We start from the raw sequence: 115,343 nt of genomic DNA on the forward strand, positions 1-115,343 counted from the left end.
TTTTAGATAAATTAAGCTTAAGTAATTCGTTTGACGCGATTGCCGATCCGCAACAAGTTACTTTGGGAAAGCCTGCACCTGACATTTTTCTAGCTGCTGCTTCAGCCATTAACGTTAAGGTAACAGATTGTATCGGGATTGAAGATTCAATTGCCGGTATTCAAGCAATTAACTCAGCTGGTGCCTTTTCCATTGGAATTGGAAGCCAAGCTGAGTTAAGTCAGGCCAAATTCATTGTGCCTAATACCGCTGAACTAACTTTTGCTAAAATGGTTACTGCTTATCAAAATAACTAATATTAACAGTTTTTTTAAATTGAGCTGCCCCGAATATTTTCGGGGTTTTATTATGACTAAATTAGCTACACAAGCTAAAGATTTATGTATGAGTTGCTTCATTTATTTTCATTTCTTAAAGGTATAAAAGTAATTACTTATTAGAAATGAGATAATAATTCTAGGGATGAACAAGATGAGAACGGTAAAAACTAGAAAACAAGGAAATGCAGTAATGTTGTCTATTCCAAAAAGTTTTGGAGTTAAAGAAGGGATAACTACTATTCCTCGTTTAACTGATAATGGCATTTTCTATGAATTCGTTGATAATGATAATTTCTTTGATTTTAACGCTGATATCCTTAAAGAGTTAGTCAGCCAGAACTATTCAGGTCAAGAATTGATTGATAAATTTTTGGAAAAGAAAAAAGCAATACCACAAGCTTTTGATAAGCTATCTGAAGAAGGCGCCAAAGAGCCAATTATGACTCAAGAGGAGTTTGAAAAAGAAATTGGTTTATAACATAAGACTGACTAATCAAGTAAAAAAATTGCTAAAAAGCTTAAAGACAAAAGACTAAAGCAAAAATTAAGCAATGTAATTTATCAGCAAATTGCCATAGATCCACATGTAGAAGTGAGTAAAACCGGAGATCTTACCGGTATTCGTACAATCGAGTTTAAATATGCAAAGACTAGCTATCGAGTTGCTTATAAAATCTTAGAAGATGAAACAGTTGTGATAGTATTACTGGCTGGTTCTCATGAAGGATTCTATCAAAAATTGAAGAATTTAATTTAAAGAGCGTTATCGCTCTTTTTGTTTGAATTAATAAAATTGGGTAAGCACCATGCTAATTTCGTCACTGTTTTTTACATTTATTTTTATACAAGCCGCTCCCCCCCACTCTATCAACCAATCATCATTGCTACCCAGCTTAAAGGCCATTAAAGTTAATCAGCAGTTTGTGGCAAAATTAACTAATTAGCTAATTTTTCATTGCTACCGTAATTAATTGACAAATTTTTTCTTATGAGAGTTTGGATTATAAAATCTTAAATAAGCGAACTAAGAGTATCCATTTTTTGGTTAAACTATACCAAGTTTTTTACTTAAAAAGTTCAATTTTAGGTAAATTTTTTGCTAAATTTAAAACAGCTTTCTTAAGTAAAAACTTGATATAGCAGCATTTATTTCCATGACAATTAAATTTCTTAACTGCAAACTTAGATTAATTAATTATACGTAGATAGAACTTTTTTGAAACAAATTTTGAGTAAAAAAAGCCCCTTGAAAAAAATAAAAAATTTTTTTGCTAAAATTTAACCTATATCGTTTAAAAAATAATCGTATACTTGTAATACTTTTATTTTGCTAATAAATAACAACTTAATCTAATATAAAAAAACAAAAATCACGAAACCTAAGTTTCGTGATTTTTAATTTGCTTTGATTTTTACAACAATTTAATAATCGAATAATAACAATAAAGCTTGCCAAGTTAAGCATTATATAACATATAAGGTGCTGGTGAGAACATTGTATCCGCTTCATACAAAATTTTGCGCATATCTAGCTGACGCAGGATCGCCATGCCCTCTGTAACACCTTTTTCAGCATTTTCTTCATCAAAATGTAAAAAGATAGTTAAAAAAGTCCTAGTTGAATAGTCGGCAATTTTTTTCGCGTCTAAGGATAGCTTTGCATGCTTGAAATAAATCTTGCTCAAGCCAGCTGTCACAAAGGTAATCCCAGCAGAAATTTCAGACTGACTGGCTTTTAAATTGGAAAACCAATTATTCTCTTCTAGCCAGTCCAGTAACAGATTTTCCCAAGCATCAGAAAATTCATGGCTCGACAAAACTTCAGAAATAATCAAACTCATGTTGGTATTAGTAATCCCAAAACTACATGCCATGTAGATAAACGCATATACCATTGATCCCATCTGATAGCCATCATGCACAAACTTATTTAAATGCCCACCAACGACGTTTAAGAACTGCTTAATAACGTCATCATTTAGGTCACGCTTATAAGGATAATATGCCTGCAACAATGATTTGGAAATACCAGCTTCATTAGCAATCATTTGCGTTGATACGCCGCTTACGCCATAAACCTTGAACAGTCTGTAGGCAACTTCTAATATTTGTCTTCTTTGCTCTAAATTTCTCTTTCTAGTCATTTGAGTCCCTCTATAACATTTTACTTTAGCACTTATCTATTACTTATGATAACACTAACTTTATCTACTTGTTAGAAATAAGCCTATGCATGAATATGATTATAGCATATTTATTTTATTTATTAATGATTATTAATTATAAATTTAAATACTTTTTGTACTAATTTTTGCTTTAATATAAGCATTTTTAAGTAATTATGCAAGTGAATACTTCGTAATAATGTCCAAGAATATCTTTAATATAAAGTGTAAAATTAAAAGCTAAATATTTTACTTTATGCACCTTCGAGACGTAAACTTGCTTTTATCAAATTTGAAAAACAAAAAATCACTTGAAAGGATCGATAAAAATGAAAAGAGCAAGTTTAAAAAATGGAATGGTTAAAGTAATCTGTGGCGCAGCATTATCAGTTATTGCAATCGGATATTACCAAAATGTGCAGCAGCCTCAAACAGTTCAAGCTGCATCTGTAAGTCAAGTTAGTGTCAGCAACTGGCAAGAACTGGCAACAGCTTTGAGTAACAAATCTGTCAGCAAAATTACTTTAACTAGTTCAATCAGTGGACCTCAAGAAGAAAACCCGACTTGGATTACTGTTAACGGGAATAAAGAAATTAATGGTAGTGGCAATTCAATCAACCTTAACGAACACTACCTACTTGGCGATGATAGTACTGCGACAATCACTTTGAAGAATTTAACAATTGTTGGTTCCAAAACTGATGACCTATCAATGGGCTTTTTTAAGCAGATTAATCTGGTCGATACTAAAGCTGAAGATCTGGCATTTTCATCATCTGTGAGTCTTTCTGGCACGACTAGCGTCAGTTATCAAGCATCCGGTGTGCCATTTAGAAGCGCACTCAAAGTCGCCGATAATGCCCACGTAACAGTCAACGATAAGCCAACCGGTGGCAGTGGCCATGATTACTTCTTCAACAATCGCTTAACTATTGGTGATGATGCATCATTAAATCTTGATGTAGACGGTGTTGCCCGCATTTTTGACAAAACTGATGACTATAAGAGCCCACAAGTTAAGGCTGGTAACAACTCTGACATCGAAATTACTGCCAGCAATAATCTCGATCCAGACACTCTGCCACAATTCACCCATACAAAATACGTTGTCAACTTTACTTTAGGCAAGGGAACTGGATTAAAGGTTAACGAAGATTTCAAGGATAATAGCCTATCAGCAGTTAAAATTAAGGCGCAAAGTCCTAAATTGGTTAAACTGAGCAGTGCCAAGACTGACAGTACCAGCAAACCTGCACAAAATGATGATGACGACACTTTTGACATTGAAATACCAGCTGGTGCTGATAAAGTCATCCCTAGCCGCGACACGGACGTTTATGACGCTCAAGGTCAATTAGTCTCTGGCATGTATGTTGAAGGCGGACAACCTGTCGCTGTTACTGGCAAAACCACTATCAATGGCCAGGAATTCTACGAAACTGCCGACGACGGTGACGAAAAGATGTATCTTAAGGCAGAAGACATTGACGGCATTAGCCGCAAGAGTAACTGTAACGCAGCTTACTACAATAAATCAGGTCGTAAATTAAATAAAGCCAAAATTAGTAAAGGTACTCGCGTTAGAAGCTATGGCAAACCTGTAACTATTAACGGTAAAAAGTACTACTGGATCGCTGCTAACCAATATGTCAGAGCAAGTGACTTTGATTAGTTGTCGTATAGAAATTATTTTGCATCACAAAAAAGCACTTAGTCACGTTGACTAAGTGCTTTTTGCTATTTTTGTTATTCAATTTTTGTAAAAACTTCACAAACTACTTTAGTATCTTCCGTAAAGTCGCCAAAGCCCTCTGCCTGACACTCTTTAGTAAAGAAATTCCAGTGTTCTTTACGCCAAGTTTCATAATCACGATTGCCTTCACCTTCATGATAGGCATGCTCTTGAGAAACTTGCTTAAAAGGTATCACTTCGACAACCCTATTTTGTATCACGCAGACTGGCTGCCCGGACCCATCTAGAATAATAGAGTACTGACCAACTGGAGCTACTGGTTCTCGCTCATCATAGATACTGGTCGTGGCTGTTTTAATACCACGATTGACCAAATCAGCTAATTGATTTGCCATTTCAACATTGTCGCCAAAGGCATACGCCTCGTCCAATTTATTTGAATCAATTCCGCGTTGCTGACAAAAATCGTGCCAATACTTATTAAGTTCTTTATTCATGCTTTAACTCTTTCAAATAGGCCACTTCAGTTTTGATTTCAAAGCCTGCATTTTGATAAGCACAAATTGCTGGCAAATTATCCCTATCAACATCCAAAACAAACTCTTGGACACCTTTTACTTGTAATAGACTCATTGCTTGCTTAATCATAAACGTTGCAAATCCTTGTCCACGGTATGCTGGTGCAACACATAAACCAAAGAAATACGCATAATCACCTAAATCAACGCAGCAATAACCAACAATTTCTTTTTGATAAATCAAATTGAAACTCAGACAACTTTCGTCCGCCAAACTTTGCCTGATATATTGCATAGAAGTAGAAAAACTTTCATTAAATGCTGCAGAATGCATCAGTGCTACTTGCTCAATATCCGATTCAGACATTGTTTTAATCGTAAGACTATCAACTAATTTATCCGATATAGCAATTTCAGTAGGCTTTAAAGTTCTCATATGATATTCCCTATCAACGATTTCTAAAGCATTTTTCGTCAAAAAGGCTGGATTTTTTTGTAAAAAACTCATTTCTGATACAAAGTTATAATCAGAATATCTATATTTAGCCAGAATCTGATAAGTCTGTTCAAGCAGTCGCTTCGCAATACCTTGTTTGCGAAACTCAGGAGCAACTTCTACATGCAAATCTACCTCACTGTCAGGTTCTTCATCTGCATAAATCATAACCAAGCCAACTAACTGGTCAGCTTCATAAGCTAAAACAAAAGTTGGCATATCCGGAAAATAATTATATTGGTTACTTAGATAGGGATCTGAATAGGTCTGGTCAGCTTCATGAATTTGCTTAATTAATTGGCCAGCTGCTGCTTGTTCACACTCACTTAACGTCACTTTATTAACTAATTTCACTTTTTCTGCTTAAAACTCCTCATTAAATCAGCCGCATTCTGCTTAGCTGCCTCAGTTACATCACTACCAGCCATCATTTCAGCAATAGCAGTAATCGTTTCTTCCTGTGTTAGCGGACCAATTTGGGTGTAAGTTGCACCATCTTTGACCTGCTTAGCTACCAAATATTTTTGATCTCCTGCTGCAGCCACTTGAGGTGAGTGAGTGATCGCAATTACTTGCTTATGTTCACCAATTGAATGCAGTTTTTGGCCAATCGCAGCTGATACTCGACCCGAGACACCAGTATCAATCTCGTCAAAAATCATGGTGCCAACTGGTTCTACCTGACTAAAAATTGCCTTCAAAGCCAGGATCAGTCTTGATTGTTCACCACCAGAAACAATTTTAACTAGTGGCATTAATTCTTCACCCGGATTTGGAGCAATTAAGAAAACAATATTATCAGTTCCTTTATTGGTAAAACTATCAGCCTTAGTAATCTCTATCTCAAACCGTGCTTTAGACATATATAAGTCAGCTAGCTCATGCTTGATCTTTTCTTCAAGTGACCGTGCCACTTTTTCTCGAATTTGATGTAACTCATTAGCTTCTTTAGTCAAACGTTGCTCAAGAGCAGTAACTTGTTTTTGTAGTTCTTCTTCATCTAGGCCACCAGTTGCAAACTGACTCAGTTCTTGTTGGACTTGCTCATAAAATTTAAAAACATCTGCTAAAGTTGGACCATATTTTTTCTTTAGCGAATTAAGAGTATCTAACCGATTAGCAACATACTGATATCTTTCTTCATCAAAATCCATTTCATCAAGAATATTCGATAATTCACTGCGAGCATCAGTTAGCGCATAAACACCATCATCAATTGTCTTAGTAATTTCTTTAAACTTACTACCATAAGTAGCTAGTTCTCCGGCGGCTATTTGTGCATCCCCGATTAAAGTTTCAATTCCATGCTCATCATCGTCATATAGCTGCAACAAATAATTAGCCGTATCAACGATCTTTTGATAATTATTTAGCTCGTTGTATTCTTCTTCAAGCTGCTCATCTTCATTATCATCACTTAAAGCAGCTGCAGTTAGCTCATCATTTTGAAATTGCAAAATATCTTGCTTTTGAGCTAACTCCTGTGCATCTTTACGCAAATGACTCAGTTTAGACTTGCTTTCTTGCCAAGCAGCAAAATCAGTCTGATATTGTTCAAGCTTACTTTTAAAGTCTGCAGGTGCATAATTATCAACCAAATCAATTTGCCGATCCTGATCCATTAGAATTTGTTGATCGTTTTGACCATGAATATCAACCAAATATTGACCCAATTCACGTAAAACGTTAATTGTTGTCAATTGACCATTAATTCGCACAACATTGCGGCCTTTAACAGCTAATTCACGACTAATGACCAGTTGACCATCCGAATCGGGTAACCCATATTTTTCGCAAAGCTCGCCAATTCGCTTAGAACCATTACTAATTTCAAACAAGCCGCTAACAACAGCCTTCTTTTCGCCGCTGCGCACCATTTCTTTTTGGCCACGTCCACCCATTAATAATGAAACAGCATCAATGATGATAGACTTTCCGGCACCAGTTTCACCAATTAGTACCGTCATATTTTCTTGAAAGCGAACCTTCAATGATTTAATGATTGCAAAATTCTTGATGTCCAGTTCAACTAACATTTTTTAACCCCTAAAGTTCACTTATTGCCTGAGCTACCAATGCTTGCGGCGTACCTTGCCAAAGATTCTGTCCGCCATGGTCTAGCCTTTTTTGTAAATGAATTAAAAACTCAATATTACCTTTGCCACCTTTAATTGGTGAATAATCAACAGCTAACACGTTAAAACCAATGGCCAACGCCTGATTAATCGTATGTTCGATAACTTGGCAGTGAACATCATGATCATGGACAATGCCATGCTTACCAACGTTTTCTGGTCCGGCTTCAAATTGCGGCTTTATTAAGCAAACAGCATCACAGTTATCTTGTAAAATTTCATACATTGGCGGCATAATCAAATCCAATGAAATAAAAGAAACATCTGTCATCGCAAAGTCTGGCAATCCTTGAGTAAAATCACTTGGCTTGCTAAATCGAAAGTTTTGCTTTTCCATCACTACAACCCGGTTGTCGTCACGTAATTGCCAAGCAAGTTGATTGTAACCAACATCCAAGGCATAGACTAACTTTGCACCATTTTGTAAAGCAACATCGGTAAAGCCACCAGTAGAAGCACCAATATCTAAACAAGTTTTATCTTGCAAATTAATTTGAAATGATTTTAAAGCTTTCTCAAGCTTAAAACCGCCACGCGAAACATATTTTTTACCATCGTCCTTGATATAAAACTGTTCATCTGCTGGAAAACTGGTGCCACTTTTATCAATTCGTTGGTGATCATGATCGCAAACTAGTCCGGCCATAATCGCACGTTGTGCTTGCGTACGTGAATGAAATAACCCTTTTTTAGTAAGCAGAACATCTGCCCGTTCTTTGCCCATTTATAGCACCTTCTGATATAAGTCAAGGAATCCCGCTAAAATCTCACCTGATAAACCTTGCAAATTCATCTTAGCTCGATCAATCAATTCGGTTAATTCCTGACGACTTTTTTCAACGCCAAGGATAGTCAAGGTATTATTCTTGCCTTCAGCTTCATCCTTATGGGTCGCTTTACCTGCCTCAGTGCTAGTCTGCACTACATCAACTAAATCATCATAAATTTGATACGACCGACCAAAACATTCAGCAAACGCAATTAATTTATCCTTACTTGCTACATCTGCCTTAGCATATTCAGCACCCATAGCAACACATGCTCTGATTAAGCACCCGGTTTTAAGCCACTCCATCCGATTAGCAAAAGCTAAATCATCTGCCACCTCAGCATTATTAGTTGAATCAATATCCAAATATTGACCACCAACCATGCCATTAGGACCTACTTCTTTAGTAATAATTTTGATAAGATCGATCGAATTACTCCCCTCAGCAATCCATTCAATCCCCATTGTAAGCAGCGCATCCCCAGCTAAGATCGCTTCCGCTTCACCCCATTTTTTATGGCTAGTTAAGCGTCCTCGACGATAGTCATCATTATCCATCGCTGGCAAATCATCATGAATTAGTGAATAAGTATGGATTAGCTCAATACCACTAGCAATTTCAATTTCACGTTCACCAATTTCATGATTTAGCGTGTTTAAAGTTGCCAAAAATAAAAGTGGTCTTAACCTTTTACCACCTGCCATGACTGAATAAGTCATAATCAGACTAACCTTAGCATCATCGATATTTAACGCCAAATGTTCATTTAAGTAGTCATCAATTACTGGGGTCCATTTTTTTCTAAATTCTTTAAACTTCATGATTATTCCTCTGGCGATGCCGCATTATTAGGATCCAATTGATGCTCCGTACCATCTTGATCAATCAATTTTGCCACCGTTTTTTCCGCATCAGTCAATTTTTGGTTCAAATCACGACTAAGTTTGACTCCTGTTTGAAACTCTGCTAACGCATCTTCAAGTGGAACGTTACCATTCTCCAAATTAGTAACAATTTTTTGTAAATCATTTAATTCTGTTTCGAAATTATTCTTCTTTGTCGTCATGTTTATTTCTCCTGATTGTGTTAATAACTGCTGTTGCCTGACCATCTTTAAAATGTAACTGAAGTTTATCAGCAACATTAACCTGTGTAACTGAAGTTACGGTAGTTTTTTGTACATTAGTGGCATAAATAAAACCGCGATCCATTGTCTTAAGCGGACTATAATCATCCAATTGTTGGCTAACTTGCGCTAACTGATGACGCTGATTATGTAGCAACGCCTGCATACTCGTCAGTAATTTTTGACTGTAAAAATTCTGTTGTTGCTGCATTTGCGCAATTCTTTGTCCAGGATTAACTGCCCGTAATTGCTGATGCAGCAACTGATAATTTTGGCGATCACGTTCAAGTTTATGTAACATGCTATTTTTCAAACGTGTCTGTAATAGATCAAGTGTTTGCACCTGTTCATCATACAACCTAGTTGGCTCACGCATAATCACTGAATTATTAATTCGATTAAGCTCATCACGACGTGCCTTAATCAGGTTTTGCATGCTTGCAAGCAAGCTGCTACGCAATTGCTGAATATTGGTTAATTCGTCAGTCAAATTTGGGGTAGCATATTCTGCCGCCGCAGTTGGAGTAGCGGCACGCACATCAGCAACCAAATCGCAAAGGGTTGTATCTGTTTCGTGACCAACTGAAGAGATAACCGGCATTGGCATCGCATAAACTTGTCGTACCACTGCTTCCTCATTAAATGGCCAAAGATCTTCTAAAGATCCACCTCCACGCCCAATGATCATAACATCGTACTTGTCCTTAGCTAACTTAATCTGCTGCATTGCGGCAATTAATGAATCCGCAGCACGCTCCCCTTGAACTTGCGCAGGAAACAAATCTACTTGAGCATGTGGAAAGCGGCGATTGGCAGTCACCAAAATATCATGGATAACTGCACCCGACGCACTAGTGACCACTGCAATACGATCAGGAAAGTGCGGCAATGGACGCTTGTGCTCTGTATTAAATAAGCCTTCTTTAGCCAGCTTTGCTTGCAGTTGCTGCAGCTGTTCATATAAAGCACCAAGACCAGCAGGCTCCATTGACTCCGCATAAAATTGATATGTACCTTGTGGCCCATAGACATTGACATATCCAGTTAGATAGACTTGCATTCCCTCTTCAGGCTTAAACTTTACCTTATCAAAATGCGAACGAAACATTACCACATTAATTTTCGCTTTTTCATCTTTCAATGAAAAATACTGGTGTGAATTACGCCGAAAACGAAAATTAGATAATTCACCTTGTAAAAAAACCTTGTGTAAGTATGGATCATTTTTAAATTTTTGCGTTATATAATAATTTAAATCCGTAACACTAAGATACTTATTATCGGCCATCTTTTCTCCTTGCTAATTTAACGACTTGCTCCATCAAAGACTCGACAGTTAGTGGGCCAATTCCTCCCGGAACTGGTGTAATGTAACTCGCCTTTGGTGCAACACTAGCAAAATCAACATCACCAACTACCTGTTTATCAAGACGATTAATCCCTACGTCAATGATCACCGCACCAGGTTTAATCATAGCGGCAGTGACTAGCTTAGCTTGTCCTGCTGCTGAAACAATAATATCTGCCCTCTTAGTATATTCAAAAAGGTTACTAGTCTGCAAGTGTAAAATTGAAACGGTTGCATCGCGTTCAAGCATTAATGCCGCCAATGGCTTACCGACAATACTGCTTCTACCAATAATTACCACATTTTTACCACGCAAATTAATTCGATAATGGTCTAATAGCGCTAGAATCCCATGTGCAGTAGCTGGCTCAACAAAATGATCTCCACGCCAAAGTCGTCCAACATTACTTGGCGTGAGGCAATCAACATCTTTAGCAGGATCAATTTGCTCTAATGCCTCATTTAAGTTTATTTGCTCAGGAACGGGCAACTGGATCATGATACCATCTACCTTGTCATCCCTATTTAATTTAGCAATTAGTGCTAAAAGCTCGACCTGACTAACATCTGCCTTTAATTGATAAACTTTTTGACCAATGCCAATTTCAGCTGCTCGTCTCTTTTTAGTTTTTAAATAAATCTTACTGCTCGGATCCTCACCGATATTAATTACACAAAAGCAGGGCCTTGTACCTTGCTTTCGCAATTTTTCTACTGTTAGCTTCAGCTTAACTGCTTTAAAATCAGCTAGCGCCTTACCATCAAGGATTTGCCCCAACTTAATTATTTCCTTTTCTATACTATAAAAATAGCCGGCTTTAACTAGCCGACTATTAGTTATTCTTCAACAAAATTTGCCAAAACTCCGTTAACAAACGGTTTCGTTTTAGGATCAGCAAATTCATCACATAAGTTTAATGCCTCGTTCACTGCTGCTCGCGGCTCAATCTGATCACTGTACTTAATCTCGTATAAGGCAACTTCTAAAATTGCTAGAGTGATTTGATTAACTCGATTAATCCGCCAATTTTTCTTCAGGTGACTAGCAATCTCACCCTTTAATTCATCACGTTTGGTAATTACTCCCGCAATGATCGTCTTTGAATACGCAGGCAACTCCTTCAAATCAAGTGTTGCAACTGTTTTAGCTTGAATATCCTCAGGAGTATCATTTAGCTCATTGTTAGCTAAATATACCGCCTGCATTGCAACTCTACGACTCTCGTGTTGATTCATTTTTACTCTTTTCATCAATGTCAGCAAACAGCTTTGATGTCCCACTTTCTTCTTGGACTTCGTCTTCTGGGAAAACTAACCCATTAACATGGACGTTGATTTCCTTAAAAGTCAAATCTGTCATTTGTTTTACTTGTGCTTGCAGAGAATTTTGTAAATCCATGGCAATTTTAGGAACATAGCCACCAGCCTCAATACTAATATAAATATCGGCAATCAAGTTATGCTCATCATCAAGTGTAACATTTACACCCTTACTACGACTTTCGCGTCCTAAAACACGATTAATCCCTGATTTAACACTGCCTTGCATCTTAGCGATCCCATCAACTTTTTCGGCAGCTATTCCCATAATAACTTCAAGCACACTAGGATCAATTTCGATTTCTTCACCGTTATTTTTATCATCTAAGACAATTTTTGAACTATCTGCCATTTTATTTACCTCTAAAAATTACTTATTTGCACGAGATACATAGCTACCATCAACAGTATTAATAGTTAAGACATCCCCTTCATTAATGAAGAAGGGCACATTAACCACTAAGCCAGTTTCCATTGTTGCAGGCTTACCGCCACCTGAAGATGTATCACCCTTAATATTGGGCTCAGTCTTAGCAACTGCTAAATCAACAGTATTAGGTAACTGAACCCCAAGAGTCTTGCCCTCATGCATAATTACACTAACATCCATATTTTCTTTTAAAAACTTAGCTTCATCAGTAATTTGCTCATTAGGAATTGAAAGCTGATCATATGTAGTTGTATCCATGAAAACATAACTAGCACCATCATTGTACAAGTATTGCATACCCTTAGTTTCAATTTCCGCAGTTTCTACCTTAGCAGTCGAACGAAAAGTATATTCCTGAACCGCACCAGTATTCAAACTCTTGAGCTTTGAACGAACAAAGGCACTACCCTTACCTGGCTTAACATGTTGAAATTCAACAATCCGCCACAAATCATTATTATATTGAATGGTTAGACCGTTCTTAAACTCGTTAACTGAAATCATCGTCATTTTATAAGTACCTCATCTTTATATTTTACCAATTTAGGCGTGATTTTACTATCAATAATATTTAATTTTATAAGAAAATCAACTCATCTTTAGGAAGGGTCGATAACGTTTCTGGAGTTTGATTATGGACTAGAATATCATCTTCAATTCTAACTCCACCTTTATTAGGCAAATAAATCCCTGGCTCAACAGTATGAACCATATTATTTACCAGCTCCTGCTTACCAAAAGGCAAGGCAGGCTGACACAGCTCATGAATCTCCAATCCAATTCCATGACCGATTCCGTGACCAAAATATTGGCCATAACCTTGTTCATTTATATAATCACGTGCAGCCTTGTCAACATCAGCACCGTGGTTGCCTGTTACCGCGGCTGCGATTCCGCGGCGCTGTGCTTCATGAACAATTTGATAAATCTGTTCAAGTTCAGGGTCAACTTGGCCAACAGCCACCGTGCGTGTAATATCAGCAGTATAGCCATGATAAAATGCCCCAAAATCAATTACAACCAGATCCCCTGATTCAATTTCTTTATCACTAGCAACACCATGAGCCCAAGAAGAGCGCACGCCCGAAGCAATAATTGTTTCAAATCCAGGACCATCGCCACCATTAACCTTGAACAGGTAATCTAATTTAGCACCAATCTCACGTTCAATTGCCCCTGGCTTAATCATTGATAAAATACCATTGAAACTATCCATTGAAATCTGAACCGCCTGTCTTAAAGTAGCCAGTTCTAGCTCGTCTTTGACATTGCGAACACGTTCAACCAGTTCCTGACACAGCTCTAATTCTATTTGTGGATTTAACGCTTGTAAATTGCTAAATTCGGTTGCAGAAACAAATTCCCCTTCAACTAAAACCTTGTGCAAATTTGCTTGTTTGAGTTCACGACTAATTTCTGCATCTTGGTCGCCTTGCTTCATGATAACCGTTAATTCACCCGGAGCTTGAGCCTTAATTTGACCAGCAAAACGAGAATCAGATAATAATATTCTATCGCCATTAGCAGTCAAAATTAATTGAGCTTCTTCACCAGTAAAATTGGTAAGATACCGATAATTTGCTTGATTAAAAATCAGCAAACCATCAGCACCTTTTTGTTTGATCAGCTCAACTACCGCAGAAATTCGGCGATTCAGCAGTGTTAACAGCTCTTCTTGTTCGTTCATTTCAAGCTCCTTTATCAAATAATAACTTTATTTTACCGCTAAATGCAGCCCAGTCCTAGTAATTTTAAATAATAAATATTATGAAACTAAAAACCACATAAAAAAAACGAGAAGCACGCGCTTTTCGTCTTTTTTTAAAAACTAAATTACTTAGCTTCTTCTTCGACTGGAATAACAGAAACTTGTCTTCTGTATTTATCCATCCGTTCAAACTTAACAACTCCATTTACTAAAGCAAATAAAGTGTCATCTCCACCTTGACCAACATTCTTGCCTGGGTGAATCTTAGTACCACGTTGACGATAAATAATCGTACCTGCGTGGATGGTTTGACCATCAGCAGCCTTAGCGCCCAAACGACGACCAGCTGAATCACGACCATTGGCAGTAGAACCGCCACCCTTATGGTGGGCAAATAGTTTAAGACCTAAAATATTCATTCTCATTTCACCTCTAGCTTAATTCAATCTTTTCAACTGTAACCTTAGTGTAAGGTTGACGGTGACCATATTTTGAATGTGAGTGCTTCTTTGGCTTATACTTGAAAGTTACAACTTTCTTTTCTTTGCCTTGTTTTTCAACTTTAGCAGTTACTTTGGCACCCTTAACTAATGGTGTACCAACTTTAACGTCTTTGCCATCAGAAGTAAGAATAACTTCATCAAAAGTGATTTCTTTACCTTCTTCAACATCAAGTTTTTCTACAAAAACACTATCGCCTTCAGCAACTTTGTATTGCTTACCACCGGTTTTAATAATTGCGTACATTTCTGCACCTCCAAAAAATACTTAGACTCGCCAATCGGGGTGTTTTTTTCAAAAAACTTCTAACCCCGAAATGTGCGGTTGCAGATGTGAAGGTCTCCACAAATACAACTACTTGATTATACTACCTTGACCGTGACTTAGCAAGTAAGATAAGGCTTTTAAGAAAATATTTTCACTTATTTCATGGCTATACCCTATTATTAAAATAATATATTTTAGCACTTCCATATTAAAAATTACTTATTAATGATTTTTGCCATACCAGCGACCACCATGAACCTTAGCCACATCTTCAGTCACAATAAAGGCATCATCGTCAATATCGCGGATCTTGGCAATTAGGGCACCATACTCATTAGTGTCGACTACAATCAATAATTGTTGTTTATGCTGCTCGCTATAACCGCCAACCACGTTATAAACAGTTAGACCATCGTAATCTTCTTGTAGCATTTCTTGGATTTTCGTAATTTTTTCATTGCTCATAATCTGTAACTGGTACTTCTTATCAAAACCAGTTTCAGTATACCGCATCGTAATTGTCGTCAATATCTGTGACAGGGTCGCAAGCAAGAATGCCTCCATTCCATCAACAAAAATATTTAAAACAATGATTACCATATCAATGATTAGTAAGGACGTTGCCGGATCAATATAGAAATATTTTTTTAAAATTAATGGTGGAATCGTGGTACCGCCACTAGAGGAATCGATTCGATACAGTAACGAAATTCCAACTCCCATGATTACTCCGCCATAGATTACAGCCAGCAAATCATTATTAGTTAGTTTAAAACTAGGATTTATCTCCATTAGAATGGGTAATAATAAACTACCTATTGCAACTTTTTTTAGTGTTTGTTTTCCTAAAAAAATTGTCGCCAAAATTAGCATTAAAATATTGACAATCAATACTGTAACCGACCGATTCACTCCCCAAACGGCATCGACTAAAATAGCAATTCCGGTTGAATCACCGGCTGCAATATTGATTGGCGCATAGAAGAAATTAATTGATATTGCAATTAATTCTAATCCAGTAATAAAGTATATCCAATACTTTAATGAATGTTTTCTTTTATTCTTTTGCATCTCATCATTCTTTCTGTATTAAAATTTAATGATATTATTATACATAAATTACAAAACGCTTGCAAATAAAAAGCCTTACTAAATTCCCAAAATTGTAAGTTTACTTTAAACAAAATATTAAAAAAGCCACACCAATTTCTATTCAGAAATTGATACAGCTAGTAATCAAAATTATAGTTATCAATCGACTCTACCAGCGACCACCATGAACCTTAGCCACATCTTCAGTAACAATAAAAGCATCTGGATCAAGATCACGAATTTTCGCAATTAGCGCCCCATATTCATTAGTATCAACCACAATTAATAATTGCTGCTTCTTTTGCTCGCTGTAACCGCCAACTACATTATAAACAGTCAGACCCTCGTAATCATCTTGGAGCATGGCTTGAATTTCAGCAATATTACCATTGCTCATGATCCGCACCTGGTACTTTTTATCAAAACCAGTCTCGCTATATTGCATAGTTAGGGTCGTGATCACTTCAGAAAAAGCGGCCAACAAAAAGGCCTCCATCCCATCAACAAAGATATTTAATATAATAATAATCATATCAATTAGCATCAACCCAATTGCGGAATCAAGATAAAAATATTTCTTGAAAATTAATGGTGGAATCGTAGTCCCACCTGCAGAAGCATCAATCTGATAGAGCATCGAAATCCCGATTCCCATCAAAACGCCACCATAAATAACTGCCAACAAATCATTCTTAGTGATTTGCATACTTGGCGTTATCTGCATTAAAATAGGTAATAAAATACTTCCAAGTGCTACTTTTTTTAACGTTTTCTTTCCTAAAAAAATTGCTGCCAACACAATCATTACTATATTAAAAATAAAGACGGTAATTGAACGATTGACACCCCAGACAGCGTCAATTAAGATGGCAACTCCTGTTGCGCCACCTGCCGCGATATTAATCGGGGCATAAAATAAGTTAATTGCAACTGCAATTATTTCTAAACCACCAATAAAAAATAACCAATACTTTAAAGAATGCGCATGTTTTTGCTTTGTCATCCACTCTTCCTTCCACATTAAAAAAGATAACAGTTTTGCAAGTTAGTATAACAAAAAATAAACCTGGACTTCAAACAGCCATCACAGTATTAACCGCTTTTTAAATAATCATTAGTAAAGGGAAAAATTATGATTAATGAATTAGAACAATTATTACAAGCACCGACTGCATCATTTCAAATTAACGAAAATCAATTAAACTTTATGTTAACTAACCTTGGCAACCCAGATTCGCATTTGCGTGATGACCTAATTTATACTTTATTTGCTAGGGCAATGGCAGAAGATGCCTTCACACCTAACCAAATTAAAAAGATTGTCCAATATTTTTTTACTGAGCAACCATTATTTTCAAAAATCACTTCACCAGCAAGTGACGCAATTTTTGAGCGCAGCTTTGCGGCTCTGCTGGGCGAATTATTACTGACTAAGGACAAATCCAACCATATTTTAACTGAACAACAGCGTAATACCCTATTCTCATGGAGTATTACTTATCTTAAAAACGAAAATGATTATCGTGGTTATGTTAAGGGTAAGGGCTGGGCACATAGCCTAGCTCACGGTAGCGACTTTTTGGGTAGCAGTCTAGCCCATCCGCTTTTTAAAAGTAGCAACATTGCTTCAACAGCTGAAATTTGGTCAATAATTCCCACTATCTTAACTAAAATCACCCAACCCCTGGTCGATGATGAACCAGAACGAATAGCGCACGCCTTTTACTTGGGTGTTAAAAACCACGTAATTGCAACAACCGATCTGAAAAATAAGATTGCCTACCTCGACCACCAAATGTGGCAAAATAACCCACTCGCAGAACCAGTTGATTTTTATCGTTTGAGTATCTGGCAACAGCTGCTACGCAATTGGTACTTCTTCTTTGCTGATGAGCCAAAGTTACAGCAATTTTTACAGAATAAGATTAATAATTATTTCAATAAAATGGGATACGAAACTAATAACTAAGCTCCCTATTCTGTTTCATAGGTAATCGTTTGATTACCTTCATAAGCTGGTAACCCATTAGCTGCACGATATAGCGCACGCTCAAAGGCTTGGTAGCCTTTGCTTGAACTAACTGCAAACCCAACATGGTACTTACTAGCAAATTCACGAATATTCCACGTGCTATCATGTGCTGCAAAGGCAGTAACTAAAATCACCAAGTCCAGTGTCTGAATTTGCCTGTCCATTAATTTCTTCTTTCCTTGAAAGGCATCAATTGCTACTGGAATACCGTTATAACGCCTAACAATACTTTCTAGCATTACTTCATTCTGATTATCACCAATCGCAATTCCAACACGCTGATAATGTAAATCTAGAGCTAATTTGGTAATTTTCGACTCAGAATTAGCCTGTTTTATTTTTTTCTTTTTCGTTTTTGGTTTTACTTGTGGTTGGTCAAGTTGATAAATCCAGCGCAGTTTAATAGCCTGTGCAGGATTCTTTTTTAGATTAACATCACCAGCATACCAAGCTAGATCAACAATTGAACCATCAACAATTGGCGTATCATCAGTTTGATAACGGCTAGCATCAATTGGTAAGACAATACTCTTGCCACGGATTCGTAATTTTTGCCCATGAATATCATGAGTTATCGCTAAGTGACCTGTTCCACCCTGTACTACGGCATATTTGAACTCTTCTATCTTGTCAAATTCTGTTGTTGCCAGCTCGCGGTGTCCCACTACAAGTAAAATACTTGCTTCATAATGACTTGTAACTGGTTCTGGTAGAGCTTCAACAATATCTCCACTAGTCAAATTAAATTGATGAATTTGCTTTTCTGTTAAAGTATAAACAATCTCATTATTATCATTAATTAAGTCACAACCAAGAACCAAACGAATTACCGTATAACGCTTGCCTTTGCGGTAATCTCGCTTCGGCTTATTTGGTTTAATAGCTTGTTCAAAAACTTGCTGGTTGACTTCCTCTTTAGTAACAGTTGATTGCTGAATAGCAACTTCTAACTGTGCTAATTCACTACCATATTGCTTAGCTATCGCTTGATCAAAGGTTAAGCGATGCAATGCTGATAGTGACTGCTTTTGAGCAGCATTGCTTCCTGGTGACTTAATTAATTGACTAATTCCCAGTAGCAATTGCTTAATCTCTTTGTTTGCAGTTTGAGTGGCTTGAGTCTTTTGAGCAGCTGTAGATTGCGAATCAACCATACCGAGAACTGCCTTAATTGCAGCCAAGCCATTTTTCAAACTTCGTTCGTCACCAGCGGTTTTTTGTAAAATTTGTTTTAAATTATTGCGGTAATCAAATGTCTCTTTCAATTTCTTCATCCTTAATTACATAATATAACCATTATAGCCGAAAAAATTGCTTAACCCAAAAAACGTCCCAAGATATTTTTACCTAGGGACGTTTTTGAATAGAAGCTCAGACTAATTATTCAAAATTAGCTGCTTTAATATACTTACCATTACCAAGAATATAATATTTCTGGTGTTTAATTGTAATCGGATCGCCATAAGTGGCAATTATTTGATGCTTATTAAGCACTTGTTTACCTTGTCGATTACCATATTTACTATACAGATAAGCATTATGTGTCAATTTAAGTCTAGCCGCATCAATATTACCAGCAGCAACATATAAGCCATTACTTAAACGATAATATTCTTGCCTACCAATTATTTCTTTACCAGTGGTTTCAACTACCGAATTAGCGTTAAGTACAATACCATTGGCCCGCTTTCCTTGCTCGTCATACAGATAAGTATTGTGCATTAACGTATGAGGAACCGACTTATTTGAAGAACTTTCCTCAGCAAGAATTGTTAGCGAAACATTCTCATCCACTACCTCTGACTTAACGTTAACCGACTTGACATAGCGACCGTCGCCAATAATGTAATATTGCTTACCGTGAATCTTAACTGGGCTGCCATAAGTAGCAATTGTTTTGCCAGCTTTTAAAGTCACACTATTCTTAACCGGATTACCATATTTATCATAAATCTTTGCATTGTGCTTCAACTTCAAGTTAGTAGCGTTAACATTAGCAGCATCAAGATAATATTGCTTAGTTCCACTACCTTTCTTAGTTAAAATATAGTATTCACGACCATTAATTAGCTTAATACCATAGGTTTTTACAATCGATCCGGCACCAATAACAACCTTATTAGCACGAATACCATCTTCATTATAAACATAAGCATTATGCATCAAGGTAACATCATTGCCTTGATGCAATTCATCATTTGCAACTGGCTTAAGAGGTGCTGATCCATTATTTTCAGAGTTCGTTGGCCGAGGTGTGGTTTCTACAATTTGCTTAATCTTGCTAATTGTCTTTTGACTTTCAGTCTGCACTCCTGACAGCATTGTCTGTTGATCAATTGACTCATTACCAATATTTACAGCCGTTTGAACTTGACCCTTTAGAACTGCCTTTTCTTCTTCTGAGTATGCTTGATTATTATCAATTTGCTCATTTGCAGTAGTTGCTGCGTTCGCAATTTCAGTTTTAGCCTGGTCTTTAGCTTGCGCCAATTGCTTGGCCAAGTCCTCACCAAGTACAGCTTCAATTGTTGTTTGGTCTGAACAAACTTTACTAATCTGATCAATTGCTTTATCACGTGCATTAGTCACATCTTCAGAAGTCGCAAGCTTGTCAAAATCGACTTGAGCTGCTTTATTTACCTCCGCCATTAGTATTGCTTGTTGCTCTTTGGTATAACCTCCTGCATTAATTTTTGCTTGAGCATTGGCCAAAGCGTCATTAACCACACCTTGGGCAATTTCACGCTCAGCCTTTAAAACATCTTTTTTAAGTTCTTTATTGGTCTGACCTTTTGCTTCTTTGTGATTTCTGAAAGCGGCATCAACTCTAGCAGTATTTGCTTGAACACCAAACTTATCGTGCAATTTTTCTAGTGCACTCTGATATGCAGCAATTATTTGCTGATTTGCCTGCTCTTTTTGAACATTAAGATTTTCAGCTAACATATTATCAATTGTTGCTTGATCGAGACTATATTTACCAATCTCAGTAACTATATCATTACGAGCTTCAGTAATTGCATCTGAAGTAATTAATGTATCAAAGTCAACCTGATCCTTATTTCTAACTTGATCACGTAATGTCTGTTTTTCGATACTAGTTAAATTTGTTCCATCTGCATGAGTTAATGAACTAATTTCATTATCTGCAGCTACGATCGCATCTTTAATACTACCTCGGGCAATTACCCGTTCTCCAGTGAGTTCAGCTTGTTTAACTTGATTCTCATTGTCAGCTTCAGTAATGCCATTTTTAGCAACACTATACTGATCTTTAATATTACTCAAATTAATCTTACTACCAAAAACTGCTTGTAGTTTATCAATCGCCTGTTGATAAATAATTGCAAGATGATCTTTAGCTTGGGTCTTAGACTGTTCCAGTTTAACCGCTGCATCATCATTTAAAATTGCAGTAATTGTAGTTTGGTCTGAACAAACTTTACTAATTTGATCAATTGCTTGATCACGTGCATTAGTCACATTTTCAGAAGTGGCAAGCTTGTCAAAATCGACTTGAGCTGCTTTATTTACCTCTGCCATTAATACTGCTTGTTGATCTTTAGTATAATTTTCTGACCCAATTTTGGTTTGAGCATTGGCTATAGCATCTTTAACCGCAGCTTGTGCAATTTCCTTTTCAGCCTTTAAAACATCTACCTTAAGTGCGTCACCAGTCTCACCTTGGGCTTCCTTATGATTTTCATAAGCGGCAGCTACTCTAGTTATATCAACAGTATTACCAAAGGCAGCTTTTAATTTGGCAACTGCAGCGTCATAAATATCCTTAATCTGCTTGTTTGCCTTCGCCTTTTGAGCTGATAAATCGCCATTTATAATCTCATCAATTACATCAGCATCTGAACAATCTCGACTAATCTGTTCGATTGCCCGATCACGAGCCCTACCAATACTCTTAATGTCATTGGCAGTAGTAACATTAACTTTTCCAGCTGCAGCATCCTTAGCCACTTGCTTCTTTAATGCTTCTTTGTCAGCTTCATTATGCTTGCTATTGGTAATTTTTCCATTTGCCGCAACCACTGCATCAGCAATTGCTCCCTGAGCCATAGCTTGTTCACCTTTTACAGCAATTAAAGCTACCTGATCAGTTACAGCAGTATCAGCCAACTTCTTCTTAGCTTGAGTATAGGCTTCATCAAGCATATTCAATGCAATATTATCACCAAATTCGCCTTGTAACTTATTAACAGCTGCTTCATAGGCATTTAGCAAATCGCTTTCTGCTTGTGTTTTGGCCTGACTAAGTTGAACATCATTACTTGTGCCCAACGCTACATTAATCGTGTTAACATCCGTACAATCTTTGCGAATTTGCTTAATTGCTTCATCACGAGCTGTAGTAATTGCCGCAGAAGTGGTCATGCTTGCAAAATTAATGTTAGCATCTTGCTGAACCTTAGCCACCAATGCTGCTTGTTCAGCTGCAGTATATGAACTACCTGTTTCATGTTGCAATTGACCAATTAGCTGCTCGGCATTAGTTACCGCATCCGCAATCGCACCTTGTGCAATTGCGCGCTCAGCTTTAAGTGCATCAGCTTTAAGTTCAGCAACAGTATTGCCTTGCGCCATTTTATGTTTGTTATAGGCTTGATCAACATATTGGGTACTAGATTCATCAAATTCAGCCTGTAGTTTAGCAACTGCTTGGTCATAAATAGTCTTGATCTGTTGGTCAAGACGTTCCTGCTGAACACCAAGGTCTTGATCAAAAATTGCATTGATTGTAGCTTGAACATTGCTATCATTTTGGATTTGAGTAATTGTCTTATCTCGAACAGTTTCAGTGTCTTTAATAGTCGTCTGCTTAGCAATTTCATCCTTACCATTATTAGCAGCTTGCTTAACCTTATCTTTAAGCGCTTGTTTTTCTGCTTCAGTATAATTTTTATTGTTATCAATAACCTGCTTGGCAGTAGTAACTGCTTGGTCAATAGCAGAGTTAGCCACTGTTTTAGCCTGTTCCAATTTTTCCTGCTGCACCGCCGAATCATTAGCAAAAATGTTGTTAATAGTAGTTTTATCAGAACAAATGCTACTAATATTGGCTATTACCTTATCACGCATTCTTTCAATTGAGGAAGAGTATTTTCCGGTTGAAAAGTCAGCTTTATCATACTCTTGCTGAATTGCCGCTGTTAAGGCGGCTTTTTGTACCTCTGAATATGTCTTATTAGCAGCTATTTTTGCATTCGCAGCTATTTTTGCATCTGTAATCGAACCTTGCGCAATCAGTCGTTCTCCAGCAAGCTCAGCTTCATGCAGTTCACTAACTTGGTCAACATTATTCAAACTTTCTTTGGCTTGGTCATATTGCTGGTTTAAATTAGTAATAGGAACATTAAATCCTAAATAAGCTTGCAGCTGTCCTTGAGCCGTTACATAAGCAATTTCTAAATCATTAAGTGTCTTAGCCTTTTGAACTGCCAAATCATTAGTCAAAATATTATTGGCAGTAACAGAATCTTTACTTATTTTGCTAATCTGATCAATCGTAGCATCACGTTTAGTAGTAATTGCCGTTGAATCAGTTAATTTATTGAAATCAACGTTTGCTAATGCAGCAACTTGGTTCTTTAACGCTTGTTGTTCAATGGTAGTATAATTCCCAGCTTCAATCAATTGATCAGCAGCTACTTGGGCATCTGCCACAGCACCTTGAGCAATTAGTCGTTCTCCAGTAAGTTGTAAAGCTGCAATTTCTGCAACAATACTGTTAGCAGTTTCACCTTTAGCGATAATTCCAGCAGTAGCTGCAGCATATTGCGTGTTAAGACTAGTTAATGCAACGTCTTTGCCAAAGTCAAGTTGTAATTTTGCTTTAGCAGCCTGATAAATTACCTCCAGATTTGCCTTAGCCTTAGCTTTTTCTTGGTCAAGGATAACTGTTGGATCATTTGCTATCGCTTCATTAATAGTAGCAGAATCAGTATAATCTTTTAAAATTTGCTCAATAGCAGCATCACGAAGCGTTTCAGCATCATCTGCAGTTGCAGCATTATCAATTCTAGCTTTGCCTTCCTTTAAATCTTTAGCAACTAGGTTCTTGATAGCTTGTTTTTCATTTGTGGTTAAATCTTGACCATTTTCATGCTTTAAGCTATTAATTTGCAAATTGGCTGCATCAGACGCTGCGTCAAGTGCAGCTTGATCAATTTCCTTAATAGCAGTTAAGATATAGTTTCGTATCGCTCCAGCAGTTTGCAAACCAGACATTTGATTTACCACATTAAGAAGTGTTGTATCTAACTTACTCTGATCAATATCCTTACCTAATTTTGTTTGTGCAGAATTATACGCCGCTGCAAGTGCAGCGTAAGCTTCTTTACCCGCAGAAATCAGTTCATTGGCATCATCCAAGCCAGCTTGAGTTAAAACTGCATTAATATTGCTTTGAGCTATAGTAATAACTTCATTTAATCGTTCCTGATTGCCAATTATATCATTATCATTTGGCAATATTTGATCAAGTGAATTATTAGCCGCTTTAACTGCATTATCAACTTTATTCTGTGAAAGTTGCTGATTAGCAAGACTTAGGTTGTTATTTTGGCTAATTTGGTCTTTAGCCTGATCAGCTGCCTGTTTAATTTGCTCCTTAGCTTTTAGCTTATTAAGTGCTGTTAAGCCTTGATCATAAGCGGTTATTGCTTGTGCAATATCTTTGGCATTAGCCAAATCAGTTAAACTAGTTTCAATCGTAGTAACTAAATCAGGGTAGTTTTGCTTCTGATCAGTTGTTAAATGCTGATAATTAATTTCTAAATCGGCAGTATTTTCGATTTCGTTTGTAAGCCATGGATAATTTGCAGCGTTATCTTTAGCTAATACCTGACTAATTGCGGTTTCCCCAGCTTGTTCAAAACCGTGAACTTGATTTTGATACTCTTTTGCATCAACTGGTTGATTATTTTCGTCAACAAATGGTACCTGCATATCAGCTGAGGCAGCAGTAAAGACTGCATTAATCTTATCCTTAGCAGCTGCCTTTTGTTCAGCCGTCAACTGCGAACGATCAATGATAGCAAAGGCCTTTTGCTTAAATGCATTCAAATTATTGATTTCACCATTACGATAGGAATTATTAGTAGCCTCAAAAACAATATTATTAAAGCAAATTGTTCCATCGCTATATGCTTGCTCACTTTCAGCATCAGTTTTGGCATTAGTAATATTATCTATAGCCTGATCAGCTGCCAGATTAATTTTGTTATGATAACTCGTTTTTTCTGTATCAGACAGCCAATCAGTCGAATCGATAACGGACTTAAGCTTAGTAACTGCAGCATTAAGCTTGCCAATATAATCACGCTTTTGCTGGTCCAAATTACTGGTAGCAACTATCTTATCAATCCCAGCTTCACCAAAATTAGCAGCTTCCGTTGCAACAGGAATTCCCTTTTCAGCATTTTGAACTGCTATTTTGGCAGTATTAAAATCAGCCTGTGTGGGATGTTCAGGTAAAGTTATCGCATTAATCTTATCAATCGCTTTTTGTGCCGCTGCTTGAATTTGCTGTGCTAAATCAGCTTTTTCGGCTGCTGTTAAATTATCCAAGTTTGCCAAGGCACCAGTTCCGTGCTCGCCAGCCGCATAAGCGTTAATTGCAGCAATTTGCTTGTTCTGCTCAATTATAAGTTTACTTGGCAAAATTGAACCATCAATTAGGACAATTCCTGCATTTTGTGCGGCTTGAATTGTACTAGCACCATGAGCTGCATAAATCTTGGAAATCCCATCCTTTAAAGCTTGATCAATTGCCTTACGTGCTGTTGAAACTTGACTGCTATTTAATAATGGCTTAGTTGAATCAGCCATATTAGCTACCAGATTAGTTAAATCATCATTAATTTTAGCAGCCTCTGCTTGCAGACTATCGATTGCAGCAGTTTTAGTTTTCACATTCTCCATTACCCCATTAATTGCAGCAATGCCATCAGCTTTAGCGACATTAATCGCACTCACGCCCTTTGTTTTAGCAGTATTAATTGCACTATTGGCCTTTTTGCGCTCGCTTTCAACTTCATCTCGCAGGTGCTGGGCAACCGCCTCATCCATGATGCTATGATCAGCACTAATTTGATTAATTTTATTATTAGAGTCATCCGCAGCTGCTTGAATTGCATTAAGAGCTGTAGTATATGCTATTTCAACATCTATTTGATTGCTAATCTCACCTAAAGCAGATTCACCAGCAACTTCGGCTGAATTTACTTTAGTTACATCATCAGCCAAGTTAATTGAACTGGTTGCTGTATCAACAGCCTGACCGATCAATTGGTACATTTCATCATATTGTGGCTGCGTCAAAGTACTTGTTGTCAAACCTGTCTTAATCCGATTTTTAATGGTTTCAGCTTTTTTATTTATTTTATTAATAGCCGCTGCCTGTGCGTTACGTAATTCACTATTTTTAGCACCATCAACCAAAGCCTGAATTTCATCTTGACCTTTTTTCAGATTAACTTTAAGACGACGTTCAGATGGAGAGCTATTAACAACTGTCTTAGCTTTATCTCGGGCCTTACCAATGTTAGTTACAACCGTATATTTATCAGCTGTTGACAGTTCTTCATCAGCGATTTGCATCACTATACCGATAGCATCACTTGCTTGTTCATCTAATTTATTATTAGCTATAATCTTACTATTTGCCAAAGTTATTTGTCTATATATACTGTCAATCTCATTTTCACTATAATCAACAACGGCGCTAATATAGCTTACTGTAGAACTAGTATTAATTCGATAGATACCACTTTCATAGAAGCCATTAATGGCAGCTTTAGCATCTTCTTTATCATTACTTGCTATATAAGCTAAAGCATCAATATCTGCAAGAACACCTTTGTTGTTAGCTCCATCGCCTTTTACCAGCTGATCAAGTTCTTTGATGGCTGCTGCCCTGGCTTGCTTCAAATTATTATTATTAGCATCATTTTTTACTTGATTAATAGCCTTTACCGTATCATCACGGATTTGGTTGATAGTAGTAATATCATTCGTTTGGTCGAGTTGATTTTGGGCTTCATCAACAAGTTGCTTGATAGTCTTTTTATCATCCTTACCAAGAATATCATTATCTTCATCAGCTGCTGTTTGGATTGCCGTTTTTGCCTGCACTCTAGCTGAATTAATATAAAAGTCAAAAGTCCCCGAATTAATTAATTCCTCTCCATCACTAAGAGCAGACATAATTTTGTTATACGTATCAGCTTGATCGAACTCAGTATGTATCTTTGACTTGACGGAATCCATGTAGTCTAGGGTGCTTGTATAGTCACTACTGAGTTGGTGTTGCTCATCCACTGTAAGAGCGGCATAAGCAGCATTTAGATCATCAATAGCCTGTTGAAATTCACGATCAAATTGATCTTTAGATTGCTGTCTTAATTTGTTAAGCACAGTCTGATTAGCATTTGCCTCCGCTGTAGCAATTGCTTGCTCACCTTGCTTTTCAGCATTAACCACATTTGTAGTAGTTGTTTCAGGATTATCACCAAGCGCAGTTAAATTATTTTTAGCTGTCTCTAAAGCTTCGTTAATGGCATCGATAATTTGTTGTTTATCTGGATTATCTTCTGAAATACTATTAATTTCGCCTTGAGCATATTGATCAAGCTTTGCCTGATTGGTAGTAATCGCTTCAGACACAGTTTGAGCAGCAGTCAACACGTTGTCCATGGCTGAAATTCCAGTTTCCTTTTCAAGATTTACTTGCGCAACTGTTGTTAGATCAGAAGCCTTTACTTTATCCACCGCATCATGATAAGCAGTACTTACTTTCTGCTTAAGAGTTGCCTTGACATCAGTACTAATACTAGTTAGAGCATCAATTGCATTAGTAATATTAGTTTCCTCAGCTAGTAATTCTTTGAGAGCAGCATTTTTGGCTGATTGCAAATTAGCTGCTGTCTTGATGGACGTCAACTTATTTCCGCCCGCTAACTGATTGTTCTTAACATCTTGGACAGTTTGAGAATTTTGAATGTTAGTCTTAGCAGTTTGCAAAGCGTTCGAAAGCAAGTCGTCATCAAAATGTTCTTTTTCAGTTAAACTGAGGTACTCATCCCGATTTATAGCTTTGCTAGCATCCCTAGCAATCTCATCCAAAGCCTTGAGTGCAGCTTCCTTAGCTGTTCGCAATTCTTCGTTTACACTACCAGTCAGATCGGAAACGACACTATCTATTGCACTAGTAGCAGAATTTTTCTGTTGAACAATATCTACACTATTATTGGCCTTATTAACGTTGGAAACACCAGTATCATAGTAACCAGTAATGTTAGCTAGATACATCTTCTTATCGTCAGCACTGATTTTACCATCAGTAAATAACTGATTGATTGCAGCTAATGCAGTATCTTTATGAGTGGCTAATTCAGCTAATGCGCTTGCTCGATCAGCCGCAATTTGTGAAGCAGCTAAATCTGAATTGATGGCGGTTTTACCCTCCTGTTCAGCATTATCAATCGCAGTTTGACTGGCAGAACTATTAATTCGATCTTTAGCAGTGTTAAAATCGGTATTAATTTTATCAATATAAGTTTGCTTATCGCTGTTACTTAATTGCTCATCAGAAATTGCTTTAATTTTATTAATTGCACCTTCAACGATTGCTTGCAATCTACCAATTGCAGTATCCTTACCAGTTTGCAAGGTTGCCTGATCCTTTACTCCTGCAGAATTAAGCACTTTATCCATATAGTCAGTTGCCGTACTTTGAGCAACTGAAACCTTATCTGAATTACTTGCAGCATTAATTTGTGCTATTCCACTATTGTAGTAACTATCAACTTGTGCCTGATAATCAGTAATTTGATCAGCAGTTAAATTATCCAGATCAGCAATTTTTTGCTTAGTTTCGCTTGCATATTGCTTAATTGCAGCAGTGGCATTAGCTTTTTGTGATGTTAAAGTTGCGGCACTAAATATTTTGTTTAGTCCTCTGATACCACTATCATACTCAGCATTCAATGCTTCCTGAGTAGCTGCTTGTTTAATCTTATAAGCGGCCGAATTAGAATCTTCAACTTGAACAATCGCTTGTAGTTGTGCTAGGTAATTTGCTTTTTCAGTTGCAGTTAATCCGGTCAACGCATTAAGATTCTTTTCAATATCTTGCTCAGCATTATTAAGATCGTTTAAAACTGTTTGTTTTTGACCTGCAAGAATACCGGCAGACTTAACACGATCTAACTCGGTTAGACCTGCTTGTAAATTATTATCAAGATCTTCTTGATTAGTCGCTGCGCTAAGTTTATCGCCATAAGCAGTATGAGCGCTATTGGTCAAAATGCCTTGGGCTTGCGCCATTAATGATGCAAATAAATCTGGCGTCAATAAATCTTTTTGTTCATTTAAGGTAGTTTCAACAGCTTTTTCTGCATTAATTAATTCTTGTTTAGCGCCAATCCGATCAATTGTCACTAAACCAGCAGTTTTTACTTGTTCCAAATTATCTGCAGTTGTTGTAGCTGCAACAAGATTTGCCAATGCAGTTTCTTTAGCAGCAGTAATTTGATCTTTCAGCGCTGGATATTGGGTGATCTGGGCTACTGCTACTTGTTCAATCTCCGCTTTGGCAGCTGTTTGATCAATTAGAAATAGACCTGCTTTTTGTTTCTGGTTAATAGTTGCTACATCAGTCAGTCCAGCTAGTCCGGCAAGTGCCTGTTTCTTAGCTTTTTCAAACTCATCCTTGTAGTCAGGATATTGGTCTGCAAACTTGGCTGCTGCCGCTTTAATCGCATCTTGAGCTGCATCAAGTTTAGCAATACTATTAATTTGCGCCACACCAGCAGTTTGTGCTTGATTTAGATCTGTTAAATTACTTGTAATCAGTGTTGCTACTGCAGTATTCAACGCTTGATTAATTAATTCTTGTTCATCCGGATTAGCAGCTACTTGATTATCACGAGTAGTTTGTAAAGCCTTAATAGCATTTAAGCGACTGGTTACTTCCGTAATAATGTCTTGGGCCTTTTTGTATTCAGACTTGACAGTTTCTTCATCGCTAGCCTTGTCAATGGTTGCCTGACCAACAACATCTGTATTAGCAGCAGTTTGAGTTGCTGCAATATCAAGCGCTACTTGCAATTGATCCTTTAAGCCGTTAATTGCAGCCTTTTGCGCCTGATCAATTCCTGCTCCATTAGCCGCCTGATCAATGAGATTCAGCAAATCACCATTAGTAATTTGATTATTCAAGTCCTGCTTGAACTTGTTCTTATAATCAGCAATCGCGTTCTTAACTTGTGCAATTCCTGCTTTAATATCTGGAACATCTTCACGATTATTTGAATTAGCATTTTCAAGGTCAGTTGAACCCTGTAAATTACTAGTTTCAGTCTCGTTAAAAATCGTTTCATCTGCCTGACTAATGACACTAGTCAAATTGAGTGAAAATTTGCTGTCACTACTATCAGGGAAAGCTGTTTGCAAATCAGCAATGGCATTGTGAAACTCAGAAAGTGCACAAATTCTAGTCGTAAAATCACTAAATGAGCCGACAACTTGATTCTTAATATTAGTTATATCGCCAATCGTTGTGGCCTGCATAATACTATCGTGACCATTAGCATTAGTAACCGCAGTGTTCAAGCGCGCTTTTAGTTCATCAGTTAAGTTGGCTTCAGCAATTTGTAATTCAATCAGCCTTGCTGAAGTAGCAATCTGATTATTTGCCCAACTTTGATAATCAGCTAGCACATTAGCCATTGCATTATCTCTAGCATCATTAATCGCAATCGTACCAGAAGCCGCATTAATCGCTGCTTTACCTTTATTTAGACTAGCCTTATACGCAGAATTAGCGTTAGCATCAGCACTTTGCACAAAAGCATCCAGTTCTGCACTAGCTGCACTTTGGTCAAACTGGTCGAGAATGGTTTGCTTACGCTCATTAGCCGCCACAATACTAGTAGTTCCATAAATCGACTTAGTCCGATCATAGTTAGGATCGATTGGTTTAGCAATTGCGGCTTCCAAAGCATTATTAACTTTAGAAATATAACCAGTTTGACTTGACAATAAACCCAATTTAGCAGCTTTGATGCGAGTAATTGCAGCTTGAGCTGCGGCATTCAAGTCAGCAGCTATGGCATCTTGAGTTTCTCCTAAAGTTTGAACACTTAGATCGGTAATTAACGGTCGTGCTTGAGCATCACCGGCTGGCAAAGTCAAACTAGTCGGATTATAGCTAACAAAGTTCGCATTAGGTGTTAACTTTAATTTATCACCCTTGCGTAATTTAATAGTTTGGTCAGCAGGAATAGTAAAACTAAACGTTCCATTATCTTTAACTTGGGCAGCGAATTGATCAGGTTGGTCATCAGTTTTGTCGCTTTGATACGGTGACTTAAGCTTGTCATCAACGATATATTGATCCTTTAATTCACCCTCTGTGACAAATTGCGCGGTAATAAAGGTGTTAGTTCCAGTGGGATCATCCTTGTGAGCTGTGAAGTTAAGTACTTGTCCACTAACAGTTCTCGAACCATCAGCGTTGAGAACAATATCTACTTTACCGGCTTCACCTGCTGCATTAGCAATATCTAAGAAGCCTTTTGGATTGGCAGATACAAAATGCACGTAATTATGCTCAGGGCTACCTGCAGCATTGTAAACATCATTTACATACTGGCGGACCGCATCCTCAGCTGCTTGACTAAGACTGACTACATTGTCAACGACAATTCCATTAGCAGAATTATGAATATCAAATTCATGCAGCGGCATGGTAGTTTGCGACTTTTGGCCATTTGGCAAAGTAAATTGGTAATTCTTGGTTTGTTGTCTAACGTTAGTCAGCTTAATCGGGTTAGAAGTAATGACACTGGTTTTGGCATTGGTATTGCCCGAAGCATCAAGGAGCAATTCTTGCGGATTAGTAACAACTAACGTGCCGCCCTTAACATCAATTAAGTTAAGCGCACCCGTTCCCGCACCTAGATTAGCATCAGCTGGAGCTTGCTCAGACGGTATTAGTTGTACCTTGAAGGTTCCATTATTTAAGTTAGCATTCCCAGCAATCAGTACCAGTGTGCCAGCGTATTTTTGCATATTAGTCCCAATGATATTTAAAGCACCACCAGAGTGAACATTCAGGTTTCCTTTGTCATAGAACAGCGTATTGGCATTACCATTAGAATTATTTGAGATATCACCATTAGTAGTAATGTTAATCGCAGCACCATGATGAATATCAATACTAGAATCAGTACTATTTAATGAAATAGCAGCAGCCTGCATATTATCAAGAGTACCGTTAAAGTCGGGATTACCAACATTAATGTCTAGGGTCGCGCCATTACCAACATCTAACGTACCGCCCGCAAGATAGATTCCATAAACTTTGCTAGTAGTTTCTGCCCAATTAGCAGTTATCCCACTAACTGCATTCTTAGCTGGGTTAAGGGTAACATGAGCATTTTCACCAATATTAAGCTTGGCATTGGCGCCACTCATTTGAATTACATTACCACCGATCGTACTTGCCTCAAAAGTGCTATCTGGATCAAACCATAATTCTTGTTTATTATTACTACTACTAGAAAATTCCAGCAACTGTTGATGAGTATAACCACCTGTAACTTTATCGTTATTAACAGGACTAATATATGGCATCGAAATTGTCTCGGCCTGATTTTCACCACTAAAGTGAACCACAATGTCAGGGCCACCAAAATAGGCTAATTGCGTACCATGAAAATCAATATTATTGAAATTCAAGTTGGCAGCCATATTAGCAGTATTAGCTACCCCATAATAGGTCGAACTATAGAGTGAAATATTGCTATAAGTTAGCGTAATATGACTGTTAGCATTGGTAAAACCACCACTAGCAACAGGCTTAGGATCATTAGCTCTAAAGTCAATAATATACTTACCCTTAGGATCATTTGGATCGTAAGATTCAATCGTTAAGTTGCGCTCGCCATTAACTGTAACCGCGAGATCAGATGCGGAATTATTGGGTGCTGTAATATTCTTAGTGACCTTAATTAAGCTAACATTGGCGTTAGCTAGGGCGGCCTTTAATTCGTCCCAATTCTGCACTGCAACTTCTGTAGCAGTTGCAGCTTGCGGCACAACTAATTCTGGCTTGGCCACCTCAGTAGGCAAAGGCGTAGTCGAAGTAGTAGGTTCCTTATCAGTAGTTGTGATATTAGCTACTTGCTGATCTTGGTCTGAAGTATGTGAATCATTAGCTGGAACTTGATCTGTTGATTCTACTGGAGGAGTCGGCTTAGATACTGGCTCTGCAGAAGACGCATTGGCAGGCTTAGCAGTATCTTTATCAGTCTCATCTTTAGCTGGAACTTCCGGAGTTTCTTTCAAAAACAAGCTCAAACCTTGATAAGTTGACAAGTCTGGCTTAGTTGCTTGCTCATGTTTATTTTTAGCTCTAGAAGAAGCCAGCTCGCCAGTGGTATCTTCGGTTTGCGAAGCTTTTTCAGTATCGCGAGTAGAAATAACTGTATCAGCCTTCACACTTTGTGAGTTAGCACCTAAAAACGTAAACCCAAGAAGTACTGATGCAGCACCAATCGTCAACTTTCGAATGGAAAAGCGTTCTTGTTTATTTTGGATTTCCATTTTTCGCAGTCGCTCAGCGAAATTGTTTTTTCCTAGCATAAAATAACCTTCCTTACAAACTCTTATCTATAAAGAAATATTATAACCACGTTCACATTTTATGTAAATATATGCGGTGTATATCATAATTACTTTAATGATAACGAGCAACATATTTACACAATTTTTCAAGCAAATTAAATAACGAAGCAAATAATTACAATTTAGAGTATCAACTAGTTAACACAAAAGAATAACAATAACAGTCGACAGCAATAAAAGCGGTAACTAATTTAGCTTAGTAAGGTCGTCCGAAAAATAATTTTTTGCCTGCAATTAATCCCCCTTTGATCATATAAAAAAACGCTTCGTATCTCTACGAAACGTTTTTCACTAGTATTAATCTTACTTAAAAGTTAGCAGCTTTCACATGCTTACCATTAGCGATAATATAATACTTCTTACCATGAATGGAAATTGGATCACCATAAGTCGTGATTGACTTATGACGTTTAAGAACCTGCTTACCCATTCGATTACCATATTGACTATAAACATAAGCATTATGAGATAATGTCCGTTTTTGTCCCTTAATATTACCTGCGGCCAGATAATTGCCATCAGCTAATTGATAGAACTCACGACCATTAATCTCAGTCAAGCCAACTACAGTTACCTTAGAACCAGCCTTGATAACAACTTGGTTAGCTCGTTTGCCATACTTATTATATATATAAGCATTATGCATCACTGCTTTTTGCTCCGCCTCTGGAGCAATACTAATCGGTGCTACCTCAGCTTCTACCCTGGGTTGAAGAGTTGCAACGAGATTGGCAGCCTTGACGTATTGGCCATTTCCAATGACGTAGTATTTCTGACCACGAATAGTAATTGCACTACCATAAGTATCAATATCACTACCCTTTGGCAGAACTTGCTTGCCAACACGTTTGCCATACTTATTGTATACATACGAATTATGGGTCAATGTCCGCTTGGTGCTGAGTACATTGCCAGTTGCCAAGTAGTAAACATTATCTCCATCATGCAGGATGTAAAATTCACGACCGTCAATTAGCTTAGTACCGTAAGTCTTGACGATTGAACCATGGTTAAGGACAACTTCATTTGCACGCTGACCAGCTTCGTTGTACAGATAAGCATTGTGCATCAACTTAACTTCTTTAGCTGCTTCAGGTTTTTCATTTGGAGCAACCGAAGTTCCTGGAAGCGTTGGATAAATACCTAAGATTCCATTAATCCGATCTTGATCATTAGCAACCTTACCAATCTCTTCAATAGCGTTATCACGTGCACTATTAACATCTTCAACATTAGTTGCTTTATCAATTGAATCGTTAGCAGCTGCAACAATTTTATCAATTTCGTCTTTCAACTGCTTTTGCTGATCCTTGGAGTAATCAGTCATTTTATCGATTTGCTCTTTAGCATGGTTAGCAGCGGCTGCAACGGCATCTTTAGCAACTTGCTTGATACCTTGGTCTTTAAGACTAGTTATATCTTCTGGCTTAGTTGTTTGATCAAGGTTATTTTTGGCTGTTTCAAATGCTGTATCAAGAGCTGAATGATCTGCTCCTGCCGGTAATTTACCTATTGCATCGTTGTATGCACTTTGCAATTCGTCTTTAGCAGTACTTATAGTATTGGCTAAATTAGCTCCACTTACATTAATACCATTAATCTTGTCAATTGCTTCATCTCGTGCTTTACCAACAGCGACTGCATCGTTAGACTGATCAATCGTTCCTTCAGCTTCTTTGATTGCTTCAGCTTTAGCTGCATTAATTTGACCCTTGAAGTCATCTTTTTGAGCTTCTGACAAATTAGTCTGACCATCAATTGCGGCAATTGCATTATTGGCTACTGCTGCAACAGCTTCTTTGGCAATTTCCTTGATACTATCATTCTTAGCTGTTTCAATACCTTCTGAATCTGTTGCATTATCAACATTAGTTAGCGCTTCTTGTAAAGCTGTATCTAGGTCTGAATGATCTGCTCCTACTGGTAATTTACCTATTGCATCGTTGTATGCACTTTGTAATTCTTTTTGCGCTTCATGCTTAGCCTTATCTAGTGCCAAAGTATCGTTGATACTATTGATGCCATCTGTCTTAGCTTTATCTACTTCGTCACTATTCTTAGCCTTGTCAACATTTCCTTTAGCACTAGTTGCAGCCATATCAATATCAGCCTTCAGCTTCTGTTTGTCTTCTGGAGTATATTCTTCGCCTAGCTTATCAACCTCTGCTTTAGCTGCATTTGCGGCTTGATCTATTGCATCTTTAGCATCACTAATTTGACTACCACTTGTGCTTATGCCTTTGATCTTGTTAATTGCATTATTCTTAGCTGTATTAACTTCATCCTTGCTGTTAGCTTTATCAATGGTTCCGTCAGTTTCCTTGATTGCTTCAGCTTTAGCTGCATTAATTTGACCCTTTAAGTCATCCTTTTGTGCTTGCGACAAATTAGTCTGACTATCGATCGCGGCAATTGCACTGTTAGCTTCTGCCTCAACGGCATCCTTGGCAACCTGCTTAATACCATCATTCTTAGCCTTGTCGACATCTTCTGGCTTAGTTGCCTTATCGACATCACCTTTGGCTTCATCAAAGTCTTGCTTTAATTTGTCCTTAGTTGCTTGATCTGCATCTGTCGGTAAATTATTTACTGCATCTTCGTATGCAGTTTGCAATTCTTCTTTAGCAGCACTTACACTTGCATCCAAATCAGTCCCACTTGCGCCAATACTGTTGATCTTGTCAATTGCATCAGTTTTAGCTTTATCAACAGTAGCTGTATCTTTAGCCTTATCTATGGTTCCTTCTGTTTCCTTGATTGCTTCATCTTTAGCTGAATTAATTTGACTCTTTAGATCGTTTTTTTGAGCTTCTGACAAATTAGTCTGACCATCAATTGCAGCAATTGCACTGTTAGCTACAGCTGCAACAGCATCCTTGGCAACTTGCTTAATACCATTGTTCTTAGCTGTTTCAATACCTTCTGAATCTGTTGCACTATCAATATTAGCTAAAGCATTGTTCAAAGTTGTGTCTAGTTTTAAATGATCCGCACCTGCTGGCAAGTTATTTACTGCATCATTGTACGCACTTTGCAATTCATGCTTAGCCTTATCTTTGGCCAAAGTATTGTTAATACTATTGATACCATCGGTCTTAGCTTGATCAACTGCATCCTTGTTAGGAGCTTTGTCAACTTCTGCTTTGGCTTGATCTGCAGCTTGATCGATATCTTCCTTTAGTTTTTGCTTGTCATCTGGATTATATTCATCACCTAACTGATCAACTCCTGCTTTGGCTTGATCTGCGGCTACAGAGATTACATCCTTGGCAATTTCCTTGATACCGTCGGTCTTAGCCTTGTCAACATTATCTTCAGAAGTTGCTTGATCTATTGCACCATTAGCTTTATCAAAGTCTTGCTTTAATTTATCCTTAGTTGCTTGATCTGCTCCTGCTGGCAACTTACTTATTGCATCATTGTATGCACTTTGCAATTCATGCTTAGCCTTATCTTTGGCCAAAGTATTGTTAATACTATTGATACCATCCGTCTTGGCTTGCTCAACAGCATCCTTGTTAGGAGCTTTGTCAATTTCTGCTTTGGCTTGATCTGCAGCTTGATCGATATCTTCCTTCAACTTCTGCTTGTCATCTGGACTATATTCATCACCTAGCTTATCAACTTCTGCTTTGGTTTGATCTACGGCTACAGAAATTACATCCTTGGCAATTTCCTTGATACCGTCGGTCTTAGCTTTGTCGATGTCTTCTGGCTTAATTGCCTTATCGATATCATTATTCGCTTTATCAAAGTCTTGCTTTAATTTGTCCTTAGTTGCTTGATCTGCATCTGTCGGTAAATTATTTACTGCATCATCGTATGCATGTTGCAATTCTTCCTTAGCACTATTTACATTAGTGTTTAGGTCAGACCCGATTGTGCCAATGCCATTAATCTTGTCAATTGCTTCATCTCGTGCTTTACCAACAGCTTCTGTTCCGTCAGCTTTATCAATGGTTCCGTCAGTTTCCTTGATTGCTTCATCTTTAGCTGCATTAATTCGATTCTTTAGATCATCTTTTTGCGCTTCTGACAAGTTAGCTTGACCATTAATTGCGGCAATTGCATCGTTAGCTACAGCTTTAACAGCTTCCTTGGCAATTTCCTTGATACCTTCAGTCTTAGCTGCTTCAATACCTTCTGAATCTGTTGCACCATTAATATTAGCTAAGGCACCTTGCAAAGCATCATCTAAGTCTGAATGATCTGCTCCTGCTGGCAACTTACTTACTGCATCATTATACGCAGTTTCTAATTCATGCTTAGCCTTATCTTTGGCCAAAGTATCGTTGATATTATTAATACCATCATTCTTAGCTTGATCAACTGCATCCTGGTTTGGAGCATTATCAATTTCTGCTTTGGCTTTAGCTGCAGCTTGATCAATATCTCCCTTCAACTTCTGCTTGTCTTCTGGAGTATATTCTTCGCCCAGCTTGTCAACTTCTGCTTTAGCTGCAGTTGCGGCTTGATCGATTACATCTTTGGCAATTTCCTTGATACCATCGGTCTTAGCTGTTTCAATACTTTCTGAATCTGTTGCACTATCAATATTAGCTAAGGCACCTTGCAAAGCATCATCAAATGGTCTCTTAGCTTCATCACTTGGATTATCACCTAAGCCTATAATTGCTTCTTCATAGGCACTTTGCAATTCATGCTTAGCCTTATCTTTGGCTAAAGTATTGTTAATACTATTAATACCATCATTCTTAGCTTTGTCGATATCTTCTGGCTTAGTTGCACTATCAATATTAGCTAAGGCACCTTGCAAAGCATCATCTAAGTCTGAATGATCCACTCCTTCTGGCAACTCACTTATCGCATCATTGTATGCACTTTGCAATTCGTCTTTAGCAGCACTTGCACTTGCGCCCAAATCAGCTCCATTTGTGCCAATATTGTTGATCGCATTAATTGCTTCATCTCGCGCATCACCAACAGCTTCTGTTCCGTTGGCTTTATCAATGGTTCCGTCAGTTTCCTTGATTGCTTCAGCTTTAGCTGCATTAACTTGATTCTTCAGATTATCTTTTTGTGCTTCTGACAAGTTAGCTTGACCATCAATTGTAGCAATTGCATTATTGGCTACTGCTTCAACAGCTTCTTTGGCAATTTCCTTGATACTATCATTCTTAGCTGTTTCAATACCTTCTGAATCTGTTGCATTATCAACATTAGTTAGCGCTTCTTGCAAAGCTGTATCAAGTGCTGAATGATCCGCACCTGCTGGCAACTTACTTATTGCATCATTGTACGCACTTTGCAATTCATGCTTAGCCTTATCTAGTGCCAAAGTATTGTTAATACTATTGATACCATCCGTCTTGGCCTTGTCAACTGTGTCCTTGTTGGAAGCTTTGTCAATTTTTGCTTTGGCCTGATCTGCAGCTTGATCGATATCATCCTTTAGCTTTTGTTTGTCTTCTGGACTATATTCTTCACCTAGCTTATCAACTTCTGCTTTAGCTGCTGATGCGGCTTGATCGATAGCAGCTTTAGCATCGTTTGCATCAGTAGCCAATTGATCGCTATCTGTTTTAATACCTAAGATCTTATCAATCGCATTATCTCTAGCGGCAGTAATAGCTATATCATTATTACCAGCACTTTCAATTGCCTTATTACCTTCGTCTACAGCAGTTGCAATTTCATCATTAATTTGACTTAACTGTGATTCCGAAAGATCACTTAAGTTATTAGTTACATATTCAGCAGCTGCTTGTACAGCGTCATTGGCAATTTGCTTGATACCAGAATCCTTGATTCCCTCAATTTCATTTAAATTAGTTATTCCATCAAGTTTTGACTCTGCATCTGCCAAATCATCATCTAGCTTAGATGCATCAACTACACTACCTAATTTTTCACCAGCCTGATTACGAGCAGCTTCAAGAGCTTGCTTAGCCTTATCTATTGCTTGATCAAGATCATTAGCACTAGTAGTAATTTTATTAATCTCAGAGATAGCATCCTTACGTGCCTGATCAACTTTCTCAGCATCACTACCAGCTGCTGCAATTGCAGTATTACCAGCAGCTACAGCTGCTGCAACATCTGCTTTTAGCTTATCTTTCTGGGTAGTTGACAAGTTAGATGCTTGATCAATTGTAGTATTAGCATTAGTTGCTGCATCATCAAGTGCGCTGTTTGCTAGGTTCTTAATACCATCATCTTTAGCTTGGTTGACACTTTCAACCTTATCGGCACTATTTAAAGCAGCCAAAGCATTGTTATAAGCGGTATCAAGATTGCTATGCTTGTCATTACCCAACTCTTGCTTAGCATTGTTGTAAGCAGCAGTTAAAGCTTGTTTAGCTTCTTTTCTAGCTTGCTCAGTCACTTGACTGAGAACACTATTAATATTGTTCTCACCAGTGGTAACTGTATCCTTGATATTATTAGCAATTCCGTCAACGTCCCCAGCTGGTTGGTTAACAGCATTAATTGCATTAATTGCAGCAGTTTGATAGTCATCAATCTCAGAAATAGCAGTTTGCTTTTGTTCAGCAGTTAATTGCGTGTTATTAATGATATCTTTAGCATTTTGTGCTGCCTGCTTAACCTCTTCAATCGCATTAAGCTTATTCAAAGCAGTCTTGCCGCGGCTGTATGCATCACTAGCACTGCCAATATCAGTAGCATTATTCAGATCAGTAATTGCAGTATTAATAGCAGCAACAAGTTCGGGATTATCTGCTTTTTGCTTATCAGTTAGCTTATCGAAATCTTCTGCCAAATCTTTTGTATTTTCGATTTCGTTATTAAACCATGGATAATTCTTATTACCCGAGTCCTTATTAATAACCTCATCAATTAAATGTTCACCAGTTGTTTCAGCCGCAATAATTGCTGCCTTGATTGCCGTAGAATCTAATTGATTACCTTCTTTATCAACAGTAGACAGGTCAGTAATACTTGTCTTACCGATTTCATAGGCTTTATCAATTTCAGCAAGAGCTGCTTGCTTTTGTTCAACTGTTAATTGCGAATGATTAATGATATCTTTTGCAGAATTTTGCTTAGCCTTTAACTTATCAAGAGCAGCACTCTTTTGACCTTCTGCTTCAGTTAACCCAGCAATCTTATCTAATTCAGTTTTACCATTTGTTAATGCAGTGTCTGCAGCCGCATTAATTGCTGCAGTATCAGCACCGGTTGCGTCGATAATATTTTGCTTAGCAGCATTAAAAGCAGTTTTTGCTTCTTCAAGCTTGTCTTTTTGTTGATTAGGAGTTAAGCCAGAATTCTTGATTCGATCTTGCGTCTTATCATAAGCTTCCTCAAGCTCTTTAATTGCTTCTTGCTTGTGGTTATAAGCAGCCGAATCATTAGCTGCAGCCACAATCTTGTCAATACCAGCTTCACCAAAGTCAATGGTTTCCCCGGTTACAGTACCCTTTTCGATATCAGTCAGTTGCGTCTTAGCGTCAGCTAAATCTGCTGGAGTAGCTTGAGCTGGCAAACTTACATCATTAATCTTATTAACCGTCTTCTTACGAGCAGTTTCAAGATCTGCAGTCAAGTCAGCTATTTGTTCAGGAGTTAAATCGGTTAAGTCAGCAAGAGAATCAGTCTTTTCAGCTGCATACTTATTAATTGCTGCAATCTGCTTGTTCTTCTCTGCTTGCAATTGTGCTGGTAAAGTTGAGTTGCTAATTAGGTCCTTGGCATCGTTAAAGACCGAACCATTTTCGCCAATATCAGCTGGATCAGCTGCCAAGATATTAGAAATAGCAGTATCAAGTGCAGTATCAACCGCATTATTAGCAGTAGCTAATTCAGTATCATTTAAGAATGGATGATTAGGATCTTCTGGATTTGTAGCCGCAGCTTGCAAAGTATCCTTAGCAGTTTGGGCTTCATCCTTTAACTTCTCAATGGCAGTATTTTTATCAACAAAACCATTAGTAACATTGTTAATCGCAGTAATACCATCATTCTTAGCATGATTCATACCACTAGCTGAGTTAGCCTTATGCTGATCACGCACATTTTTGGCTGCCTTAGCACGTTCGGATTCAACTTGATCCTTCATATCCTGTTTTTGTTCAGGAGTAAACCCAGTTAACTCATCAATCTTATCATTGGCGTTATTAGCGGCAGTTTGCAACGCTGCTAAATCTTTATTCATGGTTTTATCAAGATTGGCATCACTTGAAACGCCATCAATAGCATCTTCACCATTTTGTTCTTCTTGATTAATATCAGTAACTGTATTAGCGGCATTGATGGCATCTTCTGCGTTAGCAACAGCATCATTAAGATCATTAGTTAAATCTTGATATTGACCTGAAGTTAAGCTACCGTCGTTTAACGCATTATCAAGACTAGTCTGTACTGTATTAGCCTTATCATGCAGATTGGTAAGTGCATTTTCACGTGCGCTGCTTAACTCAGCATTATCAGCAGAACTAGCGACATTATCAATCTTCTGCTTGCCGTCATTTTCCGCTGTATTAATTGTAGAACCAGTAGTTGCAGCATCAATATCTTTGTTAATATCATCAACAACCTGATCAATTTGACCCTTCAACTTATCCTTAGTCTTTTGGTCAAGATCCTTACCATCAATCGCCGTCTTAGCAGTTTCAGCATAAGTATTAAGGTCTGCCTTAGCCTGATTCTTCTTATCTTGCAATTTAGCGTCAGTTAAGGCTTGATCGATCTTACTAATGCCTGTTTCCTTATTCTTATTAACTTCAGTAGCATTAGCTGCACTGTTAACCTTATTAACTGCATCATCATGAGCTTTTTGAGCTTGATTTTGATATTGAGTTACTTCTTCAGGAGTCAAATTGCCAGCTGGCTTAGCTAAAGCAGCAATACCAGCTAAAACACCACTATTTGCATCACCCAGTTCTGCATCAAGTTCAGCAATTGCAGCATCTTTAGCATTATTTAATTCCTGATTATTTTGGTTTTTCTTAATATTGTCAATAGCTTTAATAGCATCTTCACGCAGCTTATCGGCTGCAGCAACTGAAGTAGCATTATCAATATTTTGCTTAGCTTGTTCAACTACTTGCTGAGCGTCTTCTAGCGCATCACCAGTTAAGCCCGCTTGATCAAGGTGGTTTTGAACGTCCTGTTTATCTTCTTCTTTAGCACTTAGTAAGTTAGCATCAGCTAAAACAGAGTCAATATTCACTTCGCCAGCACCTTCTTGATTGTTGACGCCAGTTTCTGAAGTTGCAGCATCAATTGCCTGATTTGCGTCAGTGACTGCATTATCAATCGCAGTTTCAACTTGCTTAGCCTGGTCTTCAGTCAAATTAGCTGGAATCTTAGCCTTAGCTGTTTCAGCATATTGTGCTAATTTTTCTTTAGCTTTTGCCTTAGCATCCTTGAGAGTTGAGTCTTGTTCAGCAGCAAGAATTGCTTGTTCGCCATCTTGCTCTGCCTGATTGATGTCAGTTACATTATCCTTAGAAGCAACATCTGCTTTAGCGGAGTTAAGGGCTTCATCAATCGCATTCTTAGCAGCTTCTTTATCAGCTAAATCTGACTTGTCGATTCGATCTTTAGCGTCTTTAGCAACTTGTTCTAACTTTTCTTGTGCTTCACTAATCGCACCATCTAAATTACCAGCATTAGTCAATACACTATCCATATTGGTAATACCAGTCTGCTTTTCAGCTTGTACCTTATTGATGGTATTAGTCTGAGGGTCTTTGACCTTGCCAACTGCAGTATCATAATCACCCTTCAGCTCAGTAAGCATTTGATTCTTCTTATCAGAATCAATGTTAGTCATCGCATTAATTTGACTCTTATCCTTATTATAAGTATTAAGCAAAGCCTTCAGAGCATCATTCTTAGTCCCTTGAAGTTTGGCAGCAGCATCTACAGCATTAAGAGCAGATTCGCCACGTCCTTCAGCCTTATTAACAGCATCTACCGTAGTTGCTTTACCAATATTCTGTTTAGCAGTCGACAGGGCAGTGTCAACTTGACCGATAAAGTCGTCTTTTTCATCATTACCAAGATTAGGATTATTTTTAATATTTTGCTTAATTTGGTTAGCTAACGTATCTAACTTATCAGTTGCTTCAGTCTTAGCGGCACTGATGGCACCGTCGGCATCGTTAGTAGCCGTAGTAACGACACCATTCATAGCGTCAATACCGTTATTCTTCTCATCTGTGACTGTTTCAGAATCCTTGGCGTTGTTAACTGCCGCTACAGCATGATCATAATAACCCTTAATATCGTTCTTAGCTTTATCCGCTGTTGCTTGATTAATCTTACCGTCAGTTAATAGATTATTGATTGCAGCGGTATCGTTATCCTTGGTAGTCTCGAGATCTTGGAGTGCCTTAGCCTTGTCAGCTGCTAATTGAGCTGCATCACGATCAGCATTAATCTTCTGCTTACCAGTGGTCTTGGCTTCGTCAACATCATCAGTATTACCGGCACTATTAACATTAGCAATCGCATCAGCTAGGTCATCATCAACTTTTTGCTTAAATTCTTGCTTCTGGCTAGCACTTAATTGATCAGCTGGCAAATTATCAATGTCAGTCTTAGCCTGATTAGCTGCAGCTTGCAAATCAGAAATTGCACTTGTTTGGGCAGTCGTTAATGCAGTATTGTCGTTATTAATATTATTGACTACATTTTGAATATCTTCTAACGCTTTATTTTTATCAGTCGTTACTGCTGCAGGTGTCTGATCTTTATTAATCTTACTTACTGCGTTATCAGCAATGGTCTTAACCTGCTTCTTAGCAGCAGCCTTGGCTTCATCGCTCAGATTAGTTTCATCAATAGCAGTATTAGCTTCTGTTTGTGCATTTTGGATAGCAGTAATCGCAGCATTCTGACTAGCAATCAATTTTTGTTGATTGAGCAAGTCATCTAGAGCATTCAAACCATCAGTTAGATTGCCTGAAACATCATCTTGGCTAGTCGCAGCAGTAATCGCATCACTATAACCAGTATTAGCTTCATTAGAAACTAAATCCTTGGCCGCTTGAACTTGCTCATCAATTTCAGTCGCACTAAGACCGTGACCACTGAGGGCGTTCAATTGCTGTTCAACATCTTGGGCTTTCTGCGCTAATTGTTTTTGCGCACCAACCTTATCAATGTCAACTACACCTTGGTTAGTTACATTAGCTAAGTCATCATCAGATGCAGCAGTAACGTTGTTAATAGCAGCATTTAAGGCATTATCAATACCCTGATTAATATCATCAATAATTGGTTTGTTTGCCGCAGCCTCGTTACCAGATACACCAGTAGTTGGATAAGTTTCACCATATTGTTGCTTTTGAGCTTTAGCTTCAGCTTGTAATTCAATAATTGAATTTAACTTGTCCAGTGCTTTTTGAGCCGTATCATGCTTTTGATTAGCATCATCATCGTCATTGGCATTAACAATATCGTCAATTGCTGCTTGCGCTGCTTGAATAGCATGATTGACAGCTTCATTATCGGCTGCTAAATCGCTTAACTTGTCCTTATCAGCATCAAGTTCAGTTTGCAAATCTGAGGCAAATTCCTTGGCAACCAATTGCTTTAAGGCATCCTTACCCTTAGCCAAATCATCGTTCCACTTAGCAGGATCTTGCTTATCAGCGTCAATTTGGTCTTCCCATTGTTTAGAAGTAGTTTCTAACGCCTGATTTAATTCTGTGTTATCCGGATACTTTTGCTTGAGCTGATTCTTATAACGACGCAAATCTGAAACAGCCTCAATTGGATCATAAACTGATTGTAATGTACCTGCAGGTTTAGTCTGATCTGGATTTAAATTATCTACTGCGTCAATAGTTGCTTCGTCCGCATCCTTAGCATCAGCTAATTCTTGACTATACTTGGTTTTTTGGTCTTTAGATAACGCTAAAGAATTATTGACTAAGTTATTCTTATTAGTAAAGTCATTATCAATCTGCTTCTTAGCAGCTTGCTTGTAAGCAGCTAAAATTGCGTTTTGACCATTAGTAATTGCCTGGTCAAGATCGCCATTTTCATCATTAGCAGCCGCTTCAATCGCTTGGTTAGCATCATCAAGTGCCTTGGCAATATCTGGATCGCCTGCAGAACCTGCTTGATAGCCTAATAATTCATTTCCCTTATCAGCCCAGTCTTTGACTTGTTGCTTAGCAGCGTTAATAGTCGCGGCTTGGTTAGCTTTCCGAGCCTGTTTAACTTGATCCTTAATCTTGTTAATTGCAGTATCTTTACGGTTCGTTACCGCGCTCATATCGTTTGGAACATAGACACTATCAGGATCGCCTGCTACAGCTTCCTTGTTAGTTGAAGCATTAACAATGTTGTCAATCTCGTCAAGATATGGCTTAGCAGCCGCAGCATCATTGCCAAAAATACTATTAATTGTTTCTTTGGCTTTACTTGCAGTAGATTGAATTTCTTGAGCTGCATTATCTTTTTGCTGTTCCAAAATACTTTCAATATCACTAGGAGTTACCAGCTTAGCTTGTTGTGGGTTTTGCCGTTCTGCTTCAGGCAGTGATGGATCACCTTCAACGAAGTCCTTGTTGGCACTTAAAGTAGCCATTTGCGGCGTAGTACCATTATCCTTAGGTAATAATTCCGCTGGAATAGTTATCGTAAACTTGTACTTACCCGCATGATTACCACTAGTTTCAGCAGTCTTACTAGATTGAGCAGCATACTTGATGCCAGCTTCTTGTTCTTTGTGATAAGGACTGTCGATTTGATTATTAATTTTAGCATCATCAGCAGGATTAGGCATCGCTACCGAAATTAGAGCCTCTGCTTGACTAACATAGCCATTGATAATTTCGTTACCATTCTCATCAATTACAATATCAGCAAGCGAAATTGGATCAATAGTCACAAAACCATCCATGTTGGCAGCGAGAAATTCCAGACGACGCACACCATCTGGATTGTTAATCCGAGTAATATTGTCTTTTTCTTGCTCAACCGTCATCCCTTCAATATTAGCTTCATCAGCCTTTAGCTTACCGCCGCCAATACCATGAAAACCAAAAATTCTAAATGGATCTGATACACTGCCATCGGGATGGCGCAGTCGAACTGAATTCAGGGTAAAACTACCACTTGGAACTAAGGCAGCACTAACATTAGCACCAGCATCTAACAAGAAGTCCTCTGGGTTACTAACTACTGTATTTTTACCTGCACTAAATAAAGTTAAATTGCCAGTACCTGAACTAGCATTATCCAATTTAATTTCAAAATCAGTACCAGTAATATCAGCAGAACCACCGATGCTGACTAAGGTGCCACTATAGGTTCCCATATTAGAACCATTAACAATAAATTTCGCCTTGTCACCAGTAGATAAGTTACCACCAACAGAGATTAAAACGCCCGCACCACTACTGTTTTGGTTACGATCACTAATGTTACCGTTGGTATTAACTACTACTGAAGCATTATCAGCAAGGGTCATTGATGAACCACTACCATTTAAGATAATTGCTTTAGCACGACGATTATTTAAGTTAGCACCATCATATTCAGAGCCACCAACATCAATCTCTAGGTGACCACCATCTTGAACTAAAACACTACCTTGACCACTAATAACCGCAATACCTGTTGGAACAGCATTGTTTTCTCCGCCATTAGCATTTCTAGGGACATCAGTAGCTCCTGCTGGATTAAGCTTTACCTGTGCACCTTTTTCAATGATAATTTCATTATCAGCAGCAAGTGAAACATTCTCACCATTGATATTAATTGTATCAGTACCTGATGCACCACCTTGCATTTCAATAACATCACCCATATAAGTGGTTCCAGTAAAAGTAGATCCAGCGGCGAAAGTTAATCGTCCCCCTCGATCACTAAATTGGAATAATTGTTGATTATCAGCTTGCATCGTATAAGATGTTGTATCATTCTCATTTAGCGGATTAGTATAAGTTGACACAGTTTCCGCATGATTGGTGCCTGAAAACCTAGCTTCAGTATGCTGACCAACATAGAGCATTTGTGAACCAATAAAGTTGACATTTTTGATGTTAACTTTAGAATACTTATCTTTGCTAGTATTGATAATTCCATAAAAAGTTCGACTATAGATATCTAAGTTTTGGTAAGTAATATCTAGAGCAGTTGCGCTACCATCATAAGTTCCTGGTTCAAACATCTGAAAGTCGATAATATGACGGGCACTACTAGGATCATTTTCATCGGAATCTTTAGCCCGTACAACTAATTTTCTTGCTGGAATCATTAACCTGGTCGCACTATTAATATTAGTTGGTGCTTGAATATCAGCTGCCACATTAATAGTATTAATTTTGCTATTATAAAAGGCATCAACTAGATCTTGCCAATCATAGACATCAACTTCTTTATCTTCAGTCTTAGATATCACACTATTACGGTCAACTTTACAATTACCACTACCATTAGAAGGAGTAAATAGATCTGGTACATGACCATCGCTAGCCTGCGGTGTAATTTGAGCATCGTCAGTAACGATAACCGCTGGTTTTTGATCAGTTGCAGCTTGACTATCATCAGTGATTGAAGAATTAGTATTTTCAGGATCAGTAGTTACTGGTTTAGAAGCTTCATCTGGCTTTTGTTGAGCAGTCTGACTGGGTCCTTCAGGGTCCTCGTCGTCTGGTTGCTCCTCATCGTCTGGTTTAGTAGCATCATGATGATCCTGATTTTGGTCAGCATCTCCATCAGAAAGCGGCTTTTCTGGATTCTTAGCTGCTGCAGGATTGGTATCTTTATCCTTGGCAGCACCAGTTTGATCATCTGACTTTAAAAATGCAGATAAACCTTCATAAGTGGACAAATCTGTTTTGGCAGCCTGCTTGGCTGGTTTTGCTTCAGCAGATTGCTCGTCTTGAGCCTTGATTGTGTTAGTGGTATCAGCACTAACTGTATCAGCCTCTACCTTATTAGCATTTAGTCCAAGAAAACTAAAACCAAGTAGAACAGAAGCAGCCCCAATAGAAAGTTTTCGAATTGAGAAGCGGTCTTGTTTAGCCTGCATCTCCATCTTTCTCAAACGTTCGTTATAATTATTTTTTCCGAGCATTAAAATTTCCTTTCTATATTATTACTAGCCTATTCAACACACAAATAAATAGACCAATACATAAAAACTTATACTGGTACAGCATAACATATGAATAGAATACTTATGAAGTAAAGATATTTAGACAAATTAATCAGTCCTTTACCAATACTAAAGAGAAACTTTTACGAATTTTAATCAAACTAGACTTTGTTGAGCTAGCACATAAATTAGCCGATTTTAAAAAATATTTAGCAAACTGAACTAACAATAAATTTGCAAAACGTGATTTTACGAGCAAGTCAAAAAACAAATTAGAAATTTACGGTTGCATTTAACAGAACTTTTCTCTATAATAGTTAATGTTCTGTGAAGAACAAACAAACATACGATGGTCTGGTAGCTCAGCTGGATAGAGCAACGGTCTTCTAAACCGTGGGTCGTGGGTTCGAATCTCACCCGGATCATTTAAGTATCTAATTTAGCTTCGGTATTAAAAGGTTTCTTTAAATTACTGGACTGAATTTGGACTAATAACTTATTTTATAACAAAAATACCACTCGTTAATTCGAGTGGTATTTTTGTTATAGATTTCGATAAGTTAAAGGTTCATAAGCTCTTTGTTGCTGGTAAACCAGTATTTGTAGTAGATGTACTTTCCAATCAAAAAAGCAACCTAACTTTTTACAAAATTGCTTTACTTAAATAAGTCTGCATATGAGCCTGTATCAATAAAATCCACATATTCACCATCATATTAACCAATCAGGTTTAATATGTAAGTCTATTTCTGGTTTACGATTAACCACCAGATAATCATTCTGAAATGTATTTGACTTTACATAACATCACCTCAGTAATATGGTACCAAAGCAAGCGGCATATAGTTAACCTGAATGTCAACTTTTTGTGGGTAATAACCTTTTAGTCTTTACTCTGAAATTAATTTATCTAAATTTTGGAGTTCATATTAGATTCAGTGTGGTTTTTATTTAATTTTATCTTTGTCAGAATTTGAGAATAGTCTAAATTTATGCAGCAAAAGAGCGATAACATTTTGCCACATAAAACCAGAAACATAATCATTTGTTATTTAAGCAAATGGAGGTATTAATTAATACTTATATTTGCTTAAATAAATATATAGTCGACTATTAATTATGTTTTAAGGAGAAATAATAATGGCTAAAGAAATAAAAGATAAAGATGGGATTACCTATGTTCAAAAGAAGCCCTGGTATAAGCGCTTTTGGGTTTGGGTTTTAATAGTAGTTGTTGTATTTTGTATTATTGGCGGTATGTCTTCAGGTTCAGATGATGAATCATCAAGCTCAAATGATAATTCATCAAGTAAAACTACTCAACAATCAAAGAAAACAACTTTTTCTAAGCCTAAAAAAGCAGTTGTTGAGAAAAATACTGCAAAACTTGTTACTCTAGGTGCTGGAACTTATACAGTTGGTAGAGATATTGAACCAGGTAGATATACCATTACGGCAGCTTCAGGGAGTGGTAATTTATCATCTGATAACGAATCAAATGACGAAGAAATTAATGTAATTTTAGGAACTACAGTCGATAATGATATGGAACAAATTACTTCGTATACTGTTGATCTAACTAAAGATGAAAAAATCAAAATTGAAAGTATCCAAACTACAAAATTTGTTCCAACACCTAACAAGCGGAAATTCCAAACAGCTTTAGGAGCAGGACACTGGGAAGTTGGCAAGGACATTAAGCCAGGTAGATATGAAATAACTGCATTACAAGGTAGTGGTAACTTAATATCTAATAACGGAGAAGATGACATTAACGAAATACTTGGTACTACTGCAGATGAAGACTCTGGTCAAATAACTAAAGTTACTGCGGATTTAGTAAAAGGCGAAATTTTAAATACAGATTTGCAGGAAATTAAATTAACTGCTGAATAGCCACAAACACAAAAAATTGATTAATTCACTTGAAATAGCAACTTATAAGTGAGGCGCTATGGCCTCTTTTTTTGCAAAAAAAATATCCTGTTAATAAGATACCACAAGGTACTCATCAACAGGATAAAGTGTACAGCCCAAAAAAGTCCAAGCAATTTAAATACATTGCTTGGACTTTTTTTATTCTTTCACAAAAGCAGTCGGATGCTTCAGCGCTGGTTCAGTCATCATTTCCAAACCATGATCTGTAAAGTCGATTGCCAAAAGTTCATCATCAACTGCCAATTCGACAAATTTCTCGCCCCGCTCATTTTGGATAATTGGGAATTTCCATTTGCCAATCGTCGCCATTAGCTGCTCATTTTCGCTGCTAATGGTCACGATACCATAGCCATCATTCTGATAATCACCTAACAAGTCGGCATCTGCTGGGACAGATTGAGGATTGGCGCCTCTATGCTTGTCAAACTTAGCTCGCTTAGTTTGAGAACGCTGCTTCATATAGTCTGAAGCTTCTTTAATCCAATCTTTATCCTGCTGGCCAATTACTGCGTCAATAGTTTGGTAAGCCAAAGCAAAAATCGCATCAGTTGAATCCATGTTCATAGTAAAGACAAAAGCTAGATCAAGTTCAGGTACAAAACCTAGAAAAGAACAATAGCCAATATAAGAACCACTGTGGAAGAAGTATTTGTAACCACGATAATCTTCCATCATCATCCCTAAGCCATAATTAGCAAAGTTAGCACCGCCATAGCTGCGATCCGGTTGCATAATCGATTGCGGTTCATAACGCTGCATGGTAATGCCTTTACCTGTTTGCGCAGTTTTTAATTGGAACTGTCCCCATTTTAGTAAATCACTAATGCTAGCAAGCATACTACTGGCCCCACCAACTTTACCTGGAGCAATAAACGGTACCTGCGTCAACTTGCCATGATCAAGCAAATAAGGTTTAGCAATTCTAGTAACATCACATTCATGATGATTTATGTAAGTGTCATGCAAGCTTAATGGTTCTAATAAATTCTGACAAATATAGGAACCATAGCTATCGTTAATTACTTGCTCCATTACATAAGTAGCAACTGCGAAAATCAAATTACTATACTGCATTTCAACGCGCAACTCATGGTTAGGCTCCAAGTGTCCTATTGCTGCCACTTTTTGAGCTAAAGTTAAATCTTGCTGATTACAATTTGTAAACCGCATTAAGTCATGTGCTGGCAAACCACTCTGATGGCTTAATGCGTCGCGCCAAGTAATGTGATCAGTAGTGTATGGATCAGCTAATTTTAGTGCTGGCCAATATTTTTTTAAAGGTTGATCTAAGTCAATCTTACCTGATTCCGCTAATTTGCAAATCGCAGTAGCAAAAAAGGTCTTGGAAATTGAAGCAAGCGGATATAATGTGTCTTCTTGTCCGTCACCATAGACGTGGCTAAAGGTCTCCCCATGATGATAAATTCCAACTCCTAGACTCGGCAACTTAAATTCTGCCATTACCTGCTCGGCATAATTATTAATTTCTGCGGTTTTCATTAAATAAGTCCTCCCTTTATGCATCTTATGATTATACCACATCTATTAAAAATTAAATATTTGTATTATTACAATTTTTTAATTTTTATTTGCTTTTTTCATAATGTCTGTTAAAATTTTAATCATCACTTTAATCAACATTATAAAAGGAGCATTCTGATGAGAAAAAATAAAGCTTTATTAGCAATTAGTACTATTAGCTTGTCGGCATTAACCCTCGCCGCATGTAGTAATAACAAAAATACCAACAATGATAATCAATCAAAGTCCGTCAGCAAATTTGCACATGAAACACCAGTCAAAAAGACAAAACAAGGTGGTACACTTAAAGTTGCACTAGAAACTGATACGCCATTTTCAGGAATCTTTTCTAATGAATTGTCAACTAGTGATATCGACTCGCAAGCCGCCAGTCCTGGTCAGGAAACCTTGTTTGACACTGATGACCATTACCGCATTACTAACAAAGGGCCAGCTACCTTAAAGCTAGATCAAAAAGCCAATACTATCACTATTACTGTTAAAAAAGGTGTCAAGTGGTCAGACGGCAAACAAGTAATTGCTAAGGACTTGGAGTATCCTTATGAAATCATTGCCAATAAAAAGACGCAATCAGAACGCTACAATACTAATATCGAAAACATTATTGGTGTAAAAGAATATCACGAAGGCAAGGCCGAAACGATTTCTGGGATTGAAATGCCAGATGGAGAAAACGGCAGAACCATTGTTATTCATTGCAAAGAGTTGAAGCCTGGCATGTACAACAGTGGTAATCGTTATTTCTGGGAAGCCGCAGAGCCATATCACTATTTAAAAGACGTTCCATTTAACAAGTTAAAGTCATCCGATAAAATTAGACAAAAGCCTATGTTCTTTGGTCCTTATCAAGCAAGTAAAGTGGTTCGCGGACAATCAATTACTTGGACACCAAACAAATATTATTGGCGTGGTAAGCCGAAGTTAGATAAAATCGTGACCCAAGTAGTTGCCTCAAATTCTGCCTCTCAAGCAATTAAAAGTCACAAATTCGACGTTGCCACAGTTATTCCAACCCAATGGAAACAAGTTAAAAATACCAAAAATGTTAATTTTATTTCACAAGTTCCACTTACCTACTATTATTTAGGATTTAAAGTTGGTAAATGGGATGCCAAACAAGGCAAAAATGTCATGGATAAGAATTCCAAGATGAATAATAAAGCCTTGCGCCAAGCAATTGGGTACGCAATGAACACAGATGCCGTTGATAAGCGATACACTTATGGTATCAAGTTCGCCATTCCGACTTTAATTCCAGCACCATTTGGCGACTATTTCAACAAAAATGAGAAAGGCTATTCTTACAATCTGAAGAAAGCCAATGCTATTTTAGATAAAGCTGGTTATAAGAAAAAAGGAAAATGGCGGACTCAGCCTAATGGTAAGCCTTTGACTATTAACTTTGCGGCAATGACTGGTGACTCAACACGTGAACCAATTATTCAAAATTATATTCAACAATGGCATAAAATTGGTCTAAACGTCAAATTAACTAATGGACGCCTAATTGAATTTAATTCCTTCTATGATAAATTACAAAATGACGATCCCAAAGTTGATATGTTTACCGCAGGCTGGGGCTTGCCAAGTGATCCTTCACCGCAATCCTATTATAGTGAGAGTTCTATCCTAAATTACTCGCGCTTCGTAACTCCTGAGAACAATAAATTATTAAAAGAAATTGATTCACAGAAGGCTTTCGACCATAAATATCGTGTCAAAAAATTGCATGAATGGCAAACTTATATGAATAAAGAGGCATACAATATTCCGATTGATAGTTTCTATCAAATTACCGCTATTAACGATCAAGTTACAGGATATTCATTAAAACCATCTTCCAGCAACAACAATCACACCCTATGGTATAAGGTTGGTTATAGTAAATAAATTTAGGCTTGCATTTTTAACTAGATTCTAGTATTATTTTATTAAGCAATTATGAGAGGTATTATAATTATGACGACACGTATAAACGTTAATTACACTTCAGTTAAATATTATTTTGGTTACTTTAGACAGTTGATCTGAGTGCCAAATTTGCTATTGAGTTAGACACACAGGTCAGTATTCAAGACAATCTGCGTGTTCAACTTTCTTGATTAGTTCCTCTTTTCTAAAAAACACGCAGTTGTCGTCAGCTGCGTATTTTTTATTTTAAGGAGAATTTTGATGAAAATTTTTAAAAAGATTGGTTTAGATACCTTAAATGGTCTATCCATCGGAATCGTTGTCGCACTAATTCCAGGCGCATTAGTTAATCAACTAGTCCAAGCATTATTACCAACTTGGCCGCAATTGCAATTTATCCTCGCATTAACCGCATTTGCATCAGGATTATTACCAGCAATTAGCGCGGTTTGTGTGGGTATGACAGCTAAACTATCACCGATTCAGACTTCAGCACTTGCTTTGGCGGCAATCGCTGGCGCTGGTAATTTTACTATGAAGAACGGCAATATTACGGTTAACGGCAGCGGTGACGTCATTAATATAGCAATTACCATTATGATTGGCTATGGTGTGATTTTATTACTAGGCAAAAGTTTAAAAGCCTACACAATTTTATTATTGCCCTTAATCGTCCTAGTAGTAGCTGGCGGAATTGGCCACTTAACCCTGATCCCAGTAGGAAAAATAACAACTTTAATTGGGATTGGTATTGAACACCTAATTGGTCTACAACCAATTTTAATGGGAATCATCATGGGTATTATATTCGGTCTATTAATTGTATCGCCAATTTCATCTGTCGGAATTGCCACAGCAATTAGCCTTTCAGGCATAGCCGCTGGATCAGCTAACCTGGGTATTGTCGGCGTATCCTTTGCTTTAGCGATTTTTGGCTGGCAGGTGAATTCCTTTGGCACCTCAATTGCCCACTTCTTGGGTTCACCAAAAATGCAAATAGCCAATCTGATGACCAATCCTAAACTATTATTACCAATTTCCATTAATGCTGGAATTTTAGGTGGCTTAGGTGCCATTTTTAAAATCGGAGGCACGCCAATGAGTGCGGGATTCGGCTTCTCTGGCTTAATTGGACCACTAGCAGCATTGGCTAATCGACCTAGTGATTTTGCTAATATCAGTTTGGTAATAATTCTGTTCTTTATCTTGCCAATTGCCTTAGGCTTGGTGGCTAATTACCTATTTAATTACAAGCTACATTTCTTTACTGCTGAAGATTTTGCTTTAAATTTTGAATAATTGCTAAAACAATGGATTCATTATTTAGTCAGTGCCTCAAGGTGCTGACTTTTTTATTTGGTAAACCGAAATATTTATACCTGTAACTAATAACGTTAATAAAAAAATGCTTTCTCTAATGAAAAAGCATTTTCAAAATAACAAAAGTATTTAACTATTTAACCAACTTGCCATGCTGATATACCTGCTTATCTACTTGATTTACTGCAGTAACATCGGCCAATGGATTATTCTGCAAAACTAAAAAGTTAGCTTCCTTACCTGCTGTCAAGCTTCCACAATGATCAGCAATCTGTAACAATTCAGCCGCGTAGCGAGTCGCGCCCAGCAGTGCTTGCAGCGTTGTTGCACCAGCCTTAACTAGCAAATCCATCTCTCGAGTTGTACTACGATCAAACATGCTTAATGGCGTACCTGCATCGGTACCAACAACAACTTTAACACCCTTTTTAATCGCCATACCAACATTCTTATAAAATGTTTTGATAATTTGCGAGTTTTTCTTTTGCATATAATCTGGTACTAAATCTCCAGCATCAGCGATACATTGACTAGCATTCAACGTTGGCACTAAACAAACGTTATGCTCAACCATAAAATCAGCTTGTGCTTCATCAAGAAAAATCCCATGTTCAATCGAATCGACTCCAGCCTGCAGACTCAATTCAATCCCGCGATTGCCTTGGGCATGAGAAGCTACGGTCATGTGCTTGGAATGAGCTTCACTGACAGCAGTTTGCAATTCTTCCAAGCTTAACTCCGTATCATCTACTCGGTCAGTTGGTGACATCACTCCGCCAGTAGCCATAACCTTGATATTCTTCGCACCATGCTTGAACTCTTCACGCACAGCCTGCCGCATTTCTGCCTTGGAATTAACTAAGTGACCCCAATTTTGATCATGATCTTGACCAACGGTGAAATCACCATGACCGCCCACAATCGACATTGGTCTACCCGACGGTACGATTTCTGGACCATCAACGAGTCCTTGTTGCATTAACTTCATCAACTGAACATCAACATCAAATACGGCACCACAGTCACGGATAGCCGTGACACCCGATTTAAGTAACGTACGTAAATTATGTAGCGCCTGAACCGTAGCCGCTGTTTCAGTCGAATCTGCTTGTACCTTAAGCGTTGGGTCAAGCATGATATGTGTATGAGCGTTAATCAACCCCGGCATGACATATTGTCCTTGCAAATCAACCACTTTTTCAGCTTGTGGTGTCTTACCTGTACCAGTTTTAGTAATTATACCTTGGTCATCGACCAGCAGCCAAGCATTTCCCTGAATCTTTTCATTAACTGCATCAAACAAGTTGCAATTCTTATATAAAGTTGCCATTGAAATTACCCATCTTTCTACATAAATTAATTTTTTAGTCTTATTATAACCTATTTTTAAGATAAAAATAGTGGAATTTATGGATATTGTAAGATTGCAGTATTCCTATATTTAATTCAAATTAATACTCCCTTTTGCCCTTCTTATAAACTGCCTTATTAGCTTGTGTCACTGCCTTAATATCGGTTAAAGGATTTTTATCTAATACTAAGAAATCAGCATATTTGCCAGCAGCTAAGGTACCATATTCATCAGAAATTTTCATTAATTTAGCAGCATTAACACTAGTTTGCAGAGCTTCAAAGTTACTAAAACCAGTATCAACTAAAAGCTGGAGTTCAACTGGTGTCTTGTCAAAGCCATTAAAAGTTGTACCAGCATCAGTACCAAGTGAAATTTTAACACCACGTTCATGAGCATGGGCAATGTTTACTTGCAGATCAGCCAAAGCCGTTTTTGCCTTATTCATCTCCCAGGCAGGAGCAATATCTTGCGCATATTCAGGAAAAGCCCAAGCAGCAATAATTGTCGGCGTTAAATAAGTGCCATTTTTCAGCATCAAATCTATGGCTGCATCATTAACATAGTAGCCATGTTCAATTGAATCAACACCTGCTTCTAGCGCATTCATAATTCCAGCAATTCCCTCTGCATGAGCTGCAACAATTAGTCCCTTGTGATGAGCCTCTTGGACAGCCACACGAATCTCGTCAACACTTAATTGTGGATCATCCATCGAATCTTTTTCAGTCATAATTCCACCAGCAGCCATGACTTTCACAGCCTTGACACCACGTGCTAATCCTTGACGCACAGACTTGCGCATTTCGTCAGGAGAATCAACAATATAACCGAAGTTGGGAATATCTCCATGACCACCGCTCATTGAATATGGCCGTCCCGAAGGCAGTACCTCTGGTACCTTAGTAATTTTTCCTTCAGCAATCATCCTAGCAATCGTTAAATCAATGTCAAAAGTTGAGCCACATTCACGCACGTAGGTAACGCCAGACTTTAGCATTGTATGCAAATTCTCTACCGCATTAATAGTTGTTTCAATCACATTGAAATCTGTTACGCCCCGAGAATCAGTTGGATCCATCACCATGTGAGTGTGACAATTGATTAGCCCCGGCATTACATATTTATCTTGAAGATTTACCCAATTATCCGCTTGCGGCGCTTTCCCCGTACCAAGCGCAGTAATCTTAACCGTTTCATCGTCGACTTCTAACCAAGCATTCTGCTTAAGTTGATTCGTTTCACCATCAAATAAATTACAATTCTGATAAATAGTTTTGGTTTTCATCGCGTGTTCCTTTAATCCATATCTAATAACCACATTTTATGCCGTTTTTTCAATGATAACAATAGCAATCCAAAATACTGAACTAGCAAGCATCGCTAATTACTCAATGACGTTTAATCTTTCATGCTTTAAAAAGGCAGTTAAATTGTCCACGACTATCGCCAGTAAACGTTCTCGTGTTTCCTGTGGTGCCCAAGCAATATGCGGTGTTAAATAACAATTTTTGGCTGAAAGCAGCGGACTTTCAGCAGGAATTGGTTCTGTTTGAGCAACATCAACAGCTGCAGCTGCAACTTGACCATTATTTAGGTCTGTCGCCAAATCGGCTTCATTAATTAATCCGCCACGAGCAGTATTAATAATGATTACATCCGCTTTCATTTGTTTAATTGCAGCTGCATCAATCAGATTAGTTGTCTGCGTAGTTTGTGGTACATGCAGACTAATAACATCGGATTGCGCATATAATTGCGCTAGACTTACCTGCTCCACCCATGCTGCTGGCACAATTTTTGGTCGATGATTATAAAAGATTACTTTCATCCCAAATGCGTGACCTATGTCAGCCACCTTTTGAGCAATTGCCCCAAAACCAATTAAGCCTAGAGTTTTCCCTTGAAGTTCCATCAATGGTTTAGCCCAAAAGGTAAAGTCAGGATTACTGGACCACTTGCCATCATGCACCAATTGGTTATGCAAACCTACCTGATTGGTTATTTCTAGTAATAGCGCAAAAGTTGCTTGAGCAACTGCCTCAGTACCATAAGTTGGCACATTGGTTACTGTTACTCCAGCCTTTTTAGCGGCATTAAGATCAATCACGTTATAACCAGTAGCAGTTACGCCAATATAGTTTAGACGCGGAGCTGCCGTAATCACCGCTTCATCAAGTGGCGTTTTATTAGTTAACACAATCTCAGCGTTGCCTATTCTACGCAAGATTTCTTGATCATCGTCTACCGGTGTTCGATCATAAAAAGTGCAATTACCAATTTTTTCTAATTCTGACCAATCTAAATCGCCAGGATTTAGCGCATAGCTATCCAAATTTACAATTTTCATGTTTACTCTTCCTCACATTTCAAGATTAGCTTGTTAATCACTCATTTTACCTTAGTATAGCTTACTTCCAAGCAAATTTACTAGTCAGCCCAACCAACAGCGTTAAAGTTTTAGACTGCTAACAGGTTTTGTTATAATTAAACTATTAATTTAAAAAGAAGGCAGAAAAATGATTAAATTTTACGGTTACAAACGTTGCTCTACTTCCAGGAGCGCACAAAAATGGCTAGAAGATCACGGTGTCCAATTTGAATTTCAAGATTTAGTCGAGCAGCCACCTCAAAAAGAGGAGTTAATTAGTTGGATGAAGCAATATCAGGACCGCGGTTTACGATATTTCTTCAATACCCACGGCATGGATTATCGCAAAATGCAATTAAAAGACAAAATTTCCGAGATGTCGATTGATGAAGCAGCTGATTTAATGTCGAAAAATGGCAAACTTATCAAACGACCATTAGTTGTTGGTAGTAATAAACTTACCTGCGGCTTTAACGAGCAAGTTTACACAGAAACTTGGCTATAAAACACTAAAACGGGCTAAGGCCCGTTTTCTCTTGCTCAAATAACTAGTACAATAGGAAATAAAAAAGGAGCGAATTATGAAGTATAATCAATATGCCTATGTCGAAACTGACTACCAAACCCAACTACAAGAATTACAAGCGATTAATTTTTTACCTAAAAATTACCAAAATTTATCCTTTGGACAATTATTAGCAGAATTAGTAGCTAATACCTTAGCTGAAGTCAACCCAACCGCCGATTCTGCGCGATTAGCAAAACTGCAAGAATTTGCCGTTAGTTCCAAGCAGTCATTAGCCGAATTCATCACCAGTAATCCTGAAAGTATCAGTCTCAAGCAATTTTACAATGTTGCTTTGCAACTATTAGGCTACCATGTTGATTACGACTACGATTTAGCCGATCCAATACGCTTTACGAATAAGCAGGCTTTACCAATTGTTACTAAAATTACTAGTCAATCCGAATTAATTACGGCTTTTTACCGCTTATTAAATACCCGTGCCAAAAATGGTCAGTTATTAATTGATGTCATGGCGGGTAAAGGATACTTCTATCGGCAATTGGGAACTTGGCCTAAAAACAAATTTATCTTATTTAATGGTAAAAGCCTGCCAATTTTTGATACTAACAAAGTTATTCGGGAAGTGGTCTACGTTGAAAGTGACCTCGACACCGATGATGACGGGCAACCCGACCTACTACAAACCACCATTTTCCGTCCTGTCGAAAGTAACAGGATGTCTGTGCCTGCGTTATACACAGCCAGTCCATATTTTGGCGGAATCATTAACAACGAACAACGTAATCATAACGTTGATGAAAATTTAAGCGACGCCAACACCTGGACTAACCCACAATACGAAGCTGCTAATCACGTGGCTGCCAAGCCAACGGGAGATGAAAATTATCCAACTACTGAGCAGGCAACCGGTAAATCTTCTTATCCGTTAAACGAATACATGCTGGCACGTGGCTTTGCTAGTGTATTTGCTGGCGGTATTGGCACTAAGGGCAGTGATGGCCTACGCATTACCGGTTCACCTGAAGAAACTGAAAGTGCCAAAGAAATTATCGAATGGCTTCATGGCGACCGAATTGCCTATACTGACCGCACTAAAAAATACGAAACTAAAGCCAGTTGGTGTAATGGTAACATTGGCATGACTGGTCGTTCATACCTAGGAACCTTGCAGATTGCTGTCGCAACCACTGGTGTTGCAGGTCTGAAAACCGTTATTTCTGAAGCTGCAATCTCTTCTTGGTATGATTACTATCGTGAGCATGGCTTAGTTATTGCTCCCGAAGCCTGTCAAGGAGAAGACCTAGACTTGTTAGCCGAAACCTGCCAATCTAACCTTTGGGATGCAGGCGACTACCTTAAAATTAAGCCACGCTATGATGAAATGCAAAAGACGCTTTTGACTAAAGAAGATCGAATAACCGGACAATATTCAGATTTTTGGGAAGCTCGCAACTACCGTCACCACACCGATCAAATCAAGTGTTCTTGGATTAGTGTCCATGGTTTGAATGATTGGAATGTCAAACCAAAGAATGTTTACAAAGTGTGGCAAAAGGTCAAGCAATTACCAATTGAGCATCACCTTTTCTTACATCAAGGACCGCATTATAATATGAATAACTTGGTTTCAATCGATTTTACTGATTTAATGAATCTCTGGCTCGTTCATGAATTGCTGGAAGTTGATAATCATGCAGATGAGCAGTGGTCAACCGTGCTAGTGCAAGACAATCTGCAAGCTGATCAATGGCACGCTGAAAATGATTGGAGCGATGAAATTGGTCAACCTGTAACCTATTACCCCACTGATGACGGAACATTGCAAAAAGATGGCAACGGCAAGCAGCAACTTACGTTCACTGACCTTGGAGGTAGCGAATTTAAAGCTGCCAAAATATCTGAATCAGAATGGCAAAATCAATTTATAGCGGGTGAACCAAAATGGGCTAAAGCTAGCTTACGCTTTGTTAGTGATGAATTTATCCATCCCGTTACGCTTGTTGGCAGGCCTGAAGTTAAGTTACGTGTTTCTGCCAGCAAAACAACCGGTCAACTTTCAGTTGCTTTGGTAGAACTCGGTGAGCGTCAACGTTTAACTGCTACACCTAAGGCTTTGATGTCTGGCGGTCAAGAACTAGCCTACCGTTTTGGCACCGATACATTGCAAGAATTTGTACCGACTAAAGCAACCCCAGCTAAGTTAATCACTAAGGCACATATCAATTTGCAAAATTATGCTGATCTGCAAAAGCCAAGTACGATTGAAGCTGGAAAATTTTACGCTTTAAGCTTTAAACTGCAACCAACCTATTACACTCTGCCAGTTGGCGCTAAGCTCTGCCTCATCATCTATTCCACGGATCAGGGCATGACCAAACGTCCACTTGCAGCAGAAGACTATACTATCGACTTGGCTAATACAGAGATTTCATTTAGCCAAAAGTAAATTAATTCACCCAAAAAGCAGCTAGTTTGTGCATAGCTGCTTTTTAGTTAGTCATTTTATCAAAAATAGCTTGACGTTAAGGCTAGAAATCGATTACATTTAAATAAAACTAATTTTATAAATTTTTTAAGGAAGCTCTATGAACTATCTTGATGTCTATCATGACATGCTTAACATCTATGGTCCGCAAAACTGGTGGCCCTCAGATTCTGTACTGGAAACATTAATTGGAGCTATTCTTGTTCAAAATACCAACTGGCTAAATGCCGAAAAGTCATTACAAAATCTGCGATCAGCAACCAATTTCGAACCTCAGCTTTTAGCTAAGCTAGATAGCGCAGAAATTAAAGAATTAATTATTCCCAGTGGATTTTACCATGCTAAATCAGAAACAATTCATGCAGCCTTACAATATTTTAATAGGTTCAATGTCAATTCTAAGGTAGTCTCAACTACTATTCCTACTCGTGACTTACGCAATGAGCTGTTAGAAATTAAGGGAATTGGCAACGAAACTGCTGATGTGATTTTGCTCTATATCTTCCAAAGACCAGTATTTATAGCAGACGCTTACTCTAAAAAGATGATTAGTTTCTTTGAAAACAGGGACAGTAAAAAATTAAAATATTTGCAAGTAAAGACAGAAATGGAAGCCCAGCTAACAGAGTTAGCAACTAGCGACTTTCAAGAATTTCATGCCTTAATCGATGAACATATAATTGACTATTTAACTATCCAAAAAGAAAAGTCGTAAAGCTAAAAAGCTCAGAAGTACCAACCACATCTGAGCTTTTTTGATTTTACAAGATAGTTTATAAACTAGTAGTTGAAAACGAGCGATTTTCCAGTGCTGTAAGTAATGCTTGAGCCGTATCCAAACTAGTAATTAGTGGTACATTTTGCTGGATTGCCACTTGACGAATGATGAAGCCATCCGAACTTTTAGCGACATCATGACCCATGGTATTAATTACCAAATCAAACTGCCCATTCTTTAACGATGTCGCAATATTGTGTTGATCATTTTCACTTAACTTATTTACCACACTAACCTGCAAGCCGTTATTTTCTAGAAAAGCCGCCGTTCCCTTTGTCGCAAACAACCGATACCCAATTTGCGCGAATTTTTGGGCAATTGGCAAAATCGCTTCCTTATCACGATCCTCAATGGTTAACAGCACATTACCGTTATCTGGAATCACCATGTTAGCACCAGCAAAGGCCTTATACAAAGCCTTTGGAAAACTAATATCACTCCCCATAACTTCGCCTGTTGACTTCATCTCGGGTCCTAGATAGCTATCCACATCGGCTAACTTGCTAAAGGAAAAGACTGGTGCTTTCACACTAATCATTTTTGGTTCAGTAGCCAGTCCATCGGCATAACCCTGATGTGCCAAACTTTGTCCCATAATTACCCGTGTTGCCACCTGTGCCATTTCAATATCAGTAATTTTACTTAAAAATGGTACGGTGCGACTGGCTCGCGGATTAACCTCGATAATATAGATTTCACCGTCTCGCTCAATTAGCTGCAAATTCATGATGCCGCGGCAATTAAGTTTTAAGGCTAACTGCTTAGTTATCTGTGCAATCTTTTGCTTAATTTCAGGAGTAAAAGTTTGCGCTGGATAAACCGCCATCGAATCACCCGAATGCACTCCTGCGTGCTCAATATGTTCCATGATCCCCGGAATTAAAACGCGCTCTCCGTCACAAATCGCATCTACATCACATTCACGACCATCAAGATAATCGTCTACCAAAATCGGATGGCTGCTAGCAATATCAGCATGTTGATTCAAATAGTCCTCAAGTTCTGTCTGGTTATAGACAATTTCCATTGCCTTGCCACCTAAAACATAGCTCGGCCGTACCAAAACTGGATAGCCTAATTGCTCTGCTGCCTGCAGTACTTGGGCATGTGTTGTAGCAGTAATACCTTGTGGCTGCTTTAAGTTTAAGTCTTTAACTGCCTTGTCAAACAGTTCTCGATCTTCGGCTCGGTCAAGATCTTGCAAACTAGTACCCAGAATTTTAACACCATGCTGCTCAAGTCCAGCTGCTAAATTAATTGCGGTTTGCCCACCGAATTGAATAATTACTCCCACTGGTTGTTCAAGATCGCAGACATTCAAGACATCTTCAAGCGTTAGTGGTTCAAAATATAATTTATCAGAAATCGAAAAATCTGTTGAAACCGTTTCCGGATTAGAATTAATAACAATTGCTTCGTAGCCTAGGCTTTGCAAGGCTTTGACACAGTGAACCGTAGCATAGTCAAATTCAACCCCTTGACCGATTCTAATTGGTCCAGAACCAACCACAAGCACTGATTTTTTGTCCGACTTGTGACTTTCATTTTCAAAATCATAAGTCGAATAAAAATACGGTGTCTGTGAAGCAAATTCAGCCGCGCAGGTATCCACCATTTTATAAACTGGCAACAATTTATTATCATAGCGCAGTTGCCGTACTTGATCAGGCTTTTCACGCCATAAATTTGCAATTGTCTGGTCACTAAAGCCATACCTTTTGGCAGTCGTTAAAGTAGCTACATCCTGTGGATGACTAGCAATTTCCTGTTCTAATTGAACCAGATGCTGCACAATATCTAGAAAATAAAAATTAATTTTGGTTAATTCATGTAATTCAGCCAGTGAATAGCCACGGCGAAACGCTTCTGCCAAATAAAATAGTCGATCGTCTTCAACCTTAACTAACTTTTTAGTTAATGCTTCATCACTTGCTTGATGAGCAGTAGGCGAGTATAAATCCTTTTCGTCAATTTCAAGCGAACGCACCGCCTTTTGCAAGGCTTCTTCAGCGCTGCGACCAATTGCCATGACTTCTCCGGTCGCCTTCATCTGCGTACTAAGTTGCCGATCGGCCTGAGTAAACTTGTCAAACGGCCAGCGCGGAATTTTGCAGACTACGTAATCTAGAGCTGGTTCAAACTCCGCAAAGGTTGTTCCAGTAACCGGATTTTTAATTTCATCTAAAGTAAGACCAACGGCAATTTTAGCTGCCATTTTGGCAATTGGATAACCCGTAGCTTTTGAGGCTAACGCTGACGAACGTGATACCCGCGGATTAACTTCAATCACATCATAATTAAAACTATTAGGATCTAATGCTAGTTGGACATTGCAACCACCTTCGATTTTTAAAGCTCGGATTAGCCGCAATGAGCAATCACGTAACCTTTGATATTCCTTATCCGACAAGGTTTGTGATGGCGAAAACACAATTGAGTCACCTGTATGAATCCCCACTGGATCAAAGTTTTCCATACAACAGACAATCATGGCGTTATCGCTACTATCACGCATTACTTCAAATTCAATCTCTTTATAACCTGCAATCGAACGTTCAATTAAACATTCGGTTACTGGTGAAAGTTCTAATCCATTCTTAACTATTTGGGTTAATTCATCACGATTATTGCAGATACCGCCGCCGGTACCACCCATGGTAAAGGCTGGCCGTACAATAATCGGATAGCCAATTTCTTCACCAAAATCTAAAGCATCAGTAACCGTCTTGACACTTTTAGATGCAGGGACTGGTTCGCCCAAGGATTGGCAAAGTTGCTTGAATTTTTCCCGGTCTTCAGCTTGCTCAATCGAAGCTAGTTTGGTTCCTAAAAGTTCAATATTTAATTCGTCCAAAATACCAGTTTCAGCTAAGGATAATGCCATATTAAGTCCAACTTGTCCCCCTAAAGTTGGTAAAATAGCATCTGGATATTCTTGATGAATAATTCGCGAAACGGCATCAACCGTCAATGGTTCTAGATAGACTTTATCAGCAATCTCACGATCTGTCATAATGGTTGCGGGATTAGAATTAACTAAGACAACTTCATACCCCTCTTCCCGCAATGCTAAGCACGCTTGAGTTCCCGAATAATCAAATTCGGCTGCTTGACCAATAATAATTGGTCCAGAGCCAATCACCATAATTTTGTGAATATCTGTTCTTTTAGGCATTAGTCTGATTCCTTTCTTGGTCAATCATTTGCATAAAATAATCAAACAGTCCAACTTCATCATGCGGTCCCGGAGTACTATCTGGGTGAAACTGCACGGAGAAAGCTGGGTATTGCTTATGTTGCAAGCCTTCAATCGTACCATCATTAACTTCAACATGTGTCACACGCAGCCGACTAGGATCAATTGAATCTGCTTGTACTGCATAACCATGATTTTGCGAAGTAAAACCAATATTCTTCGTAGCAATTTCTCTTACTGGATGATTAAAACCACGATGCCCAAATTTCATTTTATAAGTCTGTGCACCATTGGCTAAAGCAAAAACCTGATGTCCCATACAAATTCCCATTAGCGGTATCTTTTTTTCAACTTCACGAACCATTTCACAAGCCGACAACATTTCCTGCGGATCGCCCGGGCCATTTGACAGCAAGACCCCATCAGGATGCAATGCTAAGATTTTGGCAGCAGAAGTAGTATAAGGCACAACGATACAGTTACAATCACGTTGTGCAAGCTCACGCAAGATACTATTCTTCAAACCAAAATCGACCACAACGATATTGCGCTTTGAACCAGGAACAGGATATGCCTTGGTAGTGGAAACCTGCTCAACAATTTTTTGGACTGGATCACTAGTCGTCAGTTTTTCGGCAATTGCAGCTGCCTGCGCGCTTGAATCAGCAATTTGTCCCCGCATAGTGCCATGAACCCGGAGCTTTTTGACCAACGCTCTAGTATCGATGCCTTGGATACCAGGAATATCCAAACTAGTTAAAAACTCTGGCAAACTAGTTTGCATTCGCCAATTATCAGGCTGGCGCGCGACCTGATGACAGATAACACCTGCAATTCCCGGCTCAAGTGACTCATAATCGGCTAGCGTAATACCATAATTACCGATTAATGGATTCGTAAATACCAAAATTTGTCCAGCATAGGATTGATCAGTAATCGCTTCTTGATAACCGGTCATCCCCGTAGTAAAAACTACCTCGCCATTAGTTTGCCTTTGACTACCAAAACCTTCACCAGCATAGATACTGCCATCTTCTAAAATTAAGTAACGCATCTCTAGTCTTCCTTTCTCTGATAAACGATTTTGCCATCAACTAGTGTCAGAGCAGTTTCTCCATAGACCTCATCACCAGTAAATGGAGTGTTGTGACCCTTAGACTGATAATCCTCTGCCCTTAACTTTGAACTATGCTTTAAATCAAAAATTGCCAAATCAGCTGGTTCACCTATTTCGATCCTGCCTGCATGTGGTAAATTAAACGCCTGCGCAGGCTTATTCGTGAATAAGTCGAGCAACTGGGACAAGGATAAAATCCCTGGTTTAACTAAATGCGTGTACAACTGACTAAAGGCTGCTTCGCTACCAGTAATGCCAAAGGCAGCTTGCTGAAACCCGCCTGCTTTATCTTGAACGGTATGTGGAGCGTGATCAGTCGCAATCAAATCAATAGTGCCATCTTTTAGACCAGCAATTAAAGCAGCTTGATCTGCTTGAGAGCGCAATGGCGGATTCATCTTATAGTTGCCGTCATCCCGCTTTATGTCTGTCTCGTTTAGCAATAAATGGTGTGGCGTTACCTCACAAGTTACGTTAATTCCACTTTGCTTAGCTTGCCGAATCAATTCCACACTAGTTTTAGTGGAAACATGACAAACATGATAGTGTACGCTAGTTTTTTGCGCTAATAGCAAATCACGGGCAATCTGGGTAGTCTCAGCGAGCTCACTAATTGGTCGCATTGAAAATTCTTGTGCTTTAGACCCAGCATTGATTACCCCCAGATTGAATAGCGCATCATCTTGCGCATGCTGAGCGATAATTAAGTTTTGCTCGCGCGCTTGTTGCATAGCCAAATACATGGTTTGAGCATTTTGGACCCCCTTACCATCGTTACTTAAGGCAAAAGCACCTGACATCTTTAAACCTGCATAGTCTGGTAATTGGTTACCTGTTTCGTCAACGGTAATCGGTCCATACTGTAAAATATGCACTAAGCCATTTTGGTGATTATTGGCTACCATTTGCTGAAGTAATTCTGGAGTATTAGGAACTGGCACTACATTCGGCATTGCACCCACAGTTGTAAAACCGCCATGAGCTGCTGCCAGCGAACCGGTTCGCACATTTTCTTTTTCGGTTTGACCAGGATCGCGGTAGTGAACATGCAGATCAATTAATCCAGGAGTTACTAGCTTGTCAGTTGCGTCGATTACTTGTTCAGCCGTAAGGTCTTTACCAATTGCCGCAATCTTGCCATTTTCTAATAATAAATCACCGTTAACAATGTGCCTTGCCAAGTAAAGTTGCCCGTTTTTGATGACCATCGTCATTTTACAAACCTCCCAACCCGCGTCCACGCATAACTGCTTCAATCATCGCCATCCGCATGAAAACACCATTTTCCATTTGACGTACGAACATGCTCTTAGGAGCTTCGACTAATTCACTAGCTAATTCCACACCACGATTAATTGGACCAGGGTGCATGATAATGGCATTGTCTTTAAGTGCAGCATAGCGCTTAACATTAATCCCATATTGTTCATGATATTTTGCCTTATCAAACTCAGCTTCGTTGGGATCGTCAGCGTGACGTTCGTGTTGTACTCGCAACAACATCATAACGTCGACCTTATCAACTAAATCATCAATTGCGCAGTACTGACCGTATTGGTCAAATTCCTGATCATACCAATACTCTGGACCTGAAAAATAAACTTGCGCACCTAGTTTAGTCAATAACTCCATATTACTTTTGGCAACTCGCGAATTAGTGATATCACCAACAATCGCTACTTTCAACCCTGCAAAATGACCGAAATGTTCATGAATCGTCATCATATCTAGCAGACATTGTGACGGATGCTGGCCACTGCCGTCGCCACCATTAATAATGCCTAAATTAAGATGTTCAGTAGCATCTGGATGAATCAATTTTTCATAATATTCATTTTCAGGATGCCGAATAACTGCCAAATCAATTCCTAAAGCTGCCATAGTCAAGGCAGTATCATACAAAGTCTCACCTTTTTTAACTGAACTATGGGCTGGATCAAATGGAATAGTAGTCAACCCAAGTTTAGTTTCAGCCATTTCAAAACTAGTATGTGTTCTACTAGAATTTTCAAAAAACATATTGGTAACATAAACTGGCTCAGTTAATTTAGGAGAAGCGCCACCGGCTTTAAAATATTCTGCGCGATCAATTAATGTCTGCACCTCAGCTGTACTTAAGTCTTCTACACTAACAAAATGCGATAAAGCAACTATATTTTTATTTTTCATAAGTGAATCCTTTTTTTGTAAAAAAATAAATCTGAAGCATCTAACCTGCTCCAGATTTAACAAAAGGGTTCTTAACCATGCAATACTCAGCATATTACAAAAGAACTCAAACCCTTCTGACCCTCACTGGAGCCAATTAAATGGTTGAATTTAACTGTATCTTTTTTATTTTGGTAGTGTCTTTAGTTCAACACTATCCTGATTATCAATTTCCGTCACCTTAACCGCTACTTGTTCACTCATTGAGGTAGGAATATTTTTACCAACAAAATCTGCTCTAATTGGCAGTTCGCGATGTCCCCGATCTACCAAAGCAGCCACAGCAATTGAACTTGGGCGTCCTAAATCCATGAGCGCATCCATGGCTGCACGAACCGTACGTCCGGTATAAATAACATCATCAACTAAGACTACATGCTGATCAGCAATATCAACACCAACCGCTTCCGAATTAACAATTGGGTCTTGCTTTAAAGAAGCATCATGGCGATCATCACGGTAAAGCGTAATATCAAGTTGGCCTAGTGGTACATCAATACCCTCTAGCTGCTGAATTCTGTCATGAATACGTTGCGCTAAATAAACACCGCGAGTCTTAATCCCGACTAATACCAAGTTTTCAGTTCCTTTATTGCGTTCAATAATTTCATAGGTAATTCTAGTTAACGCCCGCTTCATCGCTAACGCATCCCAAATTTCTTTTGCCATCTTAACTTTTCTCCTAAATTATCTTTTACGTCCATGAAAAAACACCCAGCCAACTTGAGACTAAGTGTTTTGTAGGGGAAAAGTATCATACTTGTTCACCTTACTAGCCTCACAGGACTATTTTAAAGGACATTTCATTCAATATACGTGCAAACAGCTAAATTGTCAACTGAAACTGTTAGTCTTAACTAATTAAAACTAACTTGTCCAACTAAATCATTAATATCGCTAACTCCCAAATCCGACAGAACTTGCGGCAGCTTCTGAATAATATGAACGCAAGCTAGTGGATCATTGAAATGAGCACTGCCAACAGCCACCGCGTTAGCTCCAGCCAGCATAAATTCTGCCACATCTTGAGCAGTAGTAATGCCGCCCATGCCAATAATCGGTAAATCCGTCACTTTGCGAACACGTTGCACTTGATAGAGAGCTAGTGGCTTAATGCCACTGCCTGAGAGACCGCCAACATTATTGCCAAGGACTGGTTTACGCGATTTAAGATTGATCTCTAGCCCCATTACCGTATTAATTAACGATAAACCATCGGCACCGCCAGCTGCAGCTGCTTGTGCAATTATCGTAATATCTGTCACATTAGGAGTTAACTTAACATAAACTGGTAAATCAACACTTTGCTTAATAGCTGCCGTAATTGATTCAACTAATTCTGGCTGCACCCCAATTGTCATTCCGCCACGTGCTACATTGGGACAAGAAAAATTGATTTCTAGAGCGTTAGGCTGACTACTTGCCAGTATTTGCGCGACAGCGACATATTCTGCTTTATCACCGCCACCTACACTAGCAATAATCGGTAAATCAGGATATTGTTCACGCAAAGCTGGGAGCTTTTCTTGAGCAACCACTTTTGCTCCCGGATTAGTTAGCCCAACTGAATTTAATACCCCACCAGTGCCCAAAACAGCAACTTGCGGCTGCGGATTGCCTAGACGCGATTTTAGTGTAGCCGTCTTAAGCACTACTGCTCCTAATTCATTCAAGTCAAATTTTTTAGCGGCAGCAACATCGCCAAAACCAAAAGTGCCACTTGCTGGCATAACTGGATTTTTTAAATTAAGTCCTGGTAAACTTACACTTATTTTAGTCATTTTTCCTCCAAAATTAATGCTCACAGACATTACCATTATTTTGCAGTTAATTTTACACGTTTTTTTAATTTTGCCAAGTTAAAACTTGGAATTACTTAGTTTAGCTTTACATCCCAAACGGCTTGTTGCATATCACCATAGTATTTGCGATACAAGCGCTTAGTTTCAGCTGTTTGATAGCATTTAACTACTTTGGCATAATCCGAATTATCCTTTTGATCGGCACGGGCGCAAATATTATTAATTGCACCTGCTGAATCATGATTTATAGGCTCAGTATAAATCGTTTCTTTTGGTCCTAGGCCTGCAGGGATTGCAAAATCATTATTAACAATCACTGCAGAAACAGAATCGATAATGCGAGCACATTGCTCATCACTAACTTCTTTAATTTTTAAATTTTGTCGATTCTGTATAATATCAGCTATCGTTTTCAATTTATGAGATGGCCTTAACTTGATTAACCCAGCGTTTTTTAAAACATAGAGTGCCCGAGATTCTGTAGCTGCATCGCTCGGAATTGCAATTGTTGCTCCTTGAGGTAATTGATTTAATTTATGATACTTTTTTGAGTAAAGTCTAATTGGTGCAATATAAGTCTGCCCCAGTGAAACAATCTTAGTATGATTTGCTTTAGACCAAGTATGCATAAAAGTTGTGGTCTGAATCGCATTCAAATCGATATCGCCGTTTTTCAAAGCCTTATTAGGTTGATTATAGTCAGTAAAAACCTTAGTTTTTACTTTTATTCCATAATCCCGCTGTGCCTTTTGATCAACTTTGTGCCAAATAGCTGCTTCAGCCTTACTTTGACCAACTATGCCAATTGTGACTTCACGTGAATTGTTGTTAGCAAATCCAGGACCGAAACTAAACCATCCGGAAACTAATAAACATAAGCAAGCAATTATCCCAATTAATAAATGTTTTCTTCTTTTTCTAGCCAAAATTTTTAAACTCCTTCCACAGCTTAACTATCAATCTAATTATAGCAATAAGTTAAAAAGCAAAGTTAATTTACAAAATTTTTTTGAAAATAGTTGTCTTTGCTAAGCAATGATGGTAGCATAACAATTGTAAACTTTAATCGGTACAGAGAGACCGCAAGTTGATTTTGACTATCTTATAATATATAAAAAGTCTATTTTGACGCGCTCTGTGCCAGAATAGACTTTTTGTATGGAGGTTTTGATGGAAAAAGCAGTTTTTGTAGCCTTAGATTTACCAAATAAACAGGCAGTTACTGATTTATTAGCTAAGCTAGGCTCACCTAAACAAACTTACCTTAAGATTGGGATGGAATTGTTTTACCATGTTGGCGCTAATTTAGTAACAGAGTTATCTCAGCAAGGCTATCAAATCTTCCTAGATTTAAAATTACATGATATTCCTAATACCGTCTATCATGCTGCCAAACAACTAGCACAACTAGGCATCTACTGCACAACTGTCCATGCATTAGGCGGCAGTGAAATGATTGCGGCAGCCCGCTCCGGTCTAGCAGCTGGCAGTCCTGCCGGAAAACCTCTGCCTAAACTCTTAGCAGTTACTGAATTAACGTCGATTTCGCCAGCAATTTTGAAAAACGAGCAAAACTGCGTGCTGCCCATGCAAGAACAGGTAATTAGTCTAGCTAAAATGGCTAAAAAAGCTGGTGCTGACGGCGTTATCTGTTCACCACTAGAAACAGCAGCTATCAGACAGCAACTTGGTAGCGAATTTTTGTGTGTTACACCTGGTATTAGGTTAAAGTCAAATCCGCAAGATGATCAAAAGCGAGTTACTACCCCCCAAAAAGCGTGTAAACTTGGGGCAAGTGCGATTGTCGTGGGGCGCCCTATCACTCAAGCAGCCGATCCACAAAATGTTTACCAAACTATTAAACAGGAGTTCAATTAAGATGCACCAGACACAAATTATAAAAAGATTAATTCAAGAAAAAATCATTACTATTTCACCTGCCAAGCCATTTACTTATGCTAGTGGTATGCTGTCACCAATTTATACCGATTTACGCTTGACCATCTCATATCCGGACTTACGTGCTTGGATTGCTAGCGATTTAGCAGATCTAATTAAAACTAACTATCCTGATGTGAGTATCATTGGCGGCGTAGCTACAGCCGGCATCCCGCATGCAGCCTTAGTAGCTGCTAAGCTTGGTTTACCGATGATTTATGTTCGCCCAAAACCTAAAGACCACGGCAAAGGTCGACAAATTGAAGGGCGTTTTAGCCCAACTGACCAAATCGTATTAATTGATGATCTAATTACTACTGGTGGTTCCGTTTTAGATGCCGTCAAGGCCACCCAAAAAGAAGGTGGCCAAGTCATCGGAGTTTCATCAATTTTTACTTATTATTTACCTGATGCACGTGAAAATTTCGCAAAAGCTAACGTTAGTTTTAATCCATTACTATCTTATCCAGAATTATTGCAAGAAGAAAAAGATCAAAAGCAAATTACTGCAGCTGAATATGACACTCTAAAAACTTGGCATGAAGACCCTTGGCTATGGGGGAAACAGTTCAAATAGAGCATTTGCTATTTTACTGAGATCAAGTTATTTTCCGTAATTGCTAATTTTTTCAACAAAGCAAATATTTGCAAATGAAAAGACCAAACACTTCAAAATAAAATGTTTGATCTTTTTTATTATTTATTTAAAATTGCTACATCTAAGATATTGATTATCGCCAATTGCATAATAACTTTGCTGCTTAATCTTGATTGGGGAACCATAGGTTTGAATCCTTTGTTGCTTTTTAAGAACCTTTTTACCGATTCGCTGACCATATCTATTATAGATATAGGCATTATGAGTCAAACTTCTCGGTTTACCATCAATATTAGCTGCTAATAATCGTTGATTATTGCCAAAATCATAGTATTTACGACCATTAATTGTCTCTTCAATTGCCGCATACATTTGTGAACCAATCGCCAAAATCACCTGATTAGTTCTCTTGCCCTGTGCATCATAAACATAAGCATTATGCTTTAGTTCTCCATTAAGCACTAAACCAGTAACTTTTGCTCGTTCTGGCGCAATTGGTGCATTAGCAATATTGCTGCTTTTAACCAAACGATTATCACCAATAATTAAATAATCCTGTCCTTTAATCTTGACTGGATCTCCATACGTCTTAAGTTCAGAACCTTTAAGCTTACATTCTGATGTAACTCTAGCACCAGTTTGATCATAGACATAAGCGTTATGATTTAACTTGCGTACTTGGGCATCAATATTACCAGCTGCCAAATATAAATCTTGTTCTAGTCGGTAAAATTTGCGCTGATTAATAACGGCTACTCCATAAACCGTCACCCAAGAACCCGATTTAAGTACTAAATTAGTAACACGCTTTCCTTGCTTGTTATACAAATAGGCATTGTGATGCAATTGCTTGCGAGTACTTGCTTCAACTTCTCCAGCACTAGCACTTGGATTTTGATCAAGATTAAGGTTATCTTGAGGCTGATTCTCAATTTCAGTAGTATGATTTTCATCAACTATTGAAATTTGATTATTTTCTGAGCCAGTCGATATATTTCCTTGATCTGGATTAACCTGATCAATATTTCCTGGTTTACTATTATCAACATTACCTGTCTCAGTTGGAGTACTTGTCTCATGGTCATTACCCGCAACTGGAGTACTTGCTTCACCTACCTGATTAGGGACGTTACCATTATCTACACTGTCGGTAATGTTAGCACCAGACTGACTGGTATCGCTAGGCTGATTACTTGCAGCTTGTTTAATTAGAATTGGCACTAAATCAAAGCTGCCATCTCCATAGACTACCTTAATCACTGCATTTCCTAAGTCAGTTGGATTCATTTGAGCGGATTTAAGTAATTGCCCATTTTCACCAACTAGACCATGATCTTCAACTTCTCCAGCTGCATTCATTGACTTTCCAGGTAGAAAATTAATGCTGACTACCACGTTTTGATCTGGACTAAAGCTATCTTTAGTATTCATAAGCTCTGTTAAGGAAACATTTTTAGTGGATTTTTTATCTTTAATTTGCCAAATAACCTGACTTAAATTAATATTTTTGGCATCCGCCGCTACTTCTGCAGCAGCCTGCACATCGTAATTACCTGCATCAGTCTGCTCTAGAATCTGTTGATAATCCATTCCCAGACGCAAGTTATAAATTTTATGATCCGGATTCTGCCACTCACTAAATCCTGGCAAGTGATTACCATTAGCATCCGTTTCACCCCATGATAATGACTCTGCATTGCCAAATGGCAAATAACCACCATTAAGATCGACCTGACCATCTTTTGTATAAGCTTTACCCTGGATCGCAATATCACTTGCTGGTAAAAACTGTTTGATTTCTGCTAGCGGATCTTGGTTAAGTACCATTGGATTACCAAAACCGTTAAGATAATCAGCTTGTTGACTAGCACTCAGCTCAGAAAAATCAGTTTGATTAAAAGCCAAGCTAGTTGTTGCATTAATTCGATCATCCATTGCTTCATCAACTAATGTTCCATCAGGGTTAGTGGCTGCACGCGGCTTACTAATTAACCAATTGTGTTGATGATCGCCAGACAATGCTATTTTTTCGCCATGAATATATAAGCCGTCTGATGATGCAAAAGTAATTGTTGACTTGCTAGTAATCTTGAAAAGCTTGGGATTCATAGGGTGTAATGACCAAAGAGTTGGACTGTCAGGATATTCATCACAATGAATCGAATTAAGTTCCGCTACAAAAGTTGAATCTTGCCGAGCTTCAATTGGTGAAGTCGCTAAGACATTCCCACAATGCTCACCAGCCTGGATATCAACCTTGGCACTGTCTCCGACTACAAACACTCCCTGATCGTATCTAGGTAGTAGTTTGGCAATGTAATCACCGGAAAGTGTCAGTTGCGCATTTTTACCGACAATAAATCCGCCACCAATAAAATCAAATCCTTGCCGATAATCCAAATCTTCAGGCATATTAATGGCATTAAAAGTCGCAGTAAGCCGTGCATCTTCTGCCAAAAGCATACAATAGAACTGTTTAGCAATGCTCACACCTTCTTCACCACCAGAGATTAATGGATTATTCTCTAATGACCAAATATCCTGTTTATTATAATCAAAGAAATAATCGAAATAATTGTCACCCGTAATTATTAGTTGTCTCTGTCCTTTAAGACGATTCAACGAATGATCAATCTTAACACTATTTAATGCAAGCATGCCAACTGAATTAACGTTAAAGTCACCTTGTAAAGTTACCTGATCTAGCTTAAGAGTTGGGTAGATGGCTTTACCGCTTTCACTATTATAACCATCAGCATCAAAGTTAAATATTGCATATTCCCTGGCTGCCAAGTCATTAATCGCGTTAACAACTCTCATTTGCTCAAAAGTTACTGTCACATCTGGTACTAGGTAATCGTTGCTAAAGTAATAACATTGCTGCATTATCAAGCTATGCCCATGACCATTAACTACCTTATCATTTAAAAAGGTAATTCTGACTTCTGTATCTGAAGCTAATTCTGTTGGCGAATAAAGATCGCACAATAAATCGATAGTCTTCACTCTAGGAGCTGCAATACCTAATAAAAAATCTGACCAATTATCTACTGCTAGCTGCGAAGGGGCATTATATTCTGCTTTAAGCCATTTAGCATACTCTCGAATATCGCCATCTTGCTCTAATAACTTTTGAATATCTGTTTCAGTGTATTGATCAGGATCATTAAGCACGCCACGCAGATTGTCTGCAGCAAAGTTATACCAATCCGCAACTTTCTCTTGAGTCTTAAGATCAATCCTATCTGCATAATCTGAAGCAGTTACTACTTCTTCTACATCAGTAAATGCACTTTGAACTTGTGTTAGTAATGCTGGCTTATTTGATACAGTATTAGAAGTAACGACAGTCTTTGAACTTTGAGCATTAGGTGATGAATTGATGTCTTGACTTGATTCCACCGGCTGTTGTTCCTGTGTAATCTCTGGATGCTCTTGATGCTCGTTAGCTCTAGTAGTTGACTTAGAATTGTTATCAGTATCTGCTTTGACAAACTCACTTAAACCTTGAAAAGTTGCTAAATTAGGCTGTTTAGACTTAGAATCAGTAACTTGCTGCGTCTCAGACACAGTATCTGCCTTAACTTGCGTTGCGGTAATTTGTGTAGTAATAAAATAACTTCCCAAACACACAGAAGCCGCGCCAATTGTCAACTTCCGAATGGCAAAGCTTTGTTTCTTTTTTGTAACTGAAAGCGGTTGTTTTCGGCTTTTATTTTTTCTAATCATGGCTATATCCCTTCCATAAAAAATTAAACCGTTTAAATAAAAAATAACGTAAAGTAAACAGAATCATAACAAATGGATTACAGTTTTACAAGTGCATATAAAAAGAACGTTTGAAATTTTCAAACGTTCTTTTCGTGTGTGTGTGCTATTTTAATAATATAGAAAGAGTTATAAGTATTAGTTATTTACGAAAGTTTGCCTTTTTAACGTACTTGTTACCACCGATAGTGTAGTACTTCTTACCCTTAATAGTAGAAGGACCACCATATGTAGTAACATACTTGTTCTTCTTCAGAGTCTTCTTATTAGCCCGTTTGCCGTTCTTCTTGTAAACGTAAGCGTTCTTCTTAAGCTTTCTCTTCTTACCATCAATGTTTGAAGCAACAATGTATTTGTTGTCTCCAAGGTCATAATATTTACGTCCATCAATGTTCTTGGTGCCATAAGTATCAAGAGTTGCACCAGCCTTGTACTTCTTAGTAGTACGAGTACCAGTTTCATCATAAACATAAGCATCGTGACCTAAGGTCTTTTCAGTTGCCTTTTGACTATCTTTATCCTTATCAGCATCGCTGTTATTGTCAGTTGCTGGAGTTGAAGGAGCAGGTGCTGGTGCTGGAGCAGGTGCTACTGAACCACCATTGTTGGTGTTGTCTGTAGGCTTGTCGGCAGGTTTAGTTTCATCAGTTGGCTTATCTGGTTTAACTGGATCTGCAACTACCTTAACCAACACTGGAACGTAATCAGAAGTACCATCAGTATAAGATACTTGAATCACTGCGTTACCCAATTGATCAGCAGTAGCATTGCCAGCTGCCTTGTTAAGTTTACCATCGCTACTTGCAATAACACCACCAGCAATCAAAGAACCATCTTTAGTCATGGCTCTGTCAATTACCCATGAAGCATCAGTAATAGTCTTGGTCTTCTTCAAGTTAGCAACTGAACGAGTAGTCTTAGTTGAGTTATCGTAAGCTGAAAGAATGTTTTCAGCTGAACCAAGTGAATCAGCACTAACAGCATCTTGAGGCTTAGCTGAAACGTCGAAACGACCAGCACCAGTCTTAACCAAGACATCATCTAAGTCAGTACCAAATTGCAAACCAGGAACTGCATTAATGCCAAGCAAGTTGTTAATTGGATCACCAATTAAGTCACCAATTCCGCCAGGAATCATGGTTGCATCAACAAGTGGACCATTCAAGAATGAGAAGTACTTCAGTAAATCCTTCTTAGTTCCCATATCAACAAAAGTCTTGTCAGCTTTACCATTAGTAGCAATCTTATCTGCTGGAGTTTGGTAATCATTATATAATGTCTCATCTAAACCAGTTAGGTTAAGTTGTGGGAATACAGTTGTAATTACACTATCAATTGCGTCTGATAAGAATGGAATGTAAGTTGCTGAAATCAGGTTAGAGTTATTAGCATCAAAGACCCAGTTCTTTGATTGACCAACATCAGCCATACCAATGTTCTTACCATTGATGCAAGTACCTAAGTAGTTGATTGCTGGACGTCTTAAGTTAGGATTGGTAGTTACAATCTTAACTGAAGCAGGATTGTTAGCAGTCAAGTATACCCAGTTAGCAGTTGCATCAAGTAAGCTAGCATCAACAGCGGGTGCATTGTCGACCATCTTAAATCTTGCACCATCGTTAACGTCAATGTTCAAAATTGCTGAATCAGCTAAACGGGTTACAGTTGAATCAAGGTTGACATTAACATTAGCCTTGTCACCAATAACAAATCTTGAACCAAGTCTCATATCACCAATCGTATTAGTGATACCATCAATTAAACCATTATCCTTAAGCTGGCTAAGAACATTGCTTAAGTTTGGAATTAAACTTTCAATTGAATTTAAGGCTTCACCATTAAATACTTGAACAAGATTCTTAGCGTTAATGGTAACTTTAGAGCCATTGGCTACATTAACATTACCATCAAACAAGGTTGCACCTCTACTACCCTTGTCATTACCTAGGTAATCAATAGTAGTGTCACCAGAAATATTGATATTAGCAGCAATTAATGGAGCATCAAAGCCACCACCGAATGTAATATTCTTAGTGTGTGCATTGTGCAAGTTAATGTTACTGAAATCACCTAAAGTAGTCCATGGATAATTATTAACAATTGGAATATTAGTTAAGTAACTACCAGTACCTTCAACAGTAATATCGTTGAAAGTGATGCTTGGTACGCTACCACTCTTGATGATATTACCACTCAATTGGTTGTTGTTCAGTTTCAAGGTATGACCGTTACCGTTGATAACCTTGTCACCGCGAACGCCAATTTCACCTAACTTGTTAATCCAAGTATCAGTAATACCATTTGGTACTTCAATATCAGATTCCAAGTTAACTGTCTTAATTTCACCTTTACCTAAAGCAAGAACGAAGTTTTGGGCATCAGCAACACTAGCGCTGCTAAAGTCATCTGCTTGTGCTTCAGGCTTAGATGTATTATCATTAGTAACAGTAGTATTTGCAGAAGCGGCTGAATCAGCTGATTCGTCTTTTTCTGTATCATTATTACTGTTAGCATCCTTTAAGAATGATTTCAAACCTTTGTATGAAGACAAGTCGGTTTTTGAATTATCCTTAGCTTTGCTTGAAGCAGCTTCAGTGTTGGTGGCACTAGAAGCTGCTTTTTCGTTTGCCTCATTTTCTGCTGGAGTTGTTTCAGTTGAAGCTGAAACTTCTTCAGTTGATTGAGCATCAGGAGCAACAGTATCAGCTTTAGCTGTTTGTGCATTTGCACCAACAAAGCTCAAGCCGATCAATACTGAAGCAGCACCTACGGTTAACTTACGAATAGAGAAACGATCTTTTTTAGATTGATTCTCTATTTGCCGTAACCTTTCATCAAAATTATTTTTTCCTAACATAATTCCTCTCTTTCTTAGCTATATCGCATAACTATATGAATTACATAACTATCGTAATCAAATTATTCAAATATGTCAATAAAATTAGGCAAAAAAATTGGTATAAGTTTCACCTAACACAACATATTTTTTGTTATTTATACCCAATAAAAATAACATTTATAAATTTTAGCAAAATCCGTTAATCCATATTATCAATTATGCTTTAAAAGATATAATAACATCAATATTTGCTAATTTAAATAATTAGACAAAAAACTACTTTTTTTAATCGGCTACATTGTTGTATTTAAAGTAATTTAGATTAATGCTATTCTAGCATAGATATATTAAAATAACAAATTTTATTTAAAAAAAGTAAATTTATTAAGTTTAAGCATCAGAAAGTTATTTTAAAATCACAAATAAAAATAACCATTTTTTTGATTGCGTTTTCATATATATGTCTTTTTTTAATGAATAAATGTCAATCAAAGGCGGCCTTTCAACTATACTTATTAAAATATCAAGACTTTAACTTACCGATTTTTGACAATATTGTTTTTCAACTATGCTAATAAATTGTGAAATAAATTTTCTATATTTTAGTTTTAATAACTAATCAACTAAAAACTTTGCCGTAATTTTATTCATAACATCACAAAATAGGAACATGATAATTAAATAAACACCAGATTTTTTTAAAAAAATCCACTTATTTAAAATTGGTATAAATTTAAATAGTCTAGTTGTTACTTAAGTAACTAACTTATAAATACCGGAGTAATAATGAATAAAGCGCTTATTGATTTTAAGCTACTTAAATTTAGAAAAAATAAATTTTGAAGTGGTTCATAAAAAAAGCAGGCACTTGCTAGATATTTTCTAAATATAGCGCTTTCTTAAGCAATTCATAGAAAATAATATATACAAAAAATCCACGAACTCATAAAATTATGAACTCGTGGATAATGTTGTTAAGAAGTTTTATTACTATCTAGTATTCCATATAACGTTGACGTTCCCAATCAGAAACAGTTTGTGTGTACTGTGCCCATTCCAATTCTTTAGAACTAATAAAACTCTTCGAAAGACGACTGCCAAGGGCACTTTGAATTAATTTATCAGCTTTAAATGCAGTAATTGCATTATGTAACGTTGATGGCAATGGCTTAATTCCTTTAGCTTCACGCTCTTCTTCACTCATATTGAAGACATTGGAAGTGATAGGAGCCATTGGCTGTTGTTGCTGTTTTATTCCATCTAAACCAGCAGTTAAGCAAGCAGCAAGCAGTAAATATGGATTAGCTGTTGGGTCAGCAGACCGCATTTCTAAACGTGTATTTACTTCTTCTGCCGAAGGAACCCGGACTAGCGGTGAGCGGTTCTTAGCAGCCCACGAAATGTACACAGGGGCTTCATAGCCAGGAATTAGCCGTTTATATGAATTGACTGTTGGATTAGCCACTGCAGTAATTGCCCGTGCATGAGACAAAATACCATTTAAGAAGTAGAGCGCAGTATCAGAAAGGTGATATTCATTATCCTTACTATAAAAAGCATTCTTTCCATTTTTAAATAATGACATATTCGTATGCATCCCATTACCCGGTTGATTTTGCAATGGCTTAGCCATAAAAGTAGCAAACAAGTTGTGCTTTCTAGCAACTTCCCGTACCACCATTTTAAAAGTTTGTACTCGATCCGCTGTAGTCAGCGCATTATCAAACTTAAAATCAATCTCTTGCTGACCGTCGCCAACTTCATGGTGGGCTGCTTCAACCTCAAAGCCGATACTTTCCAATGTTTCAACAATATCACGTCGACATCTAGCACTCTCATCATCTGAATTCATATCAAAATACGAATCATGATCTGGCACTTGAGTAGTCCAATCATTATTACTATCAAGTTTAAGTAAATGAAATTCTGCTTCAAAACCAATATCAAAATCAGAAAAGCCCATGTCTTTCATCTCTGCAAGTACCCGTTTCAGATTATTTCTAGGATCCCCTGCAAATGGCTCACCATCAGTTGTATGAACTGAACAGGTTAAACTACCAATTTTGCCTCCTTGAGAATCTGACCAAGGTAAAACTGCCCAAGTTGAGAAGTCAGGATATAATACCATGTCACTTTCTTCTAAACGCACAAAGCCATCAATCGAAGACCCATCGAATCGAATATCATTGGACAATACTTTCTCCAACTGGCTATTTGGTACTTCGACAGCCTTAAGCTTACCGTTTATATCAGTAAAAGCTAACCGCAAAAAACGTACATCATGATCAGCAACACTTTTTCTAATATCATCTGCTGTAATTGTTTTCGTCATGTTTTGCCACCTAATAAAATCAAACTGCATAATAATTGGTCTGGTCACAGAGCCTTGCCTAGCTCTCTGCTAAACCTGATTAACACCTTAACAAACCCCTTGGCAAAAGTCAAAGTGGTCTAGTATATTTAACCAAGTTTTAACTTTAATTATTTTGAAAGAATAACTCATTAACTGCATTAGTAATCGCAATTTTAACATGAGCATAAGTTAGACCACCTTGCATATAAATGGCATAAGGTGGCCTAATTGGACCATCACCAGAAAATTCGATACTGGCACCCTCAATAAAGGATCCGTCAGCCATGATAACCTGATCTTCATAGCCAGTATCGTTGCTTGGAATTGGATCAACAAACGAATTAACTGGCGAATTAGCCTGCAAGACTTTAGCAAATCGAATCATCTTATCCTTATCATGAAAAATTACAGCTTGAATCAGATCTGTACGTTCTTCATCCCATTTTGGTGTTACTTCTTCGCCCATTCTTGCCAAAATTGCAGCCGTATAAATCGCACCTTTAATTGCATTACCAGTAATGTTAGGTGCAATAAACAATCCCTCAAAATAATCCAGATTATTATTAAGACTAGCGCCTTCTTCGCGACCAATACCACCAGCGGTCAATCTCGCAGCTGTATTTTCAATTAATTCATGTTTACCAACAACGTAACCACCAACTTTAGCCAAACCACCGCCAGCATTCTTGATTAGTGAACCCGCCATTAGATCAGCTCCATATTCTGTTGGTTCATGTTGTTCAGAAAACTCACCATAACAATTATCAATAAAAATAATACTCTTGGGACTGACTTCACGAATCATTTCAATCATTGGTCTAATTTTGCCGACAGTAAAACTCTGCCGTGTATCATAGCCGCGAGAGCGTTGGATAACTACCATCTTAGGCTGGTGCGAGCTAAGCAGCTGACGAGCAGCCTGATAATCAACTTCACCATTTTTTAAATCAACATGGGAGAACTTAACCCCATAGGACATCAAACTTCCGCGACCATCACCAGCTAGTCCGATCACTTGTTGAACCGTGTCATATGGCATTCCAGTTAAATACGTCAATTCATCACCAGGTAACAAATTTCCTGCCATCGCTGTAGCCAAAGTATGAGTCCCAGACACAAATTGAGAACGTACTAACGCATCCTCAGTCTGAAAAATTTGGGCATAAATTTGATCTAATTTATCACGGCCAGCATCATCGGAACCATAACCGGTCGAACCAATTAAATCAGCCTCTGCTACTGCATGATCTTTAAATGCCTGCAAAACTTTATTTTGATTATATAAAATATTATCGTCAATTTTAGCTAATTGTGGCGCAATTTGCTGATCTACTTCCTTAACTAACTGTTGTAATTCTGTTGGCCAATTATTCATTTAACCATTCCTCAACTTTCTCTAGAATCTTTTTAATACAATCGGGATCATTTAATGGATCAAAAAACGTAAGTGGCAACTGATGGCGAAAATACGTTAATTGCCGTTTAGCATAATGACGCGAAGCCGTTTTTAGCTGAGTAACACAATCTGCCAAACTTTTTTCACCCTCAAAATATGGAAAGAATTCCTTATAACCGATTGCTTGCAAGATCTGATATTCGCGTTGACGATTCTGATAAACAAACTCTGCTTCCTTGAGCATTCCTTGATCCATCATTTGGTCCACTCGCAAATCGATTCGACGATAAATTTCTGACCGTTCAGAATTTAAGCCGATAATTAAATAATCATAGCGTGGTTTTATTTCGGTCTGTTGCTTGGAAAACTGTTGTCCTGTCCGTTCAATCACTGTTAACGCACGCAATACTCGCCGTGAATTTTGCGGTGCAATTTTACTAGCAGCTTCGCTGTCACGCATATTTAATTCTTGCCATAACTTTTGCTCGCCATTAGCTAATAGATAGGCTTGCCATTTATTGTCAATTGCTGAATTATGACCAGATTTTTCTCCTAATTGCAATTGATTTAACAATGCATTCACGTAAAAACCGGTTCCCCCAACTAGCATCGGCAATTTCTCCTGTTGTCCAATTTGCTGAATTGCGGCTTCAGCCTGATCAACAAAGTCTTTGACAGAATATGGTTCAAATATCGAACGTGTATCAACCAAATAATGTTTAACTTGCTTTTGCTCCTGCGGTGTAGCTTTAGCTGTTCCAATTGCTACTTCTCGATAAACTTGCATCGAGTCACCTGACACAATTTCTCCTGACAATTGCTTAGCCAAGGTAATCGCTAAACTAGTCTTTCCAATCGCTGTTGGACCAACAATTGCCAATACTTTTTGCATATTTTAAAATCCTTTTTAATAATATAAAATAAAAAACACGTTTGAGCAAATCTGCCAAACATGTTCCACCAATTAGTATTTAGATGCCTTAGTCCGACCATCCCACTCATCAAAGCCATTTTTAAGCCATTTAATTGAAGTAAATTTTTTCTTTTGCAAAAATCTGGCAGCACGAAGTGTTACTGTCAATGAGTCAGAATAAAGATAAACTGGCAAATCTGCACGTAGTTCACTATATTGATATTTCAACATAGTTGATGGCAAATTTCTGGCACCATCAATATGCTTTCTTTTGAATGGTGCTTTTTCCCGCAAATCAACAATTTGCGCTTTGCGCATTCCCTGTTTAAATTCCTCGTTGGTCAAATCACCGTCTCCCAGGCGTTTAGTCTGGTACTTATTCCATAACCAAACTGCCACAAAGCCGAGAATAACCAGGACCAGGACAACATCTAAAATAATTAAAAAAGTTGACATGATGCTTTTCTCCTAAAAAACTTTCTAAAATAATTCTTACTATACTAGCTATGATCCTTTGCCTTGCGCTCTTCATATTCGTGTTCACGAGCCAAAATCATTTTAGCTTCTAGATAAAGCTTTTGATCAATTAAATGTGATTGATTAACATTGTCAAGCTCAAGGGCCATTAATTCAATATCCCAAATTCGCTTACCCACATGAACTAAAACGCCATACTTTTCAAGCAATTGCTGCACATCATAGAGATTCTTCACGCAAAGCCACCACCTAAAGCCATACTCAAGCCCCTGTGAACCGTGGCCACAATATAAATTATTAAAATACATACAGCTACTAGGCGGACCTTAAACGGATACTGGCGAAATCTGCGATCACCTACAATAATTGCTAAAAGCAATCCAGTGAGCAAGCCACCAAGGTGTCCCCATAAATCAATGTTGGGATCAAACAAGTCAAAACCTAAGTTTAGCAGCGCTAACCAAAAAGCTTGTTTACCTAAATAGACAATCGCTGCATTATCATGATTACGCAAGCCAATAGCAGTCATTGCACCCATTAAGCCAAACAAAGCTGTAGACGCACCCGCACTAACAACACTGACGTCGCCAAAAGCTAAGCTAAGCAAATTGCCACCAATGCCAGCTAACAGATAGATTAACAAAAATCGCCAATGACCCAAAATTTGTTCCAGATAAGTGCCCAAATAATAAATCATTACCACATTAGATACCAAATGCATAATGCCAATATGCAGGAATTGGGCAGTAAATAGCCGCCACCACTGACCTAAGCGCAAAACCATCATTTTGTTCATTGCACCCATTTTTAATAAGGTAGCAATACTTTTTGAACCACCTAACCCAGTTTCTAGTAAAAAGACCAGAAATAACACGACCAAGATAGTCCAAGTCATATAACAATCTTTAAAATTCTGTCGTCTATTCATTACAAGCCTACTAACTTTCCAAAATTTCAGTTGGAGTAATCAGCCATTTAATTGGCATATCAGTCTGTTCGATCTGCCAGTTAGCAGATTCAAAGCTCATCTGTGAATTAACTAATGCAATTGTTTGAGTCTGTGGATGTTTAGCCAAAAAGCGGTCATAATAACCTCCACCAAAGCCTAAACGCTCATGACTGTCAAGCGCAAACGCTAAACCGGGTACAATCATTAAATCTAATTCGTTATTAATTTCAGCATTAGGATCACTGACCTCTTCAACGCCAAAGCTGGATTTGGCTAGTTGTGTCATGTAATTGTAATGCAGAAAGTCTTGAGTATGCTCAGCATCATTATTGGCACGAGCCAAGTACACATCCTTACCTTGATCCCAAAGACTAGCAATTAGATTGGAAGTGTCAACCTCATATGGTAAGGACGAGGTTACCCCTATACTTTGGCTTTGCTTTAATAATGGCAAAGACATCACCTGGTTAAGTAAGGCTTGATCTTCAGCTTGTTTGTCCGGATTATCTTTAAACTGCTGTAATTTTTCTACTTGTTTTTGCCGTAATTCTTTTTTGTTCATAATTCTTCCAAAGATAAAAAATAGCAGGAGCATAGGCTCCTGCTATTTTGGGTTATTACTTAGTTTCACGATGAAGAGTTGTTTGTCTTTCAACAGGACAATACTTCTTCAAACTTAAACGTTCCGGATGCTTACGCTTGTTTTTCTTAGATAAGTAACTTCTATCGCCACATTCGGTGCATTCCAAAATGATATTATCTGCCATTTCTTTCACCACCTACAATTTTTATTCTAACTATGTAAGAATACCATGTTATTTAGGACTTTTCCAGTAATAATGTTAAAAAAACTATTTTTTATGCAATTTAAAATAATCCTGAACCATTGCCTTGGTCATTTGCAATGTGTATGAGCCTTCTAAATCAGGATCTAGTCCTGGGAAAACTACCGCAGTAGCTAACTCTGGATTATCTGATGGTGCATATCCAACAAAAGTTGCATTAACTACCTCTGGCGGATTTTTCTGATTAGGATTGTCAGGATCATAATAAAATGTTTGCGCCGTACCAGATTTACCAGAAATTGACGGCTTTACATCCTTTAACTTATGAGCAGTTCCCCATGAATTAGTCCCATGAACAACCCGCCAAAATCCCTGCCTAACAACATTTAGTTCATCTTGTTGCCATGGGATCCGCAATTGGACATTTGGTTTTTTATTATAATCAATATAGACTTTCTTACCATCTTTAGCGCTGCGTCCAACTGATTGAACAACATATGGCTGCATACGATAGCCACCATTAGCAATTGTAGAAACATACTGAACCATTTGAATTGGCGTATATGCATCATAGTTACCATAGGACAGGTCAAGTACAGAACCAGACAGGATTTGTCCTTGACTATTAAAAGAACGTCCTTTAATCCCCGACACTTCACCGGGTAAATCAACTCCGGTCTTTTGTCCAAGCCCAAACATACTAAAATTATGCCGCAATGTATCAAAAGCAGTATTGGGCATGCTGATATATTCTTTAGGTACATATTTAGCATGAACCCAGTCCATTGTCATGCGCATCATATAAATATTACTGGAAACTTCTAGAGCACTCGGTGCATCTAAAGCACCAAAAGTTCCAACTGGATAAACGGACTTTTTAATTGGCGAACCGGGTAAATAAACCGGCGTATCAGGCATTGTACTACTCGTAGGCGTAATTACCTTGTTCATCAATCCTCCCGCAACTGTCGCACCTTTAACCGCTGATCCCATAACATAGGTTTGATTAATTGCTCCTAAAGCATTATCACTTAACTTGTTCTTTTTAGGATCGCGACTGATTCCTGCCATTGCCAAGATAGCACCGGTTTTAGGATTCATTGCAATCGCATAGGCACCATTTGAATAACGAGCAGCACCAGAAGCTAAAGCTGAACTATAGATTGACTTGAGTGACGACTGGATTTGCTTTTGATATTTAGCATCTAGTGTCAACACTAAACTAGCACCAGCTTGACCAGAATAAACCGATTTGGTTTGTTCAATATCACCATCACTTTTAGTCCAAACCTTACTAGTTGCTTTGGTTCCTTTTAGTAAAGGTTCATACTTTTCTTCTAGATAAGAGGTACCAACGCGATCATTACGTGAGTAACCGTTAGTTAAATAGTATTGCAAATTATCACTCGGTAAACCAGCTTTTTCACTTGAAACGGAGCCAATAATACTTTGAATAGATGATCCATTAGGATATGAACGTTTCCAATCAGTTCCAATACCTACACCAGGCAAGCTAGATAAATGCTCTCCTACTTCTGCAATTTCTTTATCAGTTAGATCAGAATTTTTTAAATAAATAGTTGATAAAGTATACGCACCAGATATTTTATTATAAATTGAAGCAGCTGTCTTTTCGCGCTTAGATAGCTTAATATGCTCTTGATTAACTTGTTTAGCAATCTGAGCATTAATCAGATCATTATCTTCAGTTTTGCGAATCGACTTTGGAACTTTAGCCAACTCCCTTTTACTATTGTCCTTATCTGCCAAATAATAATCAATTAACTGCTGGTTGCTAAGTTTATCATTAAGACTTATATAATTACTCAAAGCATTTGAAAGTGTATAAGCCTGATCAGCAGTAGTCGAAACGCTCTTAGTATAAGTAATGGCACTTTGCGCCTTATTACCAACTAGAACGCGTCCCTTATTGTCATACATTACCCCGCGAGGCACTTGACTTGAAACTACTGCAGAATTAGACTTCTGCACTTCTGCTTTAAAGCGTGAACCATAGCCTACTTGCAGGTATAGTAATTGACCTATTAAAGCAGCAAACAAAATAAAAATAATCACTAAAATAATTTTCATTCGGATTGGCGTCGAAGCCTGTTTTTTCGAGCCAGCTGCTCCCCGATTTTTCTTAGAATATTTCACGAAATCCAAACCTCTCTAAACTAGAATTATTCTAACAAAAGCCACCAGTTAATGCTATCATCTCAACCATAACTTTGCTAAAATTTTAAGACTAGCAAATTAATCTCATCAAAAAATGCGCCGCTTTTTTTACTACTAATAAAAATCTTCTAAATTGGTAGCGTTTGTAATAAAATAAAGAAGTTACAAGCTTAAGCAGAAAGAAGACTTAATATGACACTAAAATACCAAATTGGCGTAGATGCTGGTGGAACCCACACCATTGCAATCGCCTATGACACAGCTGGACAAGAACTTGAACAAATTGAAACTGGACCGGGGCAACTAAATACCGACTATGAGGACGCAATTAACAACATTACCACCGCGATTAACCAGCTTTTAAATCAAATTGATGGTGACTGTCAGCGCGTACTATGCGGAATGGCTGGATTATCAGTAATCGGAAATGCTCCTCAAGTAGCAGCAGAAATTTCTAGTAAGATTGGCAACTTACCAACTAGAGCAGTCACCGATTCATTATTGGCACTTTATAACGGACTTAAAGGTGAAGACGGTGGATTAGTAATTGCTGGAACTGGATCAGTTTTTAACGGTTTACAAAAAGGCCATATTATTACTACTGGTGGCTATGGCGCAGTTTTGGGTGATGAAGGATCCGGCTATGCGATTACTTTAGCTGCACTCAAGGCCGCACTGCTTAGTTGGGACAAGCGTGAAGAAAATGCCTTAATTCAGCTATTCAATCAATTATTTGATGTCGAAAATTTAGTTGATGCCACTGCCAAATTTTACCAAATGAGTAACCCTGAAGTTGCCTCAATGGCCGTTGACGTTGCCAAGTTAGCTGATCAAGGTAATCCTGCCGCAACTGCTGTGATTAAGCAGCAAGCCCAACTCTTAGCACGAGATATTATTATTGGTATGGATCGCTATGAAGACCCTAAGCCAATGACAGTAGCTCTGACCGGATCTGTCTTAGCTAATAATCAAATGTTACGTAATTTTTTAGAAAATGAAGTCTGGAAAAAATATCCCAAGGCAAAATTTACGGTTTCTAACGGTGAAAATGCCCGTGGTGTTATTTATGACAAAAGTAATGACTATCGTCATTTCACAAGTTAGTCAGCTACCTTAATAAAACAAAAAAGAAGTAAGCTATTGTAACTTACTTCTTTTTTGCTATTCTTCAACTTGGTCAATAACTGCATCAAACTTACCACCTGGTGTAGTAATTGTGACTTTATCCCCTTTTTTCTTACCCAAAATCGATTGAGCAATTGGAGAATCATTCGATATCTTGCCATTTAATGGGTCAGATTCATCACTACCAACAATTGTATAAGTTTCTGAATCGTCTTCGCCAACCTCGGTATAAGTAACCGTTTTACCAATCGCTACCTCATCAGGATCAGTGGCAGTTGCGTCAACAACATTGGCATATTTAAGCATATGCTCAACCACCTTGATGCGATCTTCTAGGTGACTTTGTTCATCTTTAGCAGCATCATACTCAGAGTTCTCGGATAAATCACCATAAGAACGTGCGACCTTCAGTCGTTCAATTACTTGTGGACGTTTTTCAAGTTTTAGACTTCTTAATTCCGCTTCGAGCTTTGCTTTGCCCTCCGCAGTCATCGGATATGTTTTTTCAGGCATAAAATTTTCTACTCCTTAAAGTTCAAATTTTCTTTTGCAAAGGACAATGATATTAATTTATCTTTGCAAAGTCAAGCCTTTAGCGTATCTTTGCATCAATTTTATTTTCTAAACTAGTCGTAATTGCCTCTATTGCTTGATTAACCACCTTATCAGTCAACGTATCTAACTCATTCATAAAGGTCAATCCATAAGTCAAACTCTTCTTATCGCTATCAATATGTGAACCTTGGTAAACGTCAATTACTCGTAAACTATGTAAATACTTGCCGCCATTTGCCTTAATAATCTCTTCAACTGCCTGATCAGTAACTGATTTTTCTACTAAAATTGATAAATCACGTTCAACTTCTGGGAATTTAGGTGCTGGTTTAGAAACAGTTTTTGGATTAATAATCAGTGGAATTATTTCCGTTAAATCAAGTTCATAACCATAAAGTTGCGCACCATTTAATGACTTATCCTTCATTGTTGCCATTGGGGCAATCATTCCGATCATCCCGATATAATGGTCACCAAGATATAATCCAGCAGTTCGCGTTGGATGCATCCCAACAATTTCTTCAGGTCGATATTCAATTTGACTAGGATCTAAGCCAATTGCAACAAACAGATTGGTCAGTTGGCCTTTGACATAGTAGAAGTCGATTGGCTCATCATCATGTTGCCAGTTTTGGAAATAAATATTACCTGAGTATAAGGCAGCCAAATGCTCAGTTTCATTATAAGTACCCTGGTTACGATCATAAACTCGTCCTTGCTCATATAAACTAAGTTGAGTTTGCTTACGTGCCATATTATAACTGGCTGCATCAACCAATCCAGTTAATAAGTTTTGCCGCATTGTTGATCGACCAGAATTTAGCGGCCACTGTACCTGCACTAATTCTTTAGCTTCTTTAGTGTAGGAAACTGCCTTTTCAGGAGAAGTTAGTGAATAAGAAATAGCCTCATTAAGTCCTTGACCTTGAGCAACTTGCTTAATTCGTCTAATAGCTGTTTCAAACGGAGAATAACCACCGTGGGTTTCAGCTAAAATTGGCTGGGTTGATTCCAAATTATCGTAGCCATACAAACGACCCACTTCTTCAACTAAATCGGCTGCAATTGCCACATCCCAGCGTCTAGCCGGTACATCGACAGTTAACTCATCTCCAGATACTTCGGCCTTAAAATTCAAACGTTCAAAAATATGAAGCATTTCATCAGCAGAAATTTGCGCGCCTAGAACCTTATTAATATAAGAAATAGTGGTCTTAATAACAGTCGGTTCTTTTACTTGATCACTTGCCTTAATTACACCTTCATCAACAGTTGCTGAAGCATTGTTGCGCAACAAGAGTGCTGCCATATCAAGTGCTCGCTGCGTTGCATCCCAATTGATACCTTTTTCATAACGGCTAGAAGCCTCAGTCCGATTAGCATGCCGCAAAGCTGATTTTCTGATTAAAGTTGAGTCAAAAATAGCAGCTTCTAAGATAACATCGGTAGTATCGGCCTCAATCTCAGAATTAAGTCCGCCCATTACACCAGCCATCATTACTGGAGTTTTTCCATCAGTAATAATAATATCTTTGGGGTCTAAATCAACGGTTTTATTATTTAACAGTGTCAACTTTTCTCCAGCCTCGGCCTGTCTAACAACTAAGTGATTACTCTTAAAAGCACGAGCATCATAAGTATGCATTGGTTGCCCAGTTAACAGCATAATGTAGTTAGTAACATCAACCACGTTATTGATTGGCCGAATACCAGCATTCCATAAGCGTGTTTGCAGCCACAACGGACTATCCGCGATTTTTACACCTGTAACTTTACGTAAATAAAATTTGGGAGCTAACTGCTTGTCGACATCAACTGTAAAATCAGTAGTCCAATCAGGACCATCCGTTTTTAAGCTAACATCTTCAACTTTGACTGGTTCATCAACAATGGCCCCAACCTCATAAGCTGAACCTTCCATTGACAAGGTATCAGCCCGGTTAGGCGTAATATCAAAATCAAAAATATAATCGTCCATCCCTAATGGCTCATAGGCATCTTGACCCGGCTTTAAATCAGCATCACTTGGAAAAACATAAATTCCATTAGTGTATTTTTCAGGAACCAAGTTATCGGCGAATCCTATTTCGTCCAATCCACAAATCATGCCATTTGACTCATAGCCACGCATTTTGCCTTTTTTTATTTTGACATTATCAGCAATCCGCGCACCAGGCAAAGCCACGATAACATCTTCACCTGCAGCAACGTTAGGTGCCCCACAAACTATCTGCCTCGGCTGCTCTTGGCCAACATCAACTCGCGTGACATTTAGATGGGTTCCAGGAATTGGTTCGCATTCAAGAATATGGCCAACAACAAGATTTTTCAGTCCCGTTTTAGGATGTTTAACTTCTGCAACTTCTACACCAGTGCGCGTAATCTTTTCTCCTAATTGCTTAGGATCTTGGTCTAAATTAATAAAGTCTTGCAACCAATTATAGGAAACTAACATTATCTTTCCTCCTTATGAAATTGTTCTAAGAAACGAACGTCATTAGTATAGAAATCACGAATATCGTCGATCCCATACTTCAAAATTGCCAAACGATCTAAGCCGACACCAAAGGCAAAGCCGCCATATACTTGCGGATCAACACCAGCATTCTCTAAAACATTAGGATGAACCATTCCAGCACCTAAGATTTCAATCCAACCAGTTTCCTTACAAATTGAACAACCACTGCCATCACAGTTAAAGCAAGAAACATCCATTTCCACTGATGGTTCAGTAAATGGAAAATAACTTGGACGCAGCCGCGTTTTGCGGTCTTGACCAAAGACATGCTTAGCCATTAAATCCAATGTACCTTTTAAATCACCCATAGTAATATTGCGATCAACCACTAAGCCTTCCATCTGCATGAATTGATGTGAATGCGTAGCATCGTCATCATCACGCCGATAAACCTTACCTGGACCAACCATTTTTAACGGGCCCTTGGCGAAATCATGCTTTTCTAAAGTTCTTGCTTGATCACCAGAAGTCTGTGAACGTAATAAATCTTCACTATCAACATAGAAAGTATCTTGCATATCACGAGCAGGGTGATCCTTAGGCAAATTCATCATTTCAAAACAATAATGATCTGTTTCAATTTCTGGTCCTTGGACAACTTCGTAGCCCATACCAATAAAATACTTTTCTAAATCATCTAACACAACGTTAATTGGGTGTTGAGAACCAAGATGTGGCTGTTTACCAGGCAAAGTAACATCAATAGCTTCTTTTTTAAGACGCTGCTCAACTAGGTCTTTTACAAGCTCACTCTTAGCATCATCAAGTCGATCATTAAACAAATCTCGCAACTGGTTTACCCGTTGCCCAATTTCGCGACGATTTTCAGGTGCAACATCCTTCATCGAGTGCAAAATTTCAGTCAATTCACCTTTGCGGCCAACCAAGTTCACCCGAACTTCATTTAATTTTACTTCGCTTTTTGCCTTGTCAATTTCGGCAAGACCAGATTCGCGCAATTCTTTTAGGCGATCAAATAAGTCCATTTATATATTTTCCTTTCAAACAAAAAAAGCCTCATCCCAATCAAGGGACGAAGCTTCGCGGTACCACCCTAGTTTGAGAACGCAAAATACGTCCCCACACTTAAGTCTTCGATAACGGTGAATACCGGAATTGATTAAATTCAACTAACAAGATGAAATTCACAGTTTACTTTAAACTTTTCTTCCAGCTTAATCAAAAAAGTCTCTCTGCTAAAGCTAATCTGCTACTAGTCTTGCTCAACGTAATTAACTAATAGAATAAGTCTTTTAAATAAAATTTGCAAGTAAAACTTAATACTTTTTTAAACCCATTTATCTGCCCAATCATGAATTTGATCAAACACGGGCTTGAGTTCTGCACCTTTTTCGGTCAAGCCATACGAGATAATTTTGGTTTTTTCATCAACTCGCCGCTTAACAATCTGCTCTTGCTCTAATTCCTTCAAACGCTCTACTAGTACCCGATCAGAACAGGCACTTACTCGACTAGCTAGGTCTTTAAAACGCAAAAATTCCTTGTCGCACAAAGAACAAATAATTAATCCATTCCATTTTTTGCCAATAATTGAAAACGCATTAATAAAATGCTGACATGATTCGTAACTAGCCGCACCGCAGCCAGGTACTCTACTCTTAACTCCAGCAGCCATGACCAATTCCTCCTGCATTAAAGCATTAATCTTTAGACTAGTATAAAAAACTTACTTACTAAAAACAAGTGCAAACTCCTAAGCAAAATGATAAATCATAATTCCAGCAGCAACTGCAGCGTTCAATGATTCTGCTTGTCCCTTAATTGGAATATACAATTTTTCATTACAGGAATTGGCAACTGGCTCACTTATCCCATGAGCCTCATTGCCAATTACTAAACCTAATTGCGGTTGCGGGTTAAAGTCTGCCAGTTTCTTAGCAGTTTGATCAAGCATACTAGCATAAACAGGAATCGCATTATTTTCTAAAATTCCAATTGTTTCAAGCAAATCCTGCACAATCAAACTAAGGTGAAATTGGCTACCTTGCATTGCTCTTTGCGTTTTGGGATTATAGAGATCAACACAATTGGGTGCCAAAACCACCCCGTCAAACCCCGCTGCGTCTGCTGTCCGAATAATTGTGCCGACATTACCTGGGTCAGCCAGGCCATCAAGCAAAACCCATTTGCCATAGCTAAAAGCATAATTTTTAGGTTGCGAGATTTTTAAAGCCATAAAAATCCCCTGTGAATTTTGTGTACTTGTCAAATGCCGCACGATTGCATTATTGATTAAATAAACATTTTTGTTAGATATATCGATATCGGTAGTTTTTGCTACCTGATCGAGAGCTTCGCTAGTACCAAGCAGATAAACATACTTTCGCTTAGACTTAAGTGCTTCTGCAATCAAATGAAAGCCTTCAATTAAATAAAGTCCTGCTTGTTCACGATACTTTTTTTGCTTCAATTTGGCTAAATCTTTAACCAACTTGTTATCAACTGAACTAATTTGTTCCATAACTAAACTTCTTCTTTCAAACTTACGTTTTAATTTAATATCTTTTTTCGAACATGCTAAAATTAATTAAGCTAATTCAGAAAGGACTTATTATGCGCTTTTTAAAGCAATTTAACCATTCACAAGTAAAAAATAAGACTGCCACACCCCAAGAAACTTGGCAATTGAACGTTTTTGGCAGAGTTCAAGGGGTAGGCTTTCGCTGGAGCGTCCAGGTCTTAGCTGACCAAATGCAGCTGTGCGGAACTGTCAAAAATAATTCTGATCAAACTGTCACAATCGTGTTACAAGCTAGCCTTGCTTTAGTCAATGAATTTTGCGCTGCTCTGCCACACAATATCTCACAATTTGCTAAAATTTCCAAGATAAAAAAAGAAAAACTAGTAAATGTAGGCAAAATGCAAGGATTTCATGTATTATATTAGATGTTGACTAAAATTAATAGTATGGTGAATTTAATGAAAAAATTTCGTAAATATTTCGAATTAATAGTACTTGGATTGGCAGTAATGTTAATCCTTGCTGGTTGTGCCCAGAACAGCTCTGCAGTTAATACTCCACCCTCAGGTGGGTTCTATGGCTGGATTTACAGCTGGATTGGGCAACCATTGCAAAATATCATGCTGCGTTGTTCTGAATTAATTGGTGGAGCAAATGGAGCTGGCTGGGCAATCATTTTGATGACTTTCATTGTTAGAATGGTACTTTTGCCATTAATGCTGAATCAGCAGAAAAAATCGACGCTGCAGCAAGAAAAGATGACTCGCGTTCAGCCACAAATGCAATTAATCCAAAAAACTATGAAACGTAAAGATCTAAATCAAGATCAACAAATGACTCTAGCAAATTGGCAGCGTGAACTATATTCAAAAAATAATTTGTCAATGACCGGCGGTATGGGTTGTCTGCCGTTGATTATTCAGTTTCCAATCATGATCGGTATCTATCAAGCCGTAATGTATTCTAAGACCTTGGCTAATTCCAACTTTTTTGGAATTTCTTTAAGTAGTAGGTCTATTCCTGTAACCATTGCCGCAACACTGTTTGCTTTTATTCAAAGTTATTTATCCACTGTTGGCGTACCTAAGCAGCAGAAGAAACAAATGCAATCAATGTTACTAATGAACCCAATTATGACAATGTTCATCTCAATGTCAGTATCCGGATCTGTAGCACTTTATTGGGCTGCTGGTAACCTCTTCTCCGTCATTCAACAAATAATTGTAACTTTTATAATTACTCCTAAAGTTAAAAGAAATGTTGACGAAGAACTTAAAAATAAGCCAATTAAAGAGATTGTAACTCAAGCCGGAATAGATGAACTGCTAAGCCAAAATACCAAGCAAACAGCGGCTAATCCAAAAACTCAAAAAATGCACGAAGATTTGCGTAATCGCAATCAAGGAAAGCAGCATAAGCATTAATAATTGAACCGCTAGTTAAGTTAAACTAGTGGTTTTTTTAATCAAACAAATAATATAAAGAAGATAAATCAATGAAACTAGAAAAACTACAATATTTTATCGATTTGGTTAATTCAGGCAGCTTTACCAAGACAGGTCAAATGAATCATATTGCTCAAACAAGTATTAGTCAGCAAGTACACTCACTTGAAGACCATTTTAATACAAAACTAATCGATCGCAATGTCAATCCTGTTAGGCCAACTAAGGCTGGTCGCTTGCTTTATCAGGAAGCTCAAAAAGTTGTCCAGCAATATGCCAAACTAGAGCAAACCATGTCTGACTTTCAAACTGGCCAAAACAGAATCAGAATCGAATACACTTCACTAATTGATTTAGACTTTTTAGTAAGTTTAACTAAAAAATTACAAAATCAGACAAACTTATTATTTGAACTTGAAAAGCAACCACAAAAAGAGATTGCAGCCAATTTGCGTAACGGTCAATTTGACTTGGCAATTAGTTTTGATTCAGAATTTTCAAATGAAAAGTTGTTGCAAACGGTAACCCTTTATGAAGGAACTTATTGTGGTCTAGTTGGCAAAAACCATCCATTATTCAATCAGTCGTTCATTACTAACAAACAGCTTTATGATTATCCACTTGTGATGTTATCACCAAATGCAATTGGCAAATCTTATCAATTAATGCTCACTCATGCAAAACAGGATGGCTATTTACCTAATATCGCTCAAACTGTTAACGATATTGAAACAGAGTTTTTCTTGTTGCGCACTCAAAATTTAATTGGTTTCTTCCCTAATAATTATCCCCTGCCTGAAAATCACCATGATTTACACTTATTGCCAATTAAAGATACTAATCACAAATTTAAAATCGTCTTTGCTTACCGAAAGGATTTTAATCAAACAGCGCTTATTAGGGCAATCTCTGCAATTAAGCTATAACATAGTAGCAAGTTTACTTATGCAGCATTGTATTTTTGTATTAGACTTTGTTAACTTATTAATTTAAAATGTAAGCGATTAATAAAAAGGAGAAACAAAATATAATGAAAAAACTAGTTGTAACTGGTGTTGATGGTAATTTTGGTAGTGTTGTTGCCACTGAAATTCAAAAATTAGTTCCAAAAGAACAGTTAATTTTTACCGCACCACGAATTGAAAAATTAAAACAATACGCTGATGCTGGAATTGAATGTCGAGATGCCGATTTCAATTCTCAAGCCAATCTAGAGGCTGCTTTTAGGGGTGCAGAAAAAGTACTCTTAATTTCCATGCCATTTGTTGGTGAAAAACGCCGCAAAGCTCAAAAAAATGCGGTTGAAGCTTGTGTAGCTGCTGGGGTTAGTCAGGTACTATATACTTCAGTATTATCTGCCGGCAATCCGCTTAATCCAAGTATTGAAAATGTTGATCACGGTTATACAGAAGCCCTAATTCAAAATAGTGGCTTAGATTATGTGATTTTGCGTAATTCTTTATTTGCTGAATCGTTTATTACCGATTACACTCGGGCAGTCGCTTCTGGCGAACAGGCAATTGAAAAGAATATGGGCGAAGGTCGCGTTTGGTTTATTTCTAGAAAAGATGCTGCCTTAGCAGCTACCTGTGCACTCGCCAGCAATTTATTACACCGGGCAGTTTTAAATATCAATGGTTGTGAGCCTCTAACTTATGGCGACTTTTTGGCAGTCGGTAATCAGGTAACTGGTAACGATATTCATTATGTCAAAAAGACTGATGAAGAACTTTATGAATATTTTGACAGTATTGGTGTCCCTCGAAATACAGATGGTGATTTTTCTAAGAGTCCAATTAAAGCAACTTCTGAAGGAATGGTAACTTTTGGAACCACTGTTCGTGAAGGCTATCTGGATATGGCAACTAGTGATTTCAGTAGTGTATGTGGCAGACTTCCAATTAGTGTCAAGGAAATGTTTGCAGATGCTGATAATTATCAACTAGGTGACAGACACCCAACCGAATAATTTAAAATTAGTTGGATACACAAAAAACCTCCGTTATTCTTGGATTTATTGCAGGAATAACGGAGGTTTTTGGATAAAATTTTAATTATGCTTGGCTTTTTCAGCCTGTGCTCGCTTACGTAAAGCAGCTGCTTGCTGCTTACTCAAAGCTGGAAAAATCATTTTAAATTGACTACCTTGTCCTTCAACCGAGTCAACGCTGATTTGGCCATGATAGCTAGTAACTAACTTTTGGGCAATTGACAAACCTAATCCATTGCCACCCTTTTCTCGAGTACGAGCCTTATCCACACGATAAAAGCGGTTAAAGATTTTACTTTGTTCAGTCTTAGAAATCCCCTCACCAAAATCTTGCACAACAATTTGAACATCATCTTGCGAAAGACCAGCCGAGACATTCATTTGTTTACGATCTGTTGAATATTTAATACCGTTATCAATTAAAATTACCAGAATTTGTTCTAAATGTCCCTGATAAATTTGAATTTCAGTATCTTGAGGCAAATCGTCCATATCAAGACTAATTTTAAAATCTTGATGAACCATCGCCATATCTCCTACTACCCGCTGCAAAACTTCTGACACTGTTGTTATCTCATTTGGATAATGCACATTAATTTGTTCTGCTCGGGTTAGATCTAACATTTCTTGGATCAAGTGCTGCATGCGTTTAGCTTCTTGCAGTGAAGCATTGATCGACTCAGCCAGAATTTCAGGATCTTCTTTACCCCAACGTTCCAACATGTTTAAATGACCTTCGATTACAGCAACCGGAGTACGAAGCTCATGCGAAACATCACCAACAAATTCTTTTTGCTGTTCAATATAGCGTTGCATCCGATCAAGCATTTGATTAAACGAAACTGCCAATTCCTCTAATTCATCATGACGATGAAAATCTTTTATTCGCGCAGTACTATTAGGATCATCATTAACTTCTCTTGCCACTTTAGAGATTTCTTTAATTGGCTTTACAATGTCATACACAACTAAAAAGGCGATAAAGGTAAAAAAGATAATTGCAATCAGTGAAATTCGCACCATCCACTTAAGCAAGTTTTTCATTAAGCCATTATAATAAGACATTTTATTAGCAACCACAATGTAGCCAGTTACTTTGCCTGTGCGAATAGATCGCACCTTTTGATAAGTTAATAATTCTTGCCGATGTCCGCGATGAACCTGTTCCATATGGTAATCATTCTTAAACTTCTTAAATGGTGGTAGTCTATTACCATTACCATTGTCAAATACGTCTTCTTTTTCTAGATTATAAACGACCACATTTAAGTCTGGATTAGTTAAAGAAGCCAATAAATCATCGTTAAAGGCGTTACTTTTATGGTCATCACGATTGATTGCAGGATCACCTTGCATAATCTTTCTAGCTGATGGAGTTAGCGCTGGTACAACATTGGCAATTTGTAATTCTTTCGAAATTGGACTTAAACTATCATTTAACTTAACCACCATACCATTGGAAGTTACTTTTTGCTGGGCAATCGATTGTCTGCCTACAAAAGAATAAATTACTACGGAAAATACAACAAAAGAGACCATGATCGTCAAAGCCACGATACTAACCCAACGTATTACTAGCGATGAATGTTTGGTCTCTTTTTTATTTTGATTCTTATCTTTAGTTCTTCTCATCGTCTTCATCTCTTACCATATATCCAGTACCGCGCACGGTCTTGATATAGGATGGTTGACCTGGGACATCAATTTTATTACGTAAATAACGCACATAAACTTCAACCACATTAGTTTCAATATTAGAACCCGGACCCCAAATCTTAGCTAATAATTGATCACGGCTAACCACGTTATTTTTATTTTTGATTAATGTAATTAACAAGTTGTATTCACGCTTAGTTAGATCAACTGTCTTACCGTCACTGCGACGTACAATACGGTTAGCAGTTTCAATCGTCATATCTTTAAACTTAATAACTTTCTTTTCTACGGTATTGTCCGAAGCCTTTTTCTCAATCTTAACCCGGCGTAATACTGCACGCAGTCTGGCAAGTAATTCTTCAATCGCAAATGGCTTAACAATATAATCATCAGCACCATGATCTAGTCCTGAAACCCGATCAATTACGGAATCGCGAGCGGTCATCATAATAATTGGCGTGGTCTTAACTTGGCGTACTCGACGCGCAATCTCCAAGCCATTTAAGTCTGGCAGCATTAAATCTAATAAGATAGCATCAAAATCCTGATTTAAAGCTGATTCTAATCCTTTACGACCATTAGTTTCTACAACTGTTTCGTATTTTTCATGCTTTAATTCTAGCTCGACAAAACGAGCCAAGTTTTTTTCGTCTTCAATAATTAAAATTTTTGCCATTTTACTCATCCTTTTCATAATTAAAATTTACGTCGATACCAGACAATTTTTAAGGAAATCATAGCTTAAGCATACTTTAAAAATGTCTTTAAAACAAGATTAAAAAACCGCTAGTTCATAAGTTTAATTTTTATTTGTTTGGCTTGTCTTGATCTGAGTTTTGCTTTTGCTCAAGCAACTCTTTCAAGTTAGCAAATGCCGAATTAGTTGGTTGCTGTTTTTGTTCATTGTATTCCGTTTCTGAAATAACCGACCAACCATTTCCAGTAGGATAAATGTCTTGCTCCTCTTCTTCAGGAGTTAAAATAGTAATTGGAATATGCAACAACAAGTTATCTTCGATTGCCGTTTGCAAATCAATCAGATCATCTATCACTTTGACCACAGCTGCAGACTCGTCTGACTTGTCCTGAGTAATCTTAGCTTCTGTATAATCCTCATTAAAGTGAAAATCTTCATGATATGCTACTGGATCTAAACTCCGACTAGACGGCACAACTAAATCTGCTAGAACGTGAAAATCTCCGCTTACGTATGGCTCATTATAAAATAAATCCCCGCTCACATGAACCTTCTTAGCTTGATAGAGCAGCTTTTTGCTCCGTTCTAAAAATTCTGGTCGCACTTCAAGATCATGCTCAATATGTGTTAAAGGTTCTGTACTATTTTTTATCTGAGAAAAATTAATCACAAACATTTTACCCCTCCAAAGGACGGTGACCAAAATCTTGATCAACCTGCATAATTTGTTCAAACAACCGATCAACACGTAATTGTAAATTCATTGAACCTTGCCTAGTATTTTTTTGATCAACTTTTGAAACAATATCAGCTGTAGTAGTCTTTCTAATTCGTTTCAGATATCGTTGCCCAAGCTTGCTATAGCCAAGTAATAATAATGCCTCATGATTAAAGCTAGCAATCATATCCGCTTGGCTAACATTTAGTAAAGTATAAAGACATAATCTACGCAAACGTGAATAAGTATAACGCTTAGACTTAATCAAACGCAAGAACTCAGTAAAATTCTGTGCTTGATGAATTTCATGCTTCATTTTGTACTCTAAGCCTTCACTCATTTGATAAATTTGCTGCAATTCTTCAATCGAAGAAGACTCAAGACGATACTTTAAAAATGGAAATAAGATATTCCAATTAGGAAAAGTAGTTTGCTGCATTAAGTTCTTAATTTCAGCTTTAGGCAGCCAATTAGCTAATTCTTCACTGACTCCCTGATGTAAAATCAAATTCCTAATCGCACTGGCGCTTTGCACTACACCATTGGTTGCCAAGATATCGTCATGCCCAGCACCAATTCGATTAACTGGCTGCAAATCGAGCGGCGCTCCTAAATTATGATTGGCTACAGCATATGCTAATCCTAAAATGGCATTAGGCTCATTGACTTCATGACCAATTTCACGAGCAACCATCTGATTATACTGAGTGGAATATGTTTGACTATAATCACTAAATTCCATATGACTAGGTGGAATTTCAGCTATTTTACTACCTAAATAAGCAAAGTTAAGCGTAGCATCTTCAACACCAAAAACTAGGTCATTGACACCTAGCTTTTCTAACTGGGCAATACTACCTAAAGCAAACAGATCAGCTGGCTGAACAGAAGTAGAAAATGGCAACTCTAATACTAAATCAGCACCTGCTGCCAATGCAGCTTGCGCTCTTGCCCACTTATCCATAATCGTCATTTCACCGCGTTGGACATAATTGCCTGACATTAATACAATGATTGGATTGTCGTTACCAGCTACCAGTCGAGCTTGATTCATCAAGAATTCATGCCCACTGTGAAATGGATTATATTCTGCAATGATTCCTACTACAGCCATAACAATTTAGTCTTCCTTTAGGGCTAGTCTTTTACCATCGCCCCACAATTTTTCTACATTGTAAAATTCTCGTGCTTCATTAGTAAAAACATTGACGACTACATCGCCTAAGTCAATTAATAGCCAATTAGACTCACTTGAACCTTCAATTCGATAATCCGAATAATCTGCCTGATGAGCTTCATCAACAATAGCGTTGGCAATCGCATGTAGCTGCCGATTAGAACTTGCGCTAGTCACCACGTAATAATCTGCTAATATACTGTATCCTTGCATATCGTAAGCCGCAGTATCTTCACCATGACGATCCGAAATTGCTTTTAATGCAAAAGCTAAAACTTCTTTGCTTTCCAAGATTTTCTCCTTAATCTTTTTTGACGCTCCACACATTATATGCCTTAAAAGTGCGGGGATAAATTTTATTTCTATTTTCAATTAAAAAAGTAAGAGTATGGGCTAATTGATAGCCAACTCCGTTATCTAGATTTTGATATGTTACTTCTCGAGCCTGTTCCACGCCAGCAAAATGCCTACCTGGTTCAATATAATCTGCCATAAAAACGATCTTATCTAAAGTCGTCATTTGCACATCACCTGTGGTATGGCGCTTCACTGCAGTTAAAATCTCAGGATCAGTAATCTTTAAGTCGCGCTCAATAAAATAAGTTCCTACAATTCCATGCCAGATAGCACGATTCCAATTTAATAAATCTGGATCAAAATTTTGCGTTTTAATCACTGTTTGATATTGCGACACGGGAACTTGCTTAGCATAATCGTGAACTAACCCAGCAACGGCAGCTTTATTTTCATCATAATGATTTAATTTAGCCAATTCTCTTGCCATTTGACTGACACGCACACAATGATTAAAGCGCTCCTCATCCATATTCCGTTTTACTTGCGACACCAATTGCTCACTCGTTAAGGGTGAATATGTTTGCTTAAAGAATAGCTCACTCATTATACAGCCCCTTTTCTTCGATATATTCACGAACAGACTCAGGTACCAAATATCTGATTGAGCCACCCATAGCAAGAGTCTGTCTAATCATCGTCGAACTAATATCAACTAATGGGACATCAACCCAAATCATCGGCAATTCCGCTTTTTGCGGATAATCATATCCTGGTCGCTTAACACCGACCAAAGTAGCTTTTTGGGCCAACTTAGCAGGTTGTTTCCAATGATCGAATTGACTAACTTGATCACTGCCCATAATTAAATAATAGTGATTTTCGGGAGATTGCTCACTCAAGTAATTCAAAGTGTCAATCGTATAAGAAACGCCACCGCGAAATAACTCAAACAACTTAACCTGAAACTTAGGATTATCTTTAGTTGCTAATTTAAGCATGTGCGCACGATCTTGAGCTGTCACGCTCGGAACTGCCTTTAAAGGCGGCAAATTAGTAGGTATCAACCAGACTTCATCTAAATGCAATTTAGTTAGCACTTGCTGAGCTACTAGCAAATGCCCAAGGTGAACCGGATTAAAGGTCCCACCAAAAATTCCAATTTGACGTCCTTTTGCTTGATCAATCTTTTCTTCTTCAACCAAAACTGTTGGTTCATGTGCAATACTTTTTGTATAAGTCATTCTTCCGCCTCTAAATTAAAGCATGTCTAAGTCCTAAACCAATTTTACCAGGTGTATAAATTTTAACTAGGCAATCAGCAGGTACTGTGACAAAGCCAATCCCGCCAAACAGTAAGTCACTCTTATAAGTCGTATGGATTTCTTGACCTACCAAATCCGGCAACTCTTCTTTAGCAGATGGAGGGCTTAGCAGCTCACCCACATGCTTTTGATAAAACTCATCTGCATTAGCCGTTTTGGTACGATGAACGTAAAGATTGCGCGCTGCATAAACTGTCATACTAATCGGCTCACCCTTTAAGTAATCTATTCGTCCTAATCCACCTAAAAATAGTGTATTGCCAGGCTTAAGTTGGTAAGTTGCTGGCTTCAGTGACTTTTGGGGAGACACAACTGCTAAATCCTTACCATTTAGGTGTGTAGCTAACTGATTTTCAGTCATAATTCCTGGAGTATCTACTAACAAATGGCCATTTTCCAGTGGAATTTCAATTCGATCAAGAGTTGTCCCGGGAAAACGTGAAGTAGTAATTAAATCCTTGATGTCACCCATTTGATCAATAATAGCATTAAGTAAGGTTGATTTACCAACGTTAGTTGTTCCCACAAAGTAAATATCTTCTGCATGAGATTTTTGATCTAAATAAGCAGTTAATTGATCCAAATTTTTCTTTTTGGACGCACTAACCAAAAAGATTTTCTTCGGAAACAAACCAACCCGATTTGCTTCTTGACGCATCCAATCTTTAATGCGGCTTTGTCTAGAATTTTGTGGAAATAAGTCAAACTTGTTACCCACTAAAATGAAATCATTATCACCAACAAATCGTTTTAACGATGACAAAAGTGAATTGGTGAAGTCAAATAAATCTACGACATTGACAATTAACGCCTTTTTACTTGCTAAAGAATTAAGCAAAGCTAAAAAATCATCGTTATCAATTTTAACCGGCATGATTTCATTATAATGTCGCAAGCGAAAACAACGTTGGCAATAAACATCATTATCCTCATCTTCTACTACCTTTGCCAATCGCGAAGCAGGTAAATACCCCGCTTCATCAGGTTGCTGCGATTGCAGACTCGCTCCACAGCCGATACAAATAATTTCATCATCCATTTTTTAAAGTCTCCTTAAAAGTTACTTGGTGTGTTAAGCCTAAAAAGAAAAAAATAATTTTCTCCAAAAAGCGATTAATTCGCGTATTCCACTTGTCAGTCTGAACCAAAGGTTTCACCAAAACTGATTCCACACCTGCTAAGTTGCCTGCTTGAATATCAGTAATTAATTGGTCGCCAACCATCATTACCTGCTTTTGACTTAAACCCATTGATTGCCGTTTTTTAGTAATCGCAAACGGCAGTGGCTTTTTTGATTTTGCTACAAAATCGATCTGATATGGGTCCAGCACTTTAGCAACTCGTTGAGCATTGTTATTGGAAATCACCACTAATGTAATTCCTGCTTTAGCAAGACGACTATTTAAATGAGACATTTCTTTAGCTGTTTCAAACTTATTCCAAGCTAGCAAGGTATTATCCAAATCTGAAAATACAGCTTTAATCCCTAATTTTTTTAATGTGGCAGTATCTAAATGATAAATTGTATCAATTGTATAGCGCGGCCTAAATATCATTTAACATTCCCTTCATTTACTTATGTCTAATATATCAAAAAATAAAGCTAAAGTGCTAAATTTTGACATAAAAAAATGGCGCCATAAGCGCCATTTTAAATTAATTTAAAGCTTTCTTAGCAGTTTCAGCTAATTGAGCGAAGGTTTCTGAATCGCTATAAGCAATATCAGCTAACATCTTACGGTTAATGTCAACACCAGCTAATTTCAAGCCGTGCATTAACTTAGAATATGAAATATCATTTTGTCTGGCAGCAGCATTGATTCTGGCAATCCATAACTTTCTGAATTCGCTCTTGCGCTTTCTACGGTCACGGAAAGCATATCTGTATGAAGCAAATAACTGAGTACTTGCAGCCTTAAATTGCATGTGCTTTGCGCCACGGTAACCCTTGGCAAGCTTCATAACCTTCTTACGACGTTTACGTGTGACTGTTCCACCTTTAACTCTTGGCATCTAAAATTCCTCCTAAATATCGTTAGTCTTGTTTATTTGATAATTAGCGCATTTGAGAAACCATCTGTTTGATGCGTTTCAAGTCGCTGCGTGAAACTAATGCAGCCTTTCTCAAATGACGACGTTGTTTCTTAGTCTTGCCGTGGAAACGGTGACCAGTAAATGCGTGATGACGTTTTAATTCACCAGTAGCAGTCTTTTTAAAACGCTTAGCAGAAGCGCGGTGGGTTTTCATTTTAGGCATTTTCTATTCCTCCAAATTAATTAATTTTTATTTTTATCACTCTTAGGAGCAAGTATTAAAAACATGGAACGTCCTTCCATCTTCGGTCTACTAATCACAGTAGCAATATCCGAAGTGGCTTCAGCCATCTTTTCTAGTACTTCACGTCCTAATTCTTTATGAGTGATTGCACGACCTCTGAACCGAATCGAAACACGAACTTTGGCTCCTTCTTTAGTCAGAAACTTCTGCGCATGTTTTAACTTGGTGTTAAAATCGTTACCTTCAATGGTTGGACTTAAACGGATTTCTTTGACGCTAACTGTCTTAGACTTTTTGCGTGACTCTTTGAGCTTCTTTTGTTGCTCAAAGCGATACTTGCCGTAGTCCATGATTCTGGCAACTGGTGGCTTAGCATTAGGCGAAATTAGCACTAAATCTAGGTTTGCACTACTTGCTTGCCGCAAGGCTTCAGTCTTAGTTACAACACCAACTTGTTGACCATCTGCATTAATTAAACGAACTTCGCGAGAACGAATCTGGTCGTTTAAAATTAAACTCCTTGGTATAATTCTTCACCTCCGTGATAATTTGAGGACAAGAAAAGAGCGGGTACTTGAACCCGCTCTTAATCAACAGAAAATATCGATTAGCCTAGAGGTCAATTTAACTTAGGCGAGAAGCGGGAGCTTCTTCTTGTTCTCAACTAAGTTAACAGTATACACTCTAAACCCATCATCTGTCAATAACTACTCCATTTTAGCTTGTCAATATTTGCAATTACCAAATTGACTTTTTTCTCCAAGACGCTGCTTTTCGGGCGGTTTATACTAAAGCATAAACGCTACTCCAATTGTATACAAGGTGAAAACAACCTCTGCAGCATATTACAGATGGTAAACATGATTGGCATTACTTCATCACTGTAATATACTAGCCAACTAATTATCATAAATCAAAAACATTACTCTTTAAATGATTTATTATCAATCAGATTGAATAATGATGAATTCAAAAAGTATTTTAAACAATCAACTGTTAAAACGATTTTAATTTAGCTATAACTGAAACTTGAAAGCTAGAAATCACCTCAAAAGAGCGTGATTTCTAGCTTTTTTGCCTAAAAAATAAAAACGCAAGCCCTCTCTGCGTTATACTTTAAATAACCAAAACTAAAGTTACAGGAGTTCTTACGTTATGAACAGTATACCGCAATTCAATCAAGAAAAGGACACTTCTTCCTTAATTTCATCTTTTACAAAATTAATTGGTCTAGCTGACTTAAGTAAACAAGTTAATTTTAAACGTCATTCTTTAGTTAGCCTGCTCATGGTAGTCAAATGGTTAATCCAATCACGTTTTGCCCGTAAATCACTGTATCGTTTTGACCAACCAGCTGAATTTACCTCTAAGACTGGCAGAAATATCCTTAATGATGGCCGCATCAATTGGCAAAAACTGCTTTGCTTAGCTGCTGCCAAACTAATTAAAGTACTTAAACCGGTAATTGACAAGCGTAGAAGACTAGCTTTGATTGTAGATGATACTTTGCTAGCACGTTCCTATTCTAAGAAAGCTGAATTACTTGCCAAAGTTTACGATCATAATGAGCATAAATATATTAATGGTTTTCGTGGCTTGACCGTTGGTTGGAGTGACGGCAATACTTTTTTGCCAGTTAATTTTGCTTTGATGTCCACCAAGAAAAAACAAAATCTGCTTGGCAGTAAAGCCACTACAACCGATAATCGTTCTATTGCAGGCAGAAGAAGAACCCAAGCCCAAAGGCAAATGAATGATGTCACGGTTGAATTGCTTAAGCAAGCTATCAATGAAGGAGTACCAGCAGACTATGTACTGTTTGACAGCTGGTTTGCCTCGCCAAAAATGTTCTGGCAGTTAAAGCAGTTAGGATTAGACAGTGTCTCGATGCTTAAGTTGAGCAAGAAGGTATACTACCGCTATCGTGGTCGCCTTTATGATGTAAAAAGTTTGTATGAACGCTTAGCTGGCTCAAAGCTGAAAGCCAAAGATGACTATCTTTATAGTTGTGTAGTCGAGGCAGAGTATCAAGGACATAGTTTTCCTATCAGACTAGTATATGTTACTAAACGTGGTAATAAGGGAAAGTACTTGGTCTTGGCTACCACCAGATATCAGCTGCAACCTAAAGAAGTCATTCAGCTTTATGGTCGTAGATGGCAGATAGAAACCTACTTTAAAGCAGCTAAGCAATACCTAGCTTTAGATAAATCACAAATTCAAAGTTACGATGGTCAGTGCGGATATTTTGCAATTACCGCCTTAACTTATGACTTGCTGGCTTGGCAAGAGAGACAAGCAGTTGATGAGCGAACAATTGGGGATTTATTCTATTTGATGAATGATGCGTTGCCGGATTTGGCGTTTGAAGAAGCATTGGTCTACCTGCTAAGTGCCCTAAAAGCAGTTAAAGAAGAAATAACCACAGAAGTCGAGCGGATAATAAATAATTTTATTAAATTACTGCCAAGATTTATTCAAAAGCAGCTGCAGAGAAGCGTCTAAAATATAATTAAGAACCAAAAAAGCCAGACTCAATAAGGAATCTGGCTAGTTTTACTGCTTTCAAGTTTCAGTTAGCTATAATTAAAAAAATGAGAAAGGGAGAGCAAGATGGAAATCCCGCAAAATTTAACCCAATTTAAGGCTACTTATTATTATAAAACTGACTTGGTAAAACTCTGCCGTAAATTTTGTTTACCAGCCATTGGAACTAAAGCAGAACTAAATTCTTATCTGATAGCTTATTTTTCTGGCATACCGGCTAGAGACATTAAACCTAAACGCAAAAATAAAGCAGTCAAAACACTTAAAGCTGAAGAAATTTCACTGAATACAAAAGTGGTTGGTTCAGGTTTTAAATTTAATAATGAAGCCCGAAAATTTTTTGCAGCTTATTTTGGTCTTTCCAAATTTTCTTTTAAAAAAGAAATGGCGATTGTTAAGCGAAAAGCCGAACGGGAAAATGATACCGAAATGACGGTAAAAGATTTATTGCAACAAGCGCAAATGCTTAGCAGAAATCAGATTGATCAGGTAGCAGAAGAGCTGACTTATCAGTGGAATAACTTTGTGCGCGACTTTTTTCAAGATAAGGATACGAGTGATTTTCATGAGCCATTGAAAGTTGCGGCATTATTGTGGCGTCATGTACGATCAGCGACAGATGAGAAAGTTTATTGTCATGAACTGCTTACTAAGTATGCACAAGAAATAAGTTCTTACCGGGCAAATTAATAATTATTCAATTAAAACCAGCCGTACCACTATTTAAAAGTTATCATTATCACAAATATCTTTAACCAAAGCAAAAATAATTCTGTAATTGATTTTACAGAATTATTTTTTATTTTAAATTAAACCAATCAAATTGTTAACATGTAAACTTAGGTCTTGTGATTCAGGATTTCTTTACCCTCAATCATAGTAGCAATCGCGTCTTCTGCTCAAGATATCTCCCTCAGTGACCATTTTATCTATATTAGAAGAGCTTATAACAAAATAATAACCGGATAAATTGATTTTTTTCATATCTGTCCTCCTCTCTTACTATTGTGTATATTTTAATGGAATAAAAAATAAAGTGCTCCTAAATTTAGCATCTAGAAGCACTCCATATTCTCATATTTTTATTTCTTAAATTTACTTATATAACTGCCGATAATTAAATCCAGGGACTTGACTAAACCATTTCTTGACTAACTGATTATACTTGCCACTATGTTGAAGATGAGCAATCGCCTGATTGATAGCCTTCTCAAGTCCGGCCTGGTGCTTATTAACAGCAATACCATAGGGTTCCTTAGTAAAAGTGCCACCACATACTTTTAGCACTGGATTTTCAGCTGCTAATCCAAACAAAACGCCATTGTCGCTAGTTAAGGCATCCCCCTGATGCGATTTTAAGGCCGATACTGCTTGACCATAGTCCTGCATAGCAATGACTTTTGCCTTAGGAGCATACTTCTTAACTGCCTGAACAGAATTATCACCCAGAATACCAATCACAGTTTTACCATTTAGATCTTTAACACTTTTAATATCAGAATCTTTAGGAACCAGCAACGTTTTTCCCGCATTAAAGTAAACATTAGAAAAATTAATTACTTTTTGCCGCTCAGGAGTAATCGTCATTGTAGCAATCACCGCATCAACATTGCCATTTTTTAGTAGTGGTACTCGCGACTGCGAAGTAGCCAAAACAAATCGACTCTGTCCTTTAGGTCCTAAAATTTCCTTAGTAATTGCTTTAGCTAAGTCGATCTCAAAACCTTTTACTTGATCATCATGCACGTCAATTAGGCTGAATAGCTTTTTATCGCCCTCAACTCCCCAAGTTAACGTATTTGAATTGCGAACATTTTTTATGGTTGTCTGATCAGCAACTTTTTTACTACAGCCAGATAATAAGAAAACCGTGAAAATAATTGGTATAAGCCATATTTTTTTCTTCATGATATTTCTCCTTAATAAGCAACAATCTTGCTTAAAAACTGCTGCGAGCTGCGTTTTAGATTGCATAAAGAAGCTGCTACTATCGTCATCTTCGACAAAAGATTAACATTATACAAAACTTGGAATTTTTTATAAAATTTCTGCACATTGTGGAATTCGATCATCGACATAAATTTCTCCTTAATAAATATTAATTCTAAATTTAAGTATCAAATTGAACACTCAGCTAGCTAAAATCCAATACTATATCCCGTCTACACTACTTTTGCAACTCAGGCTTACAATACTAAAAGATTTTTTAAATTTAAAAGTGCCGAAATTATTAATACATTTATTGGTTCTAAAACAAACTTAAATATTTAAGTTTTAATTTCTAGTTGTTTTTACGTGAATATGACTTAACATCTTGGTCGATTTCAGTAATAAATTCAGTTAAGCTCTTGGAAATTTCTTCTTCTGTACCATAACGGCGAACATTAACGCCGTTTGCTTGCATTTCCTTATCACCCAGAACTAAAGTGTACGGGACTTTTTGTGTTTGAGCTTCACGAATCTTGTAACCTAACTTTTCATTTCTAAAATTAACTTCTGCTCTAAAGCCGCGACTATTTAGCTCATCGCGAATGCTCTTAGCGTAATCACCATGAGCATCTAGGTTAACCGGAATAATCTCCACTTGTACTGGAGCTAGCCAAGTTGGGAAAGCACCCTTGTACATTTCAATTAGATAAGCAATGAATCTCTCCATTGTCCCTACAATTCCGCGGTGAATCATCACTGGACGATGGTCTTCACCATCTTGACCAACATAAGTTAAGTCGAATTGCTCTGGCAACATAAAATCTAGTTGAATTGTTGACATAGTTTCATCACTACCTAGGGCAGTCTTAGTTTGAATATCAAGTTTAGGACCATAAAAGGCTGCTTCACCCTCTGCTTCAACATAATCAAGACCCATGTCATCCATAGCGCCTTTAAGCATTGATTGACTACGTTCCCACATTTCATCATTAGCAAAGTATTTTTCAGTATTCTTAGGATCACGATAAGACAGTCTGAAATAGTAATCTGTAATATCAAAGTCCTTGTAAACATCCATGATTAATTGCAGGGTTCTGGCAAATTCGTCTTTAACTTGATCTAAGGTTACAAAAGTATGACCATCATTCAAAGTCATTTCTCTTACTCGTTGCAATCCAGATAAAGCACCTGACTTCTCATACCTGTGCATCATTCCTAGTTCTGCAATCCGGATTGGCAATTCACGGTAAGAACGAATATGATGCTTATAAATTTGAATATGAGATGGACAATTCATCGGTCTAATTTCCAACATTTCGCCATCGCCCATATCCATTGGCGGAAACATATCATCACGATAATGTTGCCAGTGACCTGAAGTCTTATAGGCATCAAGATTCATTAAAACTGGAGTATACACATGTTGATACCCGCGAGCTACCTCTTTATCGGTAATATAACGTTCAATTACGCGGCGAATAGTGGCACCTTTTGGTAACCAATATGGCAAGCCTGCACCAACCTTAGGATCAACGAAGAATAAATCAAGATCACGACCAATCTTACGGTGATCACGTTCTTTAATCTCCTCACGACGCTTCAAATCGGCATCGAGATCAGCCTTTTTAAAGAAGGCTGTCCCTGAAATTCTTTGCAGCATTGGATTAGCCGATTGACCTTGCCAATATGCACCGGCAACGGATAGCAACTTGAATTGCTTAATTTTACCAGTATTAGGCAATAATGCAGCAAAACCAAAGTCAACAAAGTCGCCTAACTGATAAGCAGTAACTAAATCTGATTCGGCTTTTAGCAATTCAAGCTTATAAGGATCGCCTTCAAACATATCTGCAAGTTCGCTCTTTGGCAACTGTACCCGTTCAATCTTGGCACCACTTTTAATTACCTTTTGAATTTCCTTTTCAAACTTTGGCAATTCACTAATCTTAATTTGTTCTTCCTTGTCAGTATCAACAAAGAAGCCATCTTCATCTGCAGCATGTTCACCGAAATGTAATTCTGGATAAGCCTTTTTAGCAACCGCTTCTAAAACAAAAGCAACGGTTGCTCGTAAAACTGTTAAGCCTTCATCATCCTTATCAGTAATAATTGCAACTTCAGCATCAGCGTTAAGTTCGTAATCAGCTGGTTGCAATTGACCGTCAACTTTACCAGCAAGCGCCGCCTTACCAAGTGAAGTTGAAATGCCATGCGCCAAATCACTAATTGTTAGTGCCTCATCAAAGTCACGTTTTGAACCATCTGGTAATGTAATTACAAAACTCATATTTTTCCTCCATAAATAAAAAAGTCCCAGTGCAATTAAGCACTGGGACGTCTAGTAGCGTGGTTCCACCCAAAATTAGATTATCTTAATAATCATCTCATTAAGGATCGATAATGGAATCCAGCCAAAGTTTATTATCTTTTAGGATGGATGAGTGGGGTGTTACTTACTTGAAAGACTTCCAGAAAAACGTCTTTTCTCTCTGAATCAAGCAACATCATGTTCATTCATTGTCATTCATTATACCGAATAATTAACAAATTGCAAGAATTTTTTAATTAACGCCTACGGTTTTTGCCCGAAACTACCACTTCAGTTGCTAGTGTGCGTACCCGTTCCATCAAGCGTGCTGCCTTTACTGGATCGATGGCATTCTTAGTTTCCTTAAAGTGCTCTTCTAAATCATCCATTGCCATGTTGGATGAAAAAAAGGTGGGTAAAACATTATCCATTCTTGCTTGTAAGATTACACCTAATACGTCATCGCGTGACCATTGGCTCAGAGTTTCAGCTCCAATATCATCTAAAATTAATAAATCACATTGAGCTACCCGATCGATTTCCGACTGCAAACTATTATCCTCAAAATGACTAGATAAACTAGCAATAAATGCTGGTAAATGCAGGAAAACCACTTGTTGGTCCATTGCTGCTACCTGATTAGCCAGTCCAGCTAGAATATAGGTTTTACCAACACCAAAATCGCCTGACAAATATAATCCTTTTTGATGAATATCTTGTGCATATTTTGCTAAAAATTGCTGAATTAATGCCATAACTTGCGACCGACCCTGAGTCATTTCCGCCTGACTCAAACGTACATCATGCAAAGCCTCCGGCAACTTAATTAATTGCAAATGCTTCTTAGTGTTAGCTACGCGGTCACGTGCTAGCTTACTAGCCTC

At 37.8% G+C, this 115,343-nt stretch carries 83 protein-coding genes, 1 tRNA gene, 1 pseudogene and 3 other annotated features (2 of these 88 cut by a window edge); of the genes and pseudogenes, 21 read left to right on the plus strand and 64 right to left on the minus strand.

Annotation, left to right across the window (positions count from 1 at the left end):
- From pgmB to OZX59_RS02810, 3 genes are all read left to right on the plus strand, one after another.
- Positions 1–296, plus strand: the 3' end of a protein-coding gene (gene pgmB, locus OZX59_RS02800; protein WP_277126625.1) for a beta-phosphoglucomutase. It extends 361 nt beyond the left edge of the window; the window shows 296 of its 657 coding nt (coding positions 362–657); its start codon lies off the left edge, out of view; its stop codon occupies positions 294–296.
- 175 nt (positions 297–471) lie between these two features.
- Positions 472–798: a toxin-antitoxin system gene (locus tag OZX59_RS02805; protein WP_277126626.1), complete on the plus strand. Its 327-nt coding sequence runs from the start codon at positions 472–474 to the stop codon at positions 796–798.
- 27 nt (positions 799–825) lie between these two features.
- The gene (locus OZX59_RS02810; protein WP_277126979.1) at positions 826–1,077 is read left to right on the plus strand and encodes a type II toxin-antitoxin system RelE/ParE family toxin; all 252 of its coding nucleotides are present in this window, start codon (positions 826–828) and stop codon (positions 1,075–1,077) included.
- 700 nt (positions 1,078–1,777) lie between these two features.
- Here the strand turns inward: OZX59_RS02810 and OZX59_RS02815 are convergent.
- Positions 1,778–2,464: a TetR/AcrR family transcriptional regulator gene (locus OZX59_RS02815; protein WP_277126627.1), complete on the minus strand. Its 687-nt coding sequence runs from the start codon at positions 2,462–2,464 to the stop codon at positions 1,778–1,780.
- Between the two features lie 350 nt (positions 2,465–2,814).
- Between OZX59_RS02815 and OZX59_RS02820 the strand changes: the two genes are divergently transcribed.
- Positions 2,815–4,158 (plus strand): SLAP domain-containing protein, encoded by a 1,344-nt coding sequence (locus tag OZX59_RS02820; RefSeq protein ID WP_277126628.1) that lies wholly within the window; start codon positions 2,815–2,817, stop codon positions 4,156–4,158.
- Between the two features lie 74 nt (positions 4,159–4,232).
- Here the strand turns inward: OZX59_RS02820 and OZX59_RS02825 are convergent, their stop codons facing one another.
- The 16 genes from OZX59_RS02825 to OZX59_RS02900 all read right to left on the minus strand — a co-directional run bounded on the left by OZX59_RS02825 (position 4,233) and on the right by OZX59_RS02900 (position 16,893).
- Positions 4,233–4,676 (minus strand): ASCH domain-containing protein, encoded by a 444-nt coding sequence (locus OZX59_RS02825; protein WP_277126629.1) that lies wholly within the window; start codon positions 4,674–4,676, stop codon positions 4,233–4,235.
- Positions 4,669–5,547: a GNAT family N-acetyltransferase gene (locus OZX59_RS02830; protein WP_277126630.1), complete on the minus strand. Its 879-nt coding sequence runs from the start codon at positions 5,545–5,547 to the stop codon at positions 4,669–4,671. The genes OZX59_RS02825 and OZX59_RS02830 overlap by 8 nt, the downstream gene beginning before the upstream one ends.
- Positions 5,544–7,229 carry a DNA repair protein RecN gene (gene recN, locus OZX59_RS02835; RefSeq protein ID WP_277126631.1) on the minus strand — a complete coding sequence of 562 codons (1,686 nt, stop codon included), beginning with the start codon at positions 7,227–7,229 and terminating at the stop codon, positions 5,544–5,546. The genes OZX59_RS02830 and recN overlap by 4 nt, the downstream gene beginning before the upstream one ends.
- A 10-nt stretch (positions 7,230–7,239) precedes the next feature.
- On the minus strand, positions 7,240–8,052 hold the full coding sequence (locus OZX59_RS02840; RefSeq protein ID WP_277126632.1) for a TlyA family RNA methyltransferase: 813 nt from the start codon (positions 8,050–8,052) through the stop codon (positions 7,240–7,242).
- The gene (locus OZX59_RS02845) at positions 8,053–8,919 is read right to left on the minus strand and encodes a polyprenyl synthetase family protein (RefSeq protein ID WP_277126633.1); all 867 of its coding nucleotides are present in this window, start codon (positions 8,917–8,919) and stop codon (positions 8,053–8,055) included.
- A gap of 2 nt (positions 8,920–8,921) precedes the next feature.
- Complete coding sequence (locus OZX59_RS02850; RefSeq protein WP_277126634.1) at positions 8,922–9,164, minus strand: exodeoxyribonuclease VII small subunit; 243 nt, start codon at positions 9,162–9,164, stop codon at positions 8,922–8,924.
- Positions 9,145–10,512: an exodeoxyribonuclease VII large subunit gene (gene xseA, locus OZX59_RS02855; protein WP_277126635.1), complete on the minus strand. Its 1,368-nt coding sequence runs from the start codon at positions 10,510–10,512 to the stop codon at positions 9,145–9,147. Before xseA ends, OZX59_RS02850 begins: the two co-directional genes overlap by 20 nt.
- Positions 10,502–11,350, minus strand: coding sequence for a tetrahydrofolate dehydrogenase/cyclohydrolase catalytic domain-containing protein (locus OZX59_RS02860; RefSeq protein ID WP_277126636.1), 849 nt, complete (start codon positions 11,348–11,350; stop codon positions 10,502–10,504). The genes xseA and OZX59_RS02860 overlap by 11 nt, the downstream gene beginning before the upstream one ends.
- Before the next feature lie 59 nt (positions 11,351–11,409).
- Positions 11,410–11,808: a transcription antitermination factor NusB gene (nusB, locus tag OZX59_RS02865; protein ID WP_277126637.1), complete on the minus strand. Its 399-nt coding sequence runs from the start codon at positions 11,806–11,808 to the stop codon at positions 11,410–11,412.
- Complete coding sequence (locus tag OZX59_RS02870; protein WP_277126638.1) at positions 11,786–12,244, minus strand: Asp23/Gls24 family envelope stress response protein; 459 nt, start codon at positions 12,242–12,244, stop codon at positions 11,786–11,788. Before OZX59_RS02870 ends, nusB begins: the two co-directional genes overlap by 23 nt.
- An 18-nt stretch (positions 12,245–12,262) precedes the next feature.
- Positions 12,263–12,832, minus strand: a complete 570-nt coding sequence (gene efp / locus OZX59_RS02875; protein ID WP_277126639.1) for an elongation factor P — start codon at positions 12,830–12,832, stop codon at positions 12,263–12,265.
- Positions 12,833–12,899: 67 nt separating this feature from the next.
- The gene (locus OZX59_RS02880; protein WP_277126640.1) at positions 12,900–14,009 is read right to left on the minus strand and encodes a Xaa-Pro peptidase family protein; all 1,110 of its coding nucleotides are present in this window, start codon (positions 14,007–14,009) and stop codon (positions 12,900–12,902) included.
- Positions 14,010–14,155: 146 nt separating this feature from the next.
- Entirely contained in the window at positions 14,156–14,449 is a 294-nt protein-coding gene (rpmA, locus tag OZX59_RS02885) for a 50S ribosomal protein L27 (protein WP_277126641.1), read from the minus strand.
- Positions 14,450–14,462: 13 nt separating this feature from the next.
- Positions 14,463–14,777 (minus strand): 50S ribosomal protein L21, encoded by a 315-nt coding sequence (gene rplU / locus OZX59_RS02890; protein WP_277126642.1) that lies wholly within the window; start codon positions 14,775–14,777, stop codon positions 14,463–14,465.
- A 13-nt stretch (positions 14,778–14,790) separates the two neighbouring features.
- Positions 14,791–14,867: a sequence feature (ribosomal protein L21 leader region), on the minus strand.
- A gap of 153 nt (positions 14,868–15,020) precedes the next feature.
- Positions 15,021–15,869, minus strand: coding sequence for a YitT family protein (locus OZX59_RS02895; RefSeq protein ID WP_277126643.1), 849 nt, complete (start codon positions 15,867–15,869; stop codon positions 15,021–15,023).
- 190 nt (positions 15,870–16,059) lie between these two features.
- Positions 16,060–16,893, minus strand: coding sequence for a YitT family protein (locus OZX59_RS02900; RefSeq protein WP_277126644.1), 834 nt, complete (start codon positions 16,891–16,893; stop codon positions 16,060–16,062).
- Between the two features lie 129 nt (positions 16,894–17,022).
- Here OZX59_RS02900 and OZX59_RS02905 point away from each other — a divergent pair, with 129 nt between their 5' ends.
- The gene (locus tag OZX59_RS02905; protein WP_277126645.1) at positions 17,023–17,859 is read left to right on the plus strand and encodes a DUF2785 domain-containing protein; all 837 of its coding nucleotides are present in this window, start codon (positions 17,023–17,025) and stop codon (positions 17,857–17,859) included.
- Between the two features lie 5 nt (positions 17,860–17,864).
- On the opposite strand, the gene OZX59_RS02910 is transcribed toward OZX59_RS02905, so the two are convergent.
- The 3 genes from OZX59_RS02910 to OZX59_RS02920 all read right to left on the minus strand — a co-directional run bounded on the left by OZX59_RS02910 (position 17,865) and on the right by OZX59_RS02920 (position 48,652).
- Entirely contained in the window at positions 17,865–19,187 is a 1,323-nt protein-coding gene (locus OZX59_RS02910) for a DUF2325 domain-containing protein (RefSeq protein ID WP_277126646.1), read from the minus strand.
- 115 nt (positions 19,188–19,302) lie between these two features.
- Positions 19,303–33,585, minus strand: a complete 14,283-nt coding sequence (locus OZX59_RS02915; RefSeq protein WP_277126647.1) for an SLAP domain-containing protein — start codon at positions 33,583–33,585, stop codon at positions 19,303–19,305.
- 349 nt (positions 33,586–33,934) lie between these two features.
- Positions 33,935–48,652, minus strand: coding sequence for a DUF1542 domain-containing protein (locus tag OZX59_RS02920; RefSeq protein ID WP_277126648.1), 14,718 nt, complete (start codon positions 48,650–48,652; stop codon positions 33,935–33,937).
- Between the two features lie 372 nt (positions 48,653–49,024).
- Here OZX59_RS02920 and OZX59_RS02925 point away from each other — a divergent pair.
- A tRNA-Arg gene (locus OZX59_RS02925) sits at positions 49,025–49,098 on the plus strand.
- Positions 49,099–49,329: 231 nt separating this feature from the next.
- Here OZX59_RS02925 and OZX59_RS09545 read toward each other — a convergent pair.
- Positions 49,330–49,453: pseudogene (locus OZX59_RS09545) on the minus strand (type II toxin-antitoxin system mRNA interferase toxin, RelE/StbE family); the annotation flags it as partial.
- Between the two features lie 360 nt (positions 49,454–49,813).
- Here OZX59_RS09545 and OZX59_RS02930 point away from each other — a divergent pair.
- A complete protein-coding gene (locus OZX59_RS02930; RefSeq protein ID WP_277126649.1) occupies positions 49,814–50,569 on the plus strand; it encodes a hypothetical protein in 756 nt (251 codons plus the stop codon).
- A 180-nt stretch (positions 50,570–50,749) separates the two neighbouring features.
- Here OZX59_RS02930 and OZX59_RS02935 read toward each other — a convergent pair whose 3' ends face one another.
- Positions 50,750–52,111, minus strand: coding sequence for a serine hydrolase domain-containing protein (locus OZX59_RS02935; protein WP_277126650.1), 1,362 nt, complete (start codon positions 52,109–52,111; stop codon positions 50,750–50,752).
- Positions 52,112–52,270: 159 nt separating this feature from the next.
- On the opposite strand from OZX59_RS02935, the gene OZX59_RS02940 reads away from it, so the two are divergent.
- Together OZX59_RS02940 and OZX59_RS02945 are read left to right on the plus strand one after the other, a co-directional pair.
- Positions 52,271–54,043: an oligopeptide ABC transporter substrate-binding protein gene (locus OZX59_RS02940; RefSeq protein WP_277126651.1), complete on the plus strand. Its 1,773-nt coding sequence runs from the start codon at positions 52,271–52,273 to the stop codon at positions 54,041–54,043.
- 279 nt (positions 54,044–54,322) lie between these two features.
- Complete coding sequence (locus OZX59_RS02945) at positions 54,323–55,363, plus strand: PTS sugar transporter subunit IIC (RefSeq protein ID WP_277126652.1); 1,041 nt, start codon at positions 54,323–54,325, stop codon at positions 55,361–55,363.
- A gap of 154 nt (positions 55,364–55,517) precedes the next feature.
- On the opposite strand, the gene OZX59_RS02950 is transcribed toward OZX59_RS02945, so the two are convergent.
- The 3 genes from OZX59_RS02950 to OZX59_RS02960 all read right to left on the minus strand — a co-directional run bounded on the left by OZX59_RS02950 (position 55,518) and on the right by OZX59_RS02960 (position 59,085).
- On the minus strand, positions 55,518–56,714 hold the full coding sequence (locus OZX59_RS02950; protein ID WP_277126653.1) for an amidohydrolase family protein: 1,197 nt from the start codon (positions 56,712–56,714) through the stop codon (positions 55,518–55,520).
- Between the two features lie 121 nt (positions 56,715–56,835).
- Positions 56,836–58,023: an amidohydrolase family protein gene (locus OZX59_RS02955; protein WP_277126654.1), complete on the minus strand. Its 1,188-nt coding sequence runs from the start codon at positions 58,021–58,023 to the stop codon at positions 56,836–56,838.
- Positions 58,024–58,122: 99 nt separating this feature from the next.
- Positions 58,123–59,085 carry a D-2-hydroxyacid dehydrogenase gene (locus OZX59_RS02960; RefSeq protein WP_277126655.1) on the minus strand — a complete coding sequence of 321 codons (963 nt, stop codon included), beginning with the start codon at positions 59,083–59,085 and terminating at the stop codon, positions 58,123–58,125.
- Positions 59,086–59,254: 169 nt separating this feature from the next.
- Between OZX59_RS02960 and OZX59_RS02965 the strand changes: the two genes are divergently transcribed.
- The 3 genes from OZX59_RS02965 (at position 59,255) to OZX59_RS02975 (ending at position 62,835) form a co-directional block, all read left to right on the plus strand.
- Positions 59,255–59,611, plus strand: a complete 357-nt coding sequence (locus OZX59_RS02965) for an arsenate reductase family protein (RefSeq protein ID WP_277126656.1) — start codon at positions 59,255–59,257, stop codon at positions 59,609–59,611.
- 76 nt (positions 59,612–59,687) lie between these two features.
- The gene (locus OZX59_RS02970) at positions 59,688–62,081 is read left to right on the plus strand and encodes a Xaa-Pro dipeptidyl-peptidase (RefSeq protein ID WP_277126657.1); all 2,394 of its coding nucleotides are present in this window, start codon (positions 59,688–59,690) and stop codon (positions 62,079–62,081) included.
- 139 nt (positions 62,082–62,220) lie between these two features.
- Positions 62,221–62,835: an endonuclease III gene (locus tag OZX59_RS02975; RefSeq protein WP_277126658.1), complete on the plus strand. Its 615-nt coding sequence runs from the start codon at positions 62,221–62,223 to the stop codon at positions 62,833–62,835.
- A 58-nt stretch (positions 62,836–62,893) separates the two neighbouring features.
- On the opposite strand, the gene carB is transcribed toward OZX59_RS02975, so the two are convergent.
- The 7 genes from carB to OZX59_RS03010 form a co-directional block, all read right to left on the minus strand.
- On the minus strand, positions 62,894–66,073 hold the full coding sequence (gene carB / locus OZX59_RS02980; RefSeq protein WP_277126659.1) for a carbamoyl-phosphate synthase large subunit: 3,180 nt from the start codon (positions 66,071–66,073) through the stop codon (positions 62,894–62,896).
- Positions 66,066–67,148: a carbamoyl phosphate synthase small subunit gene (locus OZX59_RS02985; RefSeq protein ID WP_277126660.1), complete on the minus strand. Its 1,083-nt coding sequence runs from the start codon at positions 67,146–67,148 to the stop codon at positions 66,066–66,068. Before OZX59_RS02985 ends, carB begins: the two co-directional genes overlap by 8 nt.
- A gap of 2 nt (positions 67,149–67,150) precedes the next feature.
- A complete protein-coding gene (locus OZX59_RS02990) occupies positions 67,151–68,425 on the minus strand; it encodes a dihydroorotase (protein WP_277126661.1) in 1,275 nt (424 codons plus the stop codon).
- A gap of 1 nt (position 68,426) precedes the next feature.
- A complete protein-coding gene (locus tag OZX59_RS02995) occupies positions 68,427–69,380 on the minus strand; it encodes an aspartate carbamoyltransferase catalytic subunit (protein WP_277126662.1) in 954 nt (317 codons plus the stop codon).
- Between the two features lie 165 nt (positions 69,381–69,545).
- The gene (pyrR, locus tag OZX59_RS03000) at positions 69,546–70,088 is read right to left on the minus strand and encodes a bifunctional pyr operon transcriptional regulator/uracil phosphoribosyltransferase PyrR (protein WP_277126663.1); all 543 of its coding nucleotides are present in this window, start codon (positions 70,086–70,088) and stop codon (positions 69,546–69,548) included.
- Positions 70,089–70,276: 188 nt separating this feature from the next.
- Positions 70,277–71,200, minus strand: coding sequence for a dihydroorotate dehydrogenase (locus OZX59_RS03005; RefSeq protein ID WP_277126664.1), 924 nt, complete (start codon positions 71,198–71,200; stop codon positions 70,277–70,279).
- A gap of 95 nt (positions 71,201–71,295) precedes the next feature.
- Positions 71,296–72,147: a MetQ/NlpA family ABC transporter substrate-binding protein gene (locus OZX59_RS03010; protein WP_277126665.1), complete on the minus strand. Its 852-nt coding sequence runs from the start codon at positions 72,145–72,147 to the stop codon at positions 71,296–71,298.
- A gap of 244 nt (positions 72,148–72,391) precedes the next feature.
- On the opposite strand from OZX59_RS03010, the gene pyrF reads away from it, so the two are divergent.
- Together pyrF and pyrE are read left to right on the plus strand one after the other, a co-directional pair.
- Positions 72,392–73,099: an orotidine-5'-phosphate decarboxylase gene (pyrF, locus tag OZX59_RS03015; RefSeq protein WP_277126666.1), complete on the plus strand. Its 708-nt coding sequence runs from the start codon at positions 72,392–72,394 to the stop codon at positions 73,097–73,099.
- A 1-nt stretch (position 73,100) separates the two neighbouring features.
- Positions 73,101–73,736, plus strand: a complete 636-nt coding sequence (pyrE, locus tag OZX59_RS03020; protein ID WP_277126667.1) for an orotate phosphoribosyltransferase — start codon at positions 73,101–73,103, stop codon at positions 73,734–73,736.
- Positions 73,737–73,859: 123 nt separating this feature from the next.
- On the opposite strand, the gene OZX59_RS03025 is transcribed toward pyrE, so the two are convergent.
- The 11 genes from OZX59_RS03025 to OZX59_RS03075 all read right to left on the minus strand — a co-directional run bounded on the left by OZX59_RS03025 (position 73,860) and on the right by OZX59_RS03075 (position 89,394).
- The gene (locus OZX59_RS03025) at positions 73,860–77,486 is read right to left on the minus strand and encodes an SLAP domain-containing protein (protein WP_277126668.1); all 3,627 of its coding nucleotides are present in this window, start codon (positions 77,484–77,486) and stop codon (positions 73,860–73,862) included.
- Between the two features lie 181 nt (positions 77,487–77,667).
- Complete coding sequence (locus OZX59_RS03030) at positions 77,668–80,382, minus strand: SLAP domain-containing protein (RefSeq protein ID WP_277126669.1); 2,715 nt, start codon at positions 80,380–80,382, stop codon at positions 77,668–77,670.
- A gap of 976 nt (positions 80,383–81,358) precedes the next feature.
- Positions 81,359–82,696, minus strand: coding sequence for a type I glutamate--ammonia ligase (gene glnA / locus OZX59_RS03035; protein WP_277126670.1), 1,338 nt, complete (start codon positions 82,694–82,696; stop codon positions 81,359–81,361).
- A 145-nt stretch (positions 82,697–82,841) separates the two neighbouring features.
- Complete coding sequence (locus OZX59_RS03040; protein WP_277126671.1) at positions 82,842–84,092, minus strand: methionine gamma-lyase family protein; 1,251 nt, start codon at positions 84,090–84,092, stop codon at positions 82,842–82,844.
- Positions 84,085–85,005, minus strand: coding sequence for a tRNA (adenosine(37)-N6)-dimethylallyltransferase MiaA (gene miaA, locus OZX59_RS03045; protein WP_277126672.1), 921 nt, complete (start codon positions 85,003–85,005; stop codon positions 84,085–84,087). Before miaA ends, OZX59_RS03040 begins: the two co-directional genes overlap by 8 nt.
- A 72-nt stretch (positions 85,006–85,077) precedes the next feature.
- Complete coding sequence (locus OZX59_RS03050; protein WP_277126673.1) at positions 85,078–85,482, minus strand: rhodanese-like domain-containing protein; 405 nt, start codon at positions 85,480–85,482, stop codon at positions 85,078–85,080.
- 44 nt (positions 85,483–85,526) lie between these two features.
- Positions 85,527–85,739, minus strand: a complete 213-nt coding sequence (locus OZX59_RS03055; protein ID WP_277126674.1) for a YqgQ family protein — start codon at positions 85,737–85,739, stop codon at positions 85,527–85,529.
- Positions 85,736–86,431 carry a rhomboid family intramembrane serine protease gene (locus OZX59_RS03060; RefSeq protein ID WP_277126675.1) on the minus strand — a complete coding sequence of 232 codons (696 nt, stop codon included), beginning with the start codon at positions 86,429–86,431 and terminating at the stop codon, positions 85,736–85,738. The genes OZX59_RS03055 and OZX59_RS03060 overlap by 4 nt, the downstream gene beginning before the upstream one ends.
- A gap of 10 nt (positions 86,432–86,441) precedes the next feature.
- Positions 86,442–87,014, minus strand: coding sequence for a 5-formyltetrahydrofolate cyclo-ligase (locus tag OZX59_RS03065; RefSeq protein ID WP_277126676.1), 573 nt, complete (start codon positions 87,012–87,014; stop codon positions 86,442–86,444).
- 55 nt (positions 87,015–87,069) lie between these two features.
- The gene (rpmG, locus tag OZX59_RS03070; RefSeq protein ID WP_277126677.1) at positions 87,070–87,219 is read right to left on the minus strand and encodes a 50S ribosomal protein L33; all 150 of its coding nucleotides are present in this window, start codon (positions 87,217–87,219) and stop codon (positions 87,070–87,072) included.
- 84 nt (positions 87,220–87,303) lie between these two features.
- Positions 87,304–89,394, minus strand: coding sequence for a penicillin-binding protein 2 (locus tag OZX59_RS03075; RefSeq protein ID WP_277126678.1), 2,091 nt, complete (start codon positions 89,392–89,394; stop codon positions 87,304–87,306).
- A gap of 213 nt (positions 89,395–89,607) precedes the next feature.
- On the opposite strand from OZX59_RS03075, the gene OZX59_RS03080 reads away from it, so the two are divergent.
- Positions 89,608–90,519 carry a BadF/BadG/BcrA/BcrD ATPase family protein gene (locus OZX59_RS03080; RefSeq protein ID WP_277126679.1) on the plus strand — a complete coding sequence of 304 codons (912 nt, stop codon included), beginning with the start codon at positions 89,608–89,610 and terminating at the stop codon, positions 90,517–90,519.
- Positions 90,520–90,576: 57 nt separating this feature from the next.
- Here the strand turns inward: OZX59_RS03080 and greA are convergent, their stop codons facing one another.
- The 5 genes from greA to OZX59_RS03105 all read right to left on the minus strand — a co-directional run bounded on the left by greA (position 90,577) and on the right by OZX59_RS03105 (position 96,095).
- Positions 90,577–91,053 carry a transcription elongation factor GreA gene (greA, locus tag OZX59_RS03085; protein ID WP_277126680.1) on the minus strand — a complete coding sequence of 159 codons (477 nt, stop codon included), beginning with the start codon at positions 91,051–91,053 and terminating at the stop codon, positions 90,577–90,579.
- A gap of 79 nt (positions 91,054–91,132) precedes the next feature.
- A complete protein-coding gene (gene pheT, locus OZX59_RS03090) occupies positions 91,133–93,550 on the minus strand; it encodes a phenylalanine--tRNA ligase subunit beta (RefSeq protein WP_277126681.1) in 2,418 nt (805 codons plus the stop codon).
- Positions 93,550–94,599 (minus strand): phenylalanine--tRNA ligase subunit alpha, encoded by a 1,050-nt coding sequence (gene pheS, locus OZX59_RS03095; RefSeq protein WP_277126682.1) that lies wholly within the window; start codon positions 94,597–94,599, stop codon positions 93,550–93,552. Before pheS ends, pheT begins: the two co-directional genes overlap by 1 nt.
- A 40-nt stretch (positions 94,600–94,639) precedes the next feature.
- Positions 94,640–94,849, minus strand: a binding site (T-box leader).
- Positions 94,850–94,901: 52 nt separating this feature from the next.
- Complete coding sequence (locus OZX59_RS03100; RefSeq protein ID WP_277126683.1) at positions 94,902–95,249, minus strand: helix-turn-helix domain-containing protein; 348 nt, start codon at positions 95,247–95,249, stop codon at positions 94,902–94,904.
- Positions 95,250–95,327: 78 nt separating this feature from the next.
- Complete coding sequence (locus OZX59_RS03105) at positions 95,328–96,095, minus strand: RNA methyltransferase (protein ID WP_277126684.1); 768 nt, start codon at positions 96,093–96,095, stop codon at positions 95,328–95,330.
- Between the two features lie 92 nt (positions 96,096–96,187).
- Here OZX59_RS03105 and OZX59_RS03110 point away from each other — a divergent pair, with 92 nt between their 5' ends.
- The 4 genes from OZX59_RS03110 to OZX59_RS03125 all read left to right on the plus strand — a co-directional run bounded on the left by OZX59_RS03110 (position 96,188) and on the right by OZX59_RS03125 (position 99,509).
- Entirely contained in the window at positions 96,188–96,520 is a 333-nt protein-coding gene (locus OZX59_RS03110) for an acylphosphatase (RefSeq protein ID WP_277126685.1), read from the plus strand.
- A gap of 33 nt (positions 96,521–96,553) precedes the next feature.
- The gene (gene yidC / locus OZX59_RS03115; protein ID WP_277126686.1) at positions 96,554–97,519 is read left to right on the plus strand and encodes a membrane protein insertase YidC; all 966 of its coding nucleotides are present in this window, start codon (positions 96,554–96,556) and stop codon (positions 97,517–97,519) included.
- Between the two features lie 71 nt (positions 97,520–97,590).
- Entirely contained in the window at positions 97,591–98,466 is an 876-nt protein-coding gene (locus tag OZX59_RS03120; RefSeq protein ID WP_277126687.1) for a LysR family transcriptional regulator, read from the plus strand.
- Between the two features lie 104 nt (positions 98,467–98,570).
- Positions 98,571–99,509, plus strand: a complete 939-nt coding sequence (locus OZX59_RS03125; protein ID WP_277126688.1) for an NAD(P)H-binding protein — start codon at positions 98,571–98,573, stop codon at positions 99,507–99,509.
- 81 nt (positions 99,510–99,590) lie between these two features.
- Here OZX59_RS03125 and OZX59_RS03130 read toward each other — a convergent pair whose 3' ends face one another.
- The 12 genes from OZX59_RS03130 to infC all read right to left on the minus strand — a co-directional run bounded on the left by OZX59_RS03130 (position 99,591) and on the right by infC (position 108,187).
- Positions 99,591–101,171 (minus strand): HAMP domain-containing histidine kinase, encoded by a 1,581-nt coding sequence (locus OZX59_RS03130; protein ID WP_277126689.1) that lies wholly within the window; start codon positions 101,169–101,171, stop codon positions 99,591–99,593.
- A complete protein-coding gene (locus OZX59_RS03135) occupies positions 101,149–101,862 on the minus strand; it encodes a response regulator transcription factor (protein WP_277126690.1) in 714 nt (237 codons plus the stop codon). The genes OZX59_RS03130 and OZX59_RS03135 overlap by 23 nt, the downstream gene beginning before the upstream one ends.
- A gap of 130 nt (positions 101,863–101,992) precedes the next feature.
- Positions 101,993–102,559 (minus strand): DUF177 domain-containing protein, encoded by a 567-nt coding sequence (locus OZX59_RS03140; protein ID WP_277126691.1) that lies wholly within the window; start codon positions 102,557–102,559, stop codon positions 101,993–101,995.
- A gap of 1 nt (position 102,560) precedes the next feature.
- Positions 102,561–103,715 (minus strand): nucleotidyltransferase, encoded by a 1,155-nt coding sequence (locus OZX59_RS03145; protein WP_277126692.1) that lies wholly within the window; start codon positions 103,713–103,715, stop codon positions 102,561–102,563.
- 6 nt (positions 103,716–103,721) lie between these two features.
- A complete protein-coding gene (gene rsfS / locus OZX59_RS03150; RefSeq protein WP_277126693.1) occupies positions 103,722–104,069 on the minus strand; it encodes a ribosome silencing factor in 348 nt (115 codons plus the stop codon).
- A 10-nt stretch (positions 104,070–104,079) separates the two neighbouring features.
- Positions 104,080–104,679, minus strand: coding sequence for a bis(5'-nucleosyl)-tetraphosphatase (symmetrical) YqeK (gene yqeK / locus OZX59_RS03155; protein WP_277126694.1), 600 nt, complete (start codon positions 104,677–104,679; stop codon positions 104,080–104,082).
- Complete coding sequence (locus OZX59_RS03160) at positions 104,672–105,316, minus strand: nicotinate-nucleotide adenylyltransferase (RefSeq protein ID WP_277126695.1); 645 nt, start codon at positions 105,314–105,316, stop codon at positions 104,672–104,674. Before OZX59_RS03160 ends, yqeK begins: the two co-directional genes overlap by 8 nt.
- Before the next feature lie 10 nt (positions 105,317–105,326).
- Positions 105,327–106,436 carry a ribosome biogenesis GTPase YqeH gene (yqeH, locus tag OZX59_RS03165; protein ID WP_277126696.1) on the minus strand — a complete coding sequence of 370 codons (1,110 nt, stop codon included), beginning with the start codon at positions 106,434–106,436 and terminating at the stop codon, positions 105,327–105,329.
- Complete coding sequence (locus OZX59_RS03170; protein WP_277126697.1) at positions 106,429–106,953, minus strand: YqeG family HAD IIIA-type phosphatase; 525 nt, start codon at positions 106,951–106,953, stop codon at positions 106,429–106,431. Before OZX59_RS03170 ends, yqeH begins: the two co-directional genes overlap by 8 nt.
- Positions 106,954–107,053: 100 nt before the next feature.
- Positions 107,054–107,410 (minus strand): 50S ribosomal protein L20, encoded by a 357-nt coding sequence (gene rplT / locus OZX59_RS03175; protein ID WP_277126698.1) that lies wholly within the window; start codon positions 107,408–107,410, stop codon positions 107,054–107,056.
- 43 nt (positions 107,411–107,453) lie between these two features.
- A complete protein-coding gene (rpmI, locus tag OZX59_RS03180) occupies positions 107,454–107,654 on the minus strand; it encodes a 50S ribosomal protein L35 (RefSeq protein ID WP_277126699.1) in 201 nt (66 codons plus the stop codon).
- Between the two features lie 20 nt (positions 107,655–107,674).
- Positions 107,675–108,187, minus strand: coding sequence for a translation initiation factor IF-3 (gene infC / locus OZX59_RS03185; protein ID WP_277126980.1), 513 nt, complete (start codon positions 108,185–108,187; stop codon positions 107,675–107,677).
- 40 nt (positions 108,188–108,227) lie between these two features.
- Positions 108,228–108,337 (minus strand) — a sequence feature (ribosomal protein L20 leader region).
- Positions 108,338–108,830: 493 nt separating this feature from the next.
- On the opposite strand from infC, the gene OZX59_RS03190 reads away from it, so the two are divergent.
- Positions 108,831–110,180: a transposase gene (locus OZX59_RS03190; RefSeq protein ID WP_277126700.1), complete on the plus strand. Its 1,350-nt coding sequence runs from the start codon at positions 108,831–108,833 to the stop codon at positions 110,178–110,180.
- 108 nt (positions 110,181–110,288) lie between these two features.
- The gene (locus tag OZX59_RS03195) at positions 110,289–110,912 is read left to right on the plus strand and encodes an SAP domain-containing protein (RefSeq protein WP_277126701.1); all 624 of its coding nucleotides are present in this window, start codon (positions 110,289–110,291) and stop codon (positions 110,910–110,912) included.
- Positions 110,913–111,317: 405 nt separating this feature from the next.
- Here the strand turns inward: OZX59_RS03195 and OZX59_RS03200 are convergent, their stop codons facing one another.
- The 4 genes from OZX59_RS03200 to dnaI all read right to left on the minus strand — a co-directional run.
- Positions 111,318–112,130 carry a transporter substrate-binding domain-containing protein gene (locus OZX59_RS03200; RefSeq protein WP_277126702.1) on the minus strand — a complete coding sequence of 271 codons (813 nt, stop codon included), beginning with the start codon at positions 112,128–112,130 and terminating at the stop codon, positions 111,318–111,320.
- Between the two features lie 11 nt (positions 112,131–112,141).
- Complete coding sequence (locus OZX59_RS03205) at positions 112,142–112,300, minus strand: hypothetical protein (RefSeq protein WP_277126703.1); 159 nt, start codon at positions 112,298–112,300, stop codon at positions 112,142–112,144.
- A 203-nt stretch (positions 112,301–112,503) separates the two neighbouring features.
- On the minus strand, positions 112,504–114,438 hold the full coding sequence (gene thrS / locus OZX59_RS03210; protein ID WP_277126704.1) for a threonine--tRNA ligase: 1,935 nt from the start codon (positions 114,436–114,438) through the stop codon (positions 112,504–112,506).
- A gap of 278 nt (positions 114,439–114,716) precedes the next feature.
- A protein-coding gene (gene dnaI, locus OZX59_RS03215) for a primosomal protein DnaI (protein WP_277126981.1) crosses the window boundary here: on the minus strand, positions 114,717–115,343 show its 3' portion. 273 nt of this gene lie beyond the right edge of the window; only the last 627 of its 900 coding nucleotides appear in the window; the start codon falls outside the window, past its right edge; the stop codon is at positions 114,717–114,719.

It is taken from the genome of Lactobacillus sp. ESL0681, assembly GCF_029392835.1.
Classification (GTDB): Bacteria; Bacillota; Bacilli; order Lactobacillales; family Lactobacillaceae; genus Lactobacillus.

Bases quoted from the DNA above. Each gene is read 5' to 3' on its own strand.
- OZX59_RS02805 (WP_277126626.1), top strand. From the start codon at position 472: ATGAGAACGGTAAAAACTAGAAAACAAGGAAATGCAGTAATGTTGTCT.
- OZX59_RS02815 (WP_277126627.1), bottom strand. From the start codon at position 2,464: ATGACTAGAAAGAGAAATTTAGAGCAAAGAAGACAAATATTAGAAGTT.
- OZX59_RS02820 (WP_277126628.1), top strand. From the start codon at position 2,815: ATGAAAAGAGCAAGTTTAAAAAATGGAATGGTTAAAGTAATCTGTGGC.
- OZX59_RS02825 (WP_277126629.1), bottom strand. From the start codon at position 4,676: ATGAATAAAGAACTTAATAAGTATTGGCACGATTTTTGTCAGCAACGC.
- recN (WP_277126631.1), bottom strand. From the start codon at position 7,229: ATGTTAGTTGAACTGGACATCAAGAATTTTGCAATCATTAAATCATTG.
- OZX59_RS02840 (WP_277126632.1), bottom strand. From the start codon at position 8,052: ATGGGCAAAGAACGGGCAGATGTTCTGCTTACTAAAAAAGGGTTATTT.
- OZX59_RS02845 (WP_277126633.1), bottom strand. From the start codon at position 8,919: ATGAAGTTTAAAGAATTTAGAAAAAAATGGACCCCAGTAATTGATGAC.
- OZX59_RS02850 (WP_277126634.1), bottom strand. From the start codon at position 9,164: ATGACGACAAAGAAGAATAATTTCGAAACAGAATTAAATGATTTACAA.
- xseA (WP_277126635.1), bottom strand. From the start codon at position 10,512: ATGGCCGATAATAAGTATCTTAGTGTTACGGATTTAAATTATTATATA.
- nusB (WP_277126637.1), bottom strand. From the start codon at position 11,808: ATGAATCAACACGAGAGTCGTAGAGTTGCAATGCAGGCGGTATATTTA.
- OZX59_RS02870 (WP_277126638.1), bottom strand. From the start codon at position 12,244: ATGGCAGATAGTTCAAAAATTGTCTTAGATGATAAAAATAACGGTGAA.
- efp (WP_277126639.1), bottom strand. From the start codon at position 12,832: ATGACGATGATTTCAGTTAACGAGTTTAAGAACGGTCTAACCATTCAA.
- OZX59_RS02880 (WP_277126640.1), bottom strand. From the start codon at position 14,009: ATGAACGAACAAGAAGAGCTGTTAACACTGCTGAATCGCCGAATTTCT.
- rpmA (WP_277126641.1), bottom strand. From the start codon at position 14,449: ATGAATATTTTAGGTCTTAAACTATTTGCCCACCATAAGGGTGGCGGT.
- rplU (WP_277126642.1), bottom strand. From the start codon at position 14,777: ATGTACGCAATTATTAAAACCGGTGGTAAGCAATACAAAGTTGCTGAA.
- OZX59_RS02895 (WP_277126643.1), bottom strand. From the start codon at position 15,869: ATGCAAAAGAATAAAAGAAAACATTCATTAAAGTATTGGATATACTTT.
- OZX59_RS02900 (WP_277126644.1), bottom strand. From the start codon at position 16,893: ATGACAAAGCAAAAACATGCGCATTCTTTAAAGTATTGGTTATTTTTT.
- OZX59_RS02905 (WP_277126645.1), top strand. From the start codon at position 17,023: ATGATTAATGAATTAGAACAATTATTACAAGCACCGACTGCATCATTT.
- OZX59_RS02915 (WP_277126647.1), bottom strand. From the start codon at position 33,585: ATGCTAGGAAAAAACAATTTCGCTGAGCGACTGCGAAAAATGGAAATC.
- OZX59_RS02920 (WP_277126648.1), bottom strand. From the start codon at position 48,652: ATGCTCGGAAAAAATAATTATAACGAACGTTTGAGAAAGATGGAGATG.
- OZX59_RS02930 (WP_277126649.1), top strand. From the start codon at position 49,814: ATGGCTAAAGAAATAAAAGATAAAGATGGGATTACCTATGTTCAAAAG.
- OZX59_RS02935 (WP_277126650.1), bottom strand. From the start codon at position 52,111: ATGAAAACCGCAGAAATTAATAATTATGCCGAGCAGGTAATGGCAGAA.
- OZX59_RS02940 (WP_277126651.1), top strand. From the start codon at position 52,271: ATGAGAAAAAATAAAGCTTTATTAGCAATTAGTACTATTAGCTTGTCG.
- OZX59_RS02950 (WP_277126653.1), bottom strand. From the start codon at position 56,714: ATGGCAACTTTATATAAGAATTGCAACTTGTTTGATGCAGTTAATGAA.
- OZX59_RS02955 (WP_277126654.1), bottom strand. From the start codon at position 58,023: ATGAAAACCAAAACTATTTATCAGAATTGTAATTTATTTGATGGTGAA.
- OZX59_RS02960 (WP_277126655.1), bottom strand. From the start codon at position 59,085: ATGAAAATTGTAAATTTGGATAGCTATGCGCTAAATCCTGGCGATTTA.
- OZX59_RS02965 (WP_277126656.1), top strand. From the start codon at position 59,255: ATGATTAAATTTTACGGTTACAAACGTTGCTCTACTTCCAGGAGCGCA.
- OZX59_RS02970 (WP_277126657.1), top strand. From the start codon at position 59,688: ATGAAGTATAATCAATATGCCTATGTCGAAACTGACTACCAAACCCAA.
- OZX59_RS02975 (WP_277126658.1), top strand. From the start codon at position 62,221: ATGAACTATCTTGATGTCTATCATGACATGCTTAACATCTATGGTCCG.
- carB (WP_277126659.1), bottom strand. From the start codon at position 66,073: ATGCCTAAAAGAACAGATATTCACAAAATTATGGTGATTGGCTCTGGA.
- OZX59_RS02985 (WP_277126660.1), bottom strand. From the start codon at position 67,148: ATGCGTTACTTAATTTTAGAAGATGGCAGTATCTATGCTGGTGAAGGT.
- OZX59_RS02990 (WP_277126661.1), bottom strand. From the start codon at position 68,425: ATGACGATGGTCATCAAAAACGGGCAACTTTACTTGGCAAGGCACATT.
- OZX59_RS02995 (WP_277126662.1), bottom strand. From the start codon at position 69,380: ATGAAAAATAAAAATATAGTTGCTTTATCGCATTTTGTTAGTGTAGAA.
- pyrR (WP_277126663.1), bottom strand. From the start codon at position 70,088: ATGGCAAAAGAAATTTGGGATGCGTTAGCGATGAAGCGGGCGTTAACT.
- OZX59_RS03005 (WP_277126664.1), bottom strand. From the start codon at position 71,200: ATGACTAAAATAAGTGTAAGTTTACCAGGACTTAATTTAAAAAATCCA.
- pyrF (WP_277126666.1), top strand. From the start codon at position 72,392: ATGGAAAAAGCAGTTTTTGTAGCCTTAGATTTACCAAATAAACAGGCA.
- pyrE (WP_277126667.1), top strand. From the start codon at position 73,101: ATGCACCAGACACAAATTATAAAAAGATTAATTCAAGAAAAAATCATT.
- OZX59_RS03025 (WP_277126668.1), bottom strand. From the start codon at position 77,486: ATGATTAGAAAAAATAAAAGCCGAAAACAACCGCTTTCAGTTACAAAA.
- OZX59_RS03030 (WP_277126669.1), bottom strand. From the start codon at position 80,382: ATGTTAGGAAAAAATAATTTTGATGAAAGGTTACGGCAAATAGAGAAT.
- glnA (WP_277126670.1), bottom strand. From the start codon at position 82,696: ATGACGAAAACAATTACAGCAGATGATATTAGAAAAAGTGTTGCTGAT.
- OZX59_RS03040 (WP_277126671.1), bottom strand. From the start codon at position 84,092: ATGAATAATTGGCCAACAGAATTACAACAGTTAGTTAAGGAAGTAGAT.
- miaA (WP_277126672.1), bottom strand. From the start codon at position 85,005: ATGCAAAAAGTATTGGCAATTGTTGGTCCAACAGCGATTGGAAAGACT.
- OZX59_RS03050 (WP_277126673.1), bottom strand. From the start codon at position 85,482: ATGTCAACTTTTTTAATTATTTTAGATGTTGTCCTGGTCCTGGTTATT.
- OZX59_RS03060 (WP_277126675.1), bottom strand. From the start codon at position 86,431: ATGAATAGACGACAGAATTTTAAAGATTGTTATATGACTTGGACTATC.
- OZX59_RS03065 (WP_277126676.1), bottom strand. From the start codon at position 87,014: ATGAACAAAAAAGAATTACGGCAAAAACAAGTAGAAAAATTACAGCAG.
- rpmG (WP_277126677.1), bottom strand. From the start codon at position 87,219: ATGGCAGATAATATCATTTTGGAATGCACCGAATGTGGCGATAGAAGT.
- OZX59_RS03080 (WP_277126679.1), top strand. From the start codon at position 89,608: ATGACACTAAAATACCAAATTGGCGTAGATGCTGGTGGAACCCACACC.
- greA (WP_277126680.1), bottom strand. From the start codon at position 91,053: ATGCCTGAAAAAACATATCCGATGACTGCGGAGGGCAAAGCAAAGCTC.
- pheT (WP_277126681.1), bottom strand. From the start codon at position 93,550: ATGTTAGTTTCCTATAATTGGTTGCAAGACTTTATTAATTTAGACCAA.
- pheS (WP_277126682.1), bottom strand. From the start codon at position 94,599: ATGGACTTATTTGATCGCCTAAAAGAATTGCGCGAATCTGGTCTTGCC.
- OZX59_RS03100 (WP_277126683.1), bottom strand. From the start codon at position 95,249: ATGGCTGCTGGAGTTAAGAGTAGAGTACCTGGCTGCGGTGCGGCTAGT.
- OZX59_RS03105 (WP_277126684.1), bottom strand. From the start codon at position 96,095: ATGGAACAAATTAGTTCAGTTGATAACAAGTTGGTTAAAGATTTAGCC.
- OZX59_RS03110 (WP_277126685.1), top strand. From the start codon at position 96,188: ATGCGCTTTTTAAAGCAATTTAACCATTCACAAGTAAAAAATAAGACT.
- yidC (WP_277126686.1), top strand. From the start codon at position 96,554: ATGAAAAAATTTCGTAAATATTTCGAATTAATAGTACTTGGATTGGCA.
- OZX59_RS03120 (WP_277126687.1), top strand. From the start codon at position 97,591: ATGAAACTAGAAAAACTACAATATTTTATCGATTTGGTTAATTCAGGC.
- OZX59_RS03125 (WP_277126688.1), top strand. From the start codon at position 98,571: ATGAAAAAACTAGTTGTAACTGGTGTTGATGGTAATTTTGGTAGTGTT.
- OZX59_RS03130 (WP_277126689.1), bottom strand. From the start codon at position 101,171: ATGAAGACGATGAGAAGAACTAAAGATAAGAATCAAAATAAAAAAGAG.
- OZX59_RS03135 (WP_277126690.1), bottom strand. From the start codon at position 101,862: ATGGCAAAAATTTTAATTATTGAAGACGAAAAAAACTTGGCTCGTTTT.
- OZX59_RS03140 (WP_277126691.1), bottom strand. From the start codon at position 102,559: ATGTTTGTGATTAATTTTTCTCAGATAAAAAATAGTACAGAACCTTTA.
- OZX59_RS03145 (WP_277126692.1), bottom strand. From the start codon at position 103,715: ATGGCTGTAGTAGGAATCATTGCAGAATATAATCCATTTCACAGTGGG.
- yqeK (WP_277126694.1), bottom strand. From the start codon at position 104,679: ATGAGTGAGCTATTCTTTAAGCAAACATATTCACCCTTAACGAGTGAG.
- OZX59_RS03160 (WP_277126695.1), bottom strand. From the start codon at position 105,316: ATGACTTATACAAAAAGTATTGCACATGAACCAACAGTTTTGGTTGAA.
- yqeH (WP_277126696.1), bottom strand. From the start codon at position 106,436: ATGGATGATGAAATTATTTGTATCGGCTGTGGAGCGAGTCTGCAATCG.
- OZX59_RS03170 (WP_277126697.1), bottom strand. From the start codon at position 106,953: ATGATATTTAGGCCGCGCTATACAATTGATACAATTTATCATTTAGAT.
- rplT (WP_277126698.1), bottom strand. From the start codon at position 107,410: ATGCCAAGAGTTAAAGGTGGAACAGTCACACGTAAACGTCGTAAGAAG.
- rpmI (WP_277126699.1), bottom strand. From the start codon at position 107,654: ATGCCTAAAATGAAAACCCACCGCGCTTCTGCTAAGCGTTTTAAAAAG.
- OZX59_RS03190 (WP_277126700.1), top strand. From the start codon at position 108,831: ATGAACAGTATACCGCAATTCAATCAAGAAAAGGACACTTCTTCCTTA.
- OZX59_RS03195 (WP_277126701.1), top strand. From the start codon at position 110,289: ATGGAAATCCCGCAAAATTTAACCCAATTTAAGGCTACTTATTATTAT.
- OZX59_RS03200 (WP_277126702.1), bottom strand. From the start codon at position 112,130: ATGAAGAAAAAAATATGGCTTATACCAATTATTTTCACGGTTTTCTTA.
- OZX59_RS03205 (WP_277126703.1), bottom strand. From the start codon at position 112,300: ATGTCGATGATCGAATTCCACAATGTGCAGAAATTTTATAAAAAATTC.
- thrS (WP_277126704.1), bottom strand. From the start codon at position 114,438: ATGAGTTTTGTAATTACATTACCAGATGGTTCAAAACGTGACTTTGAT.